General features: G+C 59.8%; 104 protein-coding genes and 7 pseudogenes (1 of these 111 cut by a window edge). 76 read left to right on the top strand and 35 right to left on the bottom strand.

Annotation, left to right across the window (positions count from 1 at the left end; all coding sequences use genetic code 11):
• Window positions 1-438 precede the first annotated feature (438 nt).
• The 4 genes from YP76_RS29185 to YP76_RS18735 all read left to right on the top strand — a co-directional run bounded on the left by YP76_RS29185 (window position 439) and on the right by YP76_RS18735 (window position 4,634).
• A complete protein-coding gene (locus tag YP76_RS29185; RefSeq protein WP_052757487.1) occupies window positions 439-1,758 on the top strand; it encodes an EAL domain-containing protein in 1,320 nt (439 codons plus the stop codon).
• A 116-nt stretch (window positions 1,759-1,874) separates the two neighbouring features.
• Entirely contained in the window at window positions 1,875-3,551 is a 1,677-nt protein-coding gene (locus YP76_RS18745) for an ATP-binding protein (RefSeq protein WP_232307629.1), read from the top strand.
• 179 nt (window positions 3,552-3,730) lie between these two features.
• Window positions 3,731-4,078 carry a hypothetical protein gene (locus YP76_RS18740; protein WP_046765116.1) on the top strand — a complete coding sequence of 116 codons (348 nt, stop codon included), beginning with the start codon at window positions 3,731-3,733 and terminating at the stop codon, window positions 4,076-4,078.
• A 328-nt stretch (window positions 4,079-4,406) separates the two neighbouring features.
• Window positions 4,407-4,634: a YHYH domain-containing protein gene (locus YP76_RS18735; RefSeq protein ID WP_046765115.1), complete on the top strand. Its 228-nt coding sequence runs from the start codon at window positions 4,407-4,409 to the stop codon at window positions 4,632-4,634.
• 253 nt (window positions 4,635-4,887) lie between these two features.
• On the opposite strand, the gene YP76_RS18730 is transcribed toward YP76_RS18735, so the two are convergent.
• Window positions 4,888-5,373, bottom strand: coding sequence for a helix-turn-helix domain-containing protein (locus YP76_RS18730; protein ID WP_232307628.1), 486 nt, complete (start codon window positions 5,371-5,373; stop codon window positions 4,888-4,890).
• 12 nt (window positions 5,374-5,385) lie between these two features.
• Here YP76_RS18730 and YP76_RS18725 point away from each other — a divergent pair, with 12 nt between their 5' ends.
• The 5 genes from YP76_RS18725 to YP76_RS18710 all read left to right on the top strand — a co-directional run bounded on the left by YP76_RS18725 (window position 5,386) and on the right by YP76_RS18710 (window position 10,644).
• On the top strand, window positions 5,386-6,822 hold the full coding sequence (locus YP76_RS18725; RefSeq protein ID WP_157035827.1) for an MFS transporter: 1,437 nt from the start codon (window positions 5,386-5,388) through the stop codon (window positions 6,820-6,822).
• Window positions 6,823-7,252: 430 nt separating this feature from the next.
• Window positions 7,253-7,381: a hypothetical protein gene (locus YP76_RS29105; RefSeq protein ID WP_269748653.1), complete on the top strand. Its 129-nt coding sequence runs from the start codon at window positions 7,253-7,255 to the stop codon at window positions 7,379-7,381.
• A 332-nt stretch (window positions 7,382-7,713) separates the two neighbouring features.
• The gene (locus YP76_RS18720; protein WP_157035840.1) at window positions 7,714-9,348 is read left to right on the top strand and encodes a Na+/H+ antiporter; all 1,635 of its coding nucleotides are present in this window, start codon (window positions 7,714-7,716) and stop codon (window positions 9,346-9,348) included.
• Between the two features lie 145 nt (window positions 9,349-9,493).
• On the top strand, window positions 9,494-9,979 hold the full coding sequence (locus YP76_RS18715; RefSeq protein ID WP_046765113.1) for a hypothetical protein: 486 nt from the start codon (window positions 9,494-9,496) through the stop codon (window positions 9,977-9,979).
• A gap of 140 nt (window positions 9,980-10,119) precedes the next feature.
• Window positions 10,120-10,644 (top strand): glycine cleavage system protein R, encoded by a 525-nt coding sequence (locus tag YP76_RS18710; protein ID WP_046765112.1) that lies wholly within the window; start codon window positions 10,120-10,122, stop codon window positions 10,642-10,644.
• A gap of 313 nt (window positions 10,645-10,957) precedes the next feature.
• Here the strand turns inward: YP76_RS18710 and YP76_RS28350 are convergent, their stop codons facing one another.
• Both YP76_RS28350 and YP76_RS28345 read right to left on the bottom strand, forming a co-directional pair.
• On the bottom strand, window positions 10,958-11,128 hold the full coding sequence (locus YP76_RS28350; RefSeq protein WP_198147540.1) for a hypothetical protein: 171 nt from the start codon (window positions 11,126-11,128) through the stop codon (window positions 10,958-10,960).
• Window positions 11,129-11,170: 42 nt separating this feature from the next.
• Window positions 11,171-11,446, bottom strand: a complete 276-nt coding sequence (locus tag YP76_RS28345; RefSeq protein ID WP_198147539.1) for a hypothetical protein — start codon at window positions 11,444-11,446, stop codon at window positions 11,171-11,173.
• Between the two features lie 62 nt (window positions 11,447-11,508).
• Here YP76_RS28345 and YP76_RS28340 point away from each other — a divergent pair, with 62 nt between their 5' ends.
• The 6 genes and pseudogenes from YP76_RS28340 (at window position 11,509) to YP76_RS18690 (ending at window position 14,085) form a co-directional block, all read left to right on the top strand.
• Complete coding sequence (locus tag YP76_RS28340) at window positions 11,509-11,691, top strand: site-specific integrase (RefSeq protein WP_198147538.1); 183 nt, start codon at window positions 11,509-11,511, stop codon at window positions 11,689-11,691.
• 53 nt (window positions 11,692-11,744) lie between these two features.
• Entirely contained in the window at window positions 11,745-12,023 is a 279-nt protein-coding gene (locus tag YP76_RS18700) for a type II toxin-antitoxin system RelE/ParE family toxin (RefSeq protein ID WP_046765111.1), read from the top strand.
• Window positions 12,024-12,033: 10 nt separating this feature from the next.
• The gene (locus tag YP76_RS18695; RefSeq protein WP_046765110.1) at window positions 12,034-12,318 is read left to right on the top strand and encodes a HigA family addiction module antitoxin; all 285 of its coding nucleotides are present in this window, start codon (window positions 12,034-12,036) and stop codon (window positions 12,316-12,318) included.
• Window positions 12,254-12,583 (top strand): ribbon-helix-helix domain-containing protein, encoded by a 330-nt coding sequence (locus YP76_RS27215; protein ID WP_332307424.1) that lies wholly within the window; start codon window positions 12,254-12,256, stop codon window positions 12,581-12,583. The genes YP76_RS18695 and YP76_RS27215 overlap by 65 nt, the downstream gene beginning before the upstream one ends.
• A pseudogene (locus YP76_RS28765) lies at window positions 12,580-12,720 on the top strand (type II toxin-antitoxin system RelE/ParE family toxin); the annotation flags it as partial. The gene YP76_RS27215 and the pseudogene YP76_RS28765, both read left to right, overlap by 4 nt.
• 324 nt (window positions 12,721-13,044) lie before the next feature.
• Complete coding sequence (locus YP76_RS18690; protein ID WP_046765302.1) at window positions 13,045-14,085, top strand: IS110 family RNA-guided transposase; 1,041 nt, start codon at window positions 13,045-13,047, stop codon at window positions 14,083-14,085.
• Window positions 14,086-14,386: 301 nt separating this feature from the next.
• Here YP76_RS18690 and YP76_RS18685 read toward each other — a convergent pair whose 3' ends face one another.
• The 4 genes and pseudogenes from YP76_RS18685 to istB all read right to left on the bottom strand — a co-directional run bounded on the left by YP76_RS18685 (window position 14,387) and on the right by istB (window position 17,128).
• On the bottom strand, window positions 14,387-14,968 hold the full coding sequence (locus YP76_RS18685) for a PIN domain-containing protein (RefSeq protein WP_046765109.1): 582 nt from the start codon (window positions 14,966-14,968) through the stop codon (window positions 14,387-14,389).
• Window positions 14,969-14,980: 12 nt separating this feature from the next.
• On the bottom strand, window positions 14,981-15,439 hold the full coding sequence (locus YP76_RS18680; protein WP_046765108.1) for a helix-turn-helix domain-containing protein: 459 nt from the start codon (window positions 15,437-15,439) through the stop codon (window positions 14,981-14,983).
• 364 nt (window positions 15,440-15,803) lie between these two features.
• Window positions 15,804-16,182: pseudogene (locus YP76_RS18675) on the bottom strand (transposase); the annotation flags it as partial.
• Between the two features lie 102 nt (window positions 16,183-16,284).
• Window positions 16,285-17,128, bottom strand: a pseudogene (istB, locus tag YP76_RS18670) (IS21-like element helper ATPase IstB).
• A 350-nt stretch (window positions 17,129-17,478) separates the two neighbouring features.
• On the opposite strand from istB, the gene YP76_RS29285 reads away from it, so the two are divergent.
• Window positions 17,479-17,733 (top strand): hypothetical protein, encoded by a 255-nt coding sequence (locus YP76_RS29285; protein WP_052757486.1) that lies wholly within the window; start codon window positions 17,479-17,481, stop codon window positions 17,731-17,733.
• On the opposite strand, the gene YP76_RS18665 is transcribed toward YP76_RS29285, so the two are convergent.
• Window positions 17,702-18,064 (bottom strand): SDR family oxidoreductase, encoded by a 363-nt coding sequence (locus YP76_RS18665; RefSeq protein WP_157035839.1) that lies wholly within the window; start codon window positions 18,062-18,064, stop codon window positions 17,702-17,704. The two genes, YP76_RS29285 and YP76_RS18665, sit on opposite strands and share 32 nt — an antisense overlap.
• Before the next feature lie 171 nt (window positions 18,065-18,235).
• On the opposite strand from YP76_RS18665, the gene YP76_RS18660 reads away from it, so the two are divergent.
• From YP76_RS18660 to vapC, 3 genes are all read left to right on the top strand, one after another.
• Window positions 18,236-18,691: a carboxymuconolactone decarboxylase family protein gene (locus YP76_RS18660; protein ID WP_198147536.1), complete on the top strand. Its 456-nt coding sequence runs from the start codon at window positions 18,236-18,238 to the stop codon at window positions 18,689-18,691.
• A gap of 259 nt (window positions 18,692-18,950) precedes the next feature.
• Complete coding sequence (gene vapB, locus YP76_RS18655) at window positions 18,951-19,166, top strand: type II toxin-antitoxin system VapB family antitoxin (RefSeq protein WP_456320444.1); 216 nt, start codon at window positions 18,951-18,953, stop codon at window positions 19,164-19,166.
• A gap of 11 nt (window positions 19,167-19,177) precedes the next feature.
• Complete coding sequence (gene vapC, locus YP76_RS18650; RefSeq protein WP_269748652.1) at window positions 19,178-19,576, top strand: type II toxin-antitoxin system tRNA(fMet)-specific endonuclease VapC; 399 nt, start codon at window positions 19,178-19,180, stop codon at window positions 19,574-19,576.
• 367 nt (window positions 19,577-19,943) lie between these two features.
• Here the strand turns inward: vapC and YP76_RS18645 are convergent, their stop codons facing one another.
• The 5 genes from YP76_RS18645 to YP76_RS18625 are packed head-to-tail and all read right to left on the bottom strand — an operon-like array spanning window position 19,944 to window position 23,998.
• Window positions 19,944-20,501 carry a 3'-5' exonuclease gene (locus YP76_RS18645; protein ID WP_046765105.1) on the bottom strand — a complete coding sequence of 186 codons (558 nt, stop codon included), beginning with the start codon at window positions 20,499-20,501 and terminating at the stop codon, window positions 19,944-19,946.
• A complete protein-coding gene (locus YP76_RS18640) occupies window positions 20,498-21,664 on the bottom strand; it encodes a hypothetical protein (protein WP_046765104.1) in 1,167 nt (388 codons plus the stop codon). The genes YP76_RS18645 and YP76_RS18640 overlap by 4 nt, the downstream gene beginning before the upstream one ends.
• Window positions 21,664-22,560, bottom strand: coding sequence for an AAA family ATPase (locus YP76_RS18635; protein ID WP_046765103.1), 897 nt, complete (start codon window positions 22,558-22,560; stop codon window positions 21,664-21,666). The genes YP76_RS18640 and YP76_RS18635 overlap by 1 nt, the downstream gene beginning before the upstream one ends.
• Window positions 22,557-23,051 carry an HORMA-1 domain-containing protein gene (locus YP76_RS18630; protein WP_198147535.1) on the bottom strand — a complete coding sequence of 165 codons (495 nt, stop codon included), beginning with the start codon at window positions 23,049-23,051 and terminating at the stop codon, window positions 22,557-22,559. The genes YP76_RS18635 and YP76_RS18630 overlap by 4 nt, the downstream gene beginning before the upstream one ends.
• A 2-nt stretch (window positions 23,052-23,053) precedes the next feature.
• On the bottom strand, window positions 23,054-23,998 hold the full coding sequence (locus YP76_RS18625; protein WP_046765101.1) for a CBASS oligonucleotide cyclase: 945 nt from the start codon (window positions 23,996-23,998) through the stop codon (window positions 23,054-23,056).
• Between the two features lie 212 nt (window positions 23,999-24,210).
• Here YP76_RS18625 and YP76_RS18620 point away from each other — a divergent pair, with 212 nt between their 5' ends.
• The 12 genes and pseudogenes from YP76_RS18620 (at window position 24,211) to YP76_RS18565 (ending at window position 39,980) form a co-directional block, all read left to right on the top strand.
• Window positions 24,211-25,275 (top strand): helix-turn-helix domain-containing protein, encoded by a 1,065-nt coding sequence (locus YP76_RS18620; protein WP_046765100.1) that lies wholly within the window; start codon window positions 24,211-24,213, stop codon window positions 25,273-25,275.
• A gap of 3 nt (window positions 25,276-25,278) precedes the next feature.
• A complete protein-coding gene (locus YP76_RS18615) occupies window positions 25,279-25,770 on the top strand; it encodes a PIN domain-containing protein (protein WP_046765099.1) in 492 nt (163 codons plus the stop codon).
• A 179-nt stretch (window positions 25,771-25,949) separates the two neighbouring features.
• Entirely contained in the window at window positions 25,950-28,937 is a 2,988-nt protein-coding gene (locus YP76_RS18610) for a tellurite resistance TerB family protein (protein ID WP_232307626.1), read from the top strand.
• A complete protein-coding gene (locus tag YP76_RS18605) occupies window positions 28,937-30,241 on the top strand; it encodes an ATP-binding protein (RefSeq protein WP_046765098.1) in 1,305 nt (434 codons plus the stop codon). The genes YP76_RS18610 and YP76_RS18605 overlap by 1 nt, the downstream gene beginning before the upstream one ends.
• A complete protein-coding gene (locus YP76_RS18600) occupies window positions 30,238-32,406 on the top strand; it encodes a DEAD/DEAH box helicase (RefSeq protein ID WP_046765097.1) in 2,169 nt (722 codons plus the stop codon). The genes YP76_RS18605 and YP76_RS18600 overlap by 4 nt, the downstream gene beginning before the upstream one ends.
• A gap of 240 nt (window positions 32,407-32,646) precedes the next feature.
• Window positions 32,647-32,976, top strand: a complete 330-nt coding sequence (locus tag YP76_RS18595) for a transposase (protein WP_046765096.1) — start codon at window positions 32,647-32,649, stop codon at window positions 32,974-32,976.
• A gap of 249 nt (window positions 32,977-33,225) precedes the next feature.
• Window positions 33,226-34,455 (top strand): site-specific integrase, encoded by a 1,230-nt coding sequence (locus tag YP76_RS27195; RefSeq protein ID WP_084733254.1) that lies wholly within the window; start codon window positions 33,226-33,228, stop codon window positions 34,453-34,455.
• Window positions 34,455-35,387: a tyrosine-type recombinase/integrase gene (locus tag YP76_RS18585; RefSeq protein WP_046765095.1), complete on the top strand. Its 933-nt coding sequence runs from the start codon at window positions 34,455-34,457 to the stop codon at window positions 35,385-35,387. Before YP76_RS27195 ends, YP76_RS18585 begins: the two co-directional genes overlap by 1 nt.
• Window positions 35,384-36,391, top strand: a complete 1,008-nt coding sequence (locus YP76_RS18580) for a tyrosine-type recombinase/integrase (protein ID WP_046765094.1) — start codon at window positions 35,384-35,386, stop codon at window positions 36,389-36,391. The genes YP76_RS18585 and YP76_RS18580 overlap by 4 nt, the downstream gene beginning before the upstream one ends.
• 119 nt (window positions 36,392-36,510) lie before the next feature.
• Window positions 36,511-36,735, top strand: a pseudogene (tnpB, locus tag YP76_RS27905) (IS66 family insertion sequence element accessory protein TnpB); the annotation flags it as partial.
• 60 nt (window positions 36,736-36,795) lie between these two features.
• Window positions 36,796-38,412 carry an IS66 family transposase gene (gene tnpC, locus YP76_RS18570; RefSeq protein WP_046765093.1) on the top strand — a complete coding sequence of 539 codons (1,617 nt, stop codon included), beginning with the start codon at window positions 36,796-36,798 and terminating at the stop codon, window positions 38,410-38,412.
• A gap of 134 nt (window positions 38,413-38,546) precedes the next feature.
• On the top strand, window positions 38,547-39,980 hold the full coding sequence (locus tag YP76_RS18565) for an IS4 family transposase (RefSeq protein WP_232307625.1): 1,434 nt from the start codon (window positions 38,547-38,549) through the stop codon (window positions 39,978-39,980).
• Window positions 39,981-40,047: 67 nt separating this feature from the next.
• Here the strand turns inward: YP76_RS18565 and YP76_RS27900 are convergent.
• Window positions 40,048-40,221: pseudogene (locus YP76_RS27900) on the bottom strand (HigA family addiction module antitoxin); the annotation flags it as partial.
• 80 nt (window positions 40,222-40,301) lie between these two features.
• On the opposite strand from YP76_RS27900, the gene YP76_RS27895 reads away from it, so the two are divergent.
• Window positions 40,302-40,580: a MerR family transcriptional regulator gene (locus YP76_RS27895; RefSeq protein ID WP_157035825.1), complete on the top strand. Its 279-nt coding sequence runs from the start codon at window positions 40,302-40,304 to the stop codon at window positions 40,578-40,580.
• A 235-nt stretch (window positions 40,581-40,815) separates the two neighbouring features.
• On the opposite strand, the gene YP76_RS18555 is transcribed toward YP76_RS27895, so the two are convergent.
• From YP76_RS18555 to YP76_RS18520, 10 genes are all read right to left on the bottom strand, one after another.
• The gene (locus YP76_RS18555) at window positions 40,816-41,103 is read right to left on the bottom strand and encodes a helix-turn-helix domain-containing protein (RefSeq protein ID WP_046765091.1); all 288 of its coding nucleotides are present in this window, start codon (window positions 41,101-41,103) and stop codon (window positions 40,816-40,818) included.
• Window positions 41,104-41,105: 2 nt separating this feature from the next.
• The gene (locus YP76_RS18550) at window positions 41,106-41,441 is read right to left on the bottom strand and encodes a type II toxin-antitoxin system RelE/ParE family toxin (protein WP_046765090.1); all 336 of its coding nucleotides are present in this window, start codon (window positions 41,439-41,441) and stop codon (window positions 41,106-41,108) included.
• 118 nt (window positions 41,442-41,559) lie between these two features.
• Entirely contained in the window at window positions 41,560-41,685 is a 126-nt protein-coding gene (locus YP76_RS29100) for a hypothetical protein (protein ID WP_269748651.1), read from the bottom strand.
• A gap of 65 nt (window positions 41,686-41,750) precedes the next feature.
• Window positions 41,751-42,104, bottom strand: a complete 354-nt coding sequence (locus tag YP76_RS18545) for a hypothetical protein (RefSeq protein ID WP_046765089.1) — start codon at window positions 42,102-42,104, stop codon at window positions 41,751-41,753.
• Window positions 42,105-42,148: 44 nt separating this feature from the next.
• Window positions 42,149-42,274: a hypothetical protein gene (locus YP76_RS29095; RefSeq protein WP_269748650.1), complete on the bottom strand. Its 126-nt coding sequence runs from the start codon at window positions 42,272-42,274 to the stop codon at window positions 42,149-42,151.
• A gap of 18 nt (window positions 42,275-42,292) precedes the next feature.
• Window positions 42,293-42,619: a type II toxin-antitoxin system RelE/ParE family toxin gene (locus YP76_RS18540; RefSeq protein ID WP_046765088.1), complete on the bottom strand. Its 327-nt coding sequence runs from the start codon at window positions 42,617-42,619 to the stop codon at window positions 42,293-42,295.
• On the bottom strand, window positions 42,616-42,846 hold the full coding sequence (locus tag YP76_RS18535; protein ID WP_408640453.1) for a ribbon-helix-helix domain-containing protein: 231 nt from the start codon (window positions 42,844-42,846) through the stop codon (window positions 42,616-42,618). The genes YP76_RS18540 and YP76_RS18535 overlap by 4 nt, the downstream gene beginning before the upstream one ends.
• A gap of 320 nt (window positions 42,847-43,166) precedes the next feature.
• Window positions 43,167-46,652, bottom strand: coding sequence for a YhaN family protein (locus YP76_RS18530; RefSeq protein ID WP_046765086.1), 3,486 nt, complete (start codon window positions 46,650-46,652; stop codon window positions 43,167-43,169).
• Complete coding sequence (locus tag YP76_RS18525; RefSeq protein WP_198147532.1) at window positions 46,639-47,892, bottom strand: metallophosphoesterase family protein; 1,254 nt, start codon at window positions 47,890-47,892, stop codon at window positions 46,639-46,641. Before YP76_RS18525 ends, YP76_RS18530 begins: the two co-directional genes overlap by 14 nt.
• Before the next feature lie 530 nt (window positions 47,893-48,422).
• A complete protein-coding gene (locus tag YP76_RS18520) occupies window positions 48,423-48,713 on the bottom strand; it encodes a DUF6894 family protein (RefSeq protein WP_232307624.1) in 291 nt (96 codons plus the stop codon).
• Between the two features lie 696 nt (window positions 48,714-49,409).
• On the opposite strand from YP76_RS18520, the gene YP76_RS18515 reads away from it, so the two are divergent.
• Window positions 49,410-49,793, top strand: coding sequence for a hypothetical protein (locus YP76_RS18515; protein ID WP_046765083.1), 384 nt, complete (start codon window positions 49,410-49,412; stop codon window positions 49,791-49,793).
• Window positions 49,794-50,164: 371 nt separating this feature from the next.
• Here the strand turns inward: YP76_RS18515 and YP76_RS18510 are convergent, their stop codons facing one another.
• Window positions 50,165-50,836, bottom strand: a complete 672-nt coding sequence (locus tag YP76_RS18510) for a MucR family transcriptional regulator (protein WP_046765082.1) — start codon at window positions 50,834-50,836, stop codon at window positions 50,165-50,167.
• A gap of 51 nt (window positions 50,837-50,887) precedes the next feature.
• Between YP76_RS18510 and YP76_RS29180 the strand changes: the two are divergent.
• Window positions 50,888-51,100: pseudogene (locus YP76_RS29180) on the top strand (hypothetical protein); the annotation flags it as partial.
• A gap of 82 nt (window positions 51,101-51,182) precedes the next feature.
• Here YP76_RS29180 and YP76_RS18500 read toward each other — a convergent pair.
• The gene (locus YP76_RS18500; protein ID WP_046765081.1) at window positions 51,183-51,488 is read right to left on the bottom strand and encodes a hypothetical protein; all 306 of its coding nucleotides are present in this window, start codon (window positions 51,486-51,488) and stop codon (window positions 51,183-51,185) included.
• 296 nt (window positions 51,489-51,784) lie between these two features.
• Window positions 51,785-51,937, bottom strand: coding sequence for a hypothetical protein (locus YP76_RS28750; protein ID WP_232307622.1), 153 nt, complete (start codon window positions 51,935-51,937; stop codon window positions 51,785-51,787).
• 111 nt (window positions 51,938-52,048) lie between these two features.
• Here YP76_RS28750 and YP76_RS27185 point away from each other — a divergent pair, with 111 nt between their 5' ends.
• Window positions 52,049-52,987, top strand: coding sequence for a lytic transglycosylase domain-containing protein (locus YP76_RS27185; protein WP_084733252.1), 939 nt, complete (start codon window positions 52,049-52,051; stop codon window positions 52,985-52,987).
• Between the two features lie 41 nt (window positions 52,988-53,028).
• Here the strand turns inward: YP76_RS27185 and YP76_RS26730 are convergent, their stop codons facing one another.
• Complete coding sequence (locus tag YP76_RS26730; RefSeq protein ID WP_052757484.1) at window positions 53,029-53,532, bottom strand: hypothetical protein; 504 nt, start codon at window positions 53,530-53,532, stop codon at window positions 53,029-53,031.
• A gap of 676 nt (window positions 53,533-54,208) precedes the next feature.
• Here YP76_RS26730 and YP76_RS18480 point away from each other — a divergent pair.
• The 20 genes and pseudogenes from YP76_RS18480 (at window position 54,209) to YP76_RS18385 (ending at window position 74,320) form a co-directional block, all read left to right on the top strand.
• On the top strand, window positions 54,209-54,529 hold the full coding sequence (locus YP76_RS18480; protein WP_046765078.1) for a hypothetical protein: 321 nt from the start codon (window positions 54,209-54,211) through the stop codon (window positions 54,527-54,529).
• Between the two features lie 61 nt (window positions 54,530-54,590).
• Window positions 54,591-54,881, top strand: a complete 291-nt coding sequence (traL, locus tag YP76_RS18475) for a type IV conjugative transfer system protein TraL (RefSeq protein ID WP_031290930.1) — start codon at window positions 54,591-54,593, stop codon at window positions 54,879-54,881.
• Between the two features lies 1 nt (window position 54,882).
• Window positions 54,883-55,449, top strand: a complete 567-nt coding sequence (locus YP76_RS18470) for a type IV conjugative transfer system protein TraE (RefSeq protein WP_046765077.1) — start codon at window positions 54,883-54,885, stop codon at window positions 55,447-55,449.
• Window positions 55,446-56,243, top strand: a complete 798-nt coding sequence (locus YP76_RS18465; RefSeq protein WP_046765076.1) for a type-F conjugative transfer system secretin TraK — start codon at window positions 55,446-55,448, stop codon at window positions 56,241-56,243. Before YP76_RS18470 ends, YP76_RS18465 begins: the two co-directional genes overlap by 4 nt.
• Window positions 56,243-57,544: a TrbI/VirB10 family protein gene (locus tag YP76_RS18460; RefSeq protein WP_046765075.1), complete on the top strand. Its 1,302-nt coding sequence runs from the start codon at window positions 56,243-56,245 to the stop codon at window positions 57,542-57,544. The genes YP76_RS18465 and YP76_RS18460 overlap by 1 nt, the downstream gene beginning before the upstream one ends.
• Window positions 57,531-58,409, top strand: a complete 879-nt coding sequence (locus tag YP76_RS18455) for a DsbC family protein (RefSeq protein ID WP_046765074.1) — start codon at window positions 57,531-57,533, stop codon at window positions 58,407-58,409. Before YP76_RS18460 ends, YP76_RS18455 begins: the two co-directional genes overlap by 14 nt.
• On the top strand, window positions 58,406-59,242 hold the full coding sequence (locus YP76_RS18450) for a hypothetical protein (RefSeq protein WP_052757483.1): 837 nt from the start codon (window positions 58,406-58,408) through the stop codon (window positions 59,240-59,242). The genes YP76_RS18455 and YP76_RS18450 overlap by 4 nt, the downstream gene beginning before the upstream one ends.
• A gap of 1 nt (window position 59,243) precedes the next feature.
• The gene (gene traC, locus YP76_RS18445; RefSeq protein ID WP_046765073.1) at window positions 59,244-61,835 is read left to right on the top strand and encodes a type IV secretion system protein TraC; all 2,592 of its coding nucleotides are present in this window, start codon (window positions 59,244-59,246) and stop codon (window positions 61,833-61,835) included.
• A gap of 4 nt (window positions 61,836-61,839) precedes the next feature.
• Window positions 61,840-62,178, top strand: a complete 339-nt coding sequence (locus YP76_RS18440; RefSeq protein ID WP_046765072.1) for a hypothetical protein — start codon at window positions 61,840-61,842, stop codon at window positions 62,176-62,178.
• Window positions 62,171-62,869, top strand: a complete 699-nt coding sequence (locus YP76_RS18435) for a TrbI F-type domain-containing protein (protein WP_046765071.1) — start codon at window positions 62,171-62,173, stop codon at window positions 62,867-62,869. The genes YP76_RS18440 and YP76_RS18435 overlap by 8 nt, the downstream gene beginning before the upstream one ends.
• Complete coding sequence (locus YP76_RS18430) at window positions 62,850-63,377, top strand: S26 family signal peptidase (RefSeq protein WP_046765070.1); 528 nt, start codon at window positions 62,850-62,852, stop codon at window positions 63,375-63,377. The genes YP76_RS18435 and YP76_RS18430 overlap by 20 nt, the downstream gene beginning before the upstream one ends.
• Window positions 63,374-64,030 (top strand): type-F conjugative transfer system protein TraW, encoded by a 657-nt coding sequence (gene traW, locus YP76_RS18425; RefSeq protein WP_046765069.1) that lies wholly within the window; start codon window positions 63,374-63,376, stop codon window positions 64,028-64,030. Before YP76_RS18430 ends, traW begins: the two co-directional genes overlap by 4 nt.
• Window positions 64,030-64,302 carry a hypothetical protein gene (locus YP76_RS18420; RefSeq protein ID WP_046765068.1) on the top strand — a complete coding sequence of 91 codons (273 nt, stop codon included), beginning with the start codon at window positions 64,030-64,032 and terminating at the stop codon, window positions 64,300-64,302. Before traW ends, YP76_RS18420 begins: the two co-directional genes overlap by 1 nt.
• A complete protein-coding gene (traU, locus tag YP76_RS18415) occupies window positions 64,299-65,318 on the top strand; it encodes a conjugal transfer pilus assembly protein TraU (protein WP_046765067.1) in 1,020 nt (339 codons plus the stop codon). The genes YP76_RS18420 and traU overlap by 4 nt, the downstream gene beginning before the upstream one ends.
• Window positions 65,303-65,578, top strand: a complete 276-nt coding sequence (locus YP76_RS18410; protein ID WP_046765066.1) for a hypothetical protein — start codon at window positions 65,303-65,305, stop codon at window positions 65,576-65,578. Before traU ends, YP76_RS18410 begins: the two co-directional genes overlap by 16 nt.
• Window positions 65,575-66,324, top strand: a complete 750-nt coding sequence (trbC, locus tag YP76_RS18405) for a type-F conjugative transfer system pilin assembly protein TrbC (RefSeq protein ID WP_046765065.1) — start codon at window positions 65,575-65,577, stop codon at window positions 66,322-66,324. The genes YP76_RS18410 and trbC overlap by 4 nt, the downstream gene beginning before the upstream one ends.
• 1,931 nt (window positions 66,325-68,255) lie before the next feature.
• Window positions 68,256-69,125, top strand: a pseudogene (locus tag YP76_RS29280) (conjugal transfer protein TraN); the annotation flags it as partial.
• Window positions 69,126-69,245: 120 nt separating this feature from the next.
• The gene (locus tag YP76_RS18395; protein ID WP_046765064.1) at window positions 69,246-70,064 is read left to right on the top strand and encodes a conjugal transfer protein TraF; all 819 of its coding nucleotides are present in this window, start codon (window positions 69,246-69,248) and stop codon (window positions 70,062-70,064) included.
• Window positions 70,065-70,129: 65 nt separating this feature from the next.
• A complete protein-coding gene (locus YP76_RS18390) occupies window positions 70,130-71,530 on the top strand; it encodes a conjugal transfer protein TraH (RefSeq protein WP_046765292.1) in 1,401 nt (466 codons plus the stop codon).
• 15 nt (window positions 71,531-71,545) lie between these two features.
• Window positions 71,546-74,320 carry a conjugal transfer protein TraG N-terminal domain-containing protein gene (locus YP76_RS18385; RefSeq protein ID WP_046765063.1) on the top strand — a complete coding sequence of 925 codons (2,775 nt, stop codon included), beginning with the start codon at window positions 71,546-71,548 and terminating at the stop codon, window positions 74,318-74,320.
• Window positions 74,321-74,323: 3 nt separating this feature from the next.
• Here YP76_RS18385 and YP76_RS18380 read toward each other — a convergent pair whose 3' ends face one another.
• Window positions 74,324-74,518, bottom strand: coding sequence for a hypothetical protein (locus YP76_RS18380; protein WP_046765062.1), 195 nt, complete (start codon window positions 74,516-74,518; stop codon window positions 74,324-74,326).
• 681 nt (window positions 74,519-75,199) lie between these two features.
• Between YP76_RS18380 and pseB the strand changes: the two genes are divergently transcribed.
• From pseB to YP76_RS18285, 21 genes are all read left to right on the top strand, one after another.
• Window positions 75,200-76,198 (top strand): UDP-N-acetylglucosamine 4,6-dehydratase (inverting), encoded by a 999-nt coding sequence (gene pseB, locus YP76_RS18375; protein WP_046765061.1) that lies wholly within the window; start codon window positions 75,200-75,202, stop codon window positions 76,196-76,198.
• Between the two features lie 3 nt (window positions 76,199-76,201).
• Complete coding sequence (gene pseC, locus YP76_RS18370) at window positions 76,202-77,350, top strand: UDP-4-amino-4,6-dideoxy-N-acetyl-beta-L-altrosamine transaminase (protein WP_046765060.1); 1,149 nt, start codon at window positions 76,202-76,204, stop codon at window positions 77,348-77,350.
• Window positions 77,347-78,051, top strand: coding sequence for a pseudaminic acid cytidylyltransferase (gene pseF / locus YP76_RS18365; protein ID WP_046765059.1), 705 nt, complete (start codon window positions 77,347-77,349; stop codon window positions 78,049-78,051). Before pseC ends, pseF begins: the two co-directional genes overlap by 4 nt.
• Complete coding sequence (locus YP76_RS18360; RefSeq protein WP_046765058.1) at window positions 78,048-79,364, top strand: hypothetical protein; 1,317 nt, start codon at window positions 78,048-78,050, stop codon at window positions 79,362-79,364. The genes pseF and YP76_RS18360 overlap by 4 nt, the downstream gene beginning before the upstream one ends.
• An 8-nt stretch (window positions 79,365-79,372) precedes the next feature.
• On the top strand, window positions 79,373-80,506 hold the full coding sequence (pseG, locus tag YP76_RS18355; RefSeq protein ID WP_046765057.1) for a UDP-2,4-diacetamido-2,4,6-trideoxy-beta-L-altropyranose hydrolase: 1,134 nt from the start codon (window positions 79,373-79,375) through the stop codon (window positions 80,504-80,506).
• Window positions 80,503-81,063 (top strand): UDP-4-amino-4,6-dideoxy-N-acetyl-beta-L-altrosamine N-acetyltransferase, encoded by a 561-nt coding sequence (gene pseH / locus YP76_RS18350; protein ID WP_046765056.1) that lies wholly within the window; start codon window positions 80,503-80,505, stop codon window positions 81,061-81,063. The genes pseG and pseH overlap by 4 nt, the downstream gene beginning before the upstream one ends.
• A complete protein-coding gene (gene pseI, locus YP76_RS18345) occupies window positions 81,056-82,114 on the top strand; it encodes a pseudaminic acid synthase (RefSeq protein WP_046765055.1) in 1,059 nt (352 codons plus the stop codon). The genes pseH and pseI overlap by 8 nt, the downstream gene beginning before the upstream one ends.
• Window positions 82,115-82,117: 3 nt before the next feature.
• Window positions 82,118-83,383, top strand: a complete 1,266-nt coding sequence (locus tag YP76_RS18340) for a hypothetical protein (protein WP_145907768.1) — start codon at window positions 82,118-82,120, stop codon at window positions 83,381-83,383.
• A 115-nt stretch (window positions 83,384-83,498) separates the two neighbouring features.
• On the top strand, window positions 83,499-83,957 hold the full coding sequence (locus YP76_RS27175) for an acyltransferase (protein WP_232307621.1): 459 nt from the start codon (window positions 83,499-83,501) through the stop codon (window positions 83,955-83,957).
• 86 nt (window positions 83,958-84,043) lie between these two features.
• Window positions 84,044-84,937, top strand: a complete 894-nt coding sequence (locus YP76_RS18335; RefSeq protein WP_046765053.1) for a phytanoyl-CoA dioxygenase family protein — start codon at window positions 84,044-84,046, stop codon at window positions 84,935-84,937.
• Window positions 84,938-84,952: 15 nt separating this feature from the next.
• A complete protein-coding gene (locus YP76_RS27890; protein WP_145907771.1) occupies window positions 84,953-85,693 on the top strand; it encodes an acyltransferase in 741 nt (246 codons plus the stop codon).
• A complete protein-coding gene (locus YP76_RS18330; RefSeq protein WP_046765052.1) occupies window positions 85,690-86,964 on the top strand; it encodes a polysaccharide biosynthesis protein in 1,275 nt (424 codons plus the stop codon). The genes YP76_RS27890 and YP76_RS18330 overlap by 4 nt, the downstream gene beginning before the upstream one ends.
• 1,002 nt (window positions 86,965-87,966) lie before the next feature.
• Window positions 87,967-89,175: a glycosyltransferase gene (locus YP76_RS18325; RefSeq protein ID WP_082749204.1), complete on the top strand. Its 1,209-nt coding sequence runs from the start codon at window positions 87,967-87,969 to the stop codon at window positions 89,173-89,175.
• Window positions 89,172-90,257: an acyltransferase family protein gene (locus YP76_RS18320; protein WP_269748649.1), complete on the top strand. Its 1,086-nt coding sequence runs from the start codon at window positions 89,172-89,174 to the stop codon at window positions 90,255-90,257. Before YP76_RS18325 ends, YP76_RS18320 begins: the two co-directional genes overlap by 4 nt.
• A gap of 97 nt (window positions 90,258-90,354) precedes the next feature.
• A complete protein-coding gene (locus YP76_RS18315) occupies window positions 90,355-91,788 on the top strand; it encodes a mannose-1-phosphate guanylyltransferase/mannose-6-phosphate isomerase (RefSeq protein ID WP_046765050.1) in 1,434 nt (477 codons plus the stop codon).
• 534 nt (window positions 91,789-92,322) lie between these two features.
• Window positions 92,323-93,558 (top strand): O-antigen ligase family protein, encoded by a 1,236-nt coding sequence (locus YP76_RS18310; protein ID WP_232307620.1) that lies wholly within the window; start codon window positions 92,323-92,325, stop codon window positions 93,556-93,558.
• A gap of 29 nt (window positions 93,559-93,587) precedes the next feature.
• On the top strand, window positions 93,588-94,325 hold the full coding sequence (locus tag YP76_RS18305; protein ID WP_046765048.1) for a polysaccharide biosynthesis/export family protein: 738 nt from the start codon (window positions 93,588-93,590) through the stop codon (window positions 94,323-94,325).
• A complete protein-coding gene (locus YP76_RS18300) occupies window positions 94,325-96,532 on the top strand; it encodes a GumC family protein (RefSeq protein WP_232307619.1) in 2,208 nt (735 codons plus the stop codon). The genes YP76_RS18305 and YP76_RS18300 overlap by 1 nt, the downstream gene beginning before the upstream one ends.
• Window positions 96,533-96,885: 353 nt before the next feature.
• Complete coding sequence (locus tag YP76_RS18295) at window positions 96,886-97,719, top strand: hypothetical protein (protein ID WP_157035822.1); 834 nt, start codon at window positions 96,886-96,888, stop codon at window positions 97,717-97,719.
• A gap of 518 nt (window positions 97,720-98,237) precedes the next feature.
• Window positions 98,238-98,492, top strand: coding sequence for a hypothetical protein (locus YP76_RS18290; protein ID WP_046765046.1), 255 nt, complete (start codon window positions 98,238-98,240; stop codon window positions 98,490-98,492).
• Between the two features lie 195 nt (window positions 98,493-98,687).
• Complete coding sequence (locus tag YP76_RS18285) at window positions 98,688-99,515, top strand: hypothetical protein (protein WP_046765045.1); 828 nt, start codon at window positions 98,688-98,690, stop codon at window positions 99,513-99,515.
• A 637-nt stretch (window positions 99,516-100,152) separates the two neighbouring features.
• On the opposite strand, the gene YP76_RS27170 is transcribed toward YP76_RS18285, so the two are convergent.
• The 6 genes from YP76_RS27170 to YP76_RS18255 form a co-directional block, all read right to left on the bottom strand.
• The gene (locus tag YP76_RS27170; protein WP_232307618.1) at window positions 100,153-100,413 is read right to left on the bottom strand and encodes an excalibur calcium-binding domain-containing protein; all 261 of its coding nucleotides are present in this window, start codon (window positions 100,411-100,413) and stop codon (window positions 100,153-100,155) included.
• A gap of 409 nt (window positions 100,414-100,822) precedes the next feature.
• Complete coding sequence (gene glmS / locus YP76_RS18275; RefSeq protein ID WP_046765043.1) at window positions 100,823-102,646, bottom strand: glutamine--fructose-6-phosphate transaminase (isomerizing); 1,824 nt, start codon at window positions 102,644-102,646, stop codon at window positions 100,823-100,825.
• A 135-nt stretch (window positions 102,647-102,781) separates the two neighbouring features.
• Window positions 102,782-104,086 (bottom strand): sugar transferase, encoded by a 1,305-nt coding sequence (locus tag YP76_RS18270; RefSeq protein ID WP_198147530.1) that lies wholly within the window; start codon window positions 104,084-104,086, stop codon window positions 102,782-102,784.
• A 67-nt stretch (window positions 104,087-104,153) separates the two neighbouring features.
• Window positions 104,154-104,636 carry a transcription termination/antitermination protein NusG gene (gene nusG / locus YP76_RS18265; protein ID WP_198147529.1) on the bottom strand — a complete coding sequence of 161 codons (483 nt, stop codon included), beginning with the start codon at window positions 104,634-104,636 and terminating at the stop codon, window positions 104,154-104,156.
• Between the two features lie 1,068 nt (window positions 104,637-105,704).
• A complete protein-coding gene (locus YP76_RS27885) occupies window positions 105,705-114,404 on the bottom strand; it encodes an autotransporter-associated beta strand repeat-containing protein (protein WP_046765042.1) in 8,700 nt (2,899 codons plus the stop codon).
• Window positions 114,405-114,789: 385 nt separating this feature from the next.
• Window positions 114,790-115,343: the 3' portion of a metallophosphoesterase gene (locus YP76_RS18255; protein ID WP_046765041.1), read on the bottom strand. 211 nt of this gene lie beyond the right edge of the window; the window shows 554 of its 765 coding nt (coding positions 212-765); its start codon lies off the right edge, out of view — the gene reads right to left on this strand; its stop codon occupies window positions 114,790-114,792.

The raw sequence follows: 115,343 nt of genomic DNA, 5'->3' as shown, positions 1-115,343 counted from the left end.
TGAATCGGGTCATGCTCTATTTGTCTTTTGTTCGCTGCATTTTCCGGGCCAGCAAATGATCCGATCTGCTTCGAAAATGCTCTAGGCACCGCATGGGCAGGGCGTTGCCGGCCTTTGCGTTGCCGACTGTCATGCGCGGGCGGTGGCTGGTGGGCGGTTGAACAACTATGTGCCGGGGTTGCCCATGGATGCCAAAGACAGGTTTTATCCGCAAACTGATTCGCAGCCGAAATGATGGAATGAACAAGCAATCAATCGCTTCGTCGGGATATGGAGCCCATCATATCGTTACTCGGATAGATGAGAATCGCCGTGTTCCGCCATTCGTCTCATGAACGCGATTCGAATATGTCGAGACGGGCGCGGTTGGTGTATGATGCTATCATTGAAATAAAGGATTCGATTGATGAATCCATGGGAATGCTTTTATAGGGATGGATGGTCAAGGAGGCGGCGTTGGTGGGAAGGCAGGAAGGACGTTTCTTCAGCGCAAGTGCTGTCCGATGCTCGCCTGCGCTCTATCTCGTCGCCTCGATAGCCAATCTCGGCGAAATTGAAGGGGCCTTCGGGCATGAGGCGTGCGCAGATGCCTTGGACCGGCTTCGCGCGGAGATGCGTCGGCTCTTTCCGCACGATCGGATCATCGAACTGGATAATGCTGGAGCCATCGAAGCGATGGTCGAGGCGAAGGCACGAGATGGACAGGACCTGGCAGGCCGGCTCCTCAACCGGCTCTGCGCAGCGCTTGGTTCACGCCCGATCATGTCGGAAAGGGGCCCCTTTTTCATTGTGCCCAGCCTGGGGGTTGCCGAGATCGGCGCTCGCGAGGGCGATGTCGAGAGGGCGCGGGTCGAGGCTCGCGGCCAGATAGCGGCGTCGGGCAGTGCGGGGAACGGATGCCTCGACATATCGAGATACCAGGAGGATATGAGGCGATGCGCCAGTCTTCTTGAGAAAGTGGATCGGGGCGGCGCTGCGCTTGTCTGGCAATCCGTTGTCTCGCCCGACCATAATGCCCGCCTTCTCTATTTCGAGGGGCTGCTGCGGATTTGCGGGGATGATGGGGAGCTTCACGCCTGCGAGGCGGAGATTCGTGCGCTTGAACGTGTGGGATTGGCGCCTGAGCTCGATCAAAGGATGATGGCCCTTGTGCTTGACCATCTGGAAGCTGATCCGGTCATGCGCCTGGGCGTCAACATTTCAGCCACCAGTGCATCTCTCCACCGCTATGGGAGATTTGCGACCTGGTGCGACCTCCTGTCCCGTCTTGAACGTCATCCCGAGTTGGCGCGCAGACTTGTGATCGAGATCACGGAGACCGCCGAGATCCTGTCTCTGGACGAGGCCGGCGAGTTCATCTCACGGATGCAGGATCTGGGTTGCCTTGTCGCGATCGATGATTTCGGGGCAGGCCGGGCGTCGGTCATGCAGACCGCCACCCTTCTGGCCGATATCATCAAGATCGATGGCGGCTTTATCCGCAATGCAATGCAGGATGAACGACGTCATGCGACCTTTGAGCATCTTGTGGGTCTTGCCCGGTCGCTTGCTCGGGCGGTCGTCGTGGAAGGGGTGGAAACGGCCGACCAGGCAGAGCTCGCACGCCATGCGGGAGCCCAGTGGCTTCAGGGCTATCACTTTGGCCGGCCTTCGCTGACGCGCGCACTGAGCGCTCCGCCCGAAGCAAGAACCATCTGGGCTCTGGGGAATTTTCGCGACCGCTTCCAGCCCCTACCAAAAGTCGCGCAGGCCGGCTGATGAAAGACACAGGTAAGATCATGCAACAAGGATGCACGCCCCTGTCAGACGTGAACGGCGCACACGACGCGTCGGGCGGCCTCCTGTCCTCTCGATGGACAACCGCGGCAAGTGCGATGGCGCTGCTCTCGGAAACAAGGAGCCTCGCCGAGGTTGTCGAGATCCTGCGCGATTCAGCGCGCGCGGCCGTCGGCGCCGATGGAATTGCGGTGGTGCTCCGCGACGGGGACCAATGCCATTATTATGCCGAAGACGCTATGGAGCCGCTCTGGGAAGGGATGCGCTTCCCCCAGGAAGCCTGCGTTTCTGGCTGGGCCATGCTCAACCGGAAATCCGCTGCTATCCCCGACATCAGGCTCGACCCGAGGATACCGCAGGAAGCCTATCGGCAAACCTTCGTCAAAAGCATGCTGATGGTTCCTATCGGCGCCACTGATCCGGTGGCGGCCCTTGGCGCTTATTGGGCCACGACCGGCCATCCCGATGCCGATGAAACGGCGATCCTGGAATCGCTCGCCCAGGCAGCTTCGACCGCCCTTGCCAATGGAATGCTGGTTGAGGAGATGACGGAGCTCAACCGGAGTCTTGAGGCGAGGATCGAACAGCGTACAAGGGAATTGGAGGCGGCCCACCAAAAGCTTCTCCAGACACAGAAGCTGGAGCTCATGGGGCAGCTGACCGGGAATGTCGCGCACGACTTCAACAATCTGCTGTCGCCGATCATGACAAGCCTGGATCTCATCCTTCAGACAAATCCATCCGAGGATCCAACCCAAACGCATGCACAAATGGCGATGGAATCGGCGGAGCGCGCGCGGGCGCTTGTCCAGCGCCTGCTCGCATTTGCGCGCAGGCAACCGCTGGCATCCACCGCTGTGGATGTGCGGTCTCTTCTCAAGGGAATGGAAGCGCTGCTTTCAAGCACCGTGGGCGGACGGATCGATCTGCGGATCATGGTTCCCCCCAATCTGCCCAATATATTGGCCGACCGCCAGCAACTGGAAATCGCGATCCTCAATCTGGTCGTGAACGCGCGTGACGCCATGCCGGAAGGCGGTGCTCTCTCCATCTCTGCAAGCTATCCTTCGGCCCTGCATGATGGGGACGGCAAGAGCGATGCCTTCCTTCGACTGACAGTAAGCGACGATGGCGTCGGCATGGACGAAGCAACCAAGGCCAAGGCGCTCGAACCCTTTTTCACGACCAAGTCGGCCGGCGCGGGCACGGGACTGGGCCTGGCGATGGTGCATGGCGTGGTGCAACAGTTCGGAGGCGCCATGGACATCAGGAGCGAGCCGCGTGCGGGGACCGATATAAGCCTGTGGTTCCCCATCACGCAGAACGCCGTTGCCCCTCGTCCCAGCCCGAAGATCGCGGACATCGGCGCGGATCTTGGCGGGATTGCCATCATCGTCGATGATCATCAGCTCGTTCGCAGGGGGACTGCCGCGATGTTGCGGGAGGAGGGCTACACGGTCGTTGAGGTTGCGAGCGCGCAAGAGTGCCTCGCGAGGCTGGATGAGGGCGTGCAACCGCAAATCCTTATAACCGATCATGTGATGCCGGGCATGACGGGTCTCGACCTCGTGCGAAGGCTGACGGAGTCCCACGCGCATATCCCGATGATCCTCATCTCTGGCCATGACGGCCTGGATGGGGCGCCTGCCGATGTTGTGCGCATGACAAAGCCGTTCCGTCAGCATGAACTGCAGGCGGCGGTCGCCCGGGCACGCAGGCAGGTCGAGGCACGGGCGCCAACGGCCGGGGTCTTCATGCACAAGCGGGCGAGTTAGCCCGACAGCCTCCTCTGCGGCGCGTAACTGAGAGTGCAACCGCGCCATTGCGGCGATGGCCCGCCTGAATGCAGCCAATTTCCTGCAAAAATGCTTCTTGCCTGGGGCGCCATTCGCCCTAGCCGTACAATGGCGAAGAGCCGTTTCCCGAGCCAGGCAAATCGATTAGGCGATAAAAAATGGACGTGCCGGCCCTCTATGCTCAGATTATCCGCGCTATCGGGGATGGCACCGGAGCTGCTGACAGCCTGCTTCACGTGCATGCCGGAATGTTCATCCTTGTCCTTAGCAGGCTGGTGACGGGCAGGCGTCTCTCGACGCCGATACCGCTCCTCACCGTCGCCTTTTTTGAGGCGGGCAATGAAATTCTCGATCGTCTCCATTATGGCTCGTGGCGATGGCATGATACCTCGCTGGACATTGTGAACACCTTGTTCTGGCCTCTGGTTCTGTATGTCGGACTTCGCTATTTTTCCCGGCCGCAACATCAGATGAGCGAAGAAGCGGCCCGCTCTGAGCCCCTTTGACCGTGAACAGTGAAACGGGGCTGGACGATCTGAGGCTGGCAGGGTGGAAGGTCCCGCCAACTCGGCCCCTTTTTCAGATATCAACCGCGGTACAGGGAAGGCGGCGGTGGCGGCGCTCTTGCACCTGCCTATTTTCACGCGCCCGAAGGCCTGAGCGCCCGGCATTCCTGCTTTGTGAAGCCGTTGGGGCGGGCCGCAGCGGCTGATAGCCCGCCAGTGATCCTCACCGTATGAGGCGTCCTGCAAAAGATCCATTGAAGATCATTGATTTTTCTGTGAATATTTATCTGGAAATATAAGGTCGCGCATAATTGACAGGGGAATTCGCATGAAGAAAATCACTGCAGCGATCATCATCGGCGTCTTTGCATCGACCGGGGGGCTGGCGCATGAAGCCGCCGAAAACAATCGTCCCAAGGCGGCTGATGAAGCGGTTAAAGTTGCGGCACCCGGAAAGGGTGAAAACAAATCCAGGGCGCATAGCGGCGGCACGGATTCAAATGGTTGCCATACCAATCACTCGACAGGCGAGTATCACTGCCACAATCGCAAGTAAGGTCATGAAGAGGGGCCGTCTCGTGTCGGTGCGAGGCGGCCCAGCACCCATGCGAGCCCAGGCATTGGAACGCCTCGTGCGCCGGTCCGCCCGTTCTGTTCCTGCTTCTCCCTGGTAACCGATGTGCACCTGACGGCCCTTGTGATCTCACTTGCCAAGACAAGCGTTCGAACCGTCCCAAGTGCCCCAGTGGCGAAATGAACTATCCTGACTTCGCGTAGGACGGGGCACTATCGATCTCGCCAAGCCCTGATCACGATTTGCGTCGTCCCTTGGGCGGCGTCCTATTGCTTCGCGCCGCCGCTATCTTCAACAATCGCCGGAAGGAAGGGCACTCCATATGGCTGGGTGCGGGACAGGTGGCGGCATGACGGAGGCCATTTCTCAGAGCCGTAAGCTGCCCGATCATCCTCTCCAATTCTTCCGCTTTTGCGCTGAGTAACTCGCGATCCAGCTGGGCGGGTAGTTCGCGTCCGAACATGGCTGCGATTTCATCGAGCGTGAAACCAGCCGTCCGTCCCAGCGCGATCAGGGCAAGCCGCCCGATGATGTCCGGTTCAAAGGTGCGACGAAGCCCCCGCCGTCCCAATGATTCGATCAGCCCCTTTTCTTCATAGAAGCGCAATGTGGAGGCAGGAAGCCCTGATCGCTTCGCCACCTCGGCGATATCGAGAAGTTTCATGCTTGACCTCAAGTCAACTTGAAGTGGCATCGTGCAGCCCATGGTGGTTGGTTGCAAGGATATTGAGAGATGCCGCAGGTCATGAATTGGGACAGGTCGAAGCGCGCACGTGACGCAGACATGCGGGGCGAAACATCCCGCTGGACCCTGGCTGGCCTGTCGCTGGCCATGTTGATGCCTTCCCTGGCCACAAGCACCACCAACATGGCGCTGCCGAGCCTGGCTCGGGAGTTCGACATTTCATTCCAGTCCGCTCAGTGGATCGTCCTTAGCTACTTGCTGACGGTAACCGCCATGGTTGTGGGCGCCGGCCGCATCGGAGACATGATCGGGCGGCGCGGCCTGATGCTCGCCGGCATCGGAATTTTCGGCGTGGCTTCGATATCCTGTGCGGCGGCCCCGACATTTGCGCTGCTTGTCGTCGCTCGTCTGGTGCAAGGCGTAGGCGCGGCGATAATGATGGCCCTGACGATGGCCTTTGTCAGCGACGTGGTTCCTGCGTCACGCACCGGACGCGCGATGGGATTGCTGGGCACCATGTCAGCCGCCGGAACGACGCTGGGTCCAGCCTTGGGCGGCGTGCTGCTCGCATGGGCAGGCACTGGCATGATTTTCCTCGTTAATGTGCCTATCGGACTGCTGACCTTCCTGCTGTTGTACCGCACCTTGCCTGCGGCGAAGGACGCTGCGCCCAAAGACAGGGCCGGAAGCTTCGACATGCTCGGTATGGCGCTGTTGATCGCAACGCTGGCGGCATATGCCCTGGCGATGACGATCGGTGATGGAGAGCTTGGCTTTCGCAACATCGGCCTGCTGTCAGCCGCGGCAGCGACAGGCATGATGTTCCTTGTCGTTGAGGCCAGGACCGCGTCGCCTCTGATCCGGCTGGCATTATTCCGTATCCCGGCTATCCGCTCCGGACTTGGAACAAGCGCGCTGGTATCGACTGTCATGATGACGACGCTGATCGTTGGCCCATTCTATTTGAGTGACGCGCTCGGTCTGGGCGCCGCCATGTCCGGGATCATTCTATCGGCAGGGCCGCTAGCAGCGGCTTTTGCCGGCGTCCCTGCCGGACGAGTGGTCGATCGCCTCGAGGCCAGTCGCGTGGGCTTGATTGGCCTGTTCGCACTGCTGGGCGGATGCTGCGCCCTGATCTTCCTTCCCCTTTCCTGGGGTGTCGCGGGTTATCTGGCCGCAATCATGACGATGACCGCTGGCTATGCCCTGTTCCAGGCCGCCAATAACAGCGCGATCATGGCAGCCGCAGACGCCGCTGAACGGGGCCTCGTCTCTGGCATGATCGGTTTGTCACGCAATCTGGGGCTGGTAACGGGCGCTTCGGCCATGGGTTGGGTGTTTGCGTTTGGGGCCTCGGCCCTGGATGTCGAAGGGGCAGGGCAGGAGGTGACCGCTGCAGGGATGCATTTGGCTTTTGCAGTGGCCGCCATTCTCGTCGGGACAGCTATTCTGCTCGCGCTTCATGGGACACGCCGCCGCCAATAGCAGCACGATCGAGCCAAGTCGGCCAATTAGAGCTGGACGTTATTCCGCTGCAAAGGCGCGACCCGCCGCCCAAGGAAAGCGGCCGCTCCGATCACCTCTACAGCATCCCGCAATTCCTGCGCGGGTGGAGCTTGTTATAGGTCCTGGCAGGGCGCATATCCTGGTCATCGGCGGTCGGTTCAAGACTGCCAGCTCGAGACCTGACGCGGGCGCCCGCCTGACCTGACTTGTGCGCGGGCGGGAGGCCAGGATACGACGCGCGGTCATTTTGATCGATGAACGAGCAGGCAGATATGTTCGAGGCGTTGGAGGATGCGGTTGGGGTTGGAGCATCACCGATGCCAACCATTTCGCCTCGGCTGGCACATATGGTTCAGGATTATGATCCTCCATCCGATATCCCGAACGCCCATCATGAAGGAGCGCCAAGATGGCCAAAGGTCAGAAAAGATCGAGCCGTGAAGTTCGTAAACCCAAGGCTGAAAAGCCCAAGGAGCACAATGCACCCAGCTCCTCGCAAAAGCCCGGCGTGCTGCATATCGTGACCTTGAAAGGCTGAACGGATTTGAGGGTCGCCCGGGGCCCAACAAGAATGGGGCTGGAACGTTCACATGCCCAGGATGCTAAGTGGCAAGGGACGACAGATCGGCGCTGCCGGGACCAGCTATTATGCCATATGGCAAAGGTGACCGTTAGCGACGGTCAGCTGCCGCGCATGTCGAACCGCGCCAGTCCGTGGTCCTCCTCGCCTGCTCAGGCATTTCCGGCAGGGCACTCTTCAAAGCGGTCCTCGGGCAAAATTGGGGTGACCGGCCGCGGATCGATTGGTACCCGCGCTTCGGCGAGTTCTCTTGGGCACCGCATCACCATCAAGTTCCATGGAGCGCATGCTTGGAAATCGTTTCGATCATCCTGATATTGCTTGTTGCTGTCGTCGTCAGTGGCGCGGTTTCGCGTATGTTGCCCATCGCACTGCCGACACCTCTGGTCCAGATCTCGTTCGGTTTTCTCATCGGCCTCGCCTCCAACCTGCGGGTGGCCCTCGACCCTGAACTCTTCCTGTTGCTTTTCCTTCCGCCCCTTCTGTTCCTCGATGGATGGCGCATCCCCAAGGATGAGCTCCTGAAGGACGTTGCCACCGTCTTCGAACTGGCGCTAGGCCTCGTTCTGCTGACGGTGGTGGGCGTCGGCTTCTTCATTGACTGGCTCATTCCCGCCATGCCGCTGGCGGTCTGCTTTGCGCTGGCCGCCGTAATCTCGCCCACCGATCCCATTGCGGTATCTGCCATCGCAGCACGCGTCCCCATTCCCAAGCGCATGATGCATATTCTCGAAGGCGAATCTCTCCTCAACGACGCATCTGGCCTTGTCTGCCTGCGCTTCGCCATCGCGGCGGCGCTGACGGGGAGCTTCTCCATCGGCGAGGCGAGCCTGACCTTTCTGTGGCTTGCCATCGGCGGACTGGCTATCGGCGTCGCGGTGACACTGGCGGTTACCCGGACGAAGGCTTGGATATCCGAGCGATTTGGCGAAGATACCGGGTCACAGATCCTCATCAGTGTCCTCATACCGTTTGCTGCCTATATATTGGCAGAGCATCTCCATTGCTCGGGCATCCTGGCAGCCGTCGCCGCAGGCGTAACCATGACATTCGCGGAGATAAGCCGACAGGCGTTGCCCGCCACCCGTATGCGCCGCAACTCCGTGTGGGACACGCTCCAGTTTTCGCTGAACGGCATGATCTTCGTTCTTCTGGGTGAACAACTGCCGGGCATTCTCGCGGCCGCCAGGCAGACCGTGCGCCTGACTAACCATACCAATCCTTGGTGGCTGGGCATCTATGTGGTGGCGATCATGCTGGCGCTGGCTGCGCTACGCTTCGCATGGGTGTGGGTGTCGTTCCGGCTGACGTTGTTCCGTGCGCGCGACAACATACCGTATCGCCGGCCCGACTGGCGCCTGATCGCGGCCATGTCCTTTGCCGGTGTACGCGGCGCGATCACGTTGGCGGGTGTGCTCACCATACCGTTGACGCTGAACGAGGGAACCGCCTTTCCCGCGCGCGACCTTGCGATCTTCCTCGCGGCAGGCGTCATCATCATGTCGCTGATCGCCGCCAGTATCGGCCTGCCGCTGCTGCTGCGCGGGCTGACCATGCCCCTCGAGCCATCCAAGCAGGCAGAGGAGGATGAAGCGCGTGTAGCTGCCGCGCAGGCCGCGATCAGCGCAATCGAAAATGTGCAACACCAACTGGCGGAGGGGCGCAAGGATGCTGACATCTATGCCGCCGCGGGCGCCCGCATTATGGATCTTTACCGCGAAAGGATCGACAGCCGGCTTCAGCAGAGCGCCGACACGCAGGAGACACGTAAATATGCTCAGGTGGAACGCAAACTGAGGTTGGCAGGGCTAAAGGCTGAAAGGGATACGATATTCCTGATGGCCCGCGACCGCTCAATCGGGAGCGAAATCGCGCAGAAGCTCATACGCGAACTCGATCTGCTCGAGGCCCGCTTCCAAGGCTAATTGCGCTTCTGCACTCGCCCTCTGTGCACAGCGGCTTGGCAGCCGCCAGGGGCACTTTTCGGCGCACCCATCTCCATCGTCGGCTTGCTATGCTCCTGCCCTTGCTGGTGTTAAGCTGTCTGCTGTCATTGAAGGGAGCAGGTGGATGCGAGTTCGTTCTCTTGGCGTTGGCGTCGCCGTTCTGATCAGCACATCAGCGCTTGCTGCTCCTTCGGGCGCAGAGCAGATGTCCATTTTCAAGGCAGCCGGATTTGCCCAGCATGGCCGACAATGGCGGTCGGGGAATTGCGAGCCGCCCGAACTGTCTTATGAGCCAGGATCGATAGCGATATTTCGAGACCTGAACGGTGACGGCCGGCCGGAGGCAGTTGTCACCGAAGGCGGCGGCTTATGCTACGGGAACACCGGGCAGAATTTCTGGATGCTCTCCAAACAATCGAATGGTGCGTGGAAGGTTTTGATCGAATCTCTAGGAATGCCCCAGTTCATGCCCACCAAGGGCGTGAACGGTTATCCGGACCTGTTGATCGGCGGGCCGGGCTTTTGCTTCCCGGTGTTGCGGTGGAATGGTCGAGCATATGCCCGGCATCATTTCGAGTATGAGAGCAGGCCTTGCCGGCCGCCCTCGTGAGTGAAATGGCAGAACCCCGCCCATTCCAGCCATTCAGTTGGCGCGTTTTCGGCATCCAGGTGCTGACTGGCCAGACCCTCTTCAAAGTGGCCGAAATGTATTATCTCCTGTTCTGGCGAATATGAAGCGAAAGGTGGAGCATGGGTCAAACGATAATTCTGACGGTGGTCGGCAGCGATCGGCCAGGCCTCACTCGCGCGATCGCTGATGCGGTATATTCTGCGGGCGGCAATTGGTTGGAAAGCCATCTTTCGCGGCTCGGCGGAAAATATGTCGGATCGGTGTTGGTCGAACTGCCCGAAGAACGGCTCGAGGAGCTTGAACAGGCGGCTCGCACAATCGATGCATTTGGGATCAAGGTTGATATCATCGCATCCGCAAAAACAGCTGCGCGCGATGGCGCGCCGTTGACGATAGAAATCGTGGGGCAAGATCGCCCCGGGATCGTCCGTGAAGTAACCACAGTCCTTGCGGGGCTCGACGTCAACATCGAAGATTTCGCCACTGCGGTCGAAGGCGGCGCATGGTCAGGCGTGCCATTGTTCCGGGCAAAAGTGAAGATGCTTATACCCGCTAGCCTCTCGACCGATAAGGTGCGCGAGGCACTGGAAGACATATCGGGAGAGGTGATGGTCGATTTCGACATCGAGTCTGCGCCCGGCTGACATGCGGTGGCTGCTGCCGCTACCGACCCTTGCCGGCCGCTCATGAGCGCAAATTAGTTGCCGGTAGTGCCATCGTTCAATTCAGGCGGGCTTCCCCATGGGTTCGCGATCTAGGGGCCACTGTTCAACCCTGCTCTGTTTCCTCCTTGTTGCTCGCCGTCCAATCGGCGATGTTGGCTTCCTCACCGATGAAAAGTCATCTTCCCTATCAGCTGGCACCCAGCGCGGCTACGCGGCCGACCTAGTCCATTTCCGGGCATCCGGCAGGGACATTCCCTGTCCACCCCACGCCTTGGCGGAGTATCTGGCCGATCTAGCCGAAACCCACGCCGTCGCCACGATCCAGCGTCGGCTTGCGGCCATCGCGAAAGCCCACCGCGCTCTTGGCCATGACGATCCCTGCCGAGCCGAGATCGTCAAAGCGACGATAAGCGGGATCAGGCGGACCAAAGGGATGGCACAGCGAGAGGCGCGGGCATTGCAACGCGACGATCTGTTCGCAGTCCTGGATCGAATGGGCGAACGTTCAATCGACCTGCGCGATAAGGCACTGCTGTTGATCGGCTTCGCAGAGGCGTTCCGTCGATCCGAACTGGTCGGGTTCGACTGTGGCGATGTCGAGGCTGCTGGGCGGGGCATCGTCCTGCATCTGCGCCGGTCCAAGACCGATCAGACCGGGAAAGGCCGCAAGATCGCGATCCCGCATGGGCGCACGCGATGGTGTCCTGTCCGCCATCTCACCGACTAGCTCGCCCATGCTGAGATCGAGCAAGGACCAATCTTCCGCTGCATCGACCGGCACGGGCATATCTCCCCCGATCGCCTGTCCGGGGATGCGGTGGCGACGATCATGAAAAAAAGCGGGTGGAGGCTGCGGGCGTCAATCCCGCGACCTTCTCCGGCTATTCCCTGCGCGCCGGGCTTGCCACCAGTGCCGCAATGGCCGGGGCCTTGTCGTGGAATATCCATAAGAGCGATACCATGCTCGCTCGTTACATTCGGGATGAGGACATGTTCACCGACAACGCGGCGGGCGCGGTGCTGTAGCATTGAGCAGTCGGCGCTTGCGTCTTGTAACGCAACGCGATACGGATTACATCATGATAATCGGATTTCGGCACAAGGGACTTGAAGCCTTCTATCGCGCTGGCACGACGAAGGGCGTTCAGGCTTCCCATGTGAAGAAACTCCGCAACATCCTGGGACTGCTCGATGTCGCGGCAGGGCCGGACGACATGAATTTGCCGTCCTTCAAGCTGCACCCGCTGAAGGGCGACCTTAAGGGGCATTGGTCGGTATGGGTCAACGGCAATTGGCGTGTCACCTTCCGATTTGTTGGCACCGACGCCGAGCTTGTCGATTATCAGGACTACCATTGAGGCGATGACGATGATGCACAACCCTCCCCACCCTGGCGAACTGCTCCGCGATGAGGTCATTGCGGAACTGGGTCTGTCCGTTACCGAGGCAGCCGAGCGGCTCGCCCTGTCGCGGGTTGCCTTGTCGCGTGTGTTGAACGGCAAGGCGGCGATAAGCCCCGATCTGGCAGTGCGGCTCGAACAGGCAGGTGCAAGCACGGCTCGTGCGTGGCTTGCCATGCAGGCGAACTATGATCTCTGGCGTGCCCGGCAGCATAAGCAGCCACCCGTCCGCCGATTGCAGGATGCCGTATGACCGAAGCAGGCAATGCGGGCCTGCGAAGGCAATTTCGGTAACGCTTGGCGGAATGTCATCGCACGCCGAGCGCCATCTGGCATCTGGCCGATATGCCTCTATGAGCGAGGTGATGCGAGCGGGTTTGCGTGCATTGGATCGTGAAGAGGCTGTACTGGAAGAACTGGTGCGCGTCCGCGTTGCGGAAGCTCTAGCTGATCCACGCCCTCCTATGCCGCTCGACAAGGCATTTGCGCAGGTTAGGGCTTCGATCGCCAAGAGATGACCTATGATGTTCAACTGTCGGCATTGGCGATCGAGGATTTGATTGCACTTCATCAGTGGCTGGGCGTGGAAGCCGATATTCCCGCGGCTGATGGCTATCTTGCCAGAATTGAAGAACGCATTGCGGCGATGGCCGATTTCCCCAATCGCGGCTCCTCCCGCGATGACTTGGTCGCAGGTCTGCGGACGCTGACATTTGAGAGTCGCTTGTTGATCCCTATAAGGTGGACAGGGAGGTTGTCACCGTTCAGCGCGTCATCAACGCGTTTCGCGACCTGGCGCCGATTCTTCAAAACTCCTAAAATGCACAGCGGTCAGCCGCTTCTGCCGTCGACCCATTCCGGGCGTCCGACGGTCAATTTTCGCTGTTCGGGAGCGGATGAGGTGGATGGCTCCCGCTCACGGCATCTAAGTGCCAAGATGGGTTTGCTGTCATGCAACCCGAGCAAGGAGCCACCCGCCATGGAGATTAGCACAATCGGCCTGGATTTGGCCAAGAACGTTTTTCAGGTTCACGGTATCAGCGCGACCGGTAAGATCGTCATTCGCAAGGCGTTACGGCGATCCCAGATGCTGCCGTTCTTCGAGAAGTTGCCGCCTTGCCTGATAGGTGCGGAGGCCTGCGGGACGTCGCATCACTGGGCGCGCGAACTGACTAGGCTGGGTCACGAGGTGCGGCTGATGCCGGCGGTGTACGTGAAGCCTTACGTGAAGCGCGGTAAGAACGATGCGGCTGACGCCGAGGCGATCTGCGAAGCGGTCACGCGTCAGACGATGCGGTTCGTGCCCATCAAGTCGCGCGAGCAGCAGGCGGCGCTGTCGCTACACCGGGCGCGCAGCCTGTTGATCAAACAGCGCACGCAGCTGGTCAACATGATGCGCAGCGTGCTCGCCGAGCTGGGCATCGCCATCCCGGTCGGGATCGTGAAGGCACTGCAGATGGCGCGACAGATCGTTGACGGCGAGTCCGAGCTCGACTTGCCCGCCGAAGCCGCGAACGTCGTCGGCATTCTGGCCGGGCAACTGCTCCAACTTCATGTCCAGTTGCGCAAGCTCGATCTGCGTCTCGCCGCTCTGCAGCGGAGCGACGACAGGGCGCGGCGCCTAGCGACGATCCCTGGTATCGGGCCAATCGGGGCGACCGCGCTTGCCGCGTCGGTAACTGATCCAGGGCAGTTCTCATCGGGGCGCCAGTTTGCCGCCTGGCTGGGGCTGACCCCACGGCAAAGTTCGAGCGGCGGCAAGGAACGGCTGGGGCGCATTACCAAGATGGGCGACAGGTATTTGCGTGCGCTTTTGGTCGTCGGCGCTACCGCGCTGGTCCGATACGCCAAGCAAAAACCAGAAGCGGTCGATCCGCGCTTCGTCGCCCTGCTCGCCAGAAAGCCCGCGCGCGTCGCCTCGGTCGCCATCGCCAACAAGATGGCGCGGATCGCATGGGCGGTCATGGCGCGCGGCGGTGTCTTCGAACGAGGGCATGCGCCGATGCTGGCGGCAGCATAGATCAAGAGGTTAGCTGAGGAGATCAGCTTCAAGAGGTTGTGAGAGCGAAGGATGTGATGGCAAAACCGGTCGGACCGGGAGCAAGGACAACCCAAGGACAGTCATAGGCGTAATAGCCTGCAAAGCCGATCGGACCTTGTTCGCGGACCCCATCAGGGCCAGCAGTCTACTCCGACTGCATCAACAGGCCGGACAGACGACTGCACCCGACCCACCGGCCAGATCATCACTTTACGCTTGCAACGCGGGAGCCATCCACAGAGGACTGTCCGCAAACCCAGCGGCGCACCGGGTAGACCCTTCAGATGGAATCCGCATGGCCACTCAGGACCGAAGCAGTGACGAACAGTCCATGGGCCTCCAGCGATCGGAGGTAATCTTCTGCCGACATTTCCGGTCGTTTCAGCCGAACGCGCAGAGTTCGGATCGCTGCAACCGCCTTGCCTTCGTCGAGCGCGATGGTATCGGCGATGAACTCGTCGGCAGTTCGCGCTTCAATGTTTAAGGGTGCGAGAATTCTTGCCGGAAAATCGCTGATGTTTTCCGTGACGACCGCTTGTGCCTGAGTTTGGACCGCCGCTGTCAGGACATGCTCGTCCTTGGGATCCGGCAGACCGAATGCCATGGCCGCGACCGATGCATGTGCCTCGACAAGAGCTTCGGGGAACGCCCGATGCATGGCATCGACTGATCGGCCCGCTCGCGCGGACGCGTTCTCTAATTTGCGCTCCGCAAAGATCTTGTCCAGCGCAGAGCGCGTTTCATCAAGGATCCGCGGCGACCATCGCACACGAAAGAATTCCGCTTCGGCCAAGGTCAGGAGCAGGTCACGCCGGGGAGCGCTGCAGGCATCAACCGGTGCCGTGTATCGATTGGCGAACATGGCTAAGTCAGATCAATAGAGGTCTGCGCCGTCTGCGATCAGTTCGTCCATCGCCTTCGATCGGGTTTTATCGCGCGCAGTTTTGTAGGCGAAGACGTCCTCAGCCTTAAGACGCCGGTGCCGCCCCACCATGCTGTGCGGGATATCGCCCTTCTCGATGAGCTTGATAAGGTACGGGCGGGACATATTGAGCAGGTCTGCTGCTTGCTGCGTCGTCAGCATCTGCTGGATCGGCACCAGCGTGACGGCATCACCACTACCGATGTGACGCAGCAATTCCAGGAACAGGTCCGACATCGCCGGAGTCAGCGTGATCTCGACTGGCTTCTTAGTCTTCGGATCGGGCACGCGCAGCTTGGCCGCACCGGCCTTCTGCGAGGCGAGGATCCGGCGAAGCTGATTAGCGATCTGCCGATCGTCGGCAGAGGGCAGCCTATTGCCAAAGGGCAAGGCATTGGCTGGCATGGTCATCGGTTCTCTCCGCAGATGGCATTATTCAATAGCGCCTATTCGCAATAAACGCAACCTGGTTGTGGAGCTGTGGTTCCGTGGACAGGGCGTTGTAATACTCCGACCCTGTGTGGACGGCTCTCCGTTGGCAAGTGGCATATTGAGCTTTGCAGCGTTGGTTGATGCGGCCATGTGTCCGACCTGTTGACGCGGCGCATGGTGCCGCTGGCCGTAATGCCATTAGCGCGGCTCAGGTCCCAACCATTCCCGCGCACTCACGGTGCTGGGTCGAAATATGGGTTTTCCCGATCCGGCGGTTTCAACCGACTTTGTGCATTAGCTCCTGTCCGCCCTTCCCAACATCGTAGGCGCTGCGCGCCGTATCCTATGCGATCTGCGGTTCGCGATAGCGTTCGCCGCTCGTCATCATTGCCCAGATCATGCGGGCGTTCTTGTTGGCGAGCGCCACTGCCGCAACCTTGACCTTTTTGCGTGCAAGCAGTTGCGCGATCCAAGGTCGTTTTGATTTGTGGCGCTCGGCGCAGCGGATCACCGCCATGGCACCGACGATGAGCATTTGCCGCAGATATCGATGTCCTGCCTTGGTGATGCCGCCAAGCCGCTCTTTGCCGCCACTGGAGTTTTGTCGCGGCACCAAGCCAATCCAGGCGGCAAGGTTGCGTCCTGAGCGGAAGATCGCTGGATCGGGTACTGTGGCCGATGGCGCTGGCCAGTAGTGGCCCGACGCCCGGTATCTCCATCAGACTATAGCGCGACGATCTGGGTGAGAAGCTTGCGTCAATCAGGATGAGAACTGATGATCGCGGTGTTCATGTGGTGCCTGTTTTGATTGACGCTGGCAAGCGCTACTCGGAGGTTTGATTGTCGGTGCGCGACATTTCCTCGGTCGACTTGATTGTCGCAAAGGTCGGTGGCCGGCCAGCGCGTGATTGACGCTGGAGCGCGGAACGGCGGCGATAGCTTTCGACATTCATCTCGAAGATCGTCGCGTGGTGAACAAGGCGGTCCACAGCGGCGAGCGTCATGGCGGGATCGGGGAAGACCCGGTTCCATTCGCCAAAAGGCTGGTTGGCGGTGATGAGCATGGAACGGCGCTCGTACCGTGCGCTGATTAGCTCGAACAGGACGGACGTTTCGGCCTGGTCCTTGGTCACATATGCGAGATCATCGAGCACCAGCAGATGATATTTGTCGAGCTTGGCGATCGCGGCCTCCAACGCGAGTTCGCGGCGGGCGATCTGTAGTTTCTGGACCAGATCGGAGGTGCGGGCGAACAGGACGCGCCAGCCATTTTCGATCAGCGCCAGGCCGATTGCTGCGGCCAGATGGGTTTTGCCGCCGCCCGGTGGTCCGAAGAGGATGAGGTTGGCGCCTTTTTCCAGCCACCCATCGCCGGAACACAGCGCGGTGACCTGGGCGCGAGATCATCGGCACCGCATCGAAGGCGAAGCTGTCGAGGGTCTTGCCCGGCGGCAGGCGGGCTTCGCCCAGATGTCGTTCGATCCGGCGACGATCCCGTTCGGCGATCTCATGCTCGGCAAGCGCGGCAAGCAACCGGGCGCCGGGCCAGCCTTCCTTGGCGGCCCGCGTGGTGAAGTCGGACCAGATCAGTTTGATCGCCGGCAGGCGCAGATCGTTGAGGATAAGGCTGAGCCGCTGGGCATCGATAGCGGGTGTGTTCCGGCTCATGCGGCTTCTCCCGTCAGGAGATCATCGTAGGTGGCAAGGGGGAGGGTCTCCCTCGATGCGATAGGCTGTCGCCGTGCTGATACCGGCCTTGGCGGCAGCCACCGGTACGGCGTGGGTATGTCGGAGCTTCATGTAGAGCCTCATCTGATGATCGTTGACGTGGCGGCCCGGCATCCGCGGCATCCCCTCTCGCGAAGTTATGCCTCTGAATACCTGACCGGGCCGAAACCATCAGAAACGCCCCCGGAAAGGGCGCCATCGCCAACTGCTGATCCGGCTCCGGGCTACGCCCTACGCCGGATCAGCAGGTGGCGATTCTCATCTTGATTGACGCTGCTCTCTCATCCTGAATGTCGCGCGGCAATCAGACGCCGGCCGATTTCGGTTTCTCGGGCGCTTGCCATGATCCGGCGATCATTTTCGAGAATCTGTTTTTTCACGATCCGGAGTTGAGCTGCCAGCATCTCAAGGCATATCCGCACATCGACTGGCACACGATTGTCGGTCGTATCGGCAATCACATTCAGGAGTTGATCAATCCCATTTCTGCCGATCGGTGCGACGATGCCAAACTCAGCAAAATGCGCTCGCAATGCATTCGATAGCTGTGTCCGCTGGCGGTTGAGGATCAGGCGAACACGATGCCACCACCGAAAGTGCGATGACGTGACGCACTCCCGCGTGGCGAGCTGCTTCTAGCAAGTTGGTTGTCGGGCTACGAAAGAAGGCGAGAGCGGCCTCGTCCTCGAACGACGGGGCATTGCTGACATCGACCACGGCGGCGGCATCCGTCAGCGCTTGTGCCAGGCCGGCGCCGGTCAGCGCGTCGATACCGGTGCTCGGTGAAGCGGCGACAACCTCATGACCCTCGGCACTCAGCAGTCCGACGAGGGGTTGACCGATCAGTCCGGTGCCGCCGATGATAACGATCTTCATGTCCATGTCTCGATACAAGTGTCTGCCTGCATGACGGAATGGCCGCCTCTGGTGTGACATGGGAGGACGGCGGGAACGAAAAATATCTGCGCTCATGATGTCACGATGCGCCGGCGTACCTCGTCAAGTCAGCGAGCGCCGGGACTCGGTGCCGATTACGAGGAAAGCAGCATGTCTGAGATGAAGCGTTTGAACTGGTCGGAAATCGCGCCCGAGGGCGCCAAGGCTCTGTTCGGTATCCATCATTATGTGACCAGGAAGACGGATCTTCCTGAAGAACTGATCCATCTGGTCTTTCTACGAGTGTCGCAAATCAATGGCTGCGCCCATTGCATCGATATGCACACGCGCGATCTGCTCAAGACCATGGCGATCGACAAGGTTGCCCTCCTCCCCGTCTGGGCAGAGGTGCCGCACCTGTTTTCTGACCAGTATCGAGCAGCGTTGTCCTGGGCGGAGCAAGTGACCAATGTCAGCACGACCCATGCTTCGGACGAAGCCTATGCCGCCGCTGTCGCCGCCTTTGCCGACAAGGACTTGGTCGATCTCACGCTCGTGATCGCGGCAATGAACGCGTTCAATCGTCTCGGCGCGCCATTCCGCCTGCCGGTCGCCGCGAAGCCGTAGGCTCGCGAAAGGGGGAGCATGCCGTTGCTTCCCCCTTCGACGGCACCGACCCTTTGCGGCCGATCAGGCGCTTACCCGGACCGCTTGGAACCGGACATTTGCAGTTGCGACTATGCCAGACCTGTTGAGGGGGTTTGCAGGCTAGGACAACGCCAAATTGCATGGCAGCTTGTATATCCCATTGACATATCCCGCTAGCCGATTAGATGGGGATATACAGCTGGTATATGCCGGGAGACATGCAGTGGAACAAGCTTCCATATTTCAGAGCAACCGCAGCCAGGCAGTGAGATTGCCCAAGGCGGTCGCCCTTCCTGATGACGTAAAGCGCGTCGATGTGATTGCTTTGGGCCGAACCCGCATCATTACCCCCGCAGGCGAAGCCTGGGACAGCTGGTTCGACAGGGAAGGTGTGACCGTCGATTTCATGTCGGAACGTGAACAGCCGGATCATCAGGAGCGCGAGGCTTTCTGATGCTTAAGTACATGCTCGACACCAATATCTGCATCTTCACTATCAAGAACAGGCCGCAAGAGGTGCGCGCGGCATTCAAACGGCACCATGGTCAGATGTGCATCAGTTCGGTCACCTTGATGGAGTTGATCTATGGTGCGGAGAAGTCCGCCAGTCCCGAGAGCAATCTCGCAGACGTGGAAGGCTTCGCTGCGCGCCTAGATGTGCTCCACTATGGTAGGGAAGCCGCCGCGCACACCGGACAGCTTCGTGCCGAACTTGCGCGCGCCGGCACGCCGATCGGCCCATATGACCAGATGATCGCCGGCCATGCTCGCTCTTGTGGATTGATAATCGTCACCAACAATCTGCGTGAATTCGACCGTGTGCCTGGCTTACGGGTTGAAGACTGGGTAACGGATGCGAAGTGACTGGACGCATTCTGGTTGAGAGCCAGCCTGCCGCGCCGCTAAACCCTCAGTGCCCGAAGGCTGTAGCTCATCCGCTATCCATCTCCCGAGCTATCCTGCCGACCGAACCTGACCCTTTCTCGCCGCTCAGCGGCCAAATTTCGTTCACCGGCAGCGGACATCTTATTGCTGCGTTTGGGCAGGTCATCATGTCCACTTTGTTGGACAATGGGGACTGACCGGAATCAGACGCTGGCCTCGTGGAGCCGTCCTTCGTTCAGCTAATGGGACCGGCACTTGGTGTTGCGGCAGGCAAGTGCGGCGCACACCAATGCTAAGAAGCATGACTTACGCGTGGCTTGAATTCTGTTTGGTTAAGCTCAGGATTTCATTCCCCTTGAGGCACAAGCTTTGCCCGGATCAGTCTGAATATCTCCGCCTGATAACGAGCATCGGCTAGGGCATCGTGTGTGCCGGTAAGGGTGGGCGCCAGCTTTTGCGCGATCCGGCTCGAGCGGGTGTCTGCCCAGGAGCATCCCGTCGCTCCCATATACAGCGCCTTGATGTCGAGCGCCGTAAACCCAAAGGGATTCCGTCCTAGAAAGCGATGGAAATAATAGTTCACGAATGACCAGTCGAACGGTGCGTTGAAGCCGACGAACACGACCTCACCATCATCGCTGGCAAGCTCGGCCAGCCATTGCTCAAAATTCTCCATCGCGCGGGGCGGATCGTCCCCGGTCTGCGCCAGCGTCTCCAGCGAGAGGCCCGTCACTTCGAGCGCTTTGGGGTCGAACTTGTCACCGATTGGCTTCAATTCGCAGGCAAAGCTCTTCTCCGGCCCGAAAACCGAGCAGGCGCCAATCGAAAGCAGGCTAAATTCGCCGGGGATCGGCCCTGCCGTTTCGACGTCGACCGAGACGAATATCTCGCGCTTGTCGCTCATGAGATCAGGGGCTCCGTCGGTACAAGAGAAGGACGATTGCGGATCGCGTTCCAATGCTCGCGGAAAGCCCGCTTGCGGTCATCCGCGCTTCCGCTGGCCTTCCAGTGAAGGCCGGAAAATGTGGTAATGTCGAACGGCAGACTGGCTCCTTCCCGCACCATGACCATGGTGGGCAAGCAACGGCCCAGAGCATAGCCCAGTTCCAGAAAGCAGTTGGGCCGCGCGCCGGTGATGTCGGCGAGCACGATGCTGCTGCGATGCAGCTTGGCGAATATCTCCTGATCGATCCTGGCATGTTCATAGGTTTGACGTCCATCGATCACGACCAGGCGATACCCCAATTCATCCTCGATCACGGGCTTCACGACCAGATCGAAGAAGGTCTGAACGTCGTTGTAATCGTCAAGATCGGGGTTGAGCAGCCGAACCGCGAAAGCCTTCGGCCGTTCCAGCGCCTCGAGCAGATCAACCAGGGCGGAGATGCGGTCCGGGATCGACTGTCGGCTCGGAAAGCCGATCCGGTTGATCCAGTCATGCGCATCGCCATCGTCCGCGATCTGGAACAGGCGGCGGGTCTGGTGGCTGGCGAGGCCGAAATTATAAAGGCGCCGCGCCCCTTTCGTTTCCGGGCAGAGGGGTAGGTTGAGCGGCACGATCGGCTTGCCTGCGTCATGGTACAGGTTCGCTAGATAGAGAACGCCTTCGTCGCCGCCCAGAGCGATGAGAACGTCACCAAAGCGCGCCTGGGCTTCCATCCGCTTGCTGTTCATATTCCATTGAGCCGCGCTCTCGATCTTGACGAGCTGGGTCGTGCGCAACTCGTCCCAAAGTTCAGCATAGCTGTCAGGAATCTGCTCTTCCGTTTTGTGGTGCTGCACGGCGACGACGAACGGGCCGGGCACGTTCGGCGGGCGATGGGCCAGATTATCCTTCACAGCCTTCCAGACGAGCCAGTCGAAGCAGCGCGGTAAGCCGTCGTCTTCGCGAACGGGTTCGGCATCCACGGGGATGACGAAATTGGCGCCGCGCTTGACCAATTCCTTGACCAGCCCGGCGACAAGCGTGCGCGCGGCTTCCACGTTAACCGTAGACGCGATGGTGAGATCCTTGACTACACTGCCGGAGATATGGATGCGGCGTCCGAACAGCGGTGAGCGCGCCATCACTTGTCCTCCATGACCGGCGAGGCGTGGAGCGTCGTCGCAACTGAGAGCAGGTCGTCGAAACGCAAGGCGCGGTCCGGATAGGCCTGGGCCAGTGCGATTGGATAAAGCCGTGTGCGGATATCCGAATAGGTCCACGGCGGACGTCCCTCACACGCCGCTGTCGCTCGCACGAGCTGGGCAACCTGCGCGGCATTGGCATCGAGACCCACCAGGTCCATCTGGAACAGTTGGCCACGCTCCTCGTCGGACGGCCTGCGGAACTCCTCGATGATGGCGGCACGCCGCCGCAACGCTGCGTCAAGGACCGATAGCCGGTTGGTGCAGAGGATGACGACGATCCGCCCGCCATATTGGCGCAGATCATCGACGCCCTGGATCAATGTATTGACCGCGACCTTGTCCTCGTGATGGCTGTGATCCTGTGATCGGGAAGCGCCGAGGCTGTCGCCTTCGTCGATGATGAGGATCGCGCGGCGGCTCTTGCCCGCCGCTTGGACGACCTTCTGGAAGGCTTCGGTTATGAGGGTGCCCATCTCCCCCACCATGCCATTGCCGCGCACCCGGTTCGACAACTTGAACAACATAGAATCCGAGCTTCTCGCCTCCGCGACAAGCCGGTTGGCGATGCATTCCGCTGTCGCGGTCTTGCCGGTCCCGACATCCCCGTGAAAAATCACGAGCGGATATTGTTCAGCGACAAGATCGCACAGGGCGAGCTTGCCGCCATGCTTCTGCCGGTTCCAGTCATCCAAGACGCCAACGTTGAGCAACAGGCGAAGCTGGTCATGGACGCGGGTATAGCGGGCATCGAACCCGAGCAACCGCTTCTCCCGCCCGGCCAGAACATCACTGGGCAGTGCGATCTCGCTATCGAAGATGCTTAGCTGGCTCATGCGGCCCAATCCTTGCGCTGCATGCCATAGTTGCTGCTGACATAGTTGCGTCCGCCCGACGAACTGAGACTGGAATGGCTGGTATCGTCATAGGACGTCGTCCAGCCGATCTTCAGCTTGCCGCTGGTCGCCCGGCGCGCCTCATCGGTATAGGCTTCGGTGTAGCTGATGATGATCCGCAGCGTCGCTCCTGCCAAGCGGGGCCAGAGTACGCCGCCAGGGCGGCTCGTGGTCAGGCCGCCGGCATCGGTATCGACATTGAACCTGACGGCCTTCTTCTCGATCCCATATTGCAGCAAGGTGAGATCGACCCAGGCCAGATAGCCCGCCTTGGCGAGCACCTCGATATCATGGGCATAATCTGCGGCCTGCTGCGCCGTCCAGGCACCGGTGCTGTCGGCGATCATGGTGAGGTCGGCCTTCACCCGGCGCACGACATTCTCGACGTCGGTCGTCGTATAGGTGGCGGATGCCGTTCGCGTCTGGCTCATGGTCAATCCTCCACCTTAAGGCCAGGGCCAAAAAGTTCCTTCCAGACCCCATTGTCATTTTCCACCGAAGCAAAATTCGCCGTCTCCCAAGCGTCCTGTGCGGCGGTGACGATTTCCTTGCGTTCCGTTTCTGAAATCCGGCTGGTCACATTGTTGAGGCTATAAACCGGATCGAGGATCACTACCGGATCGGAGAAGGAACCGAACGGTGCAGTGTTTTCAGGAAAGCTGATCTGCTCCTTCAGGCCCGATTGGGCGATATAGAGAAGGAAGTTGCGGAAGCGCTGCTCGATGCTGCCCGCCTTACCCTGGGTCGCCAGGACATGCGCCATGATGAGTTCGATGGCGAAAGACTTGAGCGGCTTGACCTCGGCATAGTTGCGCCACTTCTTCGCCATGCGCACGAGGGTGCGGAAGTCGCCATCCTGATTCTTGCGGTCGCGCACGAACTGGATCTGGCACGGGGCGCAGGTCTGGATCTTCGATCCGTCGTGGATGTCATATTGCCAGCCATAGCCGGGCCGCGCCGCGTCCTCGATTACCGGCACGATGTCGACGCTCAGCCCGGAACCGACGAATTTCACCGTGGCGGCCTTGCGCTGAATCTCGAAATCTTCGACCGATTTGGTCGGATAGATCTTGATCAGCAGATCGTAGATCGTGGCGCTGAGGCTATCGAGGGTTTCTTTCGTCACGTCGCGGCCCGCGATGTAGAACACCACATCGACGTCGACCGGGTCGGACACCGTCTTGCGCAGGATCGTATATTTCGCGAACGATCCCGCCTTCACCACCTTGGTGATCTTGATTTCGGTCTTGTCCCGTACGCTCTTGCACAACTCGGTGATCAGCCGATCGACCTGTGCGTGATATTCCTTCCGCTTGTCCGCGGGCAAGCGCAGTACATTGCTGTCATAGTATCGCAGCTGCGTGTTACTCAAAGCCATCGCCCACCCTTTCCGGTCAGACATTCCCTGCCGGTGAGAACCCGGCCCCTGTTGCGCGACGCCATTTCGGTTTACAGAAACCTTGAATTTGGCGGCATTCATGCAAAATTGGGAACAATTTACCGCATTTCAAGAGGTTTTGGTTTACAAAAATGCCATTATATCGCATTTATGGAAACCGGCCCTGTTGTGAGGTCGTCAAGGAGGCCATCATGATCGGAAACAAGCTAAAGGTCGCACGCTCGGCTTCTGGCCTGTCGCTGCGCGCGTTGGCTGACGCCATGGGCGGCGTCGTCTCCGCCCAGGCCATCGGGAAATATGAGCGCAACGAGGATATGCCGAGTTCTCGCGTGCTGATCGCGCTTGCGAAAGCACTCGCGGTATCGGAGGAATATCTGCTGCGCGAGGATGAGCTTTCGCTAGAAGGCGTGGACTTCCGTAAGAAGGTCGGAACGTCTTCTCGTGAGGAGGCCACGCTCGAAGCGCGCGCTATTCACATGCTCGAACGCTATCTCGCCGTCGAGGACATGCTCCAGATGCGCAGCGTCGAATGGGAGCAGCCGCGAAGTGCGCCGCATCCCGTTGCCGACATACGCGACGCCGAGGATGCAGCCCGTTCGGTTCGAGATGATTGGGGTCTCGGCAACGATCCCATTCCGCACCTCGCCGAATTGCTTGAGGAGCGCGGCATCAAGGTGCTTTCGCTCGATCTTGACGATGTCGATGGTCTTGCCGCCAAGGTCCGACGCAAGGGCAGCGATGCCGCGCGGGTCATCGTCATAAAGCGGAGTTCCTGGTCAGAGCGCAAGCGCTTCAATCTTGCCCATGAGCTGGGCCATATGGTCATCGCTCCATCCGGCGGCGTCAATGAGGAAAAGGCGGCACATCGCTTTGCCGGCGCCTTTCTGATGCCGGCGGACGTGCTGCGCGCCGAGGTCGGTGCCCATCGCTCCTCGATCAGCATCGGCGAGCTCGTGGCGCTCAAGAAGCTGTTCGGGGTGAGCATCCAGGCGCTGGCCTATCGCTGCAAGGATCTCGGCATCATCAACCAGGCGGCTTGCGCTCGTCTGTTCAAGATATTTGCGGAGCGTGGTTGGCGGACGGCGCCCTTTGAGGAGCCGGAGAGCATGAAACCGGAAATGGAAGAGCCACGGCGCTTCGAGCGGCTCTGCTATCGGGCTCTGGCTGAAGGGGTGATCGGCGAGTCTCGCGCAGCGGAACTTCTCAGCATTTCGGTGCGCGAACTCGATCGCCGACTGGATCAGGTGGCGGCCTGATCCGTGGCCGTCCTCGTCTCCGACACATCTGTCATCATCGACCTCGAACGGGCAGGCCTTCTCGACGAGATGTTTCTGCTACCGTTCGAGTTCGCCGTGCCAGATCTGCTCTATGCCCGCGAGCTGGAGGGCGAACTTGGAGACCGGCTGATCGCGCTTGGCTTGCGCGTCGAGGAACTCACGGCAGCCGAACTGCGGCGCGCGACAGGCGTCAATCGCCAGCATCAGAAACTCTCAGTGCCCGACACCTTTGCCTTCGCACTTGCGGAGTCGCGGACCTGGACGCTGCTGACTGGCGATGGGATCCTGCGTGAACTGGCCGTTGCCGAACAGATCGCCATGCACGGGGTTCTATGGCTCTTCGACCAGATGGCCGATGGTGCCCACGTGCAATTCGCCCGGTTGCATGGCGGCCTGACCCAACTGTCCGCCCATCCGCGCTGCCGCCTTCCTGCGAATGAAGTGAAACATCGCTTGACCCGGTTTGCCGGCTGACATGGCTGGACGGGACTAAGGCTAGTCAAGTCTCGTCCAGCCCATCGGCAGGGGTCTGCTGAATGGCGATGTCCCCTTCGAAAACGCGGACTTTGCAACGCTAGCGTGCCACAATTTCCCCCGGCCCGCCGATCAAAAATCAGCGTGACCTATCAGCCGCAAAATGGCAGGCTTTCCACATGGCGACCATCTGGAAAATATTCCGCATCATCGGACTCTATGTTGCCTTCTTCATTGCCAGTACGATAATATCCGCGATCCTATTGGACAGCCTTCCGGATTCAGTCGAAGCGCTCTTCATCCTGTTCGCGCCTGTTGTATTCATAATCTGGTACGAAAAGCGTCGAGCGGCGAAGATTGCCCTCAGGACTGCTCCTCCGGAAAACATTACTGCCCCCCGTCGCAGCCTTGTCCCTGAACAAGCTGATGCACAAAATTCTAGGACAGACGCGCTTCCAGAATGTCGGGATATTTTACCTGTTATGCATCCTCACATGTTGGAAGATGTATTGGAAGAGCCGATACCCTCGCGCCCAGACAGCGCCGAAGCAAGCGCCCTTCTCAGAGTCCCGGTGACGCCTATCTCGACATCGTCCGATGATCCCAAATCATCCAGAACCCGAGAGCTCAGGGAACGGCTCTTTGGCGATGATTCTTCCATTTTTGATTCAAAGAACGCGGACCGCATCCAGGCTATCGCCTCGCGATCATTAGCGGTTCAAAAGGAACCTGGTGGTTCTATCGACTCCGCATCCTCGCAAGCATACCCGTCTCAACAGGATAATGCCGAGCTTGTTCGTGTCGGCAAAGCCGCCCGCGAGGCGCTCGAAGCGGCATCGCTAAGGCGCGCCGCGGAGAAGGAAGGGCGCGCGAGGCAGCAAGGCGTATCCTCGACCGAACTCCCGGTCGCGAACCAAGGAACAGATCCGGCAGGTGCCCGTCCATCACGCATAGAAGGGCTGCGTCAGAAACTCTTCGGTGGCGAACTCCGCGCTCCTTCGCCGCCCATTGTCGCCAAGCCAGCTGAACAGCGTCCAGCTAGCCACGCGCCAAGCTCTTCCGTCAAAGCCCAAGGATGGCAGCGGAAAGGTCAGGTCGTGACCATCGCCGGACGTGAGATCGACGGAATGGTCTATGTTGGGACGCCGCCCAATTTCAACGCGAATGGTTATGGCGAGAAATGCCGCAGCTATATCGACCCATCCCTCTCGGTCGCCTCGTCGGGTTCCGACAGGAATGGCGACGGCATGTCGTACTGGCCCGGATATTCGAGCATACCAGCGGTCTGCCGAGCTACTTATCTCGATTGGCTGGCGGGAGGTCGCCGCGATGGGACCATCAATCCGGGCTACATGTTCCTGTTCTTCTACGGCTTGGAGCGTCGCTTTCTGGTCGATCAGCCGCCAGAAGACGAGAAACGGGAAATCGTGGCCGAGGTGGAGCGCCTCAAGGCTCTCTTCGCGCAGAATTATTCCGCACAGAGATATCTCGGTGAATTTCTGGACATTGCCCGCATCATGGCAATGGGCGGACTATCGCTCGACGATCCGGCTCTCAAGCAGAGCATCCTCGACAACCGCAGCTGGGATCTGCCCTTTTCGCTGAAATTCGCTCTCGGTGGCATGATCGCCGAGGGCAAGGCGTTCGATGCAGAGTGGCTGCATCTCTGGCTGCTTTGCCATCCGGAGCGTCGTCTCCGCACTCCGGCCGAACGCTGCGGCGAAGAGTTCAAAGCCCTCTTCCAGCTAAAATTCGATGCGCTCTATCCCGGTGGTCTGAAGGTGCGAACGCCGCGCAAGAAGCTTGCGATGAATTACCGCGCGGCTTCGAGCGAGTTCAGTTGCTCGGTCAATCTCACTGCGGGCGAAGGCAAGGATATCGCGGTTCCCGATGTCACCGACCTGCGGTCACCGGTTCAGAAGGCGCAGACTATCGCGGATGAAGCGATGGACGAACTCGACAAGTTCAGCCGTTATCTTGGGCGCAACGCGGACGGCAGAGGATCGATCGAGGCCCAGGCGCTGCTCCCCGCCGAATTGTGGGATCTTTTTCCTTCCGCCGAGTTGGAGGGCCTCAGGGAATGGGCGCGTGGACATGTGGAGGGAGGCGGGTTCATTCAGGCCCTCGAGCTCATCACCCGCCTGGAAGGCAATGCCCCCGGCAAGATCGGCAAGCGCCAGTTGACCGGCGCGGCCGATGCGCTCGCCCGCATCGGCTTCGGCATGGCGCCTGATCCAAGATTTTCGCTGCGTGGACCTCGAATTGACGATCCAGTCGTCATTTTCGATCTGGGCGAAACGGTCGAGCAGCTGGAAGTCGTCTCGCCGGCATACAAGGTGGCATTGTTCGAGCTGGCGCTGGCGACTTTCGTCGCGCATTCGGATAGCAAGATCGTCGAGGCGGAACACCGGGCGCTCCGGGACAAGGTCGATGCGACCGGGGGCCTCACAGAACTCGAGCGAAAGCGTCTCCATGCCAATCTGAAATGGTATCTGGAGGTTCCGCCCGACATGTCATGGCTGCGCAGCAGGTTGAAGGAGGTGGATGCGGAACACCATCTCGCGCTGCGTGCGGCGGTTGTCGTGATCGCCCATGCCGACAGCGTAATCCAGTCCGAGGAGGTGGCCTGCATCGAGAAGATCTACAAGGCTTTGGGGATCGATGCCGGTCTCGTATACGCGGACCTTCATGCCGGCGACGTGTCCGATGGGCCGGTGCGGGTCAGGGCAGCCGAAGCAGAGGCGCCAGGCGAGCAAATTCCGGCCGAGCCGAATGTCCGGAGCACCGCGCTTGATGCGGCACGCATCGCGGCGATCAGGAGTGATACCGAGCGCGTTTCGAACGTTCTGGGCGAGATATTCGCGGCGGACGACGATGCTAGCGACGAGGCGCCTCACGTACACGCACTGCCATCGTCCCTGGCGGGTCTCGACCACAGACACGCTGCACTGGTCGATCTTCTCGCCCAGCGCGAGCATTGGACCCAACAGGAATTCGCGGACATCGCCGGCAAGCAGGGCCTACTGCCATCGGGTGCTCTGGAAGCCATAAACGAATGGGCTTTCGAAAAATTCGATGAAGCCCTGCTTGACGAATATGATGGCTATGACGTGTCACAGGATATCGCGGATGCATTGCGCGCCGAAAGGGCGAAGGGGGATAATTGATGTCGAAATTGAAGCCGCGCGAGCGTGACGCGATCGTCCAGGCATTGCGTGCCGGTGTCGTGCCGAAGCTCGGGCTTCGTCATATCCAGGTCGGCCGCGCCCGCGAGATCGAGGAACTCGTCAAGGACATGGACCGGATCGCCGGTGGCGGTTCCGCGATCCGGTTCATCATCGGCGAATATGGGTCGGGCAAGACCTTCTTCATGAACCTCATCCGCCTCGTCGCGCTGGAAAAGGGCCTGGTGGTGATGTTTGCCGATCTTGCTCCAGACCGGAGAATTCACGCGACCGGCGGGCAGGCACGGAGTCTCTATGCTGAAATGTCGCGCAACCTTGCGACACGGACTAAGCCCGATGGCGGCGCGCTTGCCAATGTCGTTGAGCGGTTCGTCAGCCAAGCCCAACATGATGCCGAGACAAAAGACCAGCCGACCGCCGAAATCATTCGCCAGCGCCTCGCGCATTTCGAGGAACTGACCGGGGGCTTTGACTTCGCGCAGGTCATTCGCCGATATTGGGAGGGCCATGAAACGGGCGACGAGGAGCTCAAGTCGGCGGCGATCCGCTGGCTGCGCGGCGAGTTTGCCACCAGGACCGATGCTCGCAAGGCGCTCGGAGTCCGCACGATCGTCGATGATGCGAGCGTCTATGATCATCTGAAGCTGATGTCGGCATTCGTGTGCGAAGCGGGCTACAAGGGCCTGCTCGTCGGCCTTGATGAGATGGTCAACCTTTACAAATTGACCTCATCGCAGGCCCGCAACGCCAATTATGAGCAGATCCTGCGCATCCTGAACGACGTCCTGCAGGGCAGCGCGGAAAATCTGGGCTTCCTTATGGGAGGAACGCCCGAGTTCCTGATGAATACGCGCCGGGGCCTCTACAGCTACGAAGCGCTGCAATCGCGCCTGGCCGAGAACAGCTTCGCGCGCGAGGGCCTCGTCGATCTCTCCGGACCGGTCATTCGGCTTGCGAGCCTGACGCCCGAGGATCTGTTCGTCCTCCTGGCGAATATCCGCGCCGTCATGCAGGGCGACAGCCCTACGCTGCCGGACAATGCCCTTGAAGCCTTCATGGTCCATTGTTCGGACAGGATCGGCGAAGCCTATTTCCGCACCCCGCGCAACACGGTCACCGCTTTCGTGAATCTCCTGGCGGTTCTAGATCAGAACCCCGGTGTCGAATGGTCGGATCTCATCGACAAACTCGACGTCGCCGAAGATGACGGTGACGATATGAGCGATGTCGACGAGACGGTCGGCGCCGCTCCGGAAACAGAAGAGCTCGCCAGCTTCCGCCTGTGAGCACGGCCTTCGACAAGCTCGCCCGGCCGATCCAGAAATGGGTTCGCGCGCAGGGCTGGCGGGAAATGCGCGATATCCAGGCGCGTGCGACGCATGTGCTCATGGACAGCGATGCCGACCTGATCGTTGCCGCGAGCACGGCTGGAGGAAAGACCGAAGCCGCGTTTCTGCCGCTGCTGTCCCAGATCCTCGATGATCCGTCCGGAATTTCCGGTTTCGACCTTCTCTATGTCGCGCCTTTGAAGGCGCTCATCACCGATCAGGCGCGCCGGCTGGACGATATCTGCCGCGAAGCCGAACTGCCGGTCATACCCTGGCATGGCGATGTGCCCGCCTCGGTCAAGACCCGCGCCATCAAGCGGCCGCGAGGGGTTCTGCTGATCACCCCGGAATCGCTCGAAGCTCTTTTCATTCGGCGAGGGCTGGAGCTGCCTCGGCTGTTTGGTGCGACACGCGCCGTCATCCTCGATGAATTGCATTCCGTGCTCGACAGCGAGCGCGGGATTCAGATTCGCTCACTGCTTGCACGCCTTGAGCAGTCACTGAACCGCCTGATCCGCCGCGTCGGCCTCTCGGCTACGCTCGGCGATATGGAGCTGGCAAAGGCGTACCTGCGTCCCGATAGCCCCGGGGAAGTGAGGGAAGTGGTTGCCGCAGGCGGGGGCGCGGAGTTGCAGCTCCAGCTGCGCGGCTATGTGACCGGAGACAACGATGATGAAGGGCCATCGGCGACAGACGCCATCGCTCTCCATCTCTTCGGACACCTCCGGGGCAGCGACAACCTAGTGTTCGCGGGCGCGCGCCAGGCGGTCGAGATCTATTCGGATCGATTGCGCACGTTGTGCGAGAAAGAGCGTCTGCCTCAGGAATTCTATCCCCATCATGCAAGCCTGTCTCGGGATCATCGAGATTTCGTCGAACGGCGCCTGAAGGACGGCAACGCGCCGACCACCGCGATCTGTACCTCGACACTCGAGCTTGGCATCGACATTGGCGATGTGACCTGTGTCGGGCAGATCGGCGCCCCCTTCAGCGTGGCCTCGCTCCGGCAGAGGCTGGGCCGGTCGGGCCGGCGTCCGGGTAAACCGGCCATTCTCAGGCAATATGTCGTTGAGGCGAAGCTCACCCCGACGAGCAACTTTTCCGACAGATTGCGACTTGGCCTCGTACGGGCCGTCGCAATGATCGAACTGCTGCTCGAGGGCTGGTGCGAACCACCGAAACGCGGCGCGCTGCACCTCTCGACACTTGTCCATCAAATCCTCTCCGTGATTGCGCAGCGTGGCGGCATCCACGCTCAGCAGCTATACGGGATGCTGTGCCAGAAGGGTCCGTTTCGACAAGTCGATACTCAGCCCTTTCTCGATGTGCTCCGGGCGCTAGGGCACCCGGAGACGGCACTTATCGAGCAGGCTGATGACGGACTGCTGCTCCTTGGGGCGATGGGCGAAAAGCTCGTCGAGCATTATAGCTTCTATGCGGTCTTCCAGACGCCCGAGGAGTACCGGCTGATATCCGGAGGCAAGGAACTGGGCACCCTGCCGATCGACAATCTGATTGCTCCGGGGATGCTTCTAATCTTCTCGGGCCGGCGATGGCTCGTGCTTGAAGTTCATGATCGCGATCGCGTCATCATGGTTTCGCCCGCCAAGGCGGGTGTTCCTCCGCTCTTCGGAGGCGATCCGGGCAATATCCATGATCGGGTGATCGAACGCATGCTCGACATCCTCGAGGACCAAAATCGTCCGATCTACATGGATGCGACCGCGCTGGAATTGCTTGAGGAAGCCCGAAGTCACTATGCACAATTGCAGTTCGGTCCCGGTCGTATCGCGCAGCTGGGAGAAAATGCCACGATCCTCGCCACGAGAACGGGTTCAATTCGAACCACAACGCTTGCCCTGGCCCTGCGCGCAGCTGGATTTACAGTGCAAACGCATGACGGCTTCCTTGAGGTTTTCGGGAAAGACGGCACGCCACTGCTAATCGATGCGCTAGCAGCACTTGCCAGCGGCGAGGCTGTGAATCTCTTCACGCATTCGCCGAACTTGGTATTTGAAAAGTTCCATCCCTATCTGACCGAGGCATTGCTGCAGCAAGATGCGTTTTCAGCGCGGTTAGACACTGCCGCATTGGCTGAACTTTCTCGCTCAATCCTCGGGTGAACGAAAGACCGCTATTAGGGAGCGTGTTCTAGGGCTTGAAGGTCGGCTCTGTTGGCGGTTCAGGCTGCTTTGGCGAATCTTTGAACTTTTATGTCCTGCTCATGCTCGCGGGCTTGGGCCAGCTCATAGGTCGTCTGCATCGTATGGCTCCGGTGAAGGCCGCCTTGCGGTAATTGGCTGATATTTTGACATGGCACCGGTGCAAGCACTGGTGTTTGCACCGATACTAAGGACGGTGCGATGAGCCAGATCACAGTAATTTCGGGTCCAGAACGGCGGCGGGTATGGAGCGACCAGCAGAAGCGCGAGTTGGTGGCGGCAGTTTCCGCGCCCGGCGCGAACGTGGCGGAGATAGCCCGCCGTGCTGATCTTCGGCCGAACCAGATCTACAGATGGCGGCGGCAGATGGGGCAGGCAGCGCAGGGCTTTGCCGAGGTGCAGGTGCAACCTGATCCCGTGCCGGTGACCGGATCGGCGATCACCGTCGAGTTCGAGCGGGCGATCGTGCGCATTCCCGCCGGCGCCTCGTCCGGACTGGTGTCGGCGGTGTTGCGGTCGGTCAAGCCGTGATCCCAGTTCCCTCCGGCGTTCGGATATGGATAGCAACGGGGCACACGGACATGCGGCGCGGCATGCGCAGCCTGCCCTGCAGGTGCAGCAGAGTTTCGGGCGTGATCCCTTCTTATGTGTCGGGCGTCGTTATGTGGCGGCGGCATCGGCTGCGGCGCCTTTGCGCGGCTTTGCGACAGCGGCCGCCACATAATCTGAACCGTTTCTCTCGCGGGCGTCGGACTGTCCGCACCCGGAGGGAGAAGTCACATGCTGGAGCATTATTTCAGATATCCGAGGGTTCTGCGTCGCTTGAGAGGTGGCGGTTTAGGCGATGAGCTGGATCACATTTCGGCCTATCTTTTCGAGAACGGTTATCGGCGCGCATCGGCCAAGGTCTATCTTAGTCGATTGGGTCGGTTCAGCGGGCATGTTTCATGGGAGGCGCGCGAGAAGCCGATCACGCAGGCCGTGATCGACAGCTTTGTCGGAGAGCATCGGACCGAAGCGGCGCGAGTGTCTGCGCGAACGGCGATCAGCTTGGCTCGAAGGATCGTGCCCGAACGCTTTCAGCTTCGGGGGCCGGTGGTCGAGCCCCATCAGACCCTGCTGGCGCGCTATTCCGATTACCTGCTTGAGGTGTGCGGTCTCGAAGCGAAGACGCGGGAGGGCCAGATGCTGGTTGCCCGGCGTCTGCTTGCTTGGTGGGATCAGAACCATGGTGGCGAGTTATTATCGACCATGACGGGCGCGCATGTGCTCGCCCTTGTCCAGCACTTCATGTCCATGTCAGCCAAGGACGCCACACGGGCGGCGAACGGGTCTTATGCGCGCCGGTTTCTGAGATTCTTGCGCTGGGCTGACCTCAACGACCAAGACCTCGCACGGTTCGTTCCGCGAACGCCATGTTATCGTCTGGCGCACCTGCCACGCCAGGTGGCCTGGAAGGAGGTCAGGCGGGCGATCGACGCAATCGATCCCAACACTCCAAGGGGCAGCCGCGATCGGGCCATCCTCCTTCTGCTGGCCACGACCGGCATCCGCAACAAGGAACTGCGCTCGCTCACGTTCGAGGATATCCGCTGGCGCGATGCACAGGTGCTGATACGCCGCACTAAGGGGAAGCGGGACCGCACAGTTCCCCTCATGCAGGAAGCGGGTAAGGCGCTCGCCGATTATGTCCTGCGGGCCCGACCTGATTGCCCTAGCCGTCGTATTTTCCTGCTGCATCTTCCGCCGGTGCGTCCGATCGACGACAGCTCGGTCCTCTCGCGCATCGTCCGTTCGGCATTGCAGCGGGCGGGCGTCGCGCTGGACGGTCCCGCCGGCGCCCATCTAATCCGACACAGCCTAGCGACCCGGCTCGTCAGCCAGCGGCCACCGATAAACGAGATCGCTGACCTGCTTGGCCACCGTAGCATCGATACGACAGCGATCTACGTTAAGGTCGCTGTGCCGCAGCTTGCCGAGGTCGCCCTTCCTTTTCCGGGAGATGCGTGATGAACGCGTTTTCCGTAAAGCTCGGCGAACATGTCGAGGCCTATGTCGCACTTAGGCGGGCGCTCGGCTTCTCGCTTGCCAAGCAGGCCGCTATCCTGCGAGCGCTTGTCGGCTATGTCGATGCTGTACAGCACGATGGCCCACTTTGCCGTCGTACGGTGCTTGGCTTCATTTATTCCTGGGAGGGCACAGCAAACGGTCGCGCCGCGCGCTATGGTGTGGTTCGCCGATTCACCGATTATCTCGCCATCTTCGAGCCGGGCACTGACGCGCTCGATCCCAAAGCCTTCCCAAGGAACCGAGCGATCCCGCCCCCTCGGATCCTTACCGATTGCGAACTCGCAAGGCTCATGGCGGCATGCCGCTCGGTGTCGCCCGATTACCCTGAACGCGCCAGATTCCTGACGCCGCTTGTCGGACTGCTTGCCAGCACGGGCATGCGTTCCGGCGAGGCATTGCGTCTCGATCGCAGCGATGTCGACCTCACCGATGGGATCCTCCACATTCGTAGGACCAAGTTCCGCAAGGATCGCTTGGTTCCTGTCCACTCTTCTACACTGGCGGTGTTGGGCGATTATGCAAGGCACCGCGATGCGACCTTCTCGGCGCTGAACACATCAGCATTCTTCATCAGCTCACGCGGAACTCGATTGTCGCAGTCCGGCCTGCGCGAGGCCTTCAGAGCGGCGCGGCGCCTCGCCGGCCTCGATAAGGGCAAGCCGTTACGTCCTCACGATCTGCGCCACCGCTTCGCGATCACGAGATTGGCGATCTGGCATCGGGAGCGTGTCGATGTGCGCGCAATGCTGCCGGTGCTCGCGACATATCTCGGCCATGGTCGCTACTCCGACACCGCCTACTACGTCACTGCGGGCGCCGATCTGCTGGCCATCGCAGCCGAACGGGCCCTCGCGTGGGGAGAGACGTCATGAGCGGCCACCTTTCCTTTCCGTCGCTACTTGAGTCTTTTTTTCGGCATCGCATGCCCAAGCAGCGCAATGCCACGCTGGCAACGATCGCCAGTTATCGCGATGCTCTTCGCATGCTGATCCTGTTTGCGGCCGACCGCGCACGATGCGGACCGTGCGATCTCACCATGGATGATCTGGATCGCGATACCGTCCTCGCTTTCCTCGATCACTTGGAAGCGACCCGCGGGAACAAGATCCAAACGCACAATGCGCGCTTGGCGGCAGTTCGATCTTTCTTTCAGCACGTCGCCGCCAACGACCCCGCATCGGTCGGCATCGCGCAGAGGATCCTCGGCATTCCGCTTAAGAAAGCGCACACGGAGGTGACCCATCACCTTACACGAGACGAACTGGATGCGCTCATCGCGGCACCCGATCAACGGACTAAGAGGGGGCGCCGAGATCGGACCCTGCTGCTGTTTCTCGGTCGCACCGGCGCCCGAGTGTCGGAAGCGCTGGGCGTAAATGTCGACGATCTCCAGCTTGACCGGAGTAGACCCCAGGTGCTCCTACGCGGCAAAGGTCGCAGGGAGCGTGTCGTCCCGGTTGCCACCGATCTAGCCGGCGCCCTCCGATCGTTGCTCGCCGAGCATGGCCTTAACTCCGATGCGCTGAGCCCTATATTCCTTGGCGTTCATGGCGAACGGATGACCAGGTTCGGAGCGACGCATATCGTTCGACGTGCCGTTGCCATGGCCGCAAACGTGCAGCCGGGGTTGGCAAGGAAGGGCGTCTCGCCCCATGTCTTACGGCACACCCTCGCCATGACGCTTTTACAATCGGGCGTCGACCTGCTCACCATCCAGGCGTGGCTCGGTCATTCGCAAGTCGCGACAGCCCATCGTTATGCCGCAGCCGATGTCGAGATGATGCGACGTGGACTCAATGAGGCAGCTATTGCTGGCAAACAACCAGCACGGTTCAAAGCAAAGGACCCGGTTCTACGGTTGCTGGAGAGCATATGATTATGTGGCGGCCGCTGTCGCAAAGCCGCGCAAAGGCGCCGCAGCCGATGCCGCCGCCACATAACGACGCCCGACACATAAAAATGCTTATGTGGCGCGCCACATAACCCTACGCCGGCGATCTCTACATTTTCAGGGGACGCCGCGGCGATCTCTGCAAGATCATCTGGCATGACGGCGTGGGCATGTCGCTTTATGCCAAGCGCCTCGAGCGCGGGAAGTACATCTGGCCCTCCGCGGTGGACGGCGTGATCGCCATTTCCCCCTCGCAGATGGCCTGCATGCTGGAGGCCATCGACTGGCGTAATCCGCAGGCCACTTGGCGTCCGACATTGGCCGGATAAAAGCCCCGGCATGACCTAAGAAGCTAGGGATTTCGGTGCTTTTCGGCTATGTCTTCAGCTATGGGGAACGAGGCGCAAGCAGAGATCGACAGCCTTCGCGAGCGGCTTGCCGCTGCCGAGGCTGTCGCCGCTGAAGTCGCCCGCATCAAGGCGATCAACGCCGACCTGGAAGCCCGCAACGCCCTTCTCGAACTGCAGAACGAGAAGATGCGCCGCACCCTTTTTGGCCAGCGATCGGAACGCACACGCCATCTGCTCGACCAGATGGAACTGACCTTCGAGGAGTACGAGACCGCTGCCAGCGGAGATGAGCTTCTGGCTGCCCTGGCAGCGGCGAAGACCAACGTCGCACCGTTTGAACGCAAGCGGCCCGCGCGCAAGCCCTTGCCCGAACATCTGCCGCGCGAGCGCGTCGTCATCGCCGCGCCCGCTGCCTGCCCCTGCTGTGGCTCGGATCGGCTGTGCAAGCTGGGTGAGGATATTACCGAGACACTTGAGGTCGTGCCGCGCCAGTGGAAGGTGGTCCAGACCGTGCGGGAGAAGTTCTCCTGCCGGGATTGTGAGAAGATCACCCAACCGCCGGCGCCTTTCCACGTCACGCCCCGCGGGCTCTTCGGTCCCAGCTTCCTGGCGATGCTGCTGTTCGAGAAGTTCGGCGCGCATCAACCGCTCAACCGCCAGCGTGATCGCTATGCTCGGGAAGGCGTGGATCTGAGCCTTTCGACCCTGGCCGATCAGGTCGGCGCCTGCACCGCCGCGCTGATGCCGCTTTACCTGCTGATCGAGGCGCATGTCCTGGCCGCCGAGCGGCTGCATGGCGACGATACGACAGTGCCGGTGCTGGCCAAGACCAAGACCGATACGGGCCGGATCTGGACCTATGTCCGGGATGATCGACCTTTTGGCGGGCCCGCGCCGCCAGCAGCGATCTTCCATTATTCCCGCGACCGGCGGGGCGAACATCCTGTGGGCCATCTGCGCAGTTGGAGAGGCATTCTTCAGGCTGACGCCTATGCCGGCTACAATGCGTTGTTCCATGGCGGTCGCCTGCCGGCGCCGCTGACCCGCGCCCTGTGCTGGAGCCATGCGCGCCGCTACTTCTTCGAACTGGCCGATGTCGCCGCCCAGCTCAAGAAGCGCCGCAAAAAGGCCGCCGTCATCTCGCCGCTGGCGGTAGAGGCGGTCCGTCGTATCGACGCGATCTTCGACATCGAGCGCGCCATCAACGGCAGATCGGCACAGGAACGTCTCGCCCTTCGGCAGGAACTCAGCGCACCGCTGGTTGCCGAACTGGAAGAGTGGATGCGTGACAGTCGGTCGAAGCTATCGAAGAACAGCGATGTGGCCGAGGCCATGGATTACATGCTCAAAGCATGGCCTGCCTTCGCCGCCTTCCTCAATGATGGCCGCATCTGTCTCTCGAACAACGCAGCAGAACGCGCGCTCAGGGGGATAGCCCTGGGCAGAAAGTCGTGGCTCTTCGCTGGTTCAGATCGCGGCGGCCAGCGCACCGCCTTCATGCTGAGCCTCATTGGCACGGCAAAGCTCAACGACATCGATCCGCAGGCCTGGCTTGCCGACGTTCTCGCGCGCATCGCCGACATCCCGCAGAACCGTCTCCACGAACTGCTTCCCTGGAACTGGCGCGCGCCCGAGGATCAACGCAAAGCCGCCTGATCCACGGCCTTCACCGACTTGCGATTACCCATAAGTATTTGAATCGCTTATCAGGTCGTTGTCGAAAATTGTTGAATCGGATGAGTCGGTTATGATTCATTCACGAGCACCATGGTGTGTTCGTGAGGTGCCCTGTGCAGACCAAAGGCGAAAAACTGCCCTTTTTGGAAGAGCATTGGTCCCACTGCGAGATCGATGAGAGTGCGTTCAGTGACGCGCGTCTTGGGCGCCGGTGCGGCGATCTGCTTTGTCGACTGAGTGACCGAATGGGAGGAACGATTCCCTTGGCATGCCAGGACTGGGCAAGCACCAAGGCAGCATATCGGTTCTTTTCCAACCCTAAGGTTGAAGAAGGGGATATCCTGGCCGGCCACTTTGATGCGACCAAACAGCGTTTCGCGGTGACGGATGGTCCCATCTTGGTGCTCCAAGATACGACGGAGTTCACATATCAGCGCCGCAATTCACATGCTGTCGGTTTTACCAAGAGCGTCAACAGCGGTCGCGATAAAGCTGGCCGACTCCGTCACCACACGGTGTGTGGAATACTGATGCACTCAAGCCTGGTCGTGACTGAGGACGGCCTACCTTTGGGGCTTGCTGCGGTAAAGTTCTGGAACCGCGACAAGTTCAAGGGCACTGCCCAGCTCAAGCGGAAGATCAATTCGACCCGGGTTCCGATAGAGGCGAAGGAGAGCGTGCGCTGGCTGGACAATCTGCGTCAATCGATGACTTTGCTGGGACAGCCCGACCGCTGTGTCCACGTGGGTGATCGGGAAAGCGACATCTACGAACTCTATTGCCTCGCCAAGGATCTGGGAACGCACTTCGTCGTCCGCACCGTTGTTGACCGACTGGCAGGCAACGGCGATCACACCGTAAAGAGCGAAATGCGCGAAGAGCCGAGCGCCGGTACGCACAGCATCGAAGTCAGGGGCGATAACGATACGGTCGAGCAGGTGACCCTCGACATCCAGTATAAACGTATTCTCGTCCGCCCGCCGATCGGGAAGCAGAAGCGGTACCCGGCTCTCGATCTAACAGTGATCCATGCCTCGGAAGTCGGCGCTCCGCCGGGTCGAAAGCCGATCCTGTGGAAGCTGGTTACCGATCTGGAGGTCAGCAGTCTGGAAGAGGCGATCGAGAAAATCCGTTGGTACGCCATGCGCTGGAAGATCGAAGTCTTCCACAAGGTCCTGAAGTCTGGATGCCGTGCCGAAGACGCCAGGCTCCGCACGGCCGATCGCCTTGCCAACCTAGTGGCGCTCTTTTGCATCGTCAGCTGGCGTGTATTATGGATGACAATGATGGCCCGCGCAGCACCCGACGCCAGCCCGGCAATCGCGTTCACCACATCGGAAATCAACATCCTTGATCGTCTTGTTGCCGATAGCGGAAATCGCCGAGCAAAGAGGGGCACGATCCAGCTCTATCTCACCAAACTGGCCCGTCTCGGCGGTTATCTCGCAAGAACTTCAGACCCACCCCCGGGTAACACCGTCGTCTGGCGCGGCCTACGTCGTCTGGCCGACATCCAGATCGGCGTGGGGCTCGAAACTTATGGGTAATCGCAAGCTTCACCGAATGCCTACTCTGCATCTGCAACAGAGTGTCGGCCTTGATGCCGAAAGCCTTCTCAAACCGGATAGCCATATCGGCAGACAGATTTGCATTGCTGTTCAGCAAGGTGCTCAATGCCTGCCTCGATACGCCAAAATGCTCGGCCAAAGCCGTCACACTGACCTGTGCAGGCTCCACGATTTCTGACTTCAACCAGTCCCCCACGTGGACCGCGAGCGAAGAGTGCATCTTAAGCGCCATGATAGTCCTCCAGATCCATATCGATTAAGGTCGCAACCGGAAACGGCAACGCCTGGACCCAGGGGCGCGTGCGCGGCTTCCGCAATCATCACGAGATTGCATGCTTCCGCGAAGAAGAATGGACCGAGCGCGGTGAAATCACGCTCGACGAAGCAGCCAAAGTCATCGGAGTGTGTAATATGACGGCATTGCGCATGCTACGTCGCGGTACCATAACCGGCAATCAAGTCTGCCCCGGTGCTCCGTGGGTGATCAAGGCCGCAGATCTGGCCGGTCTGTCTAGAAAGAAGCTGTTGGCGGCTCCGCTAACATCAAATCCTGATCAGCAGATCTTTGCTTTTCAATGAGTTAATGTGAGGTGCATTATGAATCGTGCTCGCTGGGCCATACCAACAGTGAGAACACCGTGCGTTACCTGGGCATCGACTGGATGATGCCCTGACACTGTCCGAACGGACGGAAATTTGACACCGCTCCGGCTTCCCGAGGTCGCCGGGGAGCCGGTTTGGCCTCATGAACGACCGTCAACTATCAGGGATCGGCCGGCGGACCATCAATGGCGGCTATGTTGGCGGAGGACGACTAGCGTAGCAACTCCCTCACCAGCGAAGGCTTCTTGGCGATCATCGCGAGCAGCACCTGCGCCGGTCCGGTGGGACGTCGGCGGCCATGCTCCCAGTTGAGCAGTGTGCCCTTGGCAACGCCGATGCTGCGCGCGAATGCACCCTGCGAGAGGCCGGTTCTGGCGCGGATCGCGGCGACATCGACGGTGGGCACTTCCACCTGATGGATGTGAGCTTCGGCCTCCTTACCTTCCGCAAACGCCAGCGCTTCGCTCAAGCCCTGTTTGATGCTGTCATAGGCGCTCATTTCTAGTCTCCATAGCGTGCGAGCAAGGCTTTGCTCATGACGATCAATTCCGCCTGTTCGGCCTTGGTCAGATTATCCTTTTCGTTTTTGGCGAACACGGTGACGAGGAAGATTGATATATGCACGCCACCGAACACATAAATGGTCCTGTAGCCGCCGCTTTTGCCGCCGCCCTGTCGAGCGATGCGGACTTTGCGAAGGCCACCACCCAGCGAGACGCCCGCCTCGGGATTGGCGGCAATGTAATCCACCAGCGCAGAACGATCGTCATCGGACATGGTCGCCTTGGCCCGCCGGAGAAACTCAGGCAGTTCTACCACGGTCTGCAAGCTAGCCATGCCTAGGCCATATATGCGCCACTGACCTATATGTCAATGACACATCTCAGATATTGTCCGATGTGCTGCATATCATCCCAGTATTCTCTGATCGGTCATTCCGGCCATCGGAGAAGTGTTAGCCGTCTTCGTGCCCCACCGTACCGAGGATCTCGCTCTTGGCGGCGAGATAGTCCTTCTCGGCTTCGATCGTGCGGCGCATCCAGTCGAGAAGGTCGGCGTTGTGATCGTCGCTTGGCTCCATGCGGATATCGAAGTGGCGACGGTTGAACTGGGTATCACCGGCATTCTCGGCGAGCCGGACGCGCTTCAGGTTCGCTCGATCTTGGCGCGCCAGAAATGCTTGGCATAGACTGCCTGAGTGCCGCCGCCTGCAACCACCAGTACCACGAAGAAGGGCTGACGTGCCTGGGCGGCGCGAAGCGCGTTCGATAGCTTCATGCGTGCGACGAAGGGCTCGGCGCGCGTAGACTTGACCTGCACCAGCGCTTCGTCGCCCGCCGGCTGGCTGTCCGCAGGCTTCAAGGGATCACGGCGAGAGGGATACTGGATGAAGAAGTCCCAGCCGAGTTCGTCTTGCTTGGAAGGGTTGCAGACGACTCCAGCCTCCGCGCAAAGCGCGGCGGAATGGTTCTCGGCAAAATCGGGCAGACGTTGGATCACGACGCCAGAATTACGATCCGGACCGGCCTAGTCAATTCCACCTCCTATTCCTCCGGCGGCTTGCGCCCGCTCAAAGCGGCGATGAGCGCGGCAGCGCCGAGCAGCAGCTGGGCAAAGGCGGTGATCGATGAACGTAAGGCTAGTTTTGAAGGTTTCAGCTTGAGCCTCAAACGACTGCTATGTTGGCGTCAGTCATCCACATCGGACAGCCACGCCGGCATGTCTCGCTTGGAATGGAGCACGCGCCAGACATCCACATGGTCCTCGAATTCAAGGTAGAAGACGAGCAACGGATATCCTTTGAGGCTTATTGTTCTCAATCCGGGCAAGTTCAGTTCTTGCGACCAGCGTGGGGACCCCGCTGACGGCCGTTCCCCAATGAAGGTGAAGGCCTGCTCAAGCGCGTCGATGAAGCCGAACGCCACATCTGCCCCGGCTTCAGTCGCGTAATGCTCAACCGCAAGATCGACATCCTCCCGCGCATTTGCGCGCGGTATGACCGGCTTTGCTGTCACGCCCCGGTGCGTTGCGTCACACGGTCACGAAGGCCTCGGAAATATCCGCCATCGGCAGGTGCGGTGGCGGCAGAACCAGCGCCGTCGAGAAGCATTTCTCGAAGCCGTTGGATGTCCTGATCCTTGCGGATCAATTCCCGCACATATTCGCTGCTCGTGCCGTAGCCACGCGCGCTGACCTGATGGTCGACAAACGCCTTGAGCGCATCGGGAAGCGAGATGTTCATCGTCGACATGGGCGGAAGAATAGTGGCTTTGGCAAAATTTGGCAAGACGTCGCGTGGCCCAAATCCAAGAACAGAATGGCATGTGACGTGGGCGCCCAATATGCTCCGGTCGGCCATTCTGGCTATTGGAAAGATCATGGGACACTGAGACCTCGACCCCGTCGTGCACGAACGGCGCCCCTGGAATGCAGGCCAGAACGTTGGCCCCAAACGCCCCCTGAAGCCACGCGATCTCTCGGCGATCCGCTTCTATCTCGACTCGCTGTCGATCATGCCTGCACGGTCTCCCTCATGAACCGGACAGACTTTTGCCAGCGAACTTACGCGGCACGATCCAGGTCAATGATATTGGCGAGTCCTTTCCCTGTCAGTGGTTCGGCGAGCGCCCGGACGCTGCGGTGATGCGTGAATAGGAGGACTTGATTGGTCTTGCCGAACTCGGCGAGAAGATCGAGCGTGGACCGGCTTCGCTCATCATCGAAATGGACGAGAATATCGTCCGCTATAAAGGGCAGGGGCTCCGTCGCGCCGCCGTAATTCTCAAGGCTGGCCAGCCGGAACGCGAGGAAAAGCTGGTCGCGCGTGCCGTCGCTCATGGTGGCGACTGGAGCGATGCCGCCACTGGCCCGCCGTCCGACAACAACGGGGTGGCCCTTGTCGTCGATATCGGTCTCGATCCCGGCAAACTCCCCCAGCGTCGTCGCCGCGAATAGCTGGCCTGCCCGCTGAATGAGCGGATCTTGCTGTTCGGCGCGGACCGTGGCCATCGCCGAGGTCACGAGTTCGCGTGCGACCGATAGTTCGAGATAGCGCTCGAGGGCGAGGTGCATCTGTGCTGCCGCTGCCTCACGCTCGGCGACGGCGTGATTGACGTCGCTCTGGCTTGAATAGGCGGCAAGGGCGTCCCGTGCCGCTTTCTCCGCGAGAATGGCTGCCTCGATTTCACTCTCGACCTCCGCAGCTCGTGATTTCTGCTCGTCCAGTTCGCCACGAACTTCGTCAAGGTTCCGTCCCGCCCATTCCGCCCGCAAGGCGGCGAGCTCGAGCTGGTCGCCCACATCTGTCGCGGTGCGCTCTGCCAGGGCGATCTGTTGGCACAGGCTGCCGCGCGCCTCGCACTGCGACGCTGCCTCCAGCAATGCACCGCTGTTACCGTCATCGAGCTTCGCCGATGCGGCGAGCATGGTCAGTTCCTCCATGACAGCGGCAAGGGCGTCCTGCGTCTGATCGGTTACGACCCTGGCTTCCTCATAGTCGGGCAGTAGGCCATCATATTGGGTCTGCGCGGTGGCGTTGGCCTCGAAGCGCGCAAGCAGCATCTGGGCTGCCACGACACAGTCTTCGCTGACCTCGATTGCGAGCTCCGTCGCGATGTTGCGGACATCTGCCGCAAGGCTCGCCTCATCCTCAATCATCCGCTGCAGACGGCGACGGGACTGACCAATGGCCGACAATATGCCGCGTGCGCCAACCCATTCGGTGACCGCGCTGATGGCGTCGGCCGGCAGAATATCCGACTTGAGACCCAACGCACCCGTGGCGGCGGGCCATGCGGCTACCCAGGCGTTCTGCGCGGCCGACAGTTGACCCAGCTCCGCCTCAACCTGCCTGTGCTGTCGTGAAAGCGCCTCCCGATCGCGCATGTAGCGGCTGTAGTCGGCATGCGCCTGCTCGTGGCGGGCAATGGCATTTTGCACCGTGCTGACCCGCGCTGCGAATGACTGCGAGGGATCGATCTTGCGGTTTTGTTCAATCCGTTCGAGAAGCTCAACGGTCGGCGCGAGCTGGGCTTGGTCGATTGCCAGCGCATTTGACGAAGCGCGCAAGCGCTCAAATTCGTCCAGTAGCTGTTGCCGCGCCTGCGCAAATTGCAGCAATGATGCGAGGTCGGGATGCGTGGCCTGCACTTGCGGGAAACTGTTCAACCAGACTGCCCGCCGCGCTTCGAGCTGTACGGCAAGGGCTGCCGCTTCGGCCTCGGCCGCCCTTGCCGCAGCGCCCGCCTCCGCGACACGGCGCTGCGCGTGGGCAAGCGAGGCTGCTCGTCCGGCTTCTGCGGCGCGACGATCCGCCAGTTCGTCGGCAGACATGATCGCCGCGTCGAGCCTGTCGGCCGATACAAGGCGAGCAGCCGCATCATCGGGCAGCTGTCCTGCTACATAGGCGGACTTGATCGGCTTCCAGGCATCTGCGCGCAGGGTGCGTGCCTCGGCGAGCGAGGCGTCACTCGCGATCGTGCCGGATGCCTGCAACTCGCTGATCTCCGCTTCCCCGGTGAGAATGTCGCGCTCGGCCTGGCGCTTGAGCCGCTCTTGCTCGCCAATTTGCGCGGTCAAGTTCTCGCGCGCGCCCTGTTCAAGGCGGATGTCATCCGGGCCTGGGCAGGGTAGGGTTGCCAGCGCCTCGATCGTTTCAAAGCCAATCGCCGAAAGCCGAAGGGTCAAGGCTGCGTCGTCAGTCTCCAGCGCCTGCTCGCGTGCCTGCTGCGCGGCCTTCTGGGCCGCGAGACTGGCAAAAGCGGAGGATGATGCGTCAGGCGGCGTGTCAAATCCTGCCTCACGCGCGGCATGCAAACGCTCGTCGATCGCGGCGAGTGCATTCGCCAGCTCGCCAAGGCGCGCTCGGGCGCCAGCAAGGGCGGGACGCCGCTCCACCATTTCATCGGAAAGGCGCCGCACATGATCGAGGGCAGACTGGTTTGGCACAAGAGAGGCCAGGTCCGCATCGGCGGGAAGGCCGAGCATCCGACGAAGCACAGCGAGTTGAGCCTCTCCCTCGTCAATCTCACGCTGGCGATTGGCTCGATCGGACCGGGCCTTGCTGACGTGAATGGCGCGTTCGCCAAGATCACGCACACGCTGTTCGGAGGCCTTGAGCGCGGCATTCACGACCAGCGCATCAAGCCGTGCCTTGAGGCGGTCCCGCCGGCCGGTCGCGCTCTCGAGCCGTTGTTCAGCCTCAACTCGCTTGTCGAGAGCGGCCCGGACCCTGGCCGCGAAATCGCTCGGGAAGGAGGCGATAGCGTCATAGGTCTTGAGATCCTGCGCCAGACTGTCGAGCTGACGCAGATGGGGCGCTACCCGCAGAACGCGCTCCAGCCTCGAAGTCGCCGTGCCAAGACCCCGCCGCTCTGCGCGCAAGGCCTCGAGCTTTTCGGCCGCGGCATTCGCCGCCTTGCGCGTCTGTTCATAGGTCTCACGGGTCAGCTGGGCACTGCGCGCGATTTTTTCGGCTGCCTCGAACGCGGCCAGCTGCTGGTAGAAGACACGGGCCCCCGAGCGCCTCGTGTCGAAAAGCTTGTCCGCTTCAGCATCGATATCCTCAAGGCGCGACACCAGCGTCCGCAAGCCGCCGCCCGCTTCGACGATCAGGCGGCCGATGTCCCCATCGGCATGAAGCAATCGCTCCCCACCATTGCGCAAGGTCTCGTGGTTCAAACCAAAGAGCGTTTCGAACCGCTCCCTGGTGATGGCACCCAGCACCGGGGCCAGGACCGCGTCATCGAGGGCCGTACCGTTCGGGTCTGCCAAGGTCTTGCCGTTGCCCTTGCGGCGCTTGAGCGTCAGAATGTTGCCGTCGGCCATGAGCATCGAAGCGCCGATGCGCATGCCATCATAGCCGTACAGGCTGCCGCGCTGCGTGTTCCTGGGGATAGAGAACAGAAAATCGCTGATCGCCTCGAGACAGGTGCTCTTGCCTGCCTCGTTGGCGCCGAACACGACGGTGAGGCCTGCCGCGCCCGGGATGAGAAGTTCGCGGCTGGCGCAACCGCCATATTTTTCAAGACTAAGCTCAGTCAGGCGCATGACCGGCCTCGCTGACAAGACTGCGCGCAAGAGCCGCCGCGCGTTCAGGGATTTCGGCGCGCATCTGCTCGATGAAAGCATCGGCATGCGCGCTGGCGGGCAGTTTCGACCGAATCTCGGCGAGGCGCGCTTCAAGAGCTTTGGCAATGCCGCTATCCTGGCTGAGGCGGGTCACCTCAAGATCGAGCTTCCCAGCGACGGTGGGATCGACTGCTTCCGGCTGCGCCGGAAGCCGGGTTTCCAGTTTCAGCCTCTCCAGCCACACATCGTGCGGGATGGTGGCGAGCAATGTTTCCACGTCCTCGCGCAAGGCGGCGCGCTCGAGGACAAGTCTGGAATGAAGCGGCGTCGTGCCGGTCATGGTCAGTCGCAAGGCAATGGGCCGTCCGTCGGCCTGCTCGGCCTCTTGCGCTATATGGTGGCGAACGAGGTCGAGAAGTTCGGATCGATCGGCTGTTCCCGATGTGTCGATCATGATCGATGTCCAGCGCACCACATCCAGGGCACGATGCTCAAGGCTCGCGACCCGGCCTTCCTCGATCTTGACCAGCACGGCACCCTTGGGACCGGTTTCACGCGGATGGCGGCCCTGGAGATTGCCGGGATAGACGATATGGGGGTGCTCGCCGAGCACGGCATGGGCGTGTACATGGCCCAGCGCCCAATAATCATAGCCATGATTGGCGAGCTGCTCGCTCGTGCAGGGCGCGTACCGGGCATGATGGCCTTCGCTGCCCGCGCATGCGGTGTGAAGCACGCCGATGTTGAACAGCGCCTGCGTCGCGGCCGGATATTCGCGCGCCAGATCCTCAGAGACATCGGGGCGCGGGAAGCTGCGCCCGTGGATGGCCACGCCCACATCGTCGAGGACATGCGTTGCTGCCCGGGCCTTGGGAAAGACATGGACATTCCCCGACAGGGTCAGCTTGTCGGCAAAGCGATTGGCCGAATCATGGTTCCCCAGCACCATGAAGACTGAGATACCCGCTTCATCGAGCCGGCGCATGCCTTCCAGGAAGTAGAGACCAGTCTGGAAGTTGCGCAGATCCCCATCGAAGATGTCACCGGCCAGCACCATGAATCGGCATCCTTCGTCAATCGCAAGAGCGACCAGCCTGTCGAAGGCTTCGCGGGACGCCGCTTCGATACGCGCGGCATATTCAAGGGATTTACCCGCTAAGCCGAGGAGCGGACTATCCAGGTGAAGATCGGCAGCATGTACAAAGGTGAATCCGGTCAATCTGTGGCCTCCCTTTAGTCCACATGCCACGAACCGCGCCAGAATGTCGCGGGAAAATCGCATCTTGCAAAGAGGGGGGAAAGCCATCGCCAGAGCGCATGCTGCCGGTCATATCGGACCGTCCCTTGGAGGCATCTCACAGCACGGGTCTGGGGGCATTTCTTTCGCGCCCTGACTTCGGCCGCAAAAGGCATCGACGGAGTCTCGTGCTATGGATTGCGTTTGAGCGGTCTTGCAGGTTCCAGGATCGCCCAGGAGTGTTTCCGGTAAGATTCACCGGCTCATCTCATCGATGGTCTGAAATAAATTCTTGGTTTCGTCGCTCAATGCTTGCTAATGCTTCAACCTTCAGCCGGACAACCCCTTTTTCAGGCTGAGCATCTGAAGCTTGGGGCGCATCTTGCGTCGCTTCAGGGGTCCCGGCGCCATCCGCTTTGAGCGGCGTTGCATGACCGGCGCCGGGAATTCCTGCGATCTCCGGCAGCGCGGCTGACCCTGTCGAGGGCGGCAGGGGTGTCGCTTCCCACCATTCAGATGGTAAGGGGCGGGCGCCCGGATGGCACATCGTTTGCCGCTACCGTCAAGGCATAGATGATCGCTCCAGCTTCGTCAGTCACCTCAAGACGCCAGATATCAAATGCCCGGATCAGGCTCGGTTCGTGGGACAGAAGCGATCCGGCGAATTGCAGGGCCGCGCATTTGGCATCCCTGTCGTTATCGAATTCGGTTCCGTCCAGATCCGGTTCCGAGGGCATATTGAAATAATATCGAGCCACGCCGATCCTCATGAACTGAAAGCAGCTTGTTAAGATGAGGTTCATTTCCGCTAATCCCGATTCATAGTTCAATTCCAGCAATTATAAAAGAACCAAAGAATCCAAATCATGTCATGCTTGATTGATGCAGGTGAAGACGCTGCTGGAACCTTGCGTCTGCAGGGGGAACGTCGGGTCACGTGATGGTGGGTTTCTGAACGTCCGTTCAACCGCGCTCCAGGCTCTCGTTGCATGGCAGCTGGATGCGTTCCCATATGACCGCCCGAACATTATCGGTCAGGCTTCGGGAAGCGAAACCGAAAGCTCCTTGGGATATAGTCCGCATCCTGCGCGTCGCAGGTTAAGAGAATGCTAACGTGAGGCAAATGCTGATTTCGCGCGAGACGGGTGCCGGACCTGGACGATCCAGGTATCTGTCCGGTCGGTGAAGCAGCGCATCTCCCGCTGGATCAGGAGCTTGCGATGTGGCCGCCTCGATGCCTGAATGGCATTGCCGCGCCCTCGCCAAGCGCAATTGCGTGACGCCGATGCGGCTTATGATCAACAGGACCAGGGGGTGAGTGCACACTCCCCTCTAGGGCACTGGATGGGCAGCGCGAGCCCCCTTCAAGCCAGGGGCACCGCCGTGGCGTGGTTCTTCTTCCAGCAAGTCGCTCGTCCGGACGCTTGTCGTCGGCCCGGGTGGGTAGCCACCGGATTGCCGGATGGACTCATCCCGGACGAGCGGCTAGCTGTGCCCGAATGAAGGGCCTGATCCTGTTTGTCTTGTGCCTGCTACTATGCGGGTGCAAGCCGAGCGATGCTGAAATCCTTGAGCGGAAATATCGACGATCGGTAGAGATGTACGGGCAGCGCAAGAGCTGCGCTGACGAGCATATCATTGCTGAAGCCTGGGCACGCGAAGGCAACCGGAAGAAATATGCGCAGGCGAAAATGCGCGAGGCGGAGCAATGCAGATATGAGCAGGTGAAGATTGACCAACTGCCATCGCCTCCCCCGTCTTTAGCAAAAAGCTCTACAGCTCGACATGGTCTTGTCGGCTTGGCGCCCGTTGTGTTGCCGTCTGTGGACGATGAGGCGCCTGTAAATAAGCCGCGGCAGCTGGAGACGGGGTCGGGAACATAGGCGGGTCAGGCGCTGTAACGCGACGTCTCTGGGCACGCAGGGTGAAGCTGTAGCGCGGACAGGAGAATGGGTCGAGTGAGGATGCAGTCCGGCAGGTCAGTGCTGTCCGGGCAGCGCGTCGGTCTTTTGCGAGGGTCGTGCATGGTCAGGGCCTCTGAACGACCCGCGCAGGGCGGCAACGCAGCAATCGCACCAAGCTGCTCATGATTGCGCGCGGTCCATACGGTGCCCTTCCTACAAAGGTGCAGCAGCCAATAGCGGGATGTCGTTGGCAGCTGTCCGCCTATAGAGAGGATACTCTTCCAAGAAGGGGAGCGAGATCCGCATGGCGGCTCGTCCAGGAATTCAAATGGACGGTCACGGGTCCCGTGTCAGCCTTTCTTGACCTCGGGGCCCGCCGTTGCGGCCGTCTGCCCCTGGCGCGTGGCAGAGGTCACATCGGATTGCGCGGCGGTTGCCGGGAACTTGATCGAAAGGACAGGCTTTTGCGTCGCGTTCTTGCGTGAAGCACCGCGTGGGGCCTTGGCCGACCCCGCAGCGTTTTTGACCGCTGGCTTCCGGCCAGGCTTCCGCGCAGGCATGTCCGATGTGGCGGCGGCGTCGGCGGTTGGCTGTGGCGTGGGAGCTTTCACAAGCGCTGTGGGCTTGCGGCCAAGACCCAGTTTTCGGGCGATGGCGCGGCGCGCCTGCGAATAGCCGGCCGCGACCAGAGGATAGTCTTCCGGGAGCTTATAGCGCTCACGATACTGCGCGGGTGTGAGGCCGTGTCCTGAAAGATGGCGCTTGAGCGTCTTATACGGCTTCCCGTCGATAAGACTGAGTATGTGGTCGGGTGAAGCGATGCTCTTGCGGATCGAAACGGCCGGAGTGAACTTTTCAGCCGCCGGGTTTGTTTCCGGGCTGATCACGTCCTGCCCGAGGGCCGCGCGGGTGGATCTGATCAGTTCCGGCAAAGCCGCGGCTTCGAGGCTGTTATTCGATACAAAGGCGCTCAGCAATTGCACGGCAAGGGCGGTGACATCGGGTTGGGCGTCATTTGTCATGGTTGGGGACCTGTGAGGAAGCAATGGCCGGCTTGTTGCCGCTCGTGATCAAAAATGCAAGGGAGGGGGCGTGTGTCTCGAGGCGGTCGTGCTCGCCTGTCCAACCTGATGGACATCCACAAGGCGCTGCGCATCGTCTTCACAGACCCCCAACGCAGCTACGCCTGGACCAAGGCGGTCAATGCGGACTTTGCCGGGTCTAGCGCGCTCGATGTCAGGCTTGGCGGTGGATTTACCGATATCGCGCGCGTGCGCCGCTATCTTGTCCGCTTTTCCTTGGTGCAGGTCTTCATCGCTCATGTGTCGCGGTTCGGACCAACATGGATGCTGTTGGCGGACAACTCATTCAATCAAAGCCGAGAGCCTTCGTAATTCTGACGATCTCATCGCGGTCGATTATCTTGGTTGGGCTCACCTGCCGCGAGTTCGATATGCTCGTGCTGAGGGTCTTGGCGTAATAAAGCCATTCACGCCGCGCAGATCGCATAAGGGCGTCTGCAATGGCCGTATCGTCTTCGTTCCGATAATCCATAAGGTCGATGTGAATGGTTGAGATGCCTCTGAGGCGATCAGCATCGGTGAACTGATTCATGGTCTTCCGCTTGAGCCGGGTAACGATACGCAGGCTTTGGCCTTTTTGGGCATTGATCACATGAACGGGGTGTTCGTCGAAGCTCTGCTCTGCTGATGAAGTTCAGGGTAGCCGCGTTCGTCGCGGCTTCGCAGGACACGCCATGCCCGGAGGCGTGCGCGAAGTGGGCTTCTTTAATGTCACCCTTCTTTGCTACGAGCGGAGAGCCGCATTCGCATGACAGGCCCTGGCCGCCGCCCCTGTCGGCTTCGTCGATAAAGACTTTGCGTCCAGAGCGGTCGTCGCGGCCCCAGACGATCATCGCCCTGCCGTGGCCCCCGATCACATAACCAAGAGAGTTTCGGTGTTGCATCCGATCATTCAACCAGGTCGACAGGAAATGACAAGCCGCATGCGGTATCGCGGAGGGGGAAATTCAGCTTTGCGTTTCCGCTGACCGCAAGGATGGGCTGGCCGGCGCCTGGAGCGCTCTGGCTTCGCAAATCCTGATGGCCGACGCGGTAGCGCATGTACCGCCCTCATCGGGACGGAACGTGGAGCGGAACAGCCCCGCCGATGCCGATGCATCTCCTTGGCCGACGGCGGGTGCAAGGACAGGATTGACAGCCTCCTGCAGCACGATGTCCAAACTGGATAAAAGAAATGGAGAAGCATTCATGTCCAGAGGAGGATTTCTGTTCTTCGCTTTTCTGCTTTGGCCGGGCTCCGCCTTGGCGGGAGCGGGGGAACCAGGGCATAAGGTGGAGTTGATCCAGATGGCGGGACGTGCGGCTCGCTTCTCCGCCGAGGCGGTAGAGGGCGACGGATCAGTTCATGCTTCCCACGACAGCATCGAACCTGTTTCACGCTTCCGCATCCATGGGCTCTGCCGCGCTCCCCGGAAGTGGCAGGAGTCCCGCTCCGCTAATTGGCCGTGCGGCCGCGCCATCGAGCGGGAAGGACGGGCCCACAACTCGCAAGGAAATGAAATCGCTGCCATTTCGATTCCTCTGTGGATGCAACCTGAAGGATTTCAGGCGCAGCTGTCTCCTCCTGATTGTGCGCCAACAGCCTATCGGCCGGCAGGTTTCCTCAGTGCGGCGGCCGAAGAGCGTCGCGCCGCCCATTTTGGCGCCATGCATGCCATGGCCTGCAAATTCGGCATTCCCGTGGGCCTCTTCGACGCTTTGATCATGCAGGAAAGTGCGTACCGCCCTGGCGCGGTATCGCCCAAAAATGCTTTCGGTCTGGCGCAACTGATGCCGCAAACAGCAGCCGAGCTGGGCGTCGATCGTTATGATGTGGTCCAGAATCTTTTCGGAGGCGCGAAATATCTTCGCGCCCAGCTTGATCGCTTTGGCCATTATCCTCTTGCCCTTGCCGCCTATAATGCGGGGCCGGGAAGGGTCCGCAACGGCAAGATGCCGCCCATCGCCGAAACGCGGCGCTATGTCGCCGATATTCTTGCGAACTGGAACCGGCTCGAAGATCTCGCGACCATGCCGGCCCTTGCAGCGGTTTCCGCGCCGTCGTCGGCGCGGGAGCCTGCAGAAAGGTGGATCAGTATCACGAGCTTCTGATCCGAAAGATGCCCACGCAGCCGCGGTCGTTGCCGCGACGTTCAGAATTCTCTGAGGGACTCGCGGCGGGCGAGCGTCCAGAGCGCGATGTCCACAATCTTCTTTGACACGCCCGCCGTCAGGCCATCGGACCATTCTTCCTTGAAGAAGAAGGCATCGACGCCCTTTATCTCCTTGATGCCCCGCATGACCGATCCCGGAAGATCGGCATAGAAGCGCGCAAGGAGCTTGAAGAGCGAGCGATGTTCCGGCTGCTCGCAGAGCCTTGCCTCCACATTGACGGAGGCTTCGATCAGGCTGATCTCCAGGGCCCTGAATATCCGGTGGATCTCGGTCAGTTGCGGTGTCGCGCGTGCGACGGGGTTGCGATGAAGGATGCGCCCGAGACGACTTTTGTTGATGCCGCAGGCAGAGGAAAGTGCCCGTAGCGTAAGCTTCCTGCGGTCTATAGTTTCCAGTATGAAGCTGATGCAGGCACTCAGTTCCTCATCGTCAGCTTCGTCAACGCCGTCAAAATCGGCAGCCGACTTCACAAGTCGCGTCATAGCGCCCCTCCCTGTTCATTCGTTCATGACAAGGTGAGTTGATCAGAGATTTCCCATCACGACAAGACCTTATGCGAATAGTTGCCCCATAATGAATGAAAGCTTCCCAATCCTTGCCTTTCATGTGCGCCGTGCTGAAGCGCGATCGCATCGGCGGAGCAGGAGCCGGCAGGCGGCTCGCTTTTGCCGAAAATCGGGGCGCTTTGCCCGCGACAGGGGAGGGCCAGGACATAGGCGGGAAAAGCCTGGAGTGGCGGCGCAGGGGCCGCTCTGGTGGCCCGGGCCCCAATGTTGGGATGCGAGGCGGGAAAAGAGCGGCCAGCCTGCCTGAGCGGCTCTACTTGGCGGAACTTCAGGCCAGGCTCGTTCCCGATATTTCGCCAAAAGCATCGATGTCACCGCGAGTCGGAACGAAAACGAATCACAAAGTCATTTCCGAGAGAAAGGCTGGTCCCGATGGAGAGGACAAGTATCCGTTTAACCGGGAAATGGTTGTCCCATAATTGTCAAATCAGTCCTGACCTCGGGGACGCAAAATGACCCTGAAGCACTATTATCGAAGATCATGGACACTTATTGTCAGATTGAAACGATCGGAGCTTGATGATCCGAAAAAATGTGGATCATCCTTTCATCAGGCGCAGATTGATTGCGTCGTTCACCGAAGGGAAATCCGATGCATTCTCTCCTCAAGTCAGCAGGGCGCGTGGAGCCGGTGGTCTTCGCCATCCTCTTCGTCGCCTTTGCGCTTTTCCTGTTTGCAGGCCCGGCCTTTGCCGGCGCCGATGCGACATTCGATACGGCGGAAACCACCTTCACCGGTTTTCTTGAAGGATCGGGCGGCCGCATCATCACCATCCTGTCGCTTGTCGGCGGGATCGTCGGTCTCGCCTCTGGCCGTTTCTCGCTGGGACAGATCGCCATTCCCGTGGGCGTAGGCGTCGGCGCGGGGACCGGGATACCGATCGTGACCTCGACCGTGACGGCCGTGATCTGAAGCTTTCCTGGCGAGGCCGGGGCGCGCGTTGCTCCAGCCTTGCCAGGGGGAGGGTGGTGATATGGCGCAGGACAGATACATGATTCCGGCTCATCTGGACGATCCTGAGCTGATCGGGTTGTGGACGCTTGATGAGTTCCTGGCGATGGTTCTCCCATTCGTCTGGGGCATCCTGTTTCAGCATATCCTCATTGGCATGGCGCTCGCCGCGGCAGGCTGGTGGGGTCTGCGGAAAGCAAAGGCAGGACGTGCGGGATCATGGCTGCTGCACCTCGCCTACTGGCATCTGCCATCCGGCTTCACCGGATTGCAGGCTACGCCGCCCTCCTACCTCCGATTGATGGCGGGCTGACATGGACCTGTCCTACCAGCATTCCCATCATCAGCGGGCTATAAGGCAACGAAACCTGTTCGGGATCATCGCGGTCCTGCTCGCGGCTCTGAGCCTTGTCCTGCTTGTCGGTCTTGGCACGCGCGATCGCGAGATCGTGTTGCAGCCGGTGTTGCGCTCGCCGCTCACCATCAGTTCCTCGGGCGTTTCTCGCGACTATCTCGAGATGATCACCCGCGATGTCGTGCTGCTGACGCTCAATCGCAGCCCGCAAAATCTGGAATATTGGCTTAACGCCGTTCTCGATATCACCGCGCCGCGCGTGCAGGGCAAGATCAAGGCCGATCTCCTGCGGATTGTCGAGGAGCAACGTGGATCCTCCGTTTCGCAATTCTTCACGATCCAGTCGATGTCGCTCGACACCGGCAAGCTCCGCTCGGAGGTCACAGGGGACCTGAACACGGTCGTGGGCAGCAAGCTTGTCTCCAGGCAGCGTCGGACTTTCCGCTACGACTGGGAATATTCAGGGCTCAGCCTGAAGCTTGTTGGCTTTGGCATCGTCGAGACGTCCGACGGGAAGGATCCATGATGCCGATCGCTCTCCTTGCAGGCGCCGTAACCGGTCTTGCCTTTCTCACGCGCATCCACTGCATCGCGAGCCGGACGGTCGGTGCGTGCCTCCTTGCCCTTGTGTTCGTCCTTGAAAGCGCGCCGGCCTTGGCCGACCAGACCATCATGGCGGCTGACAGCGCGCAGGTGGACTGTCACGCCTCCGCCAAGGACCTCACCCGCATCAGCCTCGTGGACGACGGCTTTGCAAGCGTGTCGAAGATCTCGACGGGCAATCCGGGAGATGATTTCTCGGTGGTGAACGAACCGGTACGCGGGGATATCTACCTCTCCGTGCCCGATGGATATGGCAAGACGGCGCTGTCCTTCTTCGGCACGAGCAAGCGCGGCTATGTCTACAAATTCCTGTGCAGGATCGGGGGCGACCAGGCAGAGCAGGTGTTCGTCTCCAATCCCGAGATCGAGAGTGCTGTCGAGGAGAGGACCGGGCCGGTTGCCGCGCCGCAGGATGCGGCGGTAGCGTTGATCGAGGCGATGGCGGGCGGCCACACGGCCGCTGGCTACGAGATGCGGCAGCGCTCGCTGCGGTCTGTGCAGGTGGGCGATCTCACGGTGCGGATGATTGCGGAATATCGCGGCGCTGACCTTAGCGGGAAGATCCTGCGCATTGAAAACCGCAGCGGCGATCCGGTCGAGCTCGATGAAGGGACGATCGCGCCCTCCGATGCGCTCGCGGTTTCGATCGCAGAGCCCCGTCTCGGCCCAGGCAAGGCGACAACCGCCTATCTTGTTTCGCGCAGCGGGAGGCCATGATGCGCATCGCCGATCTGTTCAAAACCCGCCGCCAGACGCCTGAGCCTGGCGACGATGCGGGCGTTTCTCCTCTCGCCCCTGATCTCGCCGCCAATGAGCAGGTCCGTCGCCGGCAGCGGATGCTTCTTGCAAGCGCGGCGGCCGTTGGCCTTGCCCTTTCATGCTTCTGGATCTTCAGCGGCGATGAGCCAGAGGCTGATCCGCAAACAGACGAAAAGAGCGACGTCACGGTTTCGACGAGGGATCTGGTCAATCGCAACCTCTCGCAGCAGGAATGGATGGCGCTTTCCGAGCAACAGTTCGAGCGGCAGGAAAATCAGCTCAAGGCGGTCGGCGGACAGCAGCAGCGTCTCGATGCGCTGGCAGCGCAGCTCGAGGCTCTCAAGGGCCAGAACCAGGCCATGCAGGCAGATGGCCAGCGGGTATTGAGCGCCTACCAGGCGGAAAATGAGCAGCTCAGGCGCCGGATTGCAGATCGTGGACCGCAGGCGCCCGCAGCGCAGGACAGGCGCGCCCTCCCGCCCGATGGGCCGAACAATTCACCGTCTGCAGGGCCGGCAGCGCTGCTGCGGCCAAGCGAAGTGAAGATGGTGAGCTTTGCCGGCGGCGAGGGCGGGACGGCCACCAGGGCGGCCAAGGGAAACACGGTCTACACCGACAGCCCCAATTATCTGCCGCCGAACAGCTTCGCTCGCGCCCGCGTCATCGTTGGCGTCGATGCGAGCGCGGGGGTAGGCAGCCAATCCGATCCGCTTCCGGTTGTCCTGCGGGTTACCGGGCCGGCGAGGTCTGTCTTCGCCAATGGCAGGCTCCTCACCACCCGCATCCAGGGTTGCCTCGTCAACGGCGCGGCGCGCGGCGATCTCTCGAGCGAAAAGGTCTATGTCAAGCTCCAGAAGATGACCTGTCCGCAGCCCGGCGGCCGCTACGCGGTGTCCGAGGTGAAGGGGTTCATCGCGTTCGGAGGCAAGACCGGCGTGCGCGGCCGGGTCGTCTCGCGGGAGGGGTCGCTGGTGACGCAGGCGTTCCTCGCCGGGCTGGCGGGCGGCTTTGGCCGCGGGTTCTCCGCCAATGCGAACAGCGTCTTTCAGGGGGCCACGATCAGTACCGGCGGCAAGCGCGACAAGCTTTCCACCTCGGATATCCTTGAAGGTGGTCTGGGCGAGGGCGTCGCTCAGACGGGAGACATGGTCTCCAAATATCTGATCGAGCGGGCCGAGCAATATCAGCCCGTGATCGAGATGCCGACCGGCATCGATGTCGAAATCGTCTTCCTGGAGGGGGTCTATGTCCGCAACTGATCTGCTGCGCCAAGTTGGGCGCTCCGTGCGCCGGTTCCGGTTCCTGATCGCGGCGGCGGGCGCTGTCGGCCTTGCAAGCCTGGCGCTTGCCGCCGATGTGCACGTGCCCGACGAGACGGTGCGCGCGGCGTTGCGGGCACGTCTTCCCAGGACCCCCGTGGACGCGGTGGATTGCACGAAGATCAGGGGCCTTTGTGAGATCGTCGCGGGCGCCAACCTTTTCTACGTCGATCCGGGCGCCCGCTTTCTCGTTATCGGTCGCGTCTATGACATGCAGACCCGGCAGGACCTGACGGCTGCCCGGCTTCTCGAGATGAACCCGGACATGCTGGTGGGCGCCGCCGCCTCGGCAAACGCCGCGGCAGGCGCCACCCGCTCGCACGCTGGACAGCCCGGCCTTGCATCGGCGGGAAAGGCAGCGGCCGCCAGTGGGCAGGGCGCTCGCTCGCTATCGCTCGCAAAGCTTGGCGAGGATGGCGCAATTATCTGGGGAAACCGCAAGGGTCCGCGCATCACCGTCTTTTCGGATTTTCGCTGTGGCTATTGCCGCGCTCTCTCCAAAGTCCTGCGAGAAATGAACGTCCAGGTGGTCGAGCGGCCGATTTCGGTGCTGGGCAGCCGCGCGCTGGCCGATCGGGTCTATTGCGCGAAAAACCGCGAGCGGGCTCTACATGCCGCCTATGCGGGCGAGCCTCTCAAGGAGACGCCTGACTGCGATACGTCCGGCCTAGATGCCAATGAGGCGTTCGCGCGCGAGCACGGCCTTAACGGTACGCCTGTCATCGTCCGCGGCGATGGCGCGGTCCTGGAAGGCTATCGTCCGCGCGCGGTCCTCGAAAAATGGCTCAAGGAGAGCCGGTCGTGAGCCGGTTCCTGCCGGGCAGGTCCCCACGGCGACCCGCCCTCGCGGTCTGCCTGCCCGCTCTCGCATCGCTGGGCGCCTGCGCGGGCCTTGGAAGCAACGTGAAGGGCAGCTTCACCTGCTCCGCGCCTGATGGCATCTGCGCGCCAAGCTCGGTGATCGATGACCGCGCCCTTGCGATGATCACCGACGATCCCTCCGCAATACCCGCCTCTGGCATCTTCGAGGGAGGAACAAGGCGGGCGAGGCCGCCCGGCCGTATCCTTGCGGGCACGGGAGACGGGACTGGCAGCGGGAGCGCACGGCGGACGGGCGAGCGAGTGCTGCGGATCATCTTTCCTGCCCATGTCGACGAGCAGGGCCGGCTGCACGAGGCGAGCGCCATCCATGCGGTCGTGGCGGACGGCGAATGGCGCGCGGCTTCGCCTGGGCCGTTCCCGCTGCGCAATGCGCTGAGCGCTGCGCCGCTGATGCCGGGGCCGCCCGATGTGCCGGATGGAGCCGATCGGCAGCTGCCCGATCCTGATGCAGTCGCCGCCGCCCGCGCGCGCGCCGCAGATCCGGTGGCGCGGATCAAGGCGGACGTGGCGCGCCGCCTCGCCCGATTGGCGGAACGAGAGAAGGACGGCGCTGTGCCTGGGGCCAAGCCGGACGCCGCGGCCACTTTCGCGGCAGGTCAGCGATCCGAGGCGGTGGACGTGCCCGTCCGGTCTGCCCCGTCGGGGGCGGATAACCCCCGGACCTTGCCGCCGCCGACGAGCCTGGAGCGGTCCGCGTCCCGCCCGGTCACGCTGCGCGCTCCTGATTTTCCCGCCAGCATTCCAGGGGAGGACTGAGATGGGTGCGAGCGCGATGTTCGATGGGTTCCTCGGCAGGCTTCTGGGCGATCTGAAGCAGGCTGAGGCGAAGCGGCCGGAGCTTGGCGTGCCGATGCTGGCGCATTGGCTTCCCTATCGCAGCTACGACCCGGCAAGTGGCATTTTCTACAACAGCGCCTCGCGCGGTTTCGTGCTTGAGGCGGCGCCCATGATCGGCGCCGACGAACGCAGCGGCGAAATCCTCGCCCAACTGCTCTCCGAGGCAATTCCTACGCCCGGCTGCCTCCAGATCCACCAGTGGATGAGTCCGCGCGTGAGCGAGCTTCTCTCGCGATGGTATGTGCCGCGTTATCTGGCGCGGGGCATCTATGAGCGCATCGCCAAGCACCGCGTCGCCCACATGACCGATGGTGTCTGGTCCTCGCTATCGGCTGACGCGCCCTTCTCGCTGCGCAACCATCGGGTCGCACTCTCCTATTCGACGCCCGAGAGTTCACGCGTCTCCAATGAGGAGATCATGACGGTGAGGGACGGCCTCATTTCCGCGCTGGCCTCGATCAATGTCGGCGCCCGCGCAATGGACCCGCAGGCGCTTATCGCCTGGATCGATGACATCACCTCGCCGACGACCGCGCCCGGGGACGACGCGGTGAGCTACAGCGCGTTTGACAGCATCGCTGACCAGGCGATCCGCCGCGACATGGAGCTGCGCGTCGAGGCAGGCCGGTTGTTGCTGCGGACCGAGCGTTTCCGACCCACGGGCCGCGAGATCGACGGCACGCCGGAGATTGGCGATATTCATCCCGACCGTTTTGAGATCCGGTCCTTTTCGGTGCGCAATCTTCCCGAGCGCTGGGCGCCCTGGGACATGGCCCGGCTGATAGGCGACATGTTCGCCGACAAGCTGCGCATGCCCTGTCCGGTCTCGACCAATCTTTGCATCGACTTTCCCGATGCGGAGGCCGCGAGCAGCAAGGCGGGCTTCAAATATATGCGAACCACGAGCCTTGCCGACAGCAAATCGGCCCGGTTCCTGCCCCAGCTCAAGGAGCAAAGCCGGGAATGGCGGCATGTAAACGACGAGATGAAGCAGGGGCGCAAGCTCGTGCGTGTCTTCCATTCGGTGACCGCCTTCTCGCCTCTGGGCAAAGGCGATGCCCATGAGCGTGCGCTGAAATCTGTCTACCGGGCCGCGGGCTGGGACCTGCTCGCCGATCGCTATCTCCAGATCATGGGACTGCTCTGCGCCATGCCCATGACCATGGCCAATGGCCTGTCGAAGGACCTGGAGCGCATGAAGCGCATGCGCACCATGCTGACGACAACGGCGGCCAATCTGGCGCCGCTCCAGGGCGAATATCTGGGCGGCCCGATCCCGCATCTGCTGCTGATCGGCCGCCGGGGGCAGCCTTTCTTCTGGAGCCCGTTTGAAAACAGTGCGGGCAACCACAATGTCGCGGTGTTCGGAAAATCAGGCTCGGGCAAGTCCGTGGCGCTCCAGGAGCTGTGTGCCTCGCTGTGCGGCGCGGGGGCCCAGGTCGTGGTGATCGACGACGGGCGCTCCTTCGAGCATTCGGTCAAGCTCCAGGGCGGCGCCTTTGTCGAGTTCACCATGTCCTCGGGTTTCTGCCTCAACCCCTTCAGCATGATCGACGCGGAGCAAGCGGGGCGGGACGAGGATTATCTGCTCGACTGCATGGCGATGCTCAAAGCCATCGTCAATCAGATGGCGCGGCATATCGACAGGCTCAATGACACCGAGCGCGGGCTGATCGACGGCGCGGTCAACCGCGTCTGGGAGGAAAAAGGCCGCGCCGGCTCGATCGACGATGTCATCGCGGCGCTCGAGGAGACCGGCAACCAGATGGCGGCAGACCTCGGGATCGCGATGCTGCCCTTTTCCACGCGAGGCACATATGGGCGATTCTTCAGGGGTGAGGTGTCGTTTGAGCTCTCGGCCGGCCTCACGGTCTTCGAGCTCTCGGATCTCTCCGCGCGCGAGGAACTGCGCAGCGTGGTCCTGACCGCGATCATGTTCCTCTCGCAGCAGATGATGCGCAGGGTCGACCGGGCCGTGCCCAAGGCGCTGCTGCTCGATGAAGCGTGGCAGATGCTGCGCGGTGGAGCTATGGCCGACTTCATCGAGACCTATGCGCGCACCTGCCGCAAATATGGCGCTGCGCTCGTCACGGCGACCCAGTCGTTGAACGATTATTACAAGTCGGCAGGATCGATCGCCGCGCTCGAAAATAGCGACTGGTTCGTGATTCTGCAGCAGAAGGCGGAAACGATCGCAGACTTCAAGAAGCACGACCGTTTCGAGATGGACGATTATACAGACGCTTTGCTGCGCTCGTTGAAACGCAACGGCTTTGAATATTCCGATGTCATGATCAAGGGGCCGGAAACTCTTGCTGTCGGCCGACTGGTCCTTGATCCTTTTTCAGCGGCTCTCTTCTCGTCCAGTCCAGCGACCTTTGCGGCGATCGAGGATCTGGTCGCACGGGGTCTAGGCATGGAACAGGCGATAGAGCGCGTCGCCTTTCCGCAAAATCCTGAAAAATGGTCGAACGATCCGCAAGCGGGCTCGTCTCCCCTGGCCGCGGAGTAGAAGGATGGAATGGCAATCTCCGGAAGGAAGCGTTGCCCGGCATTGGCGCGGCATCGCCTATGTCGGCCTTGAGGCGAGTGGTTTTCTTGTGACGACGCTGCTTCTGAGCTGGGGGGCGTTCGTCCTCTTCCTTTTTCTGTTGGGCGGCTTCTCGCTGGACGGGGTCATGCACCAGCTTGCCAATATGTCGGTCCGCTATGTCGCGGCGGATGCCCAGCGGCTTCGTGGCTTTCGCCACTTTTTGATGATCGCTCATCTGGCCGTGACGCTTGTGATCCTCATCCTCCGGCGGGCGCGCCTGTCGGAGATCCTGCGTGCGGGCAGGAGCATTGGCCATGACTGACCCCGTGCCGAGCCAGGTCGAGCTCGACCTCCCCATGCCCGCGCCACTGCCACCGCCAGCGAGTGCGGGGCGCAGGGCCGCCTTCGCCGGCCTCACCCGCTGGCAGATGCTGGGCGCTGGCCTTGCCCTTCTTCTCCTTGTCTGGGCCATGTGGGTCACAAAATCCCTGCTGGCGCCGCACCGTGACCAGATTGTTTCTGCCCGCCTGTCGACCATCGTTGGCGACTATGTGCAGGCGCAGGCGCGTTCGGCCTCGCCGCCCGAGCGGGTCGAGGCGGAGATGCGCCAGTTCATGGGAGCGCTCGAGCAGGAACTGCAGCGCCGATCGGGAAACGGGCAGATCGTGATGGTCGGGGAGGCGGTCCTCAGCCGAAACGTGCCCGATATTACCGAGAGTCTCAAAAAGGCGGTCTATGGCTCTGGCATCGCCTTTCCCAGGCGAGCGAGCGCGCAGCAGATGGAGCATCTGTCCCGCGGCGCCGAACCCGCCGCGCCGCTGGGCCAGGCTGCAATGGCGGGTGGAGCCGGGACATCGGCGCAGCATGACCCGATGGCGACGGGTGAAGGCCAGGTCCCTGACGCTGGCGGCAGGGCAGGGGAGAGCGCAGCGCTGCCCATGGGGCCTTCCGATCCCGGCGCCGGCGCCTCGGTCGCAACTTTTGGAGGGTTTGATGGCGCAGGCGACAGGTGACGGGACGCGGTGGCCCAGGGGGCGCCGCTGGCTGATGCTCGGAAGCGCGCTTTTCTTCTGTCTTGGCCTCAATGCGCTGCGCGAATGGCGCGCGTCCCATGTCCTGCTCATCAATCTTACCCATTCGCTGCCCAACTGGGCTTTCCTTCTCGAGGAAGGGCGGCGTCCGGCAAGGGGCGATTATGTCTTCTTCATGCCGCCGCAAAATGCGCTGGTGCGAGCCCATTTCGGCGAGGAGCCGCGGCTTTTCGGAAAGCGTGTCCTGGGCATGCCGGGCGACATTGTCGGCCATGCGGGGCGGGTTGTGACGATTAACGGCAAGCCGGTTGCGACCATGAAGCCGCGTACGCGTCTTGGAGAACCGCTGACCCCAGGAAAGACAGGCCCTGTGCCGCAGGGTTGCTATTTTGCGGGGTCAGGCCACAAGGACGGGTTTGACAGCCGCTATGCCGATATCGGTTTCGTGTGCGGGCGGCAGGTCATTGGCACGGGCGTGCCGCTGCTGTGAGGCGGCTCGTTCCCACCACGCTTCTGGCGCTCGCAACTCTGGCGGTTTCGCTCGGCCTTCCCCCCATGGCGGGTGAAGCGAAGGACTATGGTCAGGCGGGGCATGTCTTTCCCGTGATCGAGCCGGATCTGCTGACAATGATCGAAACCCGCCTCAGGCGCGCGGAGGCGAGTGGGGAGCTGGCGCGGATGGAGGCTGCCTTTGCCAGGCGCGTCGAAAGGAAGGTACGCCAGCCCGATCCGGTGGCCGGGATCACGCGGGCGGAGCGATCCAGGAATTGGGATTATGATCCCTCAATCGTGCTGGAGCGGGATATTCGGGACCATGGGGGGCGGCTGATCGCTGCCGCCGGGCAGAAGATCAACCCGCTGGACTTCGTGCGGCCGCGCCAGGAGCTGGTCTTCGTCCATGGGGACGATCCTGCGCAGATGGCCTGGGCCTTGTCGCGCTATGGCGAGGCGCAGGCCAAGATCATCCTCGTGTCGGGTTCGCCGATCGAGGAGATGACGCGCCGGCAGCGCCGCTTCTATTTTGACCAGGCCGGGCGGCTGACGAGCCGGTTCGGAATAAGGCACACGCCCGCTGTCGTGAAGACCGCAGGCAAGGTCATGCGGGTGAGCGAGGTGGTCCTTAAGCAGGGAGGGGCGGGCTGATGCCTCTCTGGCTCGATCTGCTGCGCACGCCCATGGCGGCTCCCGAGACCGTCCCCCTGCGCGCGAAGAGACGGACCTGGCAGCTGCTGTGCCTTTCAACGGCCCTTGCCGTGGGGCTCATCACGCCTTTGCGAGGACTCATCGGTTCAGCCGCGCCACGGATCGCCGCGTTGCTCATCGTCGCGACGCTCCTCCAGAGCCGGCTCTACTGGGGCGCCAAGCGGCGCGCGGACGACAAGGGCCATCCTGGCAACGGGGAGGAGATGGAATGACGCGCCTTCTTCGCGCCGCGGTCCTTGCGTTCTGGGCGATGCTGCTTGGTCTTGCAATAGCGCCAGAGGCGCAAGCTGCGCCGACCTGCAACGGCAAGTTCGTCAATCCCATCACCGATGTCTGCTGGTCGTGCCTTTTCCCGCTGTCGGTGGGCGGCCTCAAGATCTGGCCGGGCAACCGCCCGGATGCTTCCAATCCCGGCTCGCCGATCTGCGCCTGCGCCGATCCTATCCCGCGGGTCGGGATATCGGTCGGCTTCTGGGAGCCGGCGCGCCTTGCCGATGTAACGATGAAGCCCTGGTGCTTCCCCAATCTGGGCGGCGTGAGGATCGCGCCGGGCTTTGACATTGGCCAGGGCTATATGGCCGGCCCCTCCATGGTTGGCGGGCGATCGCAGAGCACGGCAAAATGGCATGTGCACTGGTATGTGTATCCGTTGCTCTACTGGATGGAGCTGCTCACGGACTTCGTCTGCTTCGAGCAGGCGAGCTTCGACATCGCTTATATGACCGAGGTCGATCCGCTCTGGCAGGACGACGCCTTGTCGGGCCTCATCAACCCGGAAGCCATCGTCTTTGCCAATCCCGTCGCGCAGGCAGCGTGCGCGGCCGACTGCGTGAGCGCGACGGCCTCGATGCCGATTGATTCCCTTTTCTGGTGTGCTGGTTGTCAGGGGTCGATGTATCCCATGAACGGCAACATCGCCTCCTCGATCGGCCACGTCCAGTCGTCGCGCCTCGCCCTCTCCCGCTTCGCCTACAAGATGCACCGCCAGGCGCTGGCATGGGGAACGATGGGCGCGAAGGGCCTGTGCGAGAAATATGTCATGCCGATCATGCGCAAGCAGCAATATCGGTTCCAGATGGTGAACCCGATCCCGACGGTCTCGGGGCGCTTTGCCTGTTCGCCGATCGGCGCCTCCACCATGCCTCCCGATGCCGGGCGGGCCTATCCTGCAGGCGGCGAAGACATGGGCTACCTTGTCTGGAGGAAAAGAAATTGCTGCGTGATGTGAGCGAAGAAGTTCCGGGCGGCGAATCCTGTCCGCGGTGTGGCCGATGCTTGAATCCGGGCGAAGGAGGGCGGCCCTGGCGCGCGCGCGTCCAGGACTATGTTGTCAGCGCGGCGCAGATCGTCATGGCAGCCATCATCGGCCTTCTGTCTGTCGTTGGCGCGATCACGCTCCTGCTGGCCCTTGAGGTGCGCGGGGTCGAACCCGGGCCCGGCCAGGAAAGGCTCCAGCTGAAGACGCAATATCGGGCGATGCGACCATGAAGACATGCTGGTTTCGTACGGGCGCGGCTGCGGTGCTGGGGATGGCCGGGATCTCCGCGCTTCTCGCACAGTCGGTCGAGGGCCTTGACGTCCAGGAGATCAAGGCGCGGGCCGCCGGGTTCCAGAAAGAAGCGGAAGCCTTTGCCAGTCATGTCAAGGATCGGGGCGACAGTTTCCGCAAAGAGGCGGCCGGCGTCCAAAAGGGCGGCATTCAGGCCATGCGCGAGATGGCTGCAGGTGCGTTGCCGCCTGGGCTTGAGGGAGCGGTCGACTTCGATGAGATTGTGGCAGGGGCGGCCGCCAATCTCGATCGCAAGGCTGGCGAGGCGCCACAGTTCATCGCCTTTGCGAGCTTCTCCATGCCGCCGGCTTCCCTGAAGCAAATGGTACGGGACACGGCCAAGGCGGGCGGGCTGGTCGTCTTCCGAGGCTTCCCCGATAACAGCATGAAGGCCTTTTCCGCGCGACTGGGCAAGATCGTGGACGAGCAGGATCTGCCCAATATCGGCATAGATCCGCGCCTTTTCCGCGCGTTCGACGTGCAGGCGGTGCCGACCTATGTGGCGGTCTCGTCGGACTTTGACCCCTGCTCGGGCTTCGATTGCCGCACCAACGTGCCGCCTCATGACCGCATAACCGGCAATGTGACGGTGCATTATGCGCTGAGCAGCTTTTCAGAGGGTAACGGGCCGGGCGCGCGGATCGCCGCGATCGCTCTCTCCAGCCTCACGGCCAACCGCCCATGAGGCTGCGACGCTTTCTCCTCGCGCTGGCTCTCCTTGGCACTCCTCATCCCGCGCCGGCCCAGATGACGGTCAACCAGGCGCGGGAGGAAGGGAAGGCGCTCGGCAATGCGATGCGGAGCGATGATGCCTGGATACCCCGGAATGATGCGCAGGCGGCGATCGTGCCCGGTTACCAGGGAACGGACCTCCCGCAGGCAGATTATTTCGGCGATCCCGACAGGCTCGTGAACGACAGCAACGCGCTCAAGGGATCGAGCGACATCTACAGGATCGCGACCGACGCCGATAAGGTGCGGCCGACCTTCAGCAATGAGGAGCTGGAGGATGTGACAGCGCGCGCGAGGCAGATCGAAAGCGACCCGACCGAACATCTTGGCGGCGAGCAGATCGGCGGATCTTCGAGAGAATGCACGCCGCTGCCGGCGCAAGAGCAGCAGGTCTTCCATGATGCGACCTGCGACATGGGGGTCGTCGTCACATCCGTTCCGAGCGAGACGGTCTATTCCTGTCCCGCCGGCTGGACGCTTGATGGCACGAGCTGTTCCATGACTGAGGTCATCCAGGCCAGCATCAGCTATAGTTGCGACGCGGGATGGACCCTCGACGGTTCGCGATGCGCGCAGACCGAGCCCGCCAGTGTCAGCGCCTATAGCTGCCCTGGGGGATGGACGCTCAATGGCAGCCGGTGCAGCCAAACTGTCAGCCAGGGTGCCGACCAGACCGGCTATAGCTGCCCGAATGGATATAATCTGGCGGGTTCGGTCTGCCAGACCATTGTTACCATCGGGGCGACTCCGGTCTATTCCTGCCCGAGCGATTATTCGCTTTCAGGCACGACCTGCGTGCGCAACTTCAGCTACGCCGCCACCGCGACCTATAGTTGCGATCCCGGATGGACCCTGGGTGGAACGACCTGCACACGCCAACTGTCGCAGCCTGCCACGGAGAGTTATTCCTGTCCGCCCGGATACAGCCTTGAGAACGGCAATTGTTCGCAGAGCGCCAATTATCAGGCGACGGCCACCTATAGCTGTCCAAGCGGCGGCACGGTGCAGGGCGACAAATGCGTCACGACCAGTACAACATCGGCGACGCCTGCCTATGCCTGCCCCTATTATTACTACAATCCCAGCGGCTTTTCCGGCGGTCCGCACTGCGTCATGCGCAAGGCGGAATTTGCGAGCAGGAAATGCGCTCCGACGGGCACCAATCCTGGCAGCATAGAATTTCTTCGGGAGGAGAAGAAATACGGTGATCGCTGGTGCCTCTATAAGCCGCTGACGACCTATACCTGCCCGAGCGCCTTCTGGAATTTCGATCCCGCCTATAACCAGTGCGTGTCGAACGTCGTCCAGAATGGCGTCGTCACCTACACCTGTCCGCAAGGCGGCAGTTTGCAGAGAACGACCTGCTATCGCACCAATGTGACGGGCGCGTCTGTCACCTATGTCTGCCCTGCTGGCTATGCCTTGTCCGGCCGGACGTGCGTCAGGTCCGAATATAAACAGGCCAATGTCCAATATAGCTGTCCCGGCAGCGGAAGCCTTTCAGGGACGACCTGCACGGTGAATGAACAGATCGCCGCTTCGGTGAGCTACGCCTGTCCGTCCGGTTACGCGCTCAATGGCACCAGCTGTGCGCGAACCGACACGTTGCCCGGCATGCCCGTCTATTCCTGCCCGACCGGTTATTTGCTGAGCGGCACAAGCTGTACCCGGACCGAAGACCAGGCGGCGACGCCGATCTACAGCTGCCCGACTGGCTTTGTGCTATCGGGTACGCAATGTACGGCCAGCGTCGCGGCGCAACCCATTTATTATTGCCCGGCAAATTTCACCTTGTCGGACCAGACATGCTCGCAAGCCCATAGCCAGGCAGCCGCCTCGCATCAGCAGTGTCCGGCAGGCGCCATCGCAAGTCCGGACGGTGGTTGTCATACCGAAGACCCGCAGAATGATTGCGGCGAGCTGCAGGGCAATCCGCAATGCAGCTGGCAATATGACAATTGTCTGGACGAGGAACGCTCGGGCGAGGGCTGCCGGATGATGGAGAAAGTCTATCGCTGCCCCGTGCCGGGCGGCAAGGCAGAGCAGCCGCCCAGCTATGTTTGTGGCGATGACGTCTATTGTATCAACGGCGATTGCGAGGCGATCACACGAGAAGCGTCCGACGAATTCAAGGATGCGCTTGTTGCCCTCAAGGCCATCGACACGGCCGGCAAGGATTTCGATCCCGATGACATGCATGTGTTTCCTGGCGCCCGCGACACCTGTCACAAGCCGATCTTCGGCGTAGTGAACTGCTGTGCAGGCAAGGTCTCCGGGCTGCTGCCGCTCGGGATCGGCGGCGCGGCGCTCTCCGGGGCGATCAGCGGCAATGACGCGGTGCTGGCCGGCGTCGCGACGCAGTTCCTCACCACCTTCATGTGTTCAACCGAGGAGAAGATGCTCGATGTGAAGGACCGCATGGGCTTTTGCACCTTTGTCGGAAGCTATTGTTCGTCAAGCGTGCTGGGCGTCTGCACGACGAAGCGGAAAACCTATTGCTGCTTTGAGAGCAAACTCTCGCGCATCCTTCAGGAGCAGGGGCGGCCCCAGATCGGCAAGCCCTTCGGGAAGCCGAAGAACGAGCAGTGCGAGGGCTTCACCGTCGATGAGTTCGCGCGTCTGGATCTCTCGAAAATGGATTTCACCGACGTCTATTCAGATTTCATGGACGCCGCGCGCATGCCCGATGAAGCCCAGACGATGAGCGACATCCAGCAGAAGATCCAGGATTATTATGAATTGCACGGCCAGTGACATGCCATCCAGGCAGCCCACGACCAGGCGATGCGGAAGGAAGCGGCCGCAGTGCCTGAAATCAGGCCTGCCGCCGGCTTGCCGACCTGCTGGCGGCGAAATGAGCGGGGAGGTGGCGCTATGAAGCGAATTGCCAGGTACCTGGCGCTGTTGCTGGTCCTGACGGGGGGAGCCGGACCTGCACAGACGCAGGGACAGGAGATGTCGGGCACGCAAGTGGACGAGCGGGGCGAGGCGCGCGACTTTTATTGCGGGGAGCGCCAGCTCGGCCAGTGGTTCTATTGCCGCAAGCCTCAAGAGCACAAGACGCCGGCACGGAAGGGGCCGCCGGCCAGCGCGGCCGATCGCGTGGCGGCTATCAAGCGCGATCTCGACGAACTCAAGGCAAGGGCCATTCTTGAGCCGAGCGAAGAGAATGTGATCGCCTATGTGCGCTTCCAACGCGAACAGCTCGACCGTGCATCCACTTTCTCGGATACATGGCAGCGCGCCCTTTGGCAGCACCCCGAGCTTGACTATACTCTTCAGCGCCCGGTCAACACCGTGGGGAAGCGCGCCTGGCTCGACAATCGCAAGGCCGATCGCGATGCTGTGCTCAGAAGCCTTGGGCAGCGCTATGGCCTTTTCTATTTCTATGCCCAGAACTGCGGCGCCTGCGACATTTTCGGACCGATCCTGCGCTCGGTTGCTGACAGTCACGAGATGACGGTGATGGCGATCTCCATGGATGGCGGTCCTACACGGGATTTCCCCGACTATGTCGTCGATGCGGGGCAACGCCAGCGGATGGGCGTGCCTGGCAACGAGACGCCGGCGTTGGTGCTGTTCGACACTGTTACAAGACGCACCATCCCCGTCGGTTTCGGCATCCTGTCGGCCGACGAGATCATGGACCGCATCTTCATGCTCACCAACATCAAGACAGGGAGCGATTTCTGATGGCGAAGGGCAAAAGGTCCAGGGGGATCGGCCGCTTCCTGAAAGGGGCCGGGTCGGTGGTCGCGATGACGGCCGCCGTTCATTTTGCCGTGATCGGCGTAGCAGACGCCAATGTGGCCTCGGAAATGAACAATTTCTTCAGCGAAGCGGGCGGGGCGGCGAATGTGACGGGGCCCTCGGCCTTTCAGGGCCAGTCAGCGGGCTATTATTCGCTGGGCAATGTTTGGACGCGTTTTCCCCAGAAAAGCGTCGCTCCTTTCAATCTCCAGCTCCCTTCCGCCCGTGCGGGATGTGGTGGCATCGATCTCTTCAGCGGCAGTTTCTCGTTCATCAACGCGTCCGAGATCGTGGCGATGCTGAAGGCTACGGCCAACAATGCCCTGGGGTTCGCCTTCAAGCTCGCGATCGATTCCGTTTCCCCGGAAATTGGCAAGGTCATGGACGAGTTCAGCCAGAAGGCGCAGCTCCTCAATCAGATGAACATTTCGAGTTGCGAGACGGCGCAGGCGCTTGTGGGCGGCATCTGGCCCACGATGGACACCACGCGCGCCACGATATGCGAGGCGATCGGCAACTCCCAAGGTGTCTTCTCCGACTGGGCGGCCTCGCGCCAGGGCTGCAACAATGGCGGCAGCCGCGACAGCACGATCGCGGCCAACGCGGACATGGCGATGAGGGATCATCTGGTCGGAGAAAGCCATAACTACACCTGGGAGGCGCTCAAGAAATCGGCAAAGTTTGGGGCGTTTGATCAGGATTTCTCCGAATATGTGATGACGCTGGTGGGCACCATCGTCACCCGTCCTGCGACCGACCCGGCCGTTGGTGGGGAGGTCGTCATTTACGGACCTGCGGAGGAAGCGGTCGTGACGGCGCTGCTCGACGGCACGGACAATGCGCCTGCGGTCAAGGTGCTCACCTGCAATGACAGCAATTGCTACGATGTAGGCGAGGCGACGCTCACCATTCCTTCTTCCGCGGCTCTTCGTCCCCGGATCAGACAGATGATCAGCGACATGAGCGTCAAGGCGCGCACGAACGGGACGCTGACGGCTGCGGAAAGACAATTGCTCAATATAGCGACAATTCCGCTCTACAAGATCGTGACCGTGCAGGCGCTGGCCCATAATGCGCTCACGAATGGAGAAATCGAGGCGCTCTCCGAGATCGTGGCGGTCGATATACTGAATGCGATGCTCGACAATATGCTTGACCGGGTCGAGCAGGCGAAGGTCCATTACCAGACCGCCGACCAGGCGACAGCCGAGCAGTGGAAGGCACAGATCGCGGCCACGCGGCAGAAATTCGTGAGCCGGGAAGTCAAGCTCAGCAACAAGCTCCAGTTGACCTACCAGGTCATTGATCGAAGCCTTTTCCTGGAATCGACTTTGCAGAACATGATGTCGCCCGGCATGTCGGCGGCGCTGGGCTTTTCACGCGGCCTGAGCGCCCAGGGGCTTCAATAAAGAGAGGCAAGCGCCATGCTGGAGGTCTTCACGATTGGCGGCGGCGACTATCTCGTCAACACCTTCAATGCCGTGGCGGCCTGGACGGGAGGCGGGGGCTACCGCTCCATGATCCGCGTGGTCATGGTGATGGGCCTCATCTACTCGCTGCTGGCGCTCGCCTTTACCCTCAATGTGAGAGCAGGCGTCAACTGGTTCCTTCAGTCGACGGCCATCTACATGTGCCTCATGGTTCCAACGGTGGACGTCAAGGTCACCGATCGGATCAATCCAGGCCTTGCCCCCGCCACGATCGCCAATGTGCCGCTGGGGCTCGGCGTTCTTGCGGGCTTCACGACGCAGGTCGGGGATTATCTCACCCGTACCGCCGAGACGGTGTTCGTGATGCCCGATGAACTCGATTACAGCAGCAACGGTCTCATTTACGGCGCGCGTCTTTTCGACGCCACGCGCCATTTCACCATTCGCGATGCGGAATTTTCCGCCAATCTCGATCAGTATATGAAGCAGTGCGTCTTTGGCGACATCATGCTGTATCGCAAATCGCTGACCGATTTGGCGAACGCCACCGATTTATGGAGCGCAATCGCCTCGGATACGCAATCGCGTTCGCAGGAGTGGCTGGAACGCAGCGGCGGCACGGCCACGCCTTATATCGTCACATGTGCCCAGGCCTATGAGATGCTGGACGCCCAATGGGCATCGATGATCGAGGCCAATTCGAAGATATGGGGGATGGAAGTCTATCCCCGGCTCAGCGAAACGCTGGCGCAGGCGAAGCTGCGTCATGACGTGCCGATCGTCAACCAGGCCTTCACGCAGGCGAGTGGAGGCTTTGCCGAGACGATGCGCCAGAACAGCGCAATCCACGCCTTCATGCAGGCGCGCCACAATATGAGCGGCAGCGCGATCGACGCCTTCGCGCAGACCCGGGCGGACATCCAGGCCCGCAACACCTATAACAGCATCGCGCAGCAGGCGATGACCTGGGTTCCGATCCTCAATGTCGTGCTGACGGTCGTCTTCTTCGCGATGTTTCCGGTCCTGTTTCCGCTGTTCCTCATGCCGCAGACCGGGGTGACAGCGCTCAAGGGCTATGCGACCGGATTCTTCTACCTTGCGGCCTGGGGGCCGCTCTATGTGATCCTTCACATGATCTGCATGACCCGCGCGCAAAACGCGGCGACCGCAGCGGCGGGGGGCGGGCTCACCCTTGGATCCTTCGAGGGCATTGGCGCTGTCAATGCAGAGACAGCGACGATCGCAGGTTTCATGCTGATGAGCGTCCCCTTCCTCGCCGCTGGTCTGGCGCGCGGCGCCATGTCGATCGCGGGGCAGTCGATGTCGATGCTGGCCCCAGCCCAGAATGCTGCTGAAGCGGCAGCCGTTGAACAGAGCACGGGCAATTATTCCTATGGAAATGTGAGCTGGGCGAACCAGACCTCGAATATGCGCCAGAGCGATCAATGGAATAGCGCGCCGAACTTCCAGGCGGGAGCGTCGGCCTTTAGCGCGCGACAGGATAATGGCGCGACCGTCGCAAGCTTCGGCAACGGGCAGGAGGTCATCGATACGAGCCAGGCCATTTCACGGCTAGGCTTCACCCCGACGGCAAGCACAGGCTTCGTGTCCGAACTGCGCGAGCAAGCCCATGAAGCACACCGCCAGGCGCAGGCCTACAGGGCAGCTGCGAACGATATTCTCACCAGCACGCAGACGGACCGAAGCGCATCCAGTGTGTCCAGCGAACGCTCTTCCGGCTGGGATAGCAGCAAAGGGCGCAGCTCCAACACCTCAATGGAGGAATTTGACCGCAGCACAGGCAGCAGCTCTTCGGGCTTTGATCAACGATCCTCGACCACATTGAACCAGTCTGAAAGTCGTGGGCGTGATTGGTCCATATCTTGGATTGAACAGACCGGTGGCAGCTTGGGCGGTCAGCTTGGTTTAGGCGGAAAGGGTGGCCATTCCGGCGTTGGCTCAAACCTCAGCGGGAGTGTTGGGTTTACCGGGAACCAGCAGGACAACTTGAACCAAGGATTCAAGGAAATTCGAGGTAGCGATGAATCCAGTAGTTCCTTCAACGGCGTACGCGACGAACATTCGACTGGAAACAATGTGTCTTTATCGGCCGGCACTTATGATAGGGGTGGGACATTCAGCCGTGCTTCAACCATGACTTCCTCCTCTCAGGGCCAGGAGGATGCCTTGTCGCGTGCTCGCTCCTACCATGAATCGGCTGAGAAGCTGGACGAACTATCCCAGCAGCTTTCACGGGATGCGAGCTATGCTGAGACGCATGGTATGCAGCTCAGTGAAAATCTCAGCCAGGACCTGGCGCGGTGGTATCGCAACGAGCAGTTCAACAATCCGGGGCTCGATGCGCCAGAATTGTGGGCAACGGATCTCACCGACCATCAGTACATGGTGCGTGAGAGGATGATAGATCGTTGGATGGGTGAGAAGCAAGAATCGATCCGCATCACGGTCCAGGACCGCCTTCACGAATCCGAGATGGGCACTGTGCCTCACCGCGCCATCGGCGGCTATAACGATGTTCGTGGGAGCTACGTCCTTCGGGAGTTGGACGGTTTGCCGACAGGACCTGACATGGGACACGCCGAGGCAGTGCCTGCCTTAATCGAGCAAGGAAAGAGGTCCTATGCTGCGGACAAGACGGTCGCCCAGGCGGGGCATGCTGGCCATGTTAGGGCGGGCGCCGATGTTCAAAGAAGCGTAAGCCAGGAAACAAGTCGGGAATTCTTCCAGTCCCGTCCCCCGCATGAATGAGCATCACCTTGCAGAACAGAAATAAAGCAGCAAGCCAAGGAGCAAAACGACGTTGATCACACGGCCGATCTGCACACCCGGCGTAGGGCGGAGAGCATCATCCTGCTCCGTGCCGTAGCTAATGGCCGGATCGAGCAGCTTGATGATAGGCTGACCAGAATTATGCCGGGTAGTTAAGTAAGTGTTCCAGTCCATCATGGCTCAACCCTTCGGACGTTCATTTGTACAGCGCTTAAGGTTCGTTCGCGATGTGGGCTAAGTCAAGTTCCGATGGTGGGGAGAGCCTAAACACGCAATGCACCCCGATCAAAAATTCACGCTGCCCGCCCCGCTGGATCAAACGTATCAAGATGATACCCCTTTTCAAATTCGAGGCAATCGTTTACGCGGCCAAGCATTGGTGAAGGGATATTGCCTGCACCCAATAGAACGGAAGGCGTATTCACCTGCCGTGCGGTAGCTTTGGCACTGAATCGGATTAGCCGGGGAACATCGAATGCTCTAGATCATACCGCACTCGGATTTCGGTATGGCCAAAGCTGCCGTGAAGTCGGCAGGCAAACAGTCGCGCGATGTCTTCTGTTGTTGAATGAAGGCAGCTCTGATCGCGGCGAATTAGCATCTGAGTTTTCTTCACGCTCGTCCCGGGCCTGCGGGATGCGTTTATGCACCTGACTAGTTGCCTCACGCATTAGAAGATAATTTTCCTTATAGGTCCCATCCTAAGATTTTATGCATTGAAATCTTGTAGAATTTGGATGTGACGAGCGAGCGGCATTGTTAAAATAAATGAGCTTTTTTCGATTCACCAACCAACATCACTAAATATCAATGATAACCTTTAGTGGATTGTCCGATACATCTTCTCATGGAGAATTAATGCTCAACAATTCAACAATTTTGGTTACCGGAGGAACAGGTTCGTTCGGGAATACCTTCGTGCCGATGACATTGGCCAAATATACTCCGAAAAAGGTTATCATCTATTCGCGAGATGAGATGAAGCAGTGGGAGATGGCCAAGAAGTTCCAAGATGACCCCCGTGTACGCTTCTTTATCGGTGATGTCAGAGATCGTGAGCGCTTGCATCGCGCCCTCGATGGGGTTGATTATGTCGTTCATGCTGCGGCGACGAAGATCGTGCCTACTGCCGAATATAATCCATTCGAGTGCGTGAAGACTAACGTGAGCGGAGCAATGCATCTAATCGATGCGTGCATCGACAAGAAGGTGCGGCGCATCGTGGCGTTGTCTACCGACAAGGCCAGTAGTCCAGTCAATCTCTACGGTGCAACCAAGCTTGCATCCGACAAACTGTTCGTTGCCGGCAATTCCTATGCCGGCAATCAGGATACGCGCTTTGCGGTTGTGCGATATGGTAACGTCATGGGTTCACGCGGCTCCGTGATACCTTTCTTCATGTCGATCCGCGACAAGGGTGTGCTGCCAATTACAGACGATCGCATGACGCGGTTCATGATTTCTCTAGAGCAGGGTGTGGAACTGGTCTGGCACGCCTTCACCGACATGGAGGGTGGCGAAGTTTACGTAAAGAAGATCCCATCAATGAAAGTGACGGATCTGGGGCGCGTAGTTGCTCCAGAGGCACGTCAGGAGGTTGTCGGCATTCGGCCTGGTGAGAAGCTGCACGAGCAGATGATCAGCACTGAGGATGCATATTACACATATGAATATCCGGAGCATTTCAAGATCCTGCCAGCCATCCATGACTGGGACAAGGACCATGCGCGGATCAAGGATGGCAAGCGCGTGCCGGAGGGCTTCAGCTACACGAGCGACAACAACAGCGAATGGATGGCGCCGGAAACCTTACGCCGCTGGATTGAGGAAAATCGCCAGAAGATCGGGAGCATCTGATTGATGATCCCCTATGGACGTCAGGATATCAGCCAGGAGGACATCGATGCTGTCATCGGCGTCCTGCAATCTGATTTCCTTACACAGGGTCCAATGGTCCCGCGGTTCGAGGCAGCAGTAGCTGCGCACGTCGGCGCTGCCCATGGCGTTGCTGTCAACAGCGCCACCTCGGCGCTGCATATCGCCTGCTTGGCACTTGATTTGGGGCCGGGAGATCGGCTGTGGACGACCCCGATCACCTTCGTCGCATCAGCGAACTGCGGACTCTATTGCGGCGCTGAGGTTGACTTTGTCGACATAGACCCAAGAACATGGAACATGTGCCCTAGAGCGCTGGAACGAAAGCTGGTTGCAGCGGAAACCCAGGGAAGACTTCCCAAAGTGGTTGTGCCAGTCCACCTGGCGGGCCAACCATGCGACATGGCGGCGATCCACGCATTGGGTCAGCGTTTCGGCTTTCGCATCATTGAGGACGCCTCGCATGCGATCGGCGGTCGGTATCGCGGCGAGTTTATTGGCAACGGGCGCTATAGCGATATCACCGTGTTCAGCTTCCATCCGGTCAAGATAGTGACCACGGCGGAAGGTGGTATGGCGCTTACGAACGACGCGGTGCTTGCTTCACGCATGGAGCTTCTTCGGAGTCATGGGGTCACCCGTGATCCGGATCAAATGACTCACACGCCGGATGGTCCTTGGTACTATCAGCAGGTCGCGCTGGGCTTCAACTATCGTATGACTGAGTTGCAGGCGGCGCTCGGCATCAGCCAGATGAAGCGTCTGGAGGCTTTCGTTGCGCGTCGCCACGAGTTGGCCCGTCGCTATGACAAGTTGCTGGCTGGCCTTCCTATTACACTGCCATGGCAGCATCCCGATAGCTATTCGGGTCTGCATCTCTATGTCATCCGCGTGCCCGTCGCCCGCCGTCGTTCCGTATTCGAAGCAATGCGGGCGGCTGGCATTGGCGTGAATTTACACTACATCCCTATCCACACCCAACCCTATTATCAGGCAATGGGCTTCCGTCCGGGCGACTTCCCCGAAGCCGAACGATATTACGCGGAAGCTATCAGTCTCCCAATGTACCATGTCATGACGGACGCGCAGCAAGACAGGGTGGTTGCTACGCTCATGATGGCGTTGGAGCAATGACACTTTGTGTCATTCCTGCCCGCGGCGGATCGAAAAGAATTCCCCGTAAAAACATTCGCACCTTCCTTGGAAAGCCGATGATTGCTTGGTCAATTTCAGCTGCCATCGAAGCACAGTGCTTCGATCGGATCGTCGTCTCAACAGACGATGCCGAAATTGCTGAATTGGCCGCGCAGATGGGTGTCGAGGTACCGTTCCTACGTTGTGCAGAGCTGTCGGATGATAAGACGCCAACCGCGCGTGTAATTGCCGATGCTGCCACTCGGCTCGCCATACCCCCCGCGACGCCGGTGTGCTGTCTATATGCCACAGCTCCCTTCGTGCAGGGAAGCGACCTTGCTGAGGGGCTTGCAACTCTTGAGCGAGAGGAAGCCCGGTTTGTCGTTGCCGTGACGACCTTTCCGTTCCCGATCCAGCGCGCGCTCCGGCGTTCTCCGCAAGGCGCGATCGAGATGATAAAGCAAGAACACATGCTCACACGATCTCAGGACCTTGAGGAAACTTGGCACGATGCCGGTCAGTTCTATTGGGCAAAGGCAGGCGATTGGGCGAATTCCGGCGCAGGCGTTCTTGCCCAAGGTGCTTACGGCACCGTCATCGAGCGTCACCGGGTTCAGGACATTGACACCGAAGAAGATTGGGTGCGGGCCGAATTGCTGATGTCCGTCCTAAACGCAAGCATGGGCAGGAAAGGGGCGTGAGCCGGATCTGTTTCATCGAAAATCGCGGCAAGACCGTGTTTTGGGAAGCGGTAGCCGGCGAACTGGGCAAACGCGGCCATGCCATCGGCTGGATCGTCCAAAATCATGCATTCAAACCGCGTGCAAGTCGCTCGAAATCCGATGCGGTTGTGGTGATACCTTACCCGCGCAAGGCTGAATTGCGGGCACCGAAGGCCGAGCTCAATGCTGCGCTTGCAGCCGACCGCGGCAGATCGCATTTCGGAAATGGCGATAGGCACTACACCTATTACGAAGCTAGGATCGAAGCCGCGCTGGATGCATTAATGCCCGATGTGGTAATCGGTGAATCAACTCTGTTCCATGAGCAGTTGGTGATCCGTGCCTGCAAGCGCCGCGGACTTCGTTATCTTCATCCTAGCATGACCCGTTATCCGGCCGATCGTTTGATGATTCTTCAGGATGACACCCAAAATCCTCTCGGTGGGAGTGGTGAAGTATGGAGTCTGGATAAAATCGACCAGCACGTACGGTCAATATCGACGGGACAAACCATTCCGACATATATGCGCAAACCTGATCGGCTGCAGAAGGTGCGCAAGGCAGTCTCATCAGCGCGGACTTGGACGGCCCGGTTGGGCGGAGAACGCTATAACACGCCTTCGCTTGCGCATAAGTTGTTGCTAAACCGCAAGGTAAGTGCGAGGCTTAAGGCATGGAATGAGTTAGCGCGACCGGTGCCGTCCGGCCAGCGGGCGCTGCTTTACCCCTTGCAAATGCAGCCTGAGGCAAACCTTGATATATGGGGGTATCCTTATGCCGATCAGGTCGCCACGCTTGAAGCGATCATGCGGGCTGCGCCAAAAGACGTCGTAGTCGCGGTCAAATTGAACCCCAAGGCCAAATATGAAGTGTCAGAAGAGCTCATAAAATTGGCTCGGCGTCAGCGGCGGCTGGTGCTGCTGCCGATGACGATGAATATGGCCGAGGCGCAGAGCCAAACTATCGGGACGATGACCGTGACCGGGACGGTGGGCCTGGAAGCCGTGTTCGGTAAGGGACGCTGCATTTCGCTCAGACATCCGATAATTGCTGCCAAACTCCCAGCATTTCACGGTCGGACCATTGAGGATGCGGTGCGGCTGCTCCTTGAGGAATCGCAGTCAGGTGTGGGCGACGAAGGCACAGGACGCTGGTTGCTGGAGCATTTTGTTCGAGTTTCCTATCCCGGCATTGTGAATGAGCCGTTGTTTGATAGCCGAGCCATGAAGCTAGAGAACATCGCCTGTGTCGCTGACGCGATTGAAGCTACAATCACGACATACACATATTAGGTGTCCTCGTGACCATTCCCTTCTCTCGCGTCCTCTTCCGTGCAGATGCATCGCTGTCGATCGGCACCGGTCATGTTATGCGTTGCCTGACACTAGCCAACGCGCTAGTTGGCAACGGAGCCGAAGTTCTGTTCCTCTGTCGTGATTTTCCTGGACATCTCGGCGGGCTTGTGCGCGAGCGCGGATATGGACTGATACTCCTGCCGCCACCCGGGAAATTATTTCGACCTCTTGACGAAATATCACCCGCGCACGCATCGTGGCTTGGGATGCGCTGGCAGGAAGACGCGAAAGATTGCGTCCCCTACATAAATGCTTTCGCACCCGACTGGCTTGTCGTCGATCATTATGCGCTTGACCGCCGTTGGGAAGCCGCCGTTCGGCCTCCCAACGCGCGCCTTCTTGTGATTGACGACCTTGCCGATCGGGAGCACGACGCGGATATTCTACTCGATCAGAACGCAGGCCGCAAAGAGTCTGATTATGCTGGGCTGTTGCCTGACATCTGCCAGCTATTCGTCGGCCCGCGCTTCGCCCTCCTGCGCCCGGAGTTCGCTGAAAAAAGGAGGGAAGCGCTAGCTCGTCGAAATATGCCGGTTCCGCGCCGCATTTTGATTACCCTGGGCGGTATCGACAAGAACAACGCTACTCGCCGCGTGCTTGAGGCGCTCCAAAGTGCTGGTTTGCCATTTGATTACGAGATAACTGTCGTGATGGGCGCCAGCGCGCCTTGGGTTGCCGAGGTGCGAGCAGCGGCCTCCCAACTGCCGTGGCCGACCCGGGTCATAGTCAATGCCACAAACATGGCCCAGATAATGGCAGAAAGCGATCTGGCGATCGGAGCTGCGGGTTCCACATCGTGGGAACGCTGCGCATTAGGTCTACCAACTCTGCAATTGGTGCTAGCAGAAAACCAGCGCGACGCTGCCCGTGCCCTCGCCGCGACCGGTGCCGCAATGACGATCGACGTGGGAATGAACCTTTCAGCTAGCCTCGCGCATTGCCTGAAATTATTCGACGAGGACATGTCGCTACTGCCGCGGATGGCACACAGTGCTGCCCAAATCTGTGACGGTTCCGGTGTTGATTCTTTGAATAACTGGCTGTTCGACAGAACAGGAAGAGATGGAGATATGGCATGAATGCACTTGGACGTATTCGCGCAATTTCGCCTGAAGAATTGGAGTTGATGCTTAGCTGGCGGAATGCAACGAACGTGCGGGCAAACATGTACACTCGCCATGTAATTTCGCTTGATGAGCATCTGGCGTGGTGGGCGAATGTGCGCGAGCGCGAAGACGTCCGCTACTTCATGTACGAATTCCAGGAAATACCCTCGGGGATTGTTGGCTTGACCGAAATAGACCGCGACAGCGCAAATTGCTGCTGGGCGTTCTATGCCTCTCCTGATGCGCCGAAGGGAAGTGGCGTGCGGATGGAATATCTCACGCTTGAATATGCTTTTAACGATCTGAATTTGGTTAAAATCTACTGTGAGGTTCTGGCTTTCAACAAGTCGGTCATCAAGCTGCATCAGAAATTCGGGTTCCAAGTGGAGGGCATCTTCCGCCAACAGCACCGCGTTGACGGCCAATTGACTGATATCTACCGGCTGGGACTGCTGTCCGGCGAGTGGGCGGCCAAGCGCGAGGAACTGCTACCGAAGTTATTGCACCGAAAGGAAGCTCACCATGTCTGAGCAGATAGTGATCAATGGCCGCGCTATCGGCAGCAATCATCCTCCCTATGTAATCGCTGAACTTTCGGCCAATCACAACGGCAACCTGGAAACAGCGCTACGCATCGTGCGTGGGGCTGCGAAGGCCGGTGCTGATGCTGTGAAGCTACAGACCTATCGTCCCGACACAATCACTCTGAAATCCGATAGCGAGCAGTTCCGGATCAGGGGCGGCCTGTGGGACGGGCGCACACTCTATGACCTCTACGAAGAAGCTCATATGCCCTGGGAGTGGCACAAGTCGCTGTTCGACGAGGCCAGTCGGCTAGAGATCACCATCTTCAGCTCACCGTTTGATGCAACTGCTGTCGACTTGCTCGAAGATCTTGGGGCACCGGCCTATAAAATTGCCTCGTTCGAGGCCGTTGATCTCCCCTTGATTCGTTATGCCGCCTCCACTCGAAAACCCCTGATCATATCGACCGGTATGGCGGACGCTGAGGAGATTGCTGAAGCGACCGCTGCGGCGCGTGACAGTGGCTGCACCCAACTGGCGCTGTTGCACTGCGTCAGCGGTTATCCAGCACCGGCGGCAGACTACAATTTGCGTACAATGACAGATATGGCCCAACGCTTCGGACATGTGGTAGGGCTTTCAGATCACACGCTGGATAATACCACTGCGATCGCCTCCGTAGCGTTGGGTGGAGCAATTATCGAGAAGCACTTCACTCTCGATCGCTCGGGAGGCGGGCCGGATGATAGCTTTTCACTCGAGCCTGCGGAATTAGTCGCCCTGTGCCATAGTGCAAAGACCGTATGGGAGGCGCTCGGGAAAATTGACTATGGATTGAAGTCAAGCGAGGTAGGCAATCGTCAATTCCGTCGTTCTCTATACTTCGTCCGTGATCTGCCTGCTGGGGCGGTGGTCGGGGAAGGCGATGTGCGTTCGGTGCGGCCGGGTTATGGCATCGCTCCTAAGCACTTCCACGGCGTTCTGGGTCGGACGCTAGCTCGGGCTGTTGAGGCAAACACGCCGTGCTTGTGGACTGCCTTCGATGACGAGATCTGATAGATGCTCTACCATCCTGAACGGGTCCTGCTGCTAGGTTTCTGCGTCTATCTGGTCGTATTTTTCGTTACGCCGGTGACGCCAACAGTATCAGTGGAACTTGGTAGTGTAATATTCATCATATTGAGCTGCGTAAGCTTCTGGGGCGGAAGCATAATTGCTGGTGCTACGCTACCAAACGCTATTGGTCGAGCGCGATCGTCAGAATGGATGAAGAAGCGTGCACGGATGCTGCTCTTGTCCACCTTTATCTTAGGGACGATCGGTAATATTCTTAAGGAGTTAGATACATACTACGTACGTGGTACAGCAGGTCTCGATGCGTTGGCGATGCGCGCAGAGCTGATCGACAATGGCGCAGGACCGTTGTCGATGATCTCCAGTGTTATCTATCCGTTCGGCTATTTCCCTCTCCTGATTTATCTTGGGACGCCTTGGATTAAACGAAGCCGAACGGTTCTGTTTCTCACCTTAATTTTATTCCTCGTCCCGTCGCTGGATGCACTTGTGCTACTATCCCGTTCGTCCTTGATGGTCGGGCTGGCGATGATCTATTTCGGCATCGCTTTAACGAGTTACTCGGGGCAAATGTTTCCCAAGCCGATGAGATGGCCTGGCCTTTTATCGGTATTAGGCTTGGGCGCGATCTCGGCGATCGTCTTCACTGAACGCCTCGATGGAATGGGGATCGATCCCGTCGACTCTATCTATATGTCGGCCTACGGCTACACTGTGACACCCACGGCATGGGCAGAGCGAGGTCTGAGGACGGGATCGGACTTCCTTGCAAGTTTCCTCACCGCATCCTTGCCTTTATTTCAGTATTACACGCATTCTTTTTTTGAGTTTCAATTACTGTGGCTTAACAATGACCATCAGGTCCACTCCTACGGATTGTTGCACTTAGATGCGTATGTCAAGGCGCTAAGCATATTTGGTCTTGCCAAACAAGTCGATGTTATGGAAATTTTCCCACGTGTCGGCGTGTTCACCTCGCTGTTCGGCCCCTTGTGGGTGGATTTCGCGTGGGCAGCGCCTTTGATAACAATGTTGTGCGGCTTTTGCGCTCGTCGTCTAGGCGTGGCTTCGGCTCGGGGCGATATAGGGGCGCAGCCATTATACACATTTCTGTGTGTTGTATTATTTTTTGCACCCGTCACAGATTTTTTATTATCAAAAGGTATGTATACATTAAATGCGGCCATAATATTTTGGGTTATTTCTCGTGGTTTTGCTAGATCTATAGTAACGATTCGAGAATCTAATTGATCTTTGGAATGATCTGTACATTGTATTGCATTGTCCTCATGAGTGTCCATCGATGAGAATATGGGTTCTTCGCCTGGAGCGGATATTACTTTCAACGTATGCCGCTCGCATAACCATGCACACCATAATCTGGCTATATGAGCGTCTGTCGTGGTTATGGGGGCGAATCCGCTTTGGCACCTTGGTGAAAGAACGCGGAATCGGCTGCGTATGCCACTGGAGCGTTCAAATCAAGTATCCCGAGAACATCCTTCTGGGTGACGGCGTCACCATAGGTACAGGTGTGGTCTTGGGTGCTCACAGCTCAATTACCTTAAGGGACAATGTTCGTCTGTCGCACGATGTAATGATTGAGACCGCTGGACTAGAGTTCTCCAACAGGACTCCGCCATACGGACATATATCAAAGCCTGTTCTTCTCGAAAAAGGTGTTTGGGTTGGAGCGCGGGCAATCATCCTCGGCGGAGTTACCATCGGGGAGAACGCAGTTGTGGCTGCTGGATCAATCGTCACAAAGCCAGTGCCAGCCGGGGCCGTGGTGGCGGGTATTCCTGCTCAACAGATCAATGGGTAGTTGTGCGCGCCTGTATTACCACCCCATTCAGAACATCAGATTAGGTTCCGAACAGACATATTCAATGCAAAGCGTGAGCCCGAGACATGTCGAAATTACGTACTGTCATTAAGGTAGCCACTGATCCTCGGTGGTGGCCATTCTACGCACAGCGCCGCATCCTCTCACCAGATGCGCGGAACGCTATCGCTGGACTTGTCGCGAGGCGACGTCCCCAGGCCCGGATTACCGCACCTCAACTCGCTGAGGCAGGCGCAGCGAATCTCGACACGGTCGGAATTCATCATATGGGCGGAGTGTTGACCACGGATCAATGCGCCGAATTACGGGAATATTTCCTAAGCAAGAAAGTGTTTGACCCGTACCGAGTTCGCAGCGCTGAATTTCTACCGGATTCGGAACACCGCGATAAACGGGCTCATGTTGCGCACCATCGCGCTGAGGATATCCTCGCCGCTCCTTGGCTTCTTCATTTGGCGAACGATTCCCGTATACTCGACATTGCTAGCACCTATTTGGGATGCAGGCCGACAATCGGGTACATGGCATGTTGGTGGAGCTATCCCACAGAGGGCGGACCACAGCATGCCGAATACTGCCATCGCGATGTCGATGACTGGCGTTTTGTGAAACTGTTCGTATACCTTACTGATGTTGGACCCAGGAGCGGACCGCATGTTTACGTGCGTGGTTCCGGAAATGACTCTCGATTAGTCAAGATACGTCGCTTTAGTGATGAGGAGGTGTTCAATACCTTTGGTTCAGACCGATTTGAAACTATGACCGGTAAGGCGGGAGAGGCATTCTTCGAGAATACCTATGGCATCCATAAGGGGCAGCCGGTAGAAGACGGCAGCAGACTGATCTTCCAGGTCGTCTATTCGCTCAACCCGCTGCCGTATTCTCCTGTGAAGCCCGTTCGTCCCAATACACAGCCAGAGCTTCTCGATCCTTGGATCAACAGAATCTATCTTCGTTGATTGAAAGAAACCTCGATGCAGATATTCCGGGCGCTTCTCCTGTTTATTTTCCCGACTCCAGTTGTACGGCTGGTGGTAAACGCGATTGGAGGTAAGATAGATAAGGGTGTGCGTGTAGGGTTCTCATTGGTCTCAGCCCGCCGACTTTACTTGGGAGCGGGATGTCGGATCGGCCATGGCTCAGTGATCCGGATCGATCGTTTAGTAATGCGCTCCGGTGCTTATATTGGACATATGAACTTTTGTACTGGGCCAATCGACATGTGGCTGGGCAATAATTCAGGGATTGGGAATCGAAATATAGTATCACGAGCACCACGAGGGGTCACGCTCCAGCGCGCGCAACTGAAACTTGGAACATGGGCGAAAATTACCGCGTCTCACAAGATTGATTGTACTATGTCGGTGCTGCTTGGAGATTACACCACTCTTGCCGGACAAGGCTCACAGGTGTGGACTCATGGTTATGTACATGCCGATGAGGGTGCTGGGCGTTATCGCGTGGATGGTCGTGTAGTCGTAGGCAATAATGTCTATATCGGTTCGAGGGCACTAATCCTGGCCGGAATTTTGATTGCTGACAAAATTGTCGTCGGTGCGGGGCTTACAGTATCGCGAAACCTATTAGAGCCAGGTTTTTATGTGTCAGCACCAATGCGAACGCTGCCAGTTCCCGCTGAGCCGTCCCAGCGTAGCGATCTGCAAGAAATTGACCGTTCAATGCTACTCGAGCGGGTGTTCGTAAGATTGAAATGAATACCTACGTTCGTACGGCAATTTTCGGGGGGGTCTTTGTTGGTGCTCGCGCAGCTCTATTCTTCGCGCCAATTACATTGGCCAATCTTCTGCCGGTGGCCGATTACGGTCGCATCGAGACAGCACAGGCTATCGGAAGCTTCCTTTCGATTTTGGCTGCGCTCGGACTTTCGAACACGGTACCGCTAATCCTTATCCGCAAGGACCGTAGCGCCCGTTGGGACACGCTGCTTCTTCTAATCGTGGTTAGTAGCGCTGCTATGCTGGCGATTGCTGCGTCAGGATCATTTTTTGTCGATGATATTGGTTCGCCATGGCTATTAGTTCCGCTAGCAACCGGCTTGCTTATGCTGCAGGGATTTTGGGCGACAGTGCTGAAATCGCGGGGTCAAAGTTCCGAAGCGGTGATACTAGAGGCGTCGTTCTGGTTGGTTGCGTTGGCGGGCGGTGCTCTCTTCGCTTGCTGCGGCCGATCAATAGGCTGGATTTTTGCGCTTCTGCTAGGTTACGGGGTGGTGCTGTTAATGACAACGGTGCGCGCGTATCTGGCGGTACGAACGACTTTTGCCTTGTCCGACATCTACGACAATCTGCGACTTGCCGCGCCGTTGTTGGCTACCGCGCTTCTGGGCGTTTTCGTAAGTACGGCTGGGCGAACCATTCTCAGTTTCGGTGCTTCGGATGCTGTGGTAGGCCTCTACTCCGTATTATATAGGGCCACGGCGTTGCCGCTCGTCGCGCATCAGATCGTAATTATCTGGCAGTTTCGACAGATCTTCAGTTGGGATGAAGCGCGGATTAGGAAAATTCTTCCCATAATCGCTTCTATCGTCGGTGCTTGCATTTTCGGGCAATGGTCTCTGGCCAAACATTTGGGATGGCTATTAGGGGATAGATTCGTTGACACATTTCATCGCCACGAGATGGCGGGTGAAATAATATTAATTCAAACAATACTGTGGTCGGCAATCGCAATGAATGATCTGCTCAATACGAGGCTCAAAAGATCGGGAAAAGTCGCGATATGGACTTCCATTTTCTTGGTTCCTGCAAGCTTCATCTTGCTCATAATCGTTGCAGAGGTGTCGCGAACTGACGCGCCAGACCATGTGCTCGAAACTTTCGTGGGTGGTTATGCGGCACTGATGCTGGGATATTATCTAGTCCAGTGCTTTGCGATGTATCGCAAGGGCGCATGGTACCCAGAGTTGTGGGTTGTTTCAACCGGGATATTCGTGGGAATGATCTGTTTGACCCTACTCCTCGGGTAACCTTCGCCAGCAGTCATAATTAATCTTATCCCACTTGAGTTGGCATGGCAGAATGCTCGCGGCGTTCTACGTTGACGATTGAATGTTGTCGGCGTGATCAGCTAGAAGATATCATCGTTCGCGGCTGCGAGCCCGAACCGATCGTTGGCTGAAAATTTTCGCCCCTGAAGGCGATTGATCACATCCCGCGGGTGAGTGGACGCTATATTGCTGGAGAAGTTGGCGAGACGGTGTGTTTTACATTTTGTGCTGCTAAGAATTGAGACCGTTCCTATGCCATATCGCTTGCGTTTTCGGGACGATACCATCGGATCGCCCAACTTATGCGCGTGGCGAAACCAGTGTGGAGCATCTTGAAACATTTTAGTGCTGACCTAGATCATGTGATCCCGCAGAATGGCGCTATTCATGGCGATGGCATTATTCTGGTGCAAGAAAGCGCATGCGTCGTCCACGGTCTGTATTGAGGAATACTGCCAAAGGAGATCGGCGCACCCGCTTCCAAAAGTAAAGATGAAATCGGATTTCGCCATCGCAACGGGACATCGGTGCCGAAAACGATGTTTCATTTGCCATCGACGATCTTGTCCGCGTCAAGCGCGGGTCTGCCATTTCGGCCGTTCCGAGCCGTCTATTGGTCATCGGAGCATTCCTAATGGTCGAATAGCGGACTTCATAGAGTAATTAATGCCGATCCATGTTTCCATGCCGACTGGTATCGCCCACGCATGTGATCATCGACTTAAGGCGATCTGTTTCTCGTTAATAGAGCAACTGGATGGTGTGTCATCTTCGCAAAGGACACCACCGATCGCTCCTGTTTGTCCAAGTCTAAAGCATTTCGAAGCGGGCGACATCGCCCGCCAGGGGAGAATGCGGAAAACAAAGGAAGAATGACGCGTAATCCGCTCGAGCCTGATCGGATTACGGTCTGGATATCGGATCATACGTCTGTCGCCTGACGTGAGACAAATCGATGTCTAAACAGCTCTTAGAGGTATCATGGCAAGCATAGTACACTGGGGAAAATACTATCCACCGGACATGGGTGGTATAGAAAGCGTGACTGAGAGCCTGGCCAGAGGCGCGACCGCCGATGGGCACACCGTCACCGTCGCATGCTTCGGGAAAGGGGAAGCACGACAGGAGATCGATCTTCATGGCGTGCGGGTGCTGCGTGCGCCAATTGCTTTCTCACAGGCATCACAACCTATCGGGTGGCGCTATTTCCGGTGGCTTCTGAAGGAAGGGCGAAAAGCAGACATTGTCCATTTGCATGCTCCCAATATGTTGGCGGCACTGGCCAGCGCGCTTCTGGGGACTGGAACGAAACTGATCGTTCACTGGCATAGCGACGTGGTTGGCAAGGGCATTTTGGGACGCTTCCTACGCCCGGTAGAGAAGCTGATGCTCCGCCGGGCGGACAAGATCATTTGTACCTCGCCCCCTTATGCGGATGCCTCCGCTGTGCTTCAACCCTTCCGCCATAAGATTGCTGTAGTGCCGCTGGGAGTCCCGGACAAGAGTGGTTTGGTCAGTCTATTCGCGGGAAGCTCCCGCAGCGCTATCCCTCCTGATCTAAGATCAAGGTTGGAAGGACGACGGGTAATCCTGAGCGTTGGGCGGTTGGTGCCCTATAAGGGCTTCGACACCTTGATTCGGGCCGCATCGATGCTGCCCGATGAAGCGATAGTCGTGGTTGTCGGATCCGGTCCTCTGCGGGCGGACCTCGAGGGGCGGATAATGGCGACGGGTGGACAGAGCAGGGTGATCCTCGCCGGTCGTCTTGAAGATGAGGCTTTGCATGAGCTCTTCTCTCTCGCCGAGTTGTATTGCATGCCCTCGGTCGAGCGTTCGGAAGCCTTCGGTGTGGTGTTGATCGAGGCGATGTCTCACGGGCTGCCAGTGGTGGCGACCAACATTGCAGGTTCCGGCGTGCCGTGGGTCAACAAGCACGGCGAAAGCGGATTGAATGTGCCGCCAAATGACCCCAAGGCCCTGGCCGCAGCTTGTACGCGGATATTGTTGGACGACCAGTTGTGCAACGAGCTCGCATGCGGAGCTCGACGGCGCTTCAAAATGGAATTCTGCGAGAGTCTTTCGGTGAGCCGAATGAACGCACTTTACGAAAGCCTGCATCCTGCAAGTCCCACTGGTCCAGTTGCACATTCTGCCGCCGTCAGGCCGCGAACAGGGATGCATATGCGATGAAACGGTCACACCACGCAGACATCCTGTCTATTCAGTACCTTCGTGGAATAGCTGCGTTGATGGTCGTACTGTTCCACGTGAGCAGAGAAGTGCGGCCTATCCTTGGCGCACACGTGTTGGCGTGGGGCGAGTTTGGCGTCGACATATTTTTCATTATCAGTGGCTTCGTCATGATCTATTCGGTCAGTAGAGCAAATGCGACGCCTTCGCCGTACCTCTTTATGGAAAAGCGGTTGGTCAGGATTGCACCCATGTACTGGCTCATGTCGGTGTTGATGGTTATCGGTTTGATCATACGCCCCGGTATCTTTAACTCCGCAGTTCTGGATACTGGACACGTCATCCAGAGCCTGTTGTTCATACCGCATTTTCATCCCGGCATACCGCAGGCTATCATGCCCATGTTAGTGCCGGGTTGGACATTAACATACGAAATTTACTTCTATTTATTATTTGCGCTATTTATTTCTTCAGGTAGCATAGGCAGGTTCGTTCTGCCTTCAACGGCGATAATTGTTATTTCGGTCATCGCTGTCCATTTATTGCCGGGGGAGGGGGCAATAGCCCGTTTTCTCTCGAATCCGATTGCGCTCGAGTTTGTGCTCGGCATGGCAGTGGGATTGGCTTATCTAAAAGGATGGTTAGCATCCCGTCGAATCGCTCCTTTCGCGGCGTTTGCGGCTTTTGCCCTTATTGTGTTCTGTTCTTCGGTCGATTCCAGACTTTGGACAGCTGGAGCTTTCTCAGCTCTTTTGGTGTATTTCGCTGTCTCTTCAAGCATTAAAGTTCGACCCGGAATGCACCTTCTTCTCCAAGCCCTTGGTGATTCATCATACTCGCTATATCTGTCGCATATATTCGTGATTGGAATGACTACGATGATCTGGAAAAGAGTGGGAATAACTGCTGCTAACTCGAGCTATTTGTCAGCTACGTCTTATATCCTACTTTGTACGATATTGTCGGTAATTATCGGGTTCGTTGTTTTCCGATATGTTGAGAGGCCAATTACCGGAATTGCGCGTTCGTTGCTCGCCGCCAGGCGGGAGCGCTATTCCGCGGTAGTGACAGGCCGATCTTGATTGATTTGTATGTTGATCTTTCCCTTCACGTTGTCTGACGGACGGCTTCGAACACGTTCGACAGGCAGGCATTTCCCATCGAAAAAAGCGGACCATTATGATTAAACCTGTCCCTCTATGTCCCGTCATCCTCTGCGGGGGGTCTGGAACTCGGCTCTGGCCGCTGTCCCGGCGGTCATTTCCAAAGCAGTTTGCTCGACTGCTTGACGACGAGAGCCTGTTCCAGGCGACAGCCCGGCGCGTTCTCGGTCCCGCTTTCGATCGGCCCATCATTGTGACGGGCGAGCCATTCCGCTTCACGATAGTGGAGCAACTGGCGGCCCTGGGCGTGAAACCTGACGGGGTGTTGATTGAACCGGAGGCACGTAACACGGCGCCTGCAGTTCTTGCCGCCGCACTGTGGCTTCGCGATCGGCATCCTGAAGCGCTGATGCTCGTGATGCCGTCCGATCATCAGATCGCGGACGTCGCGTCATTTCATGCGGCCATCGAGGCGGCGAAACCGCGGGCGTTGGCGGGTGATATCGTCACATTTGGTATAGTCCCTTCTCACGCTGAAACGGGATATGGCTATCTGGAGTTGAAACCAGGGGAGCTAAACGTCAGCGGCCCACAGGAACTGCGGCAGTTTGTAGAAAAGCCAGACGCAGAAAGGGCCTCTTTAATGATCGAGGCTGGTAATTTCCTGTGGAATGCCGGCATCTTCTTATTCTCGGTTCAGGCGATCGTTGACGCTTATTCGGCGCATGCTTCCGCTATGTCAGCAGCCGTCGCGTCGTCGCTGGCTGCTGCGCGGCTGGATCTTGACTTCACTCGGCTGGAGCCGGAACCCTGGCGTGGGGTAGAAAGTATCTCGATCGATTATGCGATTATGGAGAAGATCTCCAATCTCGCAGTGATGCCGCTCACGGCTGGATGGTCTGATCTCGGTGGTTGGGCAAGCGTGTGGAACGAAGGCCGCCAGGACGCAGTAGGAAATGTTTGTTCGAACGATGTGACGGCGATAGACTGTTCTGGAACGCTTCTCAGGACAGAAGGGGAAGGGCTACATCTTGTCGGTATCGGCCTGCAAGACATGATCGCGGTCGCTATGCCGGACGCCGTACTCGTTGCGCCTATGTCTGAAAGCCAACGTGTCGGCGAGGCGGTGGCTCTGCTTCGGGAAAATGGGGTCAAACAGGCGAACATGTCCAACCGCGATCTTCGGCCATGGGGCTGGTACGAGAGTATCGCTTCGGGAGATCGCTTCCAGGTCAAACGAATCATGGTGAGGCCAGGGGCGTCCCTTTCCCTGCAAAGCCATCACCACCGCGCCGAGCACTGGATTGTTGTCGCCGGCACGGCTCAGGTCACTATCGAGGACCAGATATCCCTGATCACGGAGAACCAGTCGATCTACGTTCCTTTGGGAGCCAGGCATCGGCTGGAAAACACCGGGAAGCTGCCCGTGCTTCTCATCGAGGTCCAAACCGGCGCTTATCTCGGAGAAGACGATATCATCCGCTACGCTGATGTATATGCGAGGAATTGACTATAGCTTGGGTTGGCGCGCGTTAGGGAGTTTGCCGGATAGCTCGCAGTCTGCAGCAGGGCTAGAGAATGACGATCTAGCAGGTATCAAAGCAGGCTTAAACCGTTGTTCATTCAGTAACGTTCGCTGCATACGAGTATTGCCATCCGAGCGGGGTCAGCCGGTACCTAACACCCGCGCAGTTCCGAGAGTCGCAATCGGCAGCATATAAAAGGCTCGCTATGCCATTGTAGCTAAACGAAATGGTCCTTGCATCTCTCGCGCAATCTCACTAGCAGTTGCGCTTAATCATCATGTGTGGGTGTTTTGACCCGCAGTGCGGTAGCTATGCTGAATGCCTACCGCGGCTGTTGCCTTTCGAGATCGACAATTTCACAGCCCAATAACGATAAGTTTGCTCGTTATACGCTTGCGTTGCTTTTAATCCTCGCATTTTCTTGCGGTGGAACCGCCAGGGACGATGTTGCCTCCCTCGTAGTGCTGAGGGCGGTCTCATTGGTTGTCCTTTTTATCGGACTCTTCAGGTTGTCGGCCATGGATTACCGATCCAACCGGTTTCTGCTTCTTTCGGGAGGTTCGATATTCCTGCTGATCGTTTGTCAGTTGATGCCATTGCCGCCTATCCTCTGGCAGGCGCTTCCGGATCGCGTACTCGTTCGCCAGATTGATGAGGTAATCGAGGCCGAGCGAGTCTGGCGCCCCATGACAATGGCCTCTGCGGCTACATATAATGGATTGTGGAGTGTTGTGCCGCCCCTCGCATGTCTGGTGCTGGCGGTGCAGCTTAGAGTTAGTGCGCTAGCAAGCTTCGTTTATCTGCTATTTGCAATTGGGCTTCTGACGACAACCTGGGCTCTTCTGCAGATGGCGGGCGAACCTGGAAGTGCACTTTACCTCTATGATGTCACGAACAGACACTTGCCCGTCGGTATATTCGCCAATCGAAATCACCAGGCGGCATTTCTTGCCTGTGTGATCCCGATGCTTGCCTATATCGTTGAGCAACATCGTTCCCAATGGGCGGGAAACGCTAGCGGTTTTCTGAGCAGGTTCGCGGCGATCATCCTCGGTGCGTTTATCGCAACGTCGATACTCGTCACCGGATCACGCGCCGGTCTGTTGGTCGGCTTGTTTTCGATCGCTTCTGTCTTTCTGTTCAAACAAGGTCGGATTGAGCGGTCGGGGCGCCGCACCTCACCGAATGTCGCGAAGCAAAGAGCCGTCCTCGCCTTCGGGCTGGTTGGTAGCATCGCGATCCTTTCGTTCGCAGTTTACGCGGGACGCGACATGGCCCTACAAAGGCTTGTCCATACCGATGAGTCCACCGAACTGCGCGCGCGGATCATGCCGACTGTGATGGGCATGGTCGAGAATTATCTGCCCTGGGGAACGGGGCAAGGAAGTTTCGAAAGTGTCTACCTGATCCACGAGCCGGACGGCCTCTTGTCGCCAGTATATATGAACCATGTGCATAACGACTGGATTGAGATCGTTCTTGAGGGGGGCCTGCCCGTCGTCGTCATCGCTTCTTCCTGTCTGCTCTGGCTCATGCATGCAGTTACCGTTGCCAGCAGCAAGGGCCGAGAAGATCCCTGTTCCCGTAATCTCGGGCGGCTTGGCCTTATCCTTATTCTGCTTTTAGGGCTTGCGTCGGTGACGGACTATCCGTTGCGGGTTCCGGCGCTCGCATGCCTTGCGTCCCTCGCCTTCGTCTGGATCAGCAAGATGAAGGCAGAAGCAAGGATTGGCCTTCCCATTGCGCATCCCTGATTTTTTACTCTTTTGACTGTTGCAGCACAATGAACAAGAAATTCTTATGTCTTTACTCTCTGACGGGCCCTATTCTGTTGGCGCTTGGAGGATGTGCTGAGACAGTTCAGCTGGGGGGTGATCCAAAGCTTGAGGTGATCGACGCCAATGCGCTTCCGGCACCTGGGAGGGCTGATCTCACCGGGGGCACCCAGCCCTATTTCGTCGGGCCTTACGATAAGCTTGTCGTCGATGTGTTCGGGATTGAGGAGCTCTCGGAACGGGAAATCCAGGTTGACGCCAGCGGGCGGATTTCCTTTCCGCTTGCCGGCGTCGTGAACGTATCGGGAATGACGCCTGGAGAAATTGAGCAGGCCTTGGCCGAACGTCTGCGCGCGGCCTATGTGAGAGACCCCCAGGTGACAGTCAATCTGAAAGAGACTGTAAGCCGAGTGGTGACGATTGAAGGCCAGGTCAAGAAGCCCGGGCTCTATCCTGTCGTGGGTCGCATGACCCTGATGAGGGCGATCGCCCGGGCCGAGGGCACGGACGAATATTCAAAGCTCGATGACGTCGTGATCTTCCGGACGGTTGGAGGGCAGCGCTACGCGGCGCTCTATGATCTCGATGCCATAAGACATGGGGCGTACTCCGACCCCGACATTTACGCCAATGACGTCATCATGGTGGGCGATTCCCGGTCCCGCCGTCTTTTCAAGGATATTCTTGCCGGTATGCCAGCTTTGGTTACGCCTCTTGTGATTGGCATCGATCGGCTGACCCGCTGATGTCGACCAACCCTGCCATGAAGAACTCTAACCAGGATCTTCTCATTGCCGGCGATGCCAAGGCCACGCCATCGGTCGATCGGGATACTTTCTCGCTTGCACAACTGCTGACGCGCTATTGGCAGGCCGTTGTCCGATGGCGGCTGCTGATTGCGGGCCTCGTCGCGGGAGCCGTGATAATCGGCCTTGTCGTGACCCTTCTGATGGCGCCGCTCTACACGGCTCGCTCACAGATTGAAGTGAGCCGGGAGCGGAAGAATGTCACCAATGTCGAAGGGTTGGATTCAGCCGGTGAAGGCCGGGACGTCGAATTTTATGCGACGCAATATGCACTGCTGAAGGCAGAGTCGCTGTCGGAGCGGGTGGTGCGCGAGCTTGGCCTCGCCGAAACATCTGAATTTTTCGAAGCGCATGGAAAGAAGCCAGCAGAACTTATTGGATTTCCCGATAATTCGCCGGAGACCAAGAAGGCGCGCGTTCGTCAGGCTGTTGCACTGCTCCAACAAAATCTCGATATCTCCCCTATCAGGGGCTCTAGATTAATCGACATCAAATATACCAGCCGCAAGCCGGAAATCTCCGCGCGTATTGCCAATGAATGGGCGCAGCAATTCATTAGCTCGACGATGGACCGGCAGTTTGCGGCGACGGCGGATGCGAGGAAATTTCTCGAAACGCGGCTAGCGCAATTGCGCCACAAGCTGGAGCAGTCAGAGCGTGACGTCGTTAGCTATGCGAATAACAAGGGCATTGTGACGCTGGATGCTACTCGCGATCCTGAAGGGCGAACATTTACCCAGAGGACTTTGGCCTCGGCGAACCTCGAGGCGCTGAACCAGGCACTGACACAAGCCGAGGCCGAGCGCATCGCCGCAGAGAGCCGGGCAAATGGCTCTGCCGAGAACAGCCCGGAGGTTCTTACAAACCAAGCCATTGTCGATCTGCGTGCACGACGCGCCCAGGCCGCTGCGGAATATGCAAAGCTCATTCTCCAATATGAGCCCAAATATCCGGCCGCACGTGCGCTCAAGGCGCAGATGGCGACCCTCGACGCGGCCATCGCGCGCGAGGTCGAACGGATCAGCGGCAGCCGGAAGTTGGCCTTTACGGAGGCACTCAAGCGCGAGCAGGATCTCAGAGCAAAAGTCGAAGCACTAAAGCAGGTGCTAAATGACCAGCGACAGGCTTCCATCCAGCAGAATATCTATCAGCGGGATGCCGATACCAACCGACAACTCTATGACGCGCTCCTCCAGCGTTACAAGGAAATCGGCGTTGCGGGGACCGTCGGGGCGAGCAACATCGTGATCGTCGACGCGGCCAAGGTGCCGCAATCGCCATCCGCGCCCAATCTCATGCTGAATATCGCGCTTGCGACTTTGGCGGGCATCGCGCTGTCTGCAGCCGCTGTCTTCGGCCTTGAACAGATCGACGAGGGCATAAGGGAGCCCGGGGAGGTTCGTACGGCACTGGGGACTGCACTATTGGGTCATGTGCCCTTGGGCGAAGAGGCCACGATCGCCGAAATTTCAGATCCCAAATCCGAACTCGCCGAGGCCTATTTCAGCATACGGTCGAGTCTCGCCTTCGCCACGAATCACGGTCTGCCCCGCACGATTGCCGTCACGAGCACGAAACGGGGCGAAGGTAAATCGACCAGTTCCCTAGCGCTCGCAACCGTCATCGGGCGGACGGGCAAACGGGTTCTTTTGATCGATGGAGACATGCGTTCACCGACCTTGCACCGCCATTTTGGAACGGATCACAAGGAAGGGCTAAGCAACCTGCTTGCCGGTGAACCATTGCTCGATCAAGTGAAGGCGACGGGCGAACGCGGGCTTTCGGTGCTGACCGCAGGCCCGATCCCGCCGAGCCCCGCTGAACTGCTGAGCAGCGACATGTTCCGGGAAATCATCGCTCGTTTCCTTGAGTCTTACGATCACATCATAGTGGATACCCCACCGGTTCTGGGTCTAGCTGACGCACCCCTGATCGGGCGCCAGGTCGAGGGAGTCATCTATGTGGTGGAATCCGCCTCTACATCGCGCCGAGCCGCTCAGGCTGCCCTACAGCGTCTCGAAGCGGTGAACGCGCATCTATTTGGGGCGATCGTGAACAAGGTGGATTATTCCAAACATGGCTACGGTTATGGCTATGGGTACGGTTATGCCTATGGCAGGACGGCGGAGGTTGGCGAGGCGGGGTGACGCTCCTGCTGTCACGCATAGGACTGCCGCGAGCCTTTATAACGCTAAAGCTCCTTAGCGTCCTTGTCCTACTCGCCAGCCTCGGCATGCCGGCTGCTCGTTACGGCCTGAAAATTTATTGGTTCGGTGTTCGATATCCGCAAGACGGGGGGGATTTCAGGGCAGAGGCGACGCTACGAGGCAAGAATAGCTTAGGAACGGCGAGTGCGCGGTGCGGAACCAGCGCACACATCCGGCAGCGATTGCAGGCAGAGCCCCTCTCGCCCGACATGCTATGGTGCTGGAGCATCGTGAGCGCTGATGAGAGGGCGGATACCGCCCTTCATTTGGCTGCCCACGTCTCGAGGCGCAACATGCAGGTACAGGCCGCTCTCCTGCAGCGGGCGGCCGAAGCGGATGATGCAGCTGACGTCCTGGCGCATATCGACCGGATCTTGCGCGTCTATCCAGAAACCGGAAGCGAAATCCTCCCCGGCCTTGCGGGATTGATCGCGACCAGCGAGGGGAGGGCGCTTCTATCTCCTTACGTCGATCGCCCGTGGTTCCTGCCTCTCGTGAGCCAGGCGGTTCGCCGGCAGGTCGAGCCTGGAGCGATCGCGCTCATGCTGTCGAGCCGGCGCCGGGCCGGAGGAAGTTTGCCCAAGGAACTCATTTCGGTGCTGATCGCGAAAATGCTTGAGCAGGATGCGTTTCCCGAGGCGAGGAAGTGGGCTGCCGCGCTGTCGGGGAAACCAGAGACACTGCTGGATTATTTTGGCGCGTCGCCTCTCACGGTGAATCAGGTTTACGCTCCGCTGACATGGAGGCTTCCGGCCGGCCGCGAGGTGAGCGGCACGTATCGCCCGCATGGCGCAATCGAATTCCTTGTGGCGCCAGACAGTTTCCTTAAACTGCTCGAACGGTCCACTGCCTATAAGCCGGGTATCTATAGTTTCCGGCAAGAGACAAAGATGAGGACGGGATCGCTCATGCTGGAATGGATCCTTTATTGTAACCGCTCGGCACAGTATCGGCCTCTCTGGCGCCAGGATCTGAACCCTGGTGATGTGCGTGAGGAACGGATCCCGGCCAGGATCGATCCAGGCTGCACACGGCAGAGATGGGTTTTGAGAGCCAATACAGGTGCGTCCGCCTGGCCCATGAGCCTTGCCGTAGGACTTAATGGTCTCGAAGCGGTGCCGCAATAACTCAGTGCGCGTTGCACGGGATCATTGATACCCATATCCGGCGCCACCCCTGTCGCCGGATCGCCCGGAGCCCCCAAAAATGGCGGTGACCCAGCCTGCGTTACCGCGCCGGGCGGCCCCCTGCATTCATCTGAATGCAGGGGGCATTCATTTCTCGGGGCTGTCATACCCAATGACGTGATCGGGCTGAAGAGGCCGGGGTAAATATGCTGCATGTACCCGGGACGTTCGGGCATGAGCGCGGGTATGACGTCGGTACTTCCTAACATCTTGGACAGTGTGTGAGCAGTACGCTGTCTGCGGGACGGAAGAAGCATCGATACAAATATCTGATCACCAGTTTTCTAACCGAAATCATCAGACTATGCTATGTGGCGTTTCGAGCTGTCATGCATTGAGCGAATCTACAAGCTGACCGGTTGTACTCAGTGATGATGTGATGTGCGTGATTCATGCCATTTCACTTGCCTCTCCATGTGTTGCATGGCATTCGCAAATAATCAAACGGGAGAATGATAATGTCTCTGATCAAATCCTTGGTCGCAGGGGCTGCGGTCGCAGCATTGGGATGTGCGATCCCCGCTCAGGCAGTTACTAGCAATGTCAAGCCTAGCTTTTCCAAGAAGGTCAGGGCTTCAACCCCCGTCAAGAAGGGCGAGCGCATTGCACCAGTGCTGTTGACGGCGTTGATTATCGGCGGCATCACGGCAACCGCCGTTACAGTGGCTGCCGTCGCACGAGCGGATGACAAAGGCAGCCCCGCCAGTCCTTAGCCGCGTAGCGCTCGGCGGTGCCTGGTAGATGAATGGCGATTCTGAAATGCCGTAGCTTTCGTAATGGGTTTGATGTTCCCCGATTTATGGCCTTGCCGACGCTCCTTCTAACTCCCGCTTGACAAGGGAGCGGCAGTTCCGACTACGGATGTCGTGGACGGTGTTTGCAGGTCCGAAGGGGAATGGGGGGATTTGATGAAGCAGTTCTTGCTGTGCGCGACATTTGCTTTGCCTCTGGTGCTGGGAGGCTGCGCTACCACCAGCTTCGCACCGCCCAGGGTTCATGAGGACAAGGCTATTGCGGCAAACGGCAGATGCCCTGCTGGGAAGCCGTCGGATGAAGCGGCGGCCATTGAGCCGGACGTCACCGGGGCACTTCAGCTCGTCGACAATTTCCGCATTTCCTACGATTGTGCATTTCAGCAGTTGGCTAATGGAAGGCAGGTTTTCCAGGTGCCTGCAGCACTGGCACTGGCGGGTGGAGCAACAGCGGCGGCGCTGGGCGCGGGGCCAGACGCTGCTATCGCGACGGGTGCCGGGGCATCGCTGTTCAATCATGGCAACAGCTATTACGCACCCCAGGACAAGGCGAGGATTGTCGCTGCCGCACTGGATGCGATCATGTGCATCAAACGGGAAGCCTCGGGCATCAGCACCCAGGTGCAGAACGGCACGGCGCCCTTCGCCTCCATCGTCGGAGGTGGAACGATAACACTCGAGCCGGAAAGGCAGTATTTCCAGCTTGTATCCTCGAGCCTCCAATCCGTTCAGGCGATTGTGGGTGAGCGATTGATGTCGGTGGGTAGCTATTCGCCGAGCGCGATTGCCGACGAGATTCGGGCGCTTGGCAATAAACTCGACAAGGCAGAGGATCCGGCCGCCTCCAACGCGGTCCAGGCTAGCCTGCGGTCGGTCGGGCTCACGTCCTCTACCGGTCTCGATGCAGCGGTAGTAAGCCAGATCGAACTGCAGCAGCTGGCGCCCAGGCTAGACCTTTGCACGGTGCGGGCAAAATCTGGCTAAAGAGCGGGAAAGTTCGACGGGCGTGACCCCGCGAGCGTCTTGGGCGAGAAAGTAACTGTCAGTCGCAATGAGATGAGCTGGCCAATATATGGTATAGAGGTTGCAAAGACATTCATGAACGGCTTGGTCGGATTGATCCGACGGAAAGAAATATCGTCGCCGACTGGCCGGATCTTTGAAGTGACTGCGTAAAGACAATGTGGTGATGCCCCTGAGCCTAGACATCGCCACACAACGACGGAGTTTGGCGAAAGCATCGCTGCTCGCGACAATTCTACCCATCGCTTGCCTGTCTAAATAAGCAAAGTGAAACGTCCGCTCCGCAAAGTACAGTTCTCCGGTTGGAACTGTTGCCAGGGCAAAATTAACCTTGGCAACAAGATTGGCATCCTGCCGGGGCAGCACTAGCATCTCCACCAAGCGGGCACCTCGGCGGCCAGGAGAGGTCGGTGGTCAGTCCAAAGGGAGACTCCCGGCGTGCAGCGCTGAGGTGTTCGAGTGCACTGAAACGTGGCTCATGGAAGGAGAGGTCCGTTCTGCCACGCTGGTCCTTATAATCGTTGAGCCTATCGTCGACGATCGTCCGGGCGGGGTTGGAAACGATAATCATTGGCTCGCCACCGCGCCATTTTTCCGCTCATTCGCAGCCCACGCCGTCGGCGTCGCGATCGAGATGCCGTCCATATCCTGGATCGCCGACGCGGACGGGGGCAGCGCCGGCGGCACGGGCAGCCGAGCAATTGGCGAATATCCGCCGTCCACCGCCTTTGCTCGGCAATGCCTGTCTGCGACCCGGAACGGTGGATGCTTTGTGGCAATGATAATCGCCAGTTTTGCGGTTATTGTGGCAGCCTTGCGCGTTCAGTCCACCCGGGTGTCCGTGGACAGGCACTGCCATCAAGGCAACCACGCCGAATATCGTTAGTCGTCGCATACGGGTCTTCCGTCTGTGCGTTTTCATGGTTTTTTCTGTGAAGCGGAATCTTTTACGACCGCGAGACCGCAGCCCTTTGAAGAAGCCTGAGGGGCGAGCATCATGTCCACCGTTTCAACTCCGGCGCTACCCTTTTTGCCCACGGCTGTTGCTCTTTTCCATTTGCGGCATGCGCATAGTAGTGCGCGCGCCGCCAGCGCTCGAGCGTGAGGGCGGTGCCAATCCGGCGAGAACGCTCGTGACAGGAACATCCAGCGGTCGCTCGACAAAGACCAGGCGAAGATCTGTCCAGGATTGCCGACCAGCCGTCATTGATCCGGCACGGCATGAATGACTCCAATCGACACGCTTTGCTGTTCCGGACCAGTCCTTGTCATTCCACTGTGACGGATTTGGCCAGATTGCGCGGTTGATCGACATCCGTCCCCTTGGCCAGCGCCACATGATAGGCGAGCAACTGCACGGGCACGGCGTAGACCATCGGCGCGATCAGGGGATGGACCTTGGGCATGGTGATGGTGGCAATGCAGCCTTCACCCGCCGCCTGCACCCCGTCATAGTCGGAGATGAGCACCACCTTGCCACCGCGTGCCTGGACCTCCTGCATGTTGCTGACCGTCTTTTCGAACAGAGGACCGCTAGGCGCCAGGACGATCACCGGCACAGTGTCGTCGATGAGTGCGATCGGACCATGTTTCATCTCTCCCGCGGCATAGCCCTCTGCGTGAATATAGCTGATCTCCTTGAGTTTGAGCGCTCCTTCGAGCGCGAGCGGATAATCGGGGCCGCGTCCAAGATAAAGTACATCCCTGGCATGGGCCACGAGATCAGCCATCGCCTCGATCGTTTCGTCGTAGGCGAGCGCTGCGTTGAGCGCTGCCGGTGCCTCGGCGAGATGACGGACAAGCTCCCTTTCTTCACCTGGGTTGAGCCGTCCCTTCGCGCGCGCGAGATTGGCGGCAAAGGCGGCAAGAACGGCGAGCTGGCAGGTAAAGGCCTTGGTGGAAGCAACACCGATTTCAGGCCCGGCATGCGTGGGAAGCAGGAGGTCGGCTTCCCGTGCCATGCTGCTCGTGGGCACATTGACCACCGCGGCGATCTTCTGGCCTTCAGCTTTGGCATGACGCAGAGCCGCGAGCGTATCAGCGGTCTCGCCGGACTGGCTGATCACGATCATCAGCCCGCCATCTGCCATGACCGGCGCACGGTAGCGAAATTCACTGGCGACATCGATATCGACAGGGACGCGGGCGAACTGCTCGAACCAATATTTGGCAACCATGCCGGCATAATAACTGGTCCCGCATGCCACGATCGTCACGCGTCGAATTGCGTCTAGGTCAAAATCGGGAACGGGCAATGCGAGCTGGTCGTCCATCCTGCGTAGATAAGAGCGCAGTGTCTGGGCGACGACGACGGGCTGCTCGTAAATCTCCTTGAGCATGTAGTGACGATGATTGCCCTTGGAGATAAGTTCTCCGGTGACGCCTGAGACGGTGACGGGCCGTTCCACCGGCTGATTGTACTTGTCGAAGATTTCCGCTCCGTCAGGGGTGACAATGACCCAGTCCCCTTCCTCGAGATAAGCAATGCGCTGGGTAAGCGACGCCAACGCGAGGGCATCCGATCCGAGATAAGTCTCCCCATCGCCATAGCCGACAACGAGCGGCGATCCGAGGCGCGCGCCAATCAGCATGTCGGGATGGCTACGGAACAGGATCGCGAGCGCGAACGCGCCATGCAGGTGCGGCAGGACCTGCGCGATCGCCTGACGAGGCGTGGCCCCCTCCTCGATCAGTTCGCTCAGCAGATGGGCGACCACCTCCGTGTCGGTCTGGCTCTCGAAGCTGTGGCCGCGCGTCATCAGCTCCTCGCGCAGCGGCTTGAAATTCTCGATGATGCCATTGTGTACGAGCGCGACCTCTTCGGTCGCATGCGGGTGCGCGTTGGCGGTTGTAGGCATGCCGTGCGTTGCCCAACGCGTGTGTCCGATGCCCGTGGACCCTGAGAGAGGCTCCCTCTCCAGCACGTCTACAAGATTGGCAAGCTTGCCTTCTGCCCGCCGCCGGTCGATGGCATGATTGTGGAGCGTCGCGACACCAGCACTGTCATAGCCGCGATATTCAAGGCGCTTTAGGCCATCGACGAGCCGCCCAGCGGCGTCACCTTTGCCTGCGATGGCGATTATGCCGCACATGAAAAATTTCCCCAATCCAAGATTACCAAAGTTAGTAGCCGGCTGGCGCGGCCCGGCGCGGCTTGCTTTCATGCCTGGGGCGGTCGGGAGCCGTTAGCGTTCTGCGCGGCAAGAATGCCTTGCCGGGCTTATGGATCAGCGCGATCCAAAGCCTGTGACCATGGTGCGGACCGTCATGAGAATGATCGCGAAATCCAGCCAGATTGAAAAATATTTGATATAGTAGAAGTCATATTCCAGCTTGACGGTGACGGCATCGGCCAGCGCCACATTCCCCTGATGAACAGCCGCCCAACCCGAGATGCCCGGACGAACGCTATGCCGGTAGCAATAGAAGGGAATCGAACGATCATAGTCGCGCGAGAGCCGTAGCGCCTCGGGACGCGGGCCGATCCAGCTCATGTCGCCGAACAGCACGTTGAAGATCTGCGGCAACTCATCGAGCCTCGACATGCGCAGGAAATGCCCCAAGCGCGTGATCCTTGGGTCGCGCTCCTGAGTGTAAAGTGGTCCCGCGACGTCGTTGCGCATCGTGCGCAGCTTGTAGCAGGTGAACAGCCTGCCCTGATATCCGACGCGGGTCTGTCGGAAAATCGGCGAACCACGGCTTTCGAGCCTGATCAACAGGCAGCAACAGGCGAGGATCAGGAGCACAACCGGCAGGAGGAAGAGGGCCAGTGAGAAATCAAGGATGCGCTTAAGCCGCAGATAGGGAAGCGAGGGCAGGAGTTGGCCGAAGACAAGCTCGGGCTTGGAACGCAGCCGCACCCGGCCCGTCATCATCTCGCTTACATGATCAAGATCATAAACGGGAATATTGCGCAGCACTGCGCGCGCGAAAAAGCGCTCCCAGGCCGGTGGATAGTCGCGACTGCTGTCGTAAACGATGGCGTGAACGCCAGACGGCATTCGGGTCTGGTTCCATGGGAGCCAGATCACCCTGGCAGCCTGCATCTCAGACGTAACCTCCGGGATGCCGACAAGGGCCAGCACCGGACACCCCAGGCGCGAACGCAGGACGGTAAGCCCCGTGTTCCATATGATGCCTGCCAGGAAGCCTGTCGCCAGGTGATAGAAGCCGAGCTTTCGGAAGATAAGGCTCATGAGGAACATCACCGTCGCAAAGGCGACCGTGAATACCGGGAGAATGATGATCTTCGCATCGACGAAGGGCAGGGGGCTGGTTCGGCGCAACATCAGGTGCGCGAGGAGCAGCGCGGCTGCTGTTGCATAAAGCATCGGATCGAGGGGCGCGATCGGACGGGCCCATGCTTGCTCCGAGGCAAAGAGAGGGTGCAGAAGTTCAGGTATCACGACACCGAGCAGCAGAACGCCAATAATGGCGACGCGATTGCTCGAAACGAGCTGGTGGACGACCTTGCGTATACGGCTTTGCCGATATGCTCCCTGCTGGTGCAGGTGAAATGGATGTACGGTCATCAGCTTATCCCCTAGAAGCCCGGCTCCTCCCAGCGCACCGGCCTGACGCTCTTGCGCTGCGGCCCGATCAGGCCGGACTAACGCTGCGCAATGGCACTTCCACCCGGGTGGCGCGGCCCAATATGTCGAGTAGGACCCGAACCCGGCCATGGTGGTCGAGCGATTCAATGGCGGCGAGCTGATCGGAAAATGGCCCCCCGGTTATGCGGATCTGGTCGCCCACACGAAGGTCAGGTACGAGGCTTTTGACCTCGTCGCCGTCGCACCGTTCGAAGATCGCGTTCATCGCGCTGGCAGGCATTGGTGTTGGCCGTCCCTGCGAGGCCCCGACCAAATGTTTTATGCCCACCGTGCCGTTGATCGATTGCCACCGATCCCGTGTCGGACAGAATTCGACGAAGATATAGCCGGGAAAGAGCGGCGCCATTACCGTGACGGAGCGTCGGGCCTGACGTCGCGTCGTCTGAAATCGCGGGATGAAGCAGCGGAAGTTCTGGCGTTCAAGATGCGATTGGCCGAGCTGTTCGCTGCGCGGGTGCGTCTGGGCCACGTACCAGCGGGCGCCTGCGGCTAAAACGCCCCGCGCTCGCCTGGACGATGCGCCAGCCAGCTTCATCCCAGTGGTCAAGCCTTCCTCAACCGCAAATTCTTGCACCGTCACCATCATCAACTCGATTGTTTATGGATCCACAGGTGAGGCGGATCGGGAACGCAATTGATTCAACCACCAAGAAACATCGAAACGCAGCATTGCTTCTCGAATCAATATCGAATGCTTTATCTATGTTTCAAATGCCGCATAGGATTGGATGCCTAATGCGTCAAGTATGCACCGTCCGTCGCGCGCGTCTGCTGCCGAGCTCCATCCCGCGCGATGCATGATTTCGGGCGGCGCGGGTCCTGATGTGACCGCTACTCCTCGCATTGCTTCTGCTTGTTGTACCAAGCAGTGATGTGCGACCACTGACCCGCAAGCGCCGTCGGCATAGCCCAGCAAAGCGAGGGCCATGGCAGCAACCTATGGGAGCCGACCTTCCCAAACGATCAACGGGCCATTTCCCTGGCGCTGCCGGACTGTGGTCGTTCTGGCCAAAGCTGCGTCGGTAGAGGTGTTTCCGATCGGGCATTCCAAAATTGTGAATGCCGTTTGGCAGCTTCGGCGATGGGCGAAGGCGTGCTCACGGTTGGCGAAGGCATGGCGAGTTATGGAAGGGAGCTGGTCGGTGTGCGCCACCTGTGTGCTGGCATCTGGAAGCGTGAGTCGTCCCAGGCAACCCGACCTGGGTATGAGCGTCCGGAATAGATGCTTTGGAGCGATTACATGTCAATCCTTCAGGAACCCAAGAGGGACTCAATGAGATGATCGAGCGATATCCTGACTGCTTTCTTTCGTCCGAAGTATCTGGGCTGCACGAATTACGCGGCTCAGACAAACACCGCATGGGCGCTATTCCACTGCCACTATCTCACGAAGAAATACGGATGCGTTTTAGATCGATCGTGGGACCGGATAATCAGGAATGTTCGTCGGAAAGGAGCAGCCGATCACATTTAATGATCAACTGCTCCTGATCCGTTACCAGTCAGCAGGTGCCGTCCCCGCCGCCTGGAGGTGGGTCTAGAAGCGGAAGGAAATCCTGCCCGCGACCGAGTGATCCACGGAGGTCGTTCCGATCATGCCGTTATAGGTTGCACTCAAGGTGATTGCGGGAGTCAGGCGCAGCATGGCCTCCGCATCGAACAATCCTGCGTCACGGGAGATGGGCGCCCCGCTGACGGCGAAAGGCAGGCCGCCTGCAAACTGGTTGCGGCCCACAGCGACGGTGTCGCCATAGACATGCCGCCAGCCCAGCATGGCCTTGGCCGCAACGAGACCGGTCGCCGGAGTGGCGAGCCGTGCACCGATGGTGGAGGAAGTGAACGTGTCCGACCGCTTGTCGACGGCCAGGCTCGCCGGACCGCCGCTTTCGGAGAAGGCGTCGGTCTTGACCTTCACCGTGGTCAGGTTCGCGAATGGCTCAAACTCGCCCCGGCCCAGCGGCAAGGCATAACCGATCTCGCCGAAGGCCTGATAGACGTCTCCGTCATAACGGGCACTCGCACTGTCCTGGAATCCGCTGAAGCTGATCTGGCGGCGAAGGTCGAGATCGGCCGTGGAATAGCCCAGACCCATCTTGATCCGCGCGCGCCCATATTGCGCGCCTGCATAGCCAAGGAAATTGGCACTCTCAATCTTGCCGCTTCCCGCCGAGGAACGCAGGTCGGTCTGGGTCCACCCACCCGCGACGCCCAGTGTCCAGTGATCGCCAGCGGCAATATCGACGCCCAACAGCGCGCCGGTGGTGTCGCGATCAACGGACGCGGAATTGCGATTGCCGTCACTCTTGCCCCAGTTGCTGATGTTCTGCATCCAGAAGCCGACGCCCGATTGGTGAGCATTGCTCAAGCGCCCCAGGACTGCCGAACGCGACTGGCGGCTGTCTTCATAGAGAGCCGTCGTCGCCGACATGTGGATCTCGCCCGAGAGCTGGTCGAAGGCGTTGCCGGCTTCGGTCTCGCTCAGCCTGATTGCCGCACGGTAGATTTCATTGGTGAAGCCCAATGCTTCCACAGCGCTCGCGGTCGACTTCTGGTTGGGCGTGGAAACCGCCGCCGCAAAGTCGATATCGTTGCGCATCAGGCTGAGATAGACATTCTTCTGGTCATAGCTCAGCCAGCTGTCGAGATAGGCATAATTGTCCGCCGACCCTTCGAATGTGCCGATAACGCCTCCATTGGCAGAGAGGATCTTGTAGGTCGTCTCGGGAGCATAATTGCTGCCCTCTGCAACCACCTGGACCGTCCCACCCTCGATGGCGGCCGTTCCGGCAACCTCGATCCGGTCGGCGATGCCAAATCCATCCGTGCCCAGATCCGGGCTCGCCTCGACCTCGAATATGGACCCGGCCTCAAAGGTCACATTGCCGGCGACATGAAGAAGACCGATCGAATTGCCCGGTGCAGCCGTGCCGCCATTCTGGACGACGAGCCCACCGATCGTGCCGTTGCCTCCGATGCTGCCTGTTCCCGAGACGCCGACAAGGCCGCCAAGGGTGCCGTTGACCGCAAGGCGCCCACCTTGAACCAGGGTCGAGCCGGTGAAAGTCTGACTGTCACCTGTCAGGTTGAGCCGGCCATCGCCGGTCTTGACGAAGGTTCCCGACCCTGTGAACCCACCGGCGAACTCGGTGTTGACCGACTGGTTGACGGTAAGTTGGCCAGATGAGCCGATGGCGATGGTGCCGTCCGTTCCGCTGAGGCTCGAGACTTCCTGATGCTGATCGCCCAGTTCGAACGACCCGCCGGTCATGACGAGATTCGTGGCCGGATCGAGTACGGAGTTAAGCGCGATCCTTCCTGCCTCAACGACCGTCGAACCCGTGTAGCTATATTCTCCTGACAGCGTCAGGAGACCATCCCCGCGCTTGATCAGCGATCCTGCACCTGAGAGGGCGCCCTCATAGTCATAATCGTCCGAGCGTGCGAAGATGAGCGTGCCGTCATTGCGTGTCGCGCCAAGCAAATCGCCAGCGGCTGCGCCGTCGCCGACCTGGAGCGTCGCGCCTGCCAGTATCTGGCTGCTGCCTCCAAGCGAACCGGTCAGAAGCAGCGTGCCCTCTTCGATGGACGTCGTGCCATCATAGGCATGGCCATCCCCTGAGTAGGTGAGCGTGCCTGCTCCGGCTTTGACGAACGATCCAGAACCGGAAAGATCATTGGCGAGCGTCCCGTCGCTGTCCTGCGCCAGGACCAGACGAGCCTCATTGACGATCGCGCCGCTGCCAAAGCTGCCTCCTGTGCCGACGACCGTGCCTTCGCCGATGGTCGTGCCGCCGGTGAAATCATTGGAGGATGCCAGGAGCAGCGTTCCAGCGCCGGTCTTCGTCAATCCACCGCTGCCGGTCAGCTGAGCGTCGATGCGGGCGACCATGGTCTCGTCCGTAGCCGTACCGGCCCCGACCCTCACCACGGTTGCAGCCTCGCCCAGGGTCAGCGCATCGCCTTGCAGCAGATAGCCGTCGGATGCGAACTGCATGCCGGCGGTCACGACCGCTCCTTGGATGTTATCGACGGTGACCGTGCCGGCTGCGCCGCCAAAGATGGCGAAGCCCGGCTGCGGCTGCATCGACTTGCTCACGAGGCCGTCTGCGTCGGTCCAGCTTGCATGTTCGAGCGACCAGATGCCGTCGCCGCCATCGATCTGGCCGTTGCTCAGATGATCGACCGCGCTGCCGTCCCAGAAGTTGAGCGTGAGACCTGCCGCGTTCACGAGGTTGACCTGGCCGAGGACTGCGGTCTGAAGTTGATAATGGCTCGACAGACCTTCGGGAACCGACCCAATCTCAAGGCCATTGTCCACGAGCGCGCCGCCATAGTCGAAGAGGCGGGTGACCCCTGGCATGAAGTCGAGAGCCCTGGTCATGTTGAGCGTGCCGTCGAGCGTGAGGTCCCCGGCAACATCGAAGGCCGCGACCTGGGTTGGCGCACCGATCTCGAGATCGACGATCGAGCCCGCCGAAAGGGCAAGGGCACCCAGATTGAGCGTCTGGCCAGCACGACCGGCAAGATGTCCGCCATCGGCGATCGTGACAGTCCCTGCGAGCGTACCGGTGCCTGAGAGTGTCGCCCCATCCGCGACGGTGGCCCCTGTCGCGATCGAACCGTCGACCTTGAGGCTGCCGCTGCTGACGAGTGTCGTGCCCGAATAGTCGTTGACGCCCTCAAGGGTAAGGGTTCCCGTCCCGATCTTGACGAGCGAACCGCCCTCGCCGGAAATGGCGCCTGAGAGGAGATTGTCGGCGTTGAGGCCACCTAGCGTCAGGGTCTTGTCAGCAAGATTTACCGCGCCCGCGCCATCGAGCGATCCGATGGCAAGTCCTCCGGTGGTGAGATTGGCAAGGGAGAGGGTGCCCCCGCCATGCGTGATCGTGGCTTCATCGGCGCTCGACGCATCGGCAAAGATGATCGTCCCTGCAACATTGTTGATCGAGGCCTGCCCTGCCGAAGAGGTGTTGCGGAAGATGAGGCGGCCACCATCGTTGGTGAGACTGGCCGACCCGGCGGTTGCGGCGTCGAAGAACCAGACCTCGCTGCCCGCGCCGCTGTTGCTGATGCGCGCCGTTCCGGCCGAGGACGTGTCGAAGAAGTTGGTGTCGCCGCCATCGCTGTTGACGATCAGCGCAGCGCCGCCGGTCGCTTCGTTCCAGAAACTGGTCTGACCGCGATTGGCGATCTGTGCGTCTGCAGCAGAAGCTGTGTCGGTAAACTCGACCGTTCCGTCATTGGCGATGCCGAGCGATCCAGCCGTAGCGCCCTCTTCAAAACTCAGCAGGCCCGAGAGGACATTCACATTGCCGGTGCCAAGCCCGCCAGTCGTCCTCGTGACGATACCGCCGCCGTTGAGCGTCGTGCCTCCATGATAGCTGTTGGCGCCTGTGAGCGCGAGTGTGCCCGATCCGGTCTTGGTCAATGTACCAAGGCCGCTGATATCCTGGGCAAGGGTGCCGTTGTCGTCCTGATCGATAACGAGGGCGCCGGCGGTGAGAATGTCTCCGCTGCCCAAACTGCCGCTCGATCCCACAAGGGTACCGGCATAGATGACGGTGCCGCCCTCATAGCTGTTGTCACCGGTCAGCGTCAGGGTGCCAAGGTCGGTTTTCGCCAGGGTGCCATTGCCCTGGATGGTGGATCCGATCACAGCGCCATAGGCGGCACCCTCCGCGGTGCCGTCGCCCACGCGGATGGTGTTGCCAGCGCCGATGTCGAGGATGCCGCCTGCCAGATCATATCCATCGACGGCAAACTGGATGCCGTTTGTCGCGATCGTTCCGTCCACTGTGACATGACCGGCTGCGCCCTGGAAGACAGCCATCGCATTGGTGGCTCTGGTGAGAGTGACGGCGCCGTCCATATCGGTCCAGCTATGCGCTGACGCCGACCAGAGGCCATCGCCTCCATCGACAATGCCGTTGTTGAGATTGGCAGCGGCGCTGCCGTCCCAGAAATTGAGCGTTAGACCCTGTGCGCTGACAAGGTTGACCTGGCCTGCAACAGCCGTCTGGATGCCAAGGTCACCAAGCGCCATGGACGAAGGGTAGGAACTGATGCCGAGCGGCGTATTGTTGTACAGCGCGCCGCCATATTCGATGACGCGATAGACGCCAGCATCAAGGGCAGTCCCGCCCGCTGAGATGACGTTGAGCGTGGCACCATTGAGACGAAGATCGCCATTGACGCGAAGCAGACCGGTTTCGCTTGGCGAGGCAAGATTAGCGTCGATCATCGATCCTGCGCCAAGCGTCAGGTCGTTCATTGTGAGGGTTTGGCCCGAAGTCCCCAGGATTCGGCCACCGCTGTTGACGAAAACGTCCCCGGCGATCGTTCCCGCCCCGCCCAGGCTCGCGCCGTCATCGACCCCTACATAGCCAGAGGCCAGTGCTCCGTTGACGGTGAGGCGGCCGCCCTCGACGAAGGTCGGACCTGTGTAGGATTGGTCGCTGGCAAGGGTCATCGCCCCCGCGCCCGTCTTCACGAGCGTACCAGTTCCCTGGATATTGCCGGAGAAAATCGTCGATCGGCCATTACCGCCGGTGATCAGCTCGCGCGTGCCAAGATCAACGAGGCCGGCGCCAGCGAGCGAGCCGATCGTTTCGCCATTGCCATAATAGTCGCTCGAAAGCAGCATCCCGGCGCCGGAAGCCACCGTGACGCCCGAGAGGTCGCTGATCGCGTTGGGGCCGTGGAGAACCAGCTGTCCGGCCGAGACGGTCGTGTCACCCTCATAGGAGTTGCCTGGCTCGCTGGGCGCGAAGCCATAGGCGACAGGCGACCAGAGATGCAGGGTGCCTGCGCCTGTCTTTTCAAATCCTCCTGTTCCCAAGAGCGCGCCATTCTGGTTGACGGTGAGGCCCGAGCCGACGTTCAGCTTCGCATTGCCGTCAAGAACCAGGCGGACCTCATCGCCAAAGTCGCCGCTCACGAGATAGTCGAGTGTCGTGCCGCCTGCCATGACGAGACCGCCCGATCCCAGCGCTCCGCTATGGCCGAGGCCCAGCGTGCCGGAGAGGAGCGTCGTGCCACCGGAATAGGTGTTGGCGCCGCTCAAGGTCAAAGCGCCGGAACCGGTCTTGACGAGCGAGCCGCCCGAACCGGATATGACGCCCGAAATCACATCATCCTGGTTGAGCCCGCCCAGGGTCAGGGACTTGCTTCCAAGAACGACGCTGCCTTCGCCCGATACGCTGCCGATGCTGGTGCCGGCGCTGGCGAGGTCATCAATGAAGAGCTGGCCGGTAGCGGCATTGACGATACGGGCCTGCGCGCCGGTGGCTTCGCCCTCAAAGCTGAAATCGCCGTCGTTGGAAACGCGAATATGACCAGCTTCCGCGACACCGCCGACACGAGCGCCAGCGCCCGCATGCACATCGACTGTTCCCGCGCCAAAGGCGCCGGTGACGCTTGTGGTGAGGATGCCTGCCTCAACGACCATTCCGCCCGAAAAGCCATTCTCTGCCGTCAGGTCGACGGTTCCCAGGCCGCGCTTTACGAAGGTGCCCGTGCCCCGGATCTGATTGGCGAAAATTGTGTCAGAGCCCTCGTCAAGGATGAGGCGGGTGTCATCTGCGGTGACAATGAATCCGTTCGCAAAGCTGTCGGCATCGCCGATCAGCGAACCCTCATTGAGCCATGTATTGCCAAGATAGCTGTTGGCGCCGCGAAGAGTGAGCGAACCTGCACCATTTTTCTGAAGGCTGACAGTTGCGCCACTTGAAATGTCGCCCGAGAGGATGACGTCATGATCCCCTACGTCGAGCCGCGACGTGTTGGTGGCAAGATGAATGTCCCGGGTGAAGTCGGTGTCGGCCGCGAAGCGCAGCGTCGCGGTTGGCGTGGAACCACCTCCGATCTCCACCGCTCCGGTGCCGAGGGCGCCTTCGGACGCGATCTCAAGGACGCCGCCGCGGATGAACGTACCGCCTGTATAGCTGTTGCTGCCCGTGAGGCTGCTCGTCCCGCCATAGACGTTGAGGGAGCCCGCTCCCGCGATCGTCGATGACAGCACATAGGCGTCATCGGTATGATTGAGAACGATCCGGTCGAAGCTGCTCCCAAGGACAATCGCGCTGGCCTTCACAAGGCCCGCCGCCTGGGCAGCCTCGTCGCTCATGGCTCCTATCGCCAGGGTGCCGACAGACCCTGGGCGAAGGCCAACCGACAAAATGCCTGCGCCGCTTATACCGGCCGCCTCGACATCCACGACGCCGCCGTCCGCCACGACCAGCGTGCCGACGCCGCCATGACCGACGCTCGCTGCCGTGCGCGCCACCAGCGAGGAGTCTGCGCCGCTCACCTGCACAATGCCGCTGCCGTTGAAATTATCGTCGCCACCGATCAGGAGCTGGTCTGTTGCAAGGGCGGCCCCGTCCAGCACATTCACGAAATTGCCCGAGCCCTGGCCCGCGCCGACCTGGCCAACGACGAGCGAACCATTATTCTGCCAGGTGGAACCTGCCCCGCTCAGCGTGACGACGCCCTTGCCTGAGCCGAAAGTGGCGATATTGGCGCCCTGGGTATAAAGCGCGCCGCCATCCTCGATATCCACATAGGCAGCGCCAAGCTGACCGATGGTGAGCGGGCCGCTACCGGGGACGGAGGACCATTGCGATCCGGCGCCTTCGATGGTGACATGGCCGACCGATCCACCAAGTCCGCCGATCACGCCCGCGCGGCTTGAAACCTGGCCGCCGCCGCTGATCTGCAAGGTTCCCTGCGCGGCGTCGCCCACGTTGAGGAGCCCGTTGCTTGCCCAGCTGGCCGCGCTCCCGCTGACTTTAACGATCGGATTGAGCTCGCCATCAATTTTTCCGCTGTTGCTGGAGAGATCTGCGCTCACCAGGAGGCTGCCCTCGGTGACTGACAAGGACCGCACGCTGTTGCCGCCCGCCAGCGTCAGCTGACCCGCACCGCTCTTGGTGACATCGCCAAATCCCGTAATCTGTCCGGCGAAGATCCCGTCACTGGCCTGATCGAACTCGAGATGACCAGGGTAATTCAATGAAATCGATCCTGTCAGACTGTCGCTGTCGCCGATCAGCCTGCCCCCGGTGATTGTAGTCCCTCCCGTATAACTATTGAGCCCGAGAAGCCTCGTCGTGCCAGCCAGCTGCTGGATGCTGCCGCTGCCGAGGATATTGGCGGCGAACTGATAATCTGCGTCGGTGTGATTGAAGAGGATTGCGCCCTCACCGGCGCCGAAGACGACGTTTTGCGCGTTGAGCGAGCCTGCGGCAGCCGCAGCGCCGTTTCCGCCGATGCGAAGTTCAGCTGCAGAACCGGATTGCGATGCAATTCTGAGCGTTCCAGAACCTCCCACGACATTGACAGTGCCGCCATCGGAGATGTTGAGCACGCCTGTGCCCCGGTCTCCCAGGATCATGGCTGCGCTTGTCGTCGACGCGGCATCAATCGAGCTGCCGGCGCCACTGACGACAACCTCACCATGGGAGCCGGCGTAAGTGCCGATATTGAGGGTGCCGCTCGAGAGCACCGAAGCCCCGTTCCACACATTGACATAGCCAGAGCCCGATCCGCCCACCACCATGGTGGCCGAGGATGACGTCAGGGATGAGCCCGGCCCGACGAGGATCACATTCCCTGTCGCCCCGGCATAATTGCCCACCGACAGTGCCGCCGCCGTAAGAGCGCCGCCATTGACGATCACGTTGCCAATGCCCTGATCCCCGATGACCGCGGAGTTCGTCGCGACGGAGCCGCCGCCGCTTATCGTCAGAAATCCGCTCCCGGTGGGATTGGCTCCAAGAGCCAGGATCGCGCTCTCAGCGTGCGCGCCATCCGAGACGTCAAGCGTGCCTGCCCCCTGGAGACCGAGAAACAGCCACTCACTCGTCCAGTTCGTTCCGGCGCCGGTGATGGACGCGACACCCGCGCTTCCGGCGTTGCTCCCCATCATGCCGGTGTTTGTTTCAAGGCTCGCGCCATTACTGATCTGAAGGAGGCCGTTGGCCCCGGTTCCGATCCTCAGAATATTTGCTTGTCCCGCTCCAGCGCTCAGGCTGACGCTCGGCGACGCTGCGCCATCGATCCGGGCGTCGCTGCCACTGGCCGGAACGCCGCCGGACCAATTTGTCCCTGTCGACCAATCCTGCTCGGCGCCCACCGTTCCGCCGAGCCATGTCGTGACCTGCGCCTGGGCAGGGGATACTGCCAATGCGATGGCCAATGCCGCAGAACTGACCGTTTGAAGCGCACCGATTTTCATGTCGTTTCCCCTGTTCGTACAGACCGCATGCGCCCGCGTCAGCCACGGGCCGCGAAATGCCCTGACCCCAGACAGCATCGACCCGCGACTAACCTGTGACAGGCAAGCCTTAGAATCGGCAAATCGATAGCTTTCTTGAATGCTTGTGTATAGTCCGGTATGGAAGGAATCACGAATAAAAGACTCATGGAACCAAATGGATGCTTATGTATTGGCGTAACCCGATCCGGCTTATGCTAACAGGATTCCTTTGGGATAATGGTATTAGGCCGTCCTTCAATGAAGGAATCGGATCCGCAATGCTGCATTGACATCTGGCGAGGCACGGCAGGCGGACTGCACTGGCAAGCCGCCTTGCCCTGGAATGCCTGTATGCAGCCTGCCGCTATGCCCGGGCTTCGAGGAACCAGCGTCGATTGCCCTCCAGGGCCACCGCGCTAAGCCGCCCGGTCTGGAAGGCTCCTGTGTCGATGCCGATCCTGTGGTGCAGGTTCACAGGATTGGGGGAGATCGTATGGCCGTGGACGATAGTGAGACCCTCAAAATGCCCCGCGCTCAGGAAGTCGTTCCTGATCCATCGCAAATCTTGTTGCCGTTGCCGCTGAATCGGCAATCCCGGCCGGATACCGGCATGCGCGAAGACATAATCGCCGCGGATGATGAGGTCTTCCCCGCGCCTCAGAAATTGCTGATGGGCAGGCGGGATGAGGTCTGGGAGCGCAAGGCTCAGCTGCTCGAGCGAGGCGCGCTGATATTCGACCGGGTCAAGCCCATAACTGATCAGGCAGGCTTGGCCTCCAGCACGAATGAACTGACGCAGGGCCGGGATATTGCCGTCAAGGGCGGCGAGAAGCATCTCTTCATGATTGCCCGTCAGCCAATGAAACGGGCGAAATTGACCGCTTGCCTGCATGGCCCTTTCGACAACGGCCTGTGAAG

The organism is Sphingobium chungbukense, from assembly GCF_001005725.1.
Taxonomy (GTDB): domain Bacteria; phylum Pseudomonadota; class Alphaproteobacteria; order Sphingomonadales; family Sphingomonadaceae; genus Sphingobium; species Sphingobium chungbukense.
Note: the sequence above shows the minus strand (reverse complement) of the source record. Positions and strands in the feature narration are given on the sequence as shown.

Coding starts and splice junctions, on each gene's coding strand:
- YP76_RS18300 (WP_232307619.1), top strand. CDS start 94,325: ATGTCGACCAACCCTGCCATGAAGAACTCTAACCAGGATCTTCTCATT.
- pseH (WP_046765056.1), top strand. CDS start 80,503: ATGAATGCACTTGGACGTATTCGCGCAATTTCGCCTGAAGAATTGGAG.
- YP76_RS18530 (WP_046765086.1), bottom strand. CDS start 46,652: ATGCGCCTGACTGAGCTTAGTCTTGAAAAATATGGCGGTTGCGCCAGC.
- YP76_RS27890 (WP_145907771.1), top strand. CDS start 84,953: ATGCAGATATTCCGGGCGCTTCTCCTGTTTATTTTCCCGACTCCAGTT.
- YP76_RS27175 (WP_232307621.1), top strand. CDS start 83,499: ATGCACACCATAATCTGGCTATATGAGCGTCTGTCGTGGTTATGGGGG.
- YP76_RS18555 (WP_046765091.1), bottom strand. CDS start 41,103: ATGAGCGCCTATGACAGCATCAAACAGGGCTTGAGCGAAGCGCTGGCG.
- YP76_RS18455 (WP_046765074.1), top strand. CDS start 57,531: ATGTCCGCAACTGATCTGCTGCGCCAAGTTGGGCGCTCCGTGCGCCGG.
- YP76_RS29105 (WP_269748653.1), top strand. CDS start 7,253: ATGGCCAAAGGTCAGAAAAGATCGAGCCGTGAAGTTCGTAAACCCAAG.
- YP76_RS18605 (WP_046765098.1), top strand. CDS start 28,937: ATGTCGAAATTGAAGCCGCGCGAGCGTGACGCGATCGTCCAGGCATTG.
- YP76_RS18420 (WP_046765068.1), top strand. CDS start 64,030: ATGCCTCTCTGGCTCGATCTGCTGCGCACGCCCATGGCGGCTCCCGAG.
- YP76_RS18680 (WP_046765108.1), bottom strand. CDS start 15,439: ATGACCATGCCAGCCAATGCCTTGCCCTTTGGCAATAGGCTGCCCTCT.
- pseB (WP_046765061.1), top strand. CDS start 75,200: ATGCTCAACAATTCAACAATTTTGGTTACCGGAGGAACAGGTTCGTTC.
- YP76_RS18740 (WP_046765116.1), top strand. CDS start 3,731: ATGGACGTGCCGGCCCTCTATGCTCAGATTATCCGCGCTATCGGGGAT.
- YP76_RS18745 (WP_232307629.1), top strand. CDS start 1,875: ATGGCGCTGCTCTCGGAAACAAGGAGCCTCGCCGAGGTTGTCGAGATC.
- YP76_RS18735 (WP_046765115.1), top strand. CDS start 4,407: ATGAAGAAAATCACTGCAGCGATCATCATCGGCGTCTTTGCATCGACC.
- YP76_RS18305 (WP_046765048.1), top strand. CDS start 93,588: ATGAACAAGAAATTCTTATGTCTTTACTCTCTGACGGGCCCTATTCTG.
- YP76_RS18515 (WP_046765083.1), top strand. CDS start 49,410: ATGAAGGGCCTGATCCTGTTTGTCTTGTGCCTGCTACTATGCGGGTGC.
- YP76_RS18585 (WP_046765095.1), top strand. CDS start 34,455: ATGAACGCGTTTTCCGTAAAGCTCGGCGAACATGTCGAGGCCTATGTC.
- YP76_RS27885 (WP_046765042.1), bottom strand. CDS start 114,404: ATGAAAATCGGTGCGCTTCAAACGGTCAGTTCTGCGGCATTGGCCATC.
- YP76_RS18690 (WP_046765302.1), top strand. CDS start 13,045: ATGGAGATTAGCACAATCGGCCTGGATTTGGCCAAGAACGTTTTTCAG.
- YP76_RS18710 (WP_046765112.1), top strand. CDS start 10,120: ATGGGTCAAACGATAATTCTGACGGTGGTCGGCAGCGATCGGCCAGGC.
- YP76_RS28750 (WP_232307622.1), bottom strand. CDS start 51,937: ATGCGCTACCGCGTCGGCCATCAGGATTTGCGAAGCCAGAGCGCTCCA.
- YP76_RS29100 (WP_269748651.1), bottom strand. CDS start 41,685: ATGGAGCCAAGCGACGATCACAACGCCGACCTTCTCGACTGGATGCGC.
- YP76_RS18625 (WP_046765101.1), bottom strand. CDS start 23,998: ATGGCTTTGAGTAACACGCAGCTGCGATACTATGACAGCAATGTACTG.
- traL (WP_031290930.1), top strand. CDS start 54,591: ATGGCGCAGGACAGATACATGATTCCGGCTCATCTGGACGATCCTGAG.
- YP76_RS18640 (WP_046765104.1), bottom strand. CDS start 21,664: ATGGCGCGCTCACCGCTGTTCGGACGCCGCATCCATATCTCCGGCAGT.
- YP76_RS18695 (WP_046765110.1), top strand. CDS start 12,034: ATGATGCACAACCCTCCCCACCCTGGCGAACTGCTCCGCGATGAGGTC.
- YP76_RS27215 (WP_332307424.1), top strand. CDS start 12,254: ATGATCTCTGGCGTGCCCGGCAGCATAAGCAGCCACCCGTCCGCCGAT.
- YP76_RS18335 (WP_046765053.1), top strand. CDS start 84,044: ATGTCGAAATTACGTACTGTCATTAAGGTAGCCACTGATCCTCGGTGG.
- YP76_RS18440 (WP_046765072.1), top strand. CDS start 61,840: ATGGAATGGCAATCTCCGGAAGGAAGCGTTGCCCGGCATTGGCGCGGC.
- traC (WP_046765073.1), top strand. CDS start 59,244: ATGGGTGCGAGCGCGATGTTCGATGGGTTCCTCGGCAGGCTTCTGGGC.
- trbC (WP_046765065.1), top strand. CDS start 65,575: ATGAAGACATGCTGGTTTCGTACGGGCGCGGCTGCGGTGCTGGGGATG.
- YP76_RS29285 (WP_052757486.1), top strand. CDS start 17,479: ATGTCGCGCGGCAATCAGACGCCGGCCGATTTCGGTTTCTCGGGCGCT.
- YP76_RS18395 (WP_046765064.1), top strand. CDS start 69,246: ATGAAGCGAATTGCCAGGTACCTGGCGCTGTTGCTGGTCCTGACGGGG.
- YP76_RS18635 (WP_046765103.1), bottom strand. CDS start 22,560: ATGAGCCAGCTAAGCATCTTCGATAGCGAGATCGCACTGCCCAGTGAT.
- YP76_RS18665 (WP_157035839.1), bottom strand. CDS start 18,064: ATGAAGATCGTTATCATCGGCGGCACCGGACTGATCGGTCAACCCCTC.
- YP76_RS18725 (WP_157035827.1), top strand. CDS start 5,386: ATGCCGCAGGTCATGAATTGGGACAGGTCGAAGCGCGCACGTGACGCA.
- traU (WP_046765067.1), top strand. CDS start 64,299: ATGACGCGCCTTCTTCGCGCCGCGGTCCTTGCGTTCTGGGCGATGCTG.
- YP76_RS18435 (WP_046765071.1), top strand. CDS start 62,171: ATGACTGACCCCGTGCCGAGCCAGGTCGAGCTCGACCTCCCCATGCCC.
- YP76_RS27170 (WP_232307618.1), bottom strand. CDS start 100,413: ATGGCAGTGCCTGTCCACGGACACCCGGGTGGACTGAACGCGCAAGGC.
- YP76_RS18550 (WP_046765090.1), bottom strand. CDS start 41,441: ATGGCTAGCTTGCAGACCGTGGTAGAACTGCCTGAGTTTCTCCGGCGG.
- YP76_RS18330 (WP_046765052.1), top strand. CDS start 85,690: ATGAATACCTACGTTCGTACGGCAATTTTCGGGGGGGTCTTTGTTGGT.
- YP76_RS18285 (WP_046765045.1), top strand. CDS start 98,688: ATGAAGCAGTTCTTGCTGTGCGCGACATTTGCTTTGCCTCTGGTGCTG.
- glmS (WP_046765043.1), bottom strand. CDS start 102,646: ATGTGCGGCATAATCGCCATCGCAGGCAAAGGTGACGCCGCTGGGCGG.
- YP76_RS18715 (WP_046765113.1), top strand. CDS start 9,494: ATGCGAGTTCGTTCTCTTGGCGTTGGCGTCGCCGTTCTGATCAGCACA.
- YP76_RS27195 (WP_084733254.1), top strand. CDS start 33,226: ATGCTGGAGCATTATTTCAGATATCCGAGGGTTCTGCGTCGCTTGAGA.
- YP76_RS18535 (WP_408640453.1), bottom strand. CDS start 42,846: ATGAACATCTCGCTTCCCGATGCGCTCAAGGCGTTTGTCGACCATCAG.
- YP76_RS18700 (WP_046765111.1), top strand. CDS start 11,745: ATGATAATCGGATTTCGGCACAAGGGACTTGAAGCCTTCTATCGCGCT.
- YP76_RS18385 (WP_046765063.1), top strand. CDS start 71,546: ATGCTGGAGGTCTTCACGATTGGCGGCGGCGACTATCTCGTCAACACC.
- YP76_RS29185 (WP_052757487.1), top strand. CDS start 439: ATGGTCAAGGAGGCGGCGTTGGTGGGAAGGCAGGAAGGACGTTTCTTC.
- YP76_RS18290 (WP_046765046.1), top strand. CDS start 98,238: ATGTCTCTGATCAAATCCTTGGTCGCAGGGGCTGCGGTCGCAGCATTG.
- YP76_RS18325 (WP_082749204.1), top strand. CDS start 87,967: ATGGCAAGCATAGTACACTGGGGAAAATACTATCCACCGGACATGGGT.
- pseF (WP_046765059.1), top strand. CDS start 77,347: ATGACACTTTGTGTCATTCCTGCCCGCGGCGGATCGAAAAGAATTCCC.
- vapC (WP_269748652.1), top strand. CDS start 19,178: ATGCTCGACACCAATATCTGCATCTTCACTATCAAGAACAGGCCGCAA.
- YP76_RS18580 (WP_046765094.1), top strand. CDS start 35,384: ATGAGCGGCCACCTTTCCTTTCCGTCGCTACTTGAGTCTTTTTTTCGG.
- pseC (WP_046765060.1), top strand. CDS start 76,202: ATGATCCCCTATGGACGTCAGGATATCAGCCAGGAGGACATCGATGCT.
- YP76_RS18645 (WP_046765105.1), bottom strand. CDS start 20,501: ATGAGCGACAAGCGCGAGATATTCGTCTCGGTCGACGTCGAAACGGCA.
- YP76_RS18430 (WP_046765070.1), top strand. CDS start 62,850: ATGGCGCAGGCGACAGGTGACGGGACGCGGTGGCCCAGGGGGCGCCGC.
- YP76_RS18510 (WP_046765082.1), bottom strand. CDS start 50,836: ATGACAAATGACGCCCAACCCGATGTCACCGCCCTTGCCGTGCAATTG.
- YP76_RS18270 (WP_198147530.1), bottom strand. CDS start 104,086: ATGACCGTACATCCATTTCACCTGCACCAGCAGGGAGCATATCGGCAA.
- YP76_RS18320 (WP_269748649.1), top strand. CDS start 89,172: ATGAAACGGTCACACCACGCAGACATCCTGTCTATTCAGTACCTTCGT.
- YP76_RS18610 (WP_232307626.1), top strand. CDS start 25,950: ATGGCGACCATCTGGAAAATATTCCGCATCATCGGACTCTATGTTGCC.
- pseI (WP_046765055.1), top strand. CDS start 81,056: ATGTCTGAGCAGATAGTGATCAATGGCCGCGCTATCGGCAGCAATCAT.
- tnpC (WP_046765093.1), top strand. CDS start 36,796: ATGGGGAACGAGGCGCAAGCAGAGATCGACAGCCTTCGCGAGCGGCTT.
- YP76_RS18295 (WP_157035822.1), top strand. CDS start 96,886: ATGCAGGTACAGGCCGCTCTCCTGCAGCGGGCGGCCGAAGCGGATGAT.
- YP76_RS18520 (WP_232307624.1), bottom strand. CDS start 48,713: ATGAACCTCATCTTAACAAGCTGCTTTCAGTTCATGAGGATCGGCGTG.
- YP76_RS18310 (WP_232307620.1), top strand. CDS start 92,323: ATGGATTACCGATCCAACCGGTTTCTGCTTCTTTCGGGAGGTTCGATA.
- YP76_RS18620 (WP_046765100.1), top strand. CDS start 24,211: ATGATCGGAAACAAGCTAAAGGTCGCACGCTCGGCTTCTGGCCTGTCG.
- YP76_RS18470 (WP_046765077.1), top strand. CDS start 54,883: ATGGACCTGTCCTACCAGCATTCCCATCATCAGCGGGCTATAAGGCAA.
- YP76_RS18595 (WP_046765096.1), top strand. CDS start 32,647: ATGAGCCAGATCACAGTAATTTCGGGTCCAGAACGGCGGCGGGTATGG.
- YP76_RS26730 (WP_052757484.1), bottom strand. CDS start 53,532: ATGACGCGACTTGTGAAGTCGGCTGCCGATTTTGACGGCGTTGACGAA.
- YP76_RS18660 (WP_198147536.1), top strand. CDS start 18,236: ATGTCTGAGATGAAGCGTTTGAACTGGTCGGAAATCGCGCCCGAGGGC.
- YP76_RS18630 (WP_198147535.1), bottom strand. CDS start 23,051: ATGAGCCAGACGCGAACGGCATCCGCCACCTATACGACGACCGACGTC.
- YP76_RS18390 (WP_046765292.1), top strand. CDS start 70,130: ATGACGGCCGCCGTTCATTTTGCCGTGATCGGCGTAGCAGACGCCAAT.
- YP76_RS18340 (WP_145907768.1), top strand. CDS start 82,118: ATGCTCTACCATCCTGAACGGGTCCTGCTGCTAGGTTTCTGCGTCTAT.
- YP76_RS18685 (WP_046765109.1), bottom strand. CDS start 14,968: ATGTTCGCCAATCGATACACGGCACCGGTTGATGCCTGCAGCGCTCCC.
- YP76_RS18480 (WP_046765078.1), top strand. CDS start 54,209: ATGCATTCTCTCCTCAAGTCAGCAGGGCGCGTGGAGCCGGTGGTCTTC.
- YP76_RS18465 (WP_046765076.1), top strand. CDS start 55,446: ATGATGCCGATCGCTCTCCTTGCAGGCGCCGTAACCGGTCTTGCCTTT.
- YP76_RS18315 (WP_046765050.1), top strand. CDS start 90,355: ATGATTAAACCTGTCCCTCTATGTCCCGTCATCCTCTGCGGGGGGTCT.
- YP76_RS18460 (WP_046765075.1), top strand. CDS start 56,243: ATGCGCATCGCCGATCTGTTCAAAACCCGCCGCCAGACGCCTGAGCCT.
- YP76_RS27185 (WP_084733252.1), top strand. CDS start 52,049: ATGTCCAAACTGGATAAAAGAAATGGAGAAGCATTCATGTCCAGAGGA.
- YP76_RS18380 (WP_046765062.1), bottom strand. CDS start 74,518: ATGATGGACTGGAACACTTACTTAACTACCCGGCATAATTCTGGTCAG.